General features: G+C 65.0%; 101 protein-coding genes and 1 tRNA gene (2 of these 102 only partly in view). 76 read left to right on the forward strand and 26 right to left on the reverse strand.

Annotated elements, in window-relative coordinates:
- The 4 genes from I4X03_RS06005 to I4X03_RS06020 form a co-directional block, all read left to right on the forward strand.
- On the forward strand, positions 1-8 hold the end of the coding sequence (locus tag I4X03_RS06005; RefSeq protein ID WP_223467118.1) for a hybrid sensor histidine kinase/response regulator. 4,303 nt of this gene lie to the left of the window's left edge; 8 of the gene's 4,311 nt are visible here — the last part of the coding sequence; the start codon falls outside the window, past its left edge; the stop codon is at positions 6-8.
- A complete protein-coding gene (locus tag I4X03_RS06010) occupies positions 5-721 on the forward strand; it encodes a response regulator (RefSeq protein ID WP_223467119.1) in 717 nt (238 codons plus the stop codon). Before I4X03_RS06005 ends, I4X03_RS06010 begins: the two co-directional genes overlap by 4 nt.
- 77 nt (positions 722-798) lie before the next feature.
- On the forward strand, positions 799-2,445 hold the full coding sequence (locus tag I4X03_RS06015) for an AMP-binding protein (protein ID WP_223467120.1): 1,647 nt from the start codon (positions 799-801) through the stop codon (positions 2,443-2,445).
- 27 nt (positions 2,446-2,472) lie between these two features.
- Entirely contained in the window at positions 2,473-2,985 is a 513-nt protein-coding gene (locus I4X03_RS06020) for a MarR family winged helix-turn-helix transcriptional regulator (protein WP_223467121.1), read from the forward strand.
- Between the two features lie 88 nt (positions 2,986-3,073).
- Here I4X03_RS06020 and I4X03_RS06025 read toward each other — a convergent pair whose 3' ends face one another.
- Positions 3,074-4,957 (reverse strand): hybrid sensor histidine kinase/response regulator, encoded by a 1,884-nt coding sequence (locus I4X03_RS06025; protein WP_223467123.1) that lies wholly within the window; start codon positions 4,955-4,957, stop codon positions 3,074-3,076.
- 239 nt (positions 4,958-5,196) lie between these two features.
- Here I4X03_RS06025 and I4X03_RS06030 point away from each other — a divergent pair, with 239 nt between their 5' ends.
- Positions 5,197-7,302 (forward strand): putative bifunctional diguanylate cyclase/phosphodiesterase, encoded by a 2,106-nt coding sequence (locus tag I4X03_RS06030; protein ID WP_223467126.1) that lies wholly within the window; start codon positions 5,197-5,199, stop codon positions 7,300-7,302.
- 1 nt (position 7,303) lies between these two features.
- Here I4X03_RS06030 and I4X03_RS06035 read toward each other — a convergent pair.
- Positions 7,304-7,378 (reverse strand) — tRNA-Arg (locus I4X03_RS06035).
- Positions 7,379-7,555: 177 nt separating this feature from the next.
- Here I4X03_RS06035 and I4X03_RS06040 point away from each other — a divergent pair.
- From I4X03_RS06040 to I4X03_RS06205, 34 genes are all read left to right on the forward strand, one after another.
- The gene (locus tag I4X03_RS06040) at positions 7,556-9,460 is read left to right on the forward strand and encodes an ATP-binding cassette domain-containing protein (RefSeq protein WP_223467127.1); all 1,905 of its coding nucleotides are present in this window, start codon (positions 7,556-7,558) and stop codon (positions 9,458-9,460) included.
- 29 nt (positions 9,461-9,489) lie between these two features.
- A complete protein-coding gene (locus tag I4X03_RS06045; RefSeq protein WP_223467128.1) occupies positions 9,490-10,224 on the forward strand; it encodes a CAAX prenyl protease-related protein in 735 nt (244 codons plus the stop codon).
- A gap of 38 nt (positions 10,225-10,262) precedes the next feature.
- Entirely contained in the window at positions 10,263-11,504 is a 1,242-nt protein-coding gene (epsL, locus tag I4X03_RS06050) for an XrtB/PEP-CTERM-associated polysaccharide biosynthesis outer membrane protein EpsL (protein WP_223467129.1), read from the forward strand.
- 2 nt (positions 11,505-11,506) lie between these two features.
- Positions 11,507-12,889 carry an undecaprenyl-phosphate glucose phosphotransferase gene (locus I4X03_RS06055; protein WP_223467130.1) on the forward strand — a complete coding sequence of 461 codons (1,383 nt, stop codon included), beginning with the start codon at positions 11,507-11,509 and terminating at the stop codon, positions 12,887-12,889.
- A gap of 189 nt (positions 12,890-13,078) precedes the next feature.
- Positions 13,079-14,194, forward strand: a complete 1,116-nt coding sequence (gmd, locus tag I4X03_RS06060) for a GDP-mannose 4,6-dehydratase (RefSeq protein ID WP_223467131.1) — start codon at positions 13,079-13,081, stop codon at positions 14,192-14,194.
- Positions 14,195-14,197: 3 nt separating this feature from the next.
- The gene (gene fcl, locus I4X03_RS06065; protein WP_229428084.1) at positions 14,198-15,163 is read left to right on the forward strand and encodes a GDP-L-fucose synthase; all 966 of its coding nucleotides are present in this window, start codon (positions 14,198-14,200) and stop codon (positions 15,161-15,163) included.
- Between the two features lie 136 nt (positions 15,164-15,299).
- Positions 15,300-16,268: an EpsD family peptidyl-prolyl cis-trans isomerase gene (locus tag I4X03_RS06070; protein WP_223467132.1), complete on the forward strand. Its 969-nt coding sequence runs from the start codon at positions 15,300-15,302 to the stop codon at positions 16,266-16,268.
- Positions 16,269-16,310: 42 nt separating this feature from the next.
- Entirely contained in the window at positions 16,311-17,108 is a 798-nt protein-coding gene (epsE, locus tag I4X03_RS06075; protein WP_223467134.1) for a polysaccharide export protein EpsE, read from the forward strand.
- Positions 17,109-17,144: 36 nt separating this feature from the next.
- Positions 17,145-18,557: a chain length determinant protein EpsF gene (gene epsF / locus I4X03_RS06080; protein WP_223467136.1), complete on the forward strand. Its 1,413-nt coding sequence runs from the start codon at positions 17,145-17,147 to the stop codon at positions 18,555-18,557.
- A gap of 124 nt (positions 18,558-18,681) precedes the next feature.
- Positions 18,682-19,497: a chain length determinant protein tyrosine kinase EpsG gene (epsG, locus tag I4X03_RS06085; RefSeq protein WP_223467581.1), complete on the forward strand. Its 816-nt coding sequence runs from the start codon at positions 18,682-18,684 to the stop codon at positions 19,495-19,497.
- Positions 19,497-20,408 carry an exosortase B gene (gene xrtB, locus I4X03_RS06090; RefSeq protein ID WP_223467138.1) on the forward strand — a complete coding sequence of 304 codons (912 nt, stop codon included), beginning with the start codon at positions 19,497-19,499 and terminating at the stop codon, positions 20,406-20,408. Before epsG ends, xrtB begins: the two co-directional genes overlap by 1 nt.
- Positions 20,405-21,109, forward strand: coding sequence for an exosortase-associated protein EpsI, B-type (gene epsI, locus I4X03_RS06095; RefSeq protein WP_223467140.1), 705 nt, complete (start codon positions 20,405-20,407; stop codon positions 21,107-21,109). The genes xrtB and epsI overlap by 4 nt, the downstream gene beginning before the upstream one ends.
- Complete coding sequence (locus tag I4X03_RS06100) at positions 21,109-22,572, forward strand: O-antigen ligase family protein (RefSeq protein ID WP_223467142.1); 1,464 nt, start codon at positions 21,109-21,111, stop codon at positions 22,570-22,572. The genes epsI and I4X03_RS06100 overlap by 1 nt, the downstream gene beginning before the upstream one ends.
- A 31-nt stretch (positions 22,573-22,603) precedes the next feature.
- Positions 22,604-24,127, forward strand: coding sequence for an oligosaccharide flippase family protein (locus tag I4X03_RS06105; RefSeq protein WP_223467144.1), 1,524 nt, complete (start codon positions 22,604-22,606; stop codon positions 24,125-24,127).
- Positions 24,124-25,338 carry a glycosyltransferase family 4 protein gene (locus I4X03_RS06110; RefSeq protein WP_223467146.1) on the forward strand — a complete coding sequence of 405 codons (1,215 nt, stop codon included), beginning with the start codon at positions 24,124-24,126 and terminating at the stop codon, positions 25,336-25,338. Before I4X03_RS06105 ends, I4X03_RS06110 begins: the two co-directional genes overlap by 4 nt.
- Entirely contained in the window at positions 25,328-26,080 is a 753-nt protein-coding gene (locus I4X03_RS06115; protein WP_223467148.1) for a glycosyltransferase family 2 protein, read from the forward strand. Before I4X03_RS06110 ends, I4X03_RS06115 begins: the two co-directional genes overlap by 11 nt.
- Positions 26,081-26,356: 276 nt before the next feature.
- Positions 26,357-28,603 carry a heparinase II/III domain-containing protein gene (locus I4X03_RS06120; RefSeq protein WP_223467150.1) on the forward strand — a complete coding sequence of 749 codons (2,247 nt, stop codon included), beginning with the start codon at positions 26,357-26,359 and terminating at the stop codon, positions 28,601-28,603.
- A gap of 119 nt (positions 28,604-28,722) precedes the next feature.
- Positions 28,723-29,577, forward strand: coding sequence for a beta-1,6-N-acetylglucosaminyltransferase (locus I4X03_RS06125; protein ID WP_223467152.1), 855 nt, complete (start codon positions 28,723-28,725; stop codon positions 29,575-29,577).
- Positions 29,578-29,681: 104 nt separating this feature from the next.
- Positions 29,682-30,770: an NAD/NADP octopine/nopaline dehydrogenase family protein gene (locus tag I4X03_RS06130; protein ID WP_223467154.1), complete on the forward strand. Its 1,089-nt coding sequence runs from the start codon at positions 29,682-29,684 to the stop codon at positions 30,768-30,770.
- 4 nt (positions 30,771-30,774) lie between these two features.
- Entirely contained in the window at positions 30,775-32,076 is a 1,302-nt protein-coding gene (locus tag I4X03_RS06135; protein ID WP_223467156.1) for a phenylacetate--CoA ligase family protein, read from the forward strand.
- A gap of 88 nt (positions 32,077-32,164) precedes the next feature.
- Positions 32,165-33,391, forward strand: coding sequence for a glycosyltransferase (locus I4X03_RS06140; RefSeq protein WP_223467158.1), 1,227 nt, complete (start codon positions 32,165-32,167; stop codon positions 33,389-33,391).
- A 137-nt stretch (positions 33,392-33,528) separates the two neighbouring features.
- Positions 33,529-34,602 (forward strand): glycosyltransferase family 4 protein, encoded by a 1,074-nt coding sequence (locus tag I4X03_RS06145; RefSeq protein ID WP_223467582.1) that lies wholly within the window; start codon positions 33,529-33,531, stop codon positions 34,600-34,602.
- Positions 34,599-36,572 carry a heparinase II/III family protein gene (locus I4X03_RS06150; protein ID WP_223467160.1) on the forward strand — a complete coding sequence of 658 codons (1,974 nt, stop codon included), beginning with the start codon at positions 34,599-34,601 and terminating at the stop codon, positions 36,570-36,572. The genes I4X03_RS06145 and I4X03_RS06150 overlap by 4 nt, the downstream gene beginning before the upstream one ends.
- A 20-nt stretch (positions 36,573-36,592) precedes the next feature.
- On the forward strand, positions 36,593-37,702 hold the full coding sequence (wecB, locus tag I4X03_RS06155) for a non-hydrolyzing UDP-N-acetylglucosamine 2-epimerase (RefSeq protein ID WP_223467161.1): 1,110 nt from the start codon (positions 36,593-36,595) through the stop codon (positions 37,700-37,702).
- Positions 37,699-38,439 (forward strand): WecB/TagA/CpsF family glycosyltransferase, encoded by a 741-nt coding sequence (locus I4X03_RS06160; RefSeq protein WP_223467162.1) that lies wholly within the window; start codon positions 37,699-37,701, stop codon positions 38,437-38,439. Before wecB ends, I4X03_RS06160 begins: the two co-directional genes overlap by 4 nt.
- Positions 38,440-38,545: 106 nt before the next feature.
- Entirely contained in the window at positions 38,546-39,544 is a 999-nt protein-coding gene (galE, locus tag I4X03_RS06165; RefSeq protein WP_223467163.1) for a UDP-glucose 4-epimerase GalE, read from the forward strand.
- A 16-nt stretch (positions 39,545-39,560) separates the two neighbouring features.
- Positions 39,561-40,706, forward strand: coding sequence for a nucleotidyltransferase family protein (locus I4X03_RS06170; protein WP_223467164.1), 1,146 nt, complete (start codon positions 39,561-39,563; stop codon positions 40,704-40,706).
- Between the two features lie 12 nt (positions 40,707-40,718).
- Positions 40,719-42,134: a mannose-1-phosphate guanylyltransferase/mannose-6-phosphate isomerase gene (locus I4X03_RS06175; RefSeq protein WP_223467165.1), complete on the forward strand. Its 1,416-nt coding sequence runs from the start codon at positions 40,719-40,721 to the stop codon at positions 42,132-42,134.
- Between the two features lie 113 nt (positions 42,135-42,247).
- Positions 42,248-43,075, forward strand: coding sequence for a PEP_CTERM-anchored TLD domain-containing protein (locus I4X03_RS06180; protein ID WP_223467166.1), 828 nt, complete (start codon positions 42,248-42,250; stop codon positions 43,073-43,075).
- Positions 43,076-43,285: 210 nt separating this feature from the next.
- A complete protein-coding gene (locus I4X03_RS06185; protein WP_223467167.1) occupies positions 43,286-44,314 on the forward strand; it encodes a TIGR03790 family protein in 1,029 nt (342 codons plus the stop codon).
- Positions 44,315-44,505: 191 nt separating this feature from the next.
- The gene (locus tag I4X03_RS06190; RefSeq protein ID WP_223467168.1) at positions 44,506-47,496 is read left to right on the forward strand and encodes an ExeM/NucH family extracellular endonuclease; all 2,991 of its coding nucleotides are present in this window, start codon (positions 44,506-44,508) and stop codon (positions 47,494-47,496) included.
- A gap of 12 nt (positions 47,497-47,508) precedes the next feature.
- Positions 47,509-48,123 carry an NF038129 family PEP-CTERM protein gene (locus tag I4X03_RS06195; protein WP_223467169.1) on the forward strand — a complete coding sequence of 205 codons (615 nt, stop codon included), beginning with the start codon at positions 47,509-47,511 and terminating at the stop codon, positions 48,121-48,123.
- Between the two features lie 135 nt (positions 48,124-48,258).
- Entirely contained in the window at positions 48,259-48,984 is a 726-nt protein-coding gene (locus I4X03_RS06200) for a winged helix-turn-helix domain-containing protein (protein ID WP_223467170.1), read from the forward strand.
- Between the two features lie 4 nt (positions 48,985-48,988).
- Positions 48,989-49,783 (forward strand): LuxR C-terminal-related transcriptional regulator, encoded by a 795-nt coding sequence (locus tag I4X03_RS06205; RefSeq protein WP_223467172.1) that lies wholly within the window; start codon positions 48,989-48,991, stop codon positions 49,781-49,783.
- 21 nt (positions 49,784-49,804) lie between these two features.
- On the opposite strand, the gene I4X03_RS06210 is transcribed toward I4X03_RS06205, so the two are convergent.
- Complete coding sequence (locus I4X03_RS06210; RefSeq protein ID WP_223467174.1) at positions 49,805-50,152, reverse strand: hypothetical protein; 348 nt, start codon at positions 50,150-50,152, stop codon at positions 49,805-49,807.
- A 504-nt stretch (positions 50,153-50,656) separates the two neighbouring features.
- Between I4X03_RS06210 and I4X03_RS06215 the strand changes: the two genes are divergently transcribed.
- The 13 genes from I4X03_RS06215 (at position 50,657) to I4X03_RS06285 (ending at position 64,261) form a co-directional block, all read left to right on the forward strand.
- A complete protein-coding gene (locus tag I4X03_RS06215) occupies positions 50,657-51,472 on the forward strand; it encodes an NF038120 family PEP-CTERM protein (protein WP_223467176.1) in 816 nt (271 codons plus the stop codon).
- 40 nt (positions 51,473-51,512) lie between these two features.
- Positions 51,513-54,671 (forward strand): S8 family serine peptidase, encoded by a 3,159-nt coding sequence (locus I4X03_RS23175; protein ID WP_307735338.1) that lies wholly within the window; start codon positions 51,513-51,515, stop codon positions 54,669-54,671.
- Between the two features lie 218 nt (positions 54,672-54,889).
- Positions 54,890-55,345: a type II secretion system major pseudopilin GspG gene (gspG, locus tag I4X03_RS06235; RefSeq protein WP_223467178.1), complete on the forward strand. Its 456-nt coding sequence runs from the start codon at positions 54,890-54,892 to the stop codon at positions 55,343-55,345.
- 33 nt (positions 55,346-55,378) lie between these two features.
- Positions 55,379-56,566 carry a type II secretion system F family protein gene (locus tag I4X03_RS06240; protein WP_223467180.1) on the forward strand — a complete coding sequence of 396 codons (1,188 nt, stop codon included), beginning with the start codon at positions 55,379-55,381 and terminating at the stop codon, positions 56,564-56,566.
- A gap of 20 nt (positions 56,567-56,586) precedes the next feature.
- On the forward strand, positions 56,587-58,245 hold the full coding sequence (locus tag I4X03_RS06245) for a GspE/PulE family protein (protein WP_223467584.1): 1,659 nt from the start codon (positions 56,587-56,589) through the stop codon (positions 58,243-58,245).
- The gene (locus I4X03_RS06250; RefSeq protein ID WP_223467182.1) at positions 58,238-59,029 is read left to right on the forward strand and encodes a hypothetical protein; all 792 of its coding nucleotides are present in this window, start codon (positions 58,238-58,240) and stop codon (positions 59,027-59,029) included. Before I4X03_RS06245 ends, I4X03_RS06250 begins: the two co-directional genes overlap by 8 nt.
- A complete protein-coding gene (locus I4X03_RS06255) occupies positions 59,026-59,568 on the forward strand; it encodes a PilN domain-containing protein (RefSeq protein ID WP_223467184.1) in 543 nt (180 codons plus the stop codon). The genes I4X03_RS06250 and I4X03_RS06255 overlap by 4 nt, the downstream gene beginning before the upstream one ends.
- Positions 59,565-60,134 (forward strand): hypothetical protein, encoded by a 570-nt coding sequence (locus tag I4X03_RS06260; protein WP_223467186.1) that lies wholly within the window; start codon positions 59,565-59,567, stop codon positions 60,132-60,134. The genes I4X03_RS06255 and I4X03_RS06260 overlap by 4 nt, the downstream gene beginning before the upstream one ends.
- On the forward strand, positions 60,131-60,661 hold the full coding sequence (locus I4X03_RS06265; protein WP_223467188.1) for a hypothetical protein: 531 nt from the start codon (positions 60,131-60,133) through the stop codon (positions 60,659-60,661). Before I4X03_RS06260 ends, I4X03_RS06265 begins: the two co-directional genes overlap by 4 nt.
- 14 nt (positions 60,662-60,675) lie before the next feature.
- Complete coding sequence (locus tag I4X03_RS06270) at positions 60,676-62,667, forward strand: secretin GspD/PilQ domain-containing protein (protein ID WP_223467190.1); 1,992 nt, start codon at positions 60,676-60,678, stop codon at positions 62,665-62,667.
- Positions 62,667-63,143, forward strand: coding sequence for a type II secretion system protein (locus tag I4X03_RS06275; protein ID WP_223467192.1), 477 nt, complete (start codon positions 62,667-62,669; stop codon positions 63,141-63,143). The genes I4X03_RS06270 and I4X03_RS06275 overlap by 1 nt, the downstream gene beginning before the upstream one ends.
- A gap of 4 nt (positions 63,144-63,147) precedes the next feature.
- Entirely contained in the window at positions 63,148-63,528 is a 381-nt protein-coding gene (locus tag I4X03_RS06280) for a type II secretion system protein (RefSeq protein ID WP_223467194.1), read from the forward strand.
- A complete protein-coding gene (locus I4X03_RS06285) occupies positions 63,494-64,261 on the forward strand; it encodes a type II secretion system protein (RefSeq protein ID WP_223467196.1) in 768 nt (255 codons plus the stop codon). Before I4X03_RS06280 ends, I4X03_RS06285 begins: the two co-directional genes overlap by 35 nt.
- 82 nt (positions 64,262-64,343) lie before the next feature.
- Here I4X03_RS06285 and I4X03_RS06290 read toward each other — a convergent pair whose 3' ends face one another.
- Positions 64,344-64,790 carry a hypothetical protein gene (locus I4X03_RS06290; RefSeq protein WP_223467198.1) on the reverse strand — a complete coding sequence of 149 codons (447 nt, stop codon included), beginning with the start codon at positions 64,788-64,790 and terminating at the stop codon, positions 64,344-64,346.
- Between the two features lie 195 nt (positions 64,791-64,985).
- On the opposite strand from I4X03_RS06290, the gene I4X03_RS06295 reads away from it, so the two are divergent.
- Complete coding sequence (locus I4X03_RS06295) at positions 64,986-67,151, forward strand: putative bifunctional diguanylate cyclase/phosphodiesterase (RefSeq protein WP_223467200.1); 2,166 nt, start codon at positions 64,986-64,988, stop codon at positions 67,149-67,151.
- A 151-nt stretch (positions 67,152-67,302) separates the two neighbouring features.
- On the opposite strand, the gene murJ is transcribed toward I4X03_RS06295, so the two are convergent.
- The gene (murJ, locus tag I4X03_RS06300) at positions 67,303-68,853 is read right to left on the reverse strand and encodes a murein biosynthesis integral membrane protein MurJ (protein ID WP_223467202.1); all 1,551 of its coding nucleotides are present in this window, start codon (positions 68,851-68,853) and stop codon (positions 67,303-67,305) included.
- 286 nt (positions 68,854-69,139) lie between these two features.
- On the opposite strand from murJ, the gene rpsT reads away from it, so the two are divergent.
- Positions 69,140-69,406, forward strand: coding sequence for a 30S ribosomal protein S20 (gene rpsT, locus I4X03_RS06305; RefSeq protein WP_131422548.1), 267 nt, complete (start codon positions 69,140-69,142; stop codon positions 69,404-69,406).
- A gap of 111 nt (positions 69,407-69,517) precedes the next feature.
- Here rpsT and I4X03_RS06310 read toward each other — a convergent pair whose 3' ends face one another.
- Both I4X03_RS06310 and I4X03_RS06315 read right to left on the reverse strand, forming a co-directional pair.
- Positions 69,518-69,958, reverse strand: coding sequence for a DUF192 domain-containing protein (locus I4X03_RS06310; RefSeq protein WP_223467204.1), 441 nt, complete (start codon positions 69,956-69,958; stop codon positions 69,518-69,520).
- Positions 69,959-70,121: 163 nt separating this feature from the next.
- Complete coding sequence (locus tag I4X03_RS06315; protein WP_223467206.1) at positions 70,122-70,685, reverse strand: pseudouridine synthase; 564 nt, start codon at positions 70,683-70,685, stop codon at positions 70,122-70,124.
- A 204-nt stretch (positions 70,686-70,889) separates the two neighbouring features.
- Between I4X03_RS06315 and I4X03_RS06320 the strand changes: the two genes are divergently transcribed.
- The 5 genes from I4X03_RS06320 to I4X03_RS06340 all read left to right on the forward strand — a co-directional run bounded on the left by I4X03_RS06320 (position 70,890) and on the right by I4X03_RS06340 (position 77,106).
- The gene (locus I4X03_RS06320) at positions 70,890-73,121 is read left to right on the forward strand and encodes an NADP-dependent isocitrate dehydrogenase (RefSeq protein ID WP_223467208.1); all 2,232 of its coding nucleotides are present in this window, start codon (positions 70,890-70,892) and stop codon (positions 73,119-73,121) included.
- A gap of 161 nt (positions 73,122-73,282) precedes the next feature.
- Entirely contained in the window at positions 73,283-74,536 is a 1,254-nt protein-coding gene (gene icd, locus I4X03_RS06325; RefSeq protein WP_223467210.1) for an NADP-dependent isocitrate dehydrogenase, read from the forward strand.
- A gap of 131 nt (positions 74,537-74,667) precedes the next feature.
- Positions 74,668-75,036, forward strand: a complete 369-nt coding sequence (locus tag I4X03_RS06330) for a hypothetical protein (RefSeq protein ID WP_223467212.1) — start codon at positions 74,668-74,670, stop codon at positions 75,034-75,036.
- Positions 75,037-75,220: 184 nt separating this feature from the next.
- Positions 75,221-76,681 carry a methyl-accepting chemotaxis protein gene (locus tag I4X03_RS23180; RefSeq protein WP_307735339.1) on the forward strand — a complete coding sequence of 487 codons (1,461 nt, stop codon included), beginning with the start codon at positions 75,221-75,223 and terminating at the stop codon, positions 76,679-76,681.
- Between the two features lie 56 nt (positions 76,682-76,737).
- Positions 76,738-77,106: a hypothetical protein gene (locus I4X03_RS06340; RefSeq protein WP_223467214.1), complete on the forward strand. Its 369-nt coding sequence runs from the start codon at positions 76,738-76,740 to the stop codon at positions 77,104-77,106.
- Between the two features lie 62 nt (positions 77,107-77,168).
- Here I4X03_RS06340 and cspE read toward each other — a convergent pair whose 3' ends face one another.
- Positions 77,169-77,372, reverse strand: a complete 204-nt coding sequence (gene cspE, locus I4X03_RS06345; RefSeq protein WP_008446468.1) for a transcription antiterminator/RNA stability regulator CspE — start codon at positions 77,370-77,372, stop codon at positions 77,169-77,171.
- Between the two features lie 320 nt (positions 77,373-77,692).
- Between cspE and clpS the strand changes: the two genes are divergently transcribed.
- Together clpS and clpA are read left to right on the forward strand one after the other, a co-directional pair.
- The gene (clpS, locus tag I4X03_RS06350; RefSeq protein WP_119811538.1) at positions 77,693-77,995 is read left to right on the forward strand and encodes an ATP-dependent Clp protease adapter ClpS; all 303 of its coding nucleotides are present in this window, start codon (positions 77,693-77,695) and stop codon (positions 77,993-77,995) included.
- On the forward strand, positions 77,992-80,292 hold the full coding sequence (clpA, locus tag I4X03_RS06355; protein ID WP_223467215.1) for an ATP-dependent Clp protease ATP-binding subunit ClpA: 2,301 nt from the start codon (positions 77,992-77,994) through the stop codon (positions 80,290-80,292). The genes clpS and clpA overlap by 4 nt, the downstream gene beginning before the upstream one ends.
- Positions 80,293-80,483: 191 nt before the next feature.
- On the opposite strand, the gene I4X03_RS06360 is transcribed toward clpA, so the two are convergent.
- The 4 genes from I4X03_RS06360 to prpR all read right to left on the reverse strand — a co-directional run bounded on the left by I4X03_RS06360 (position 80,484) and on the right by prpR (position 85,774).
- Positions 80,484-81,371, reverse strand: a complete 888-nt coding sequence (locus I4X03_RS06360) for a PhzF family phenazine biosynthesis protein (RefSeq protein ID WP_223467217.1) — start codon at positions 81,369-81,371, stop codon at positions 80,484-80,486.
- A gap of 115 nt (positions 81,372-81,486) precedes the next feature.
- A complete protein-coding gene (locus I4X03_RS06365) occupies positions 81,487-82,665 on the reverse strand; it encodes a trans-sulfuration enzyme family protein (RefSeq protein WP_223467219.1) in 1,179 nt (392 codons plus the stop codon).
- Positions 82,662-84,038 (reverse strand): pyridoxal-phosphate dependent enzyme, encoded by a 1,377-nt coding sequence (locus tag I4X03_RS06370; RefSeq protein ID WP_223467220.1) that lies wholly within the window; start codon positions 84,036-84,038, stop codon positions 82,662-82,664. Before I4X03_RS06370 ends, I4X03_RS06365 begins: the two co-directional genes overlap by 4 nt.
- Before the next feature lie 125 nt (positions 84,039-84,163).
- Positions 84,164-85,774 carry a propionate catabolism operon regulatory protein PrpR gene (prpR, locus tag I4X03_RS06375; protein WP_223467222.1) on the reverse strand — a complete coding sequence of 537 codons (1,611 nt, stop codon included), beginning with the start codon at positions 85,772-85,774 and terminating at the stop codon, positions 84,164-84,166.
- Between the two features lie 194 nt (positions 85,775-85,968).
- Here prpR and prpB point away from each other — a divergent pair, with 194 nt between their 5' ends.
- From prpB to I4X03_RS06400, 5 genes are all read left to right on the forward strand, one after another.
- Positions 85,969-86,853, forward strand: a complete 885-nt coding sequence (prpB, locus tag I4X03_RS06380) for a methylisocitrate lyase (RefSeq protein WP_223467224.1) — start codon at positions 85,969-85,971, stop codon at positions 86,851-86,853.
- Between the two features lie 25 nt (positions 86,854-86,878).
- Positions 86,879-88,036 carry a bifunctional 2-methylcitrate synthase/citrate synthase gene (prpC, locus tag I4X03_RS06385; protein ID WP_223467227.1) on the forward strand — a complete coding sequence of 386 codons (1,158 nt, stop codon included), beginning with the start codon at positions 86,879-86,881 and terminating at the stop codon, positions 88,034-88,036.
- Between the two features lie 101 nt (positions 88,037-88,137).
- Positions 88,138-90,735 (forward strand): Fe/S-dependent 2-methylisocitrate dehydratase AcnD, encoded by a 2,598-nt coding sequence (gene acnD / locus I4X03_RS06390; protein ID WP_223467229.1) that lies wholly within the window; start codon positions 88,138-88,140, stop codon positions 90,733-90,735.
- A gap of 57 nt (positions 90,736-90,792) precedes the next feature.
- On the forward strand, positions 90,793-91,980 hold the full coding sequence (gene prpF, locus I4X03_RS06395) for a 2-methylaconitate cis-trans isomerase PrpF (protein ID WP_223467231.1): 1,188 nt from the start codon (positions 90,793-90,795) through the stop codon (positions 91,978-91,980).
- Positions 91,981-92,226: 246 nt separating this feature from the next.
- Positions 92,227-94,992 (forward strand): sensor domain-containing protein, encoded by a 2,766-nt coding sequence (locus I4X03_RS06400; RefSeq protein ID WP_223467233.1) that lies wholly within the window; start codon positions 92,227-92,229, stop codon positions 94,990-94,992.
- A gap of 53 nt (positions 94,993-95,045) precedes the next feature.
- Here the strand turns inward: I4X03_RS06400 and xth are convergent, their stop codons facing one another.
- Entirely contained in the window at positions 95,046-95,816 is a 771-nt protein-coding gene (gene xth, locus I4X03_RS06405) for an exodeoxyribonuclease III (RefSeq protein WP_223467235.1), read from the reverse strand.
- A 470-nt stretch (positions 95,817-96,286) separates the two neighbouring features.
- Here xth and I4X03_RS06410 point away from each other — a divergent pair, with 470 nt between their 5' ends.
- From I4X03_RS06410 to I4X03_RS06425, 4 genes are read left to right on the forward strand one after another with little or no spacing between them, the layout of a single operon-like run.
- Positions 96,287-96,658, forward strand: coding sequence for a phiTE_015 family protein (locus tag I4X03_RS06410; RefSeq protein WP_223467237.1), 372 nt, complete (start codon positions 96,287-96,289; stop codon positions 96,656-96,658).
- Positions 96,658-96,849: a DUF1653 domain-containing protein gene (locus I4X03_RS06415; RefSeq protein ID WP_223467585.1), complete on the forward strand. Its 192-nt coding sequence runs from the start codon at positions 96,658-96,660 to the stop codon at positions 96,847-96,849. Before I4X03_RS06410 ends, I4X03_RS06415 begins: the two co-directional genes overlap by 1 nt.
- 27 nt (positions 96,850-96,876) lie before the next feature.
- On the forward strand, positions 96,877-97,347 hold the full coding sequence (locus tag I4X03_RS06420) for a CreA family protein (RefSeq protein WP_223467240.1): 471 nt from the start codon (positions 96,877-96,879) through the stop codon (positions 97,345-97,347).
- Between the two features lie 59 nt (positions 97,348-97,406).
- Positions 97,407-97,856: a hypothetical protein gene (locus I4X03_RS06425; protein ID WP_223467242.1), complete on the forward strand. Its 450-nt coding sequence runs from the start codon at positions 97,407-97,409 to the stop codon at positions 97,854-97,856.
- A 115-nt stretch (positions 97,857-97,971) separates the two neighbouring features.
- Here I4X03_RS06425 and I4X03_RS06430 read toward each other — a convergent pair whose 3' ends face one another.
- Positions 97,972-99,465 (reverse strand): leucyl aminopeptidase, encoded by a 1,494-nt coding sequence (locus tag I4X03_RS06430; RefSeq protein WP_223467244.1) that lies wholly within the window; start codon positions 99,463-99,465, stop codon positions 97,972-97,974.
- Positions 99,466-99,553: 88 nt separating this feature from the next.
- Between I4X03_RS06430 and lptF the strand changes: the two genes are divergently transcribed.
- Genes lptF through I4X03_RS06445 form a run of 3 tightly spaced genes read left to right on the forward strand, consistent with a single transcriptional unit; the run spans position 99,554 to position 102,188 of the window.
- Positions 99,554-100,657 carry an LPS export ABC transporter permease LptF gene (gene lptF, locus I4X03_RS06435; RefSeq protein ID WP_370660488.1) on the forward strand — a complete coding sequence of 368 codons (1,104 nt, stop codon included), beginning with the start codon at positions 99,554-99,556 and terminating at the stop codon, positions 100,655-100,657.
- The gene (gene lptG, locus I4X03_RS06440; RefSeq protein WP_223467248.1) at positions 100,657-101,814 is read left to right on the forward strand and encodes an LPS export ABC transporter permease LptG; all 1,158 of its coding nucleotides are present in this window, start codon (positions 100,657-100,659) and stop codon (positions 101,812-101,814) included. The genes lptF and lptG overlap by 1 nt, the downstream gene beginning before the upstream one ends.
- Complete coding sequence (locus I4X03_RS06445) at positions 101,814-102,188, forward strand: sirohydrochlorin chelatase (protein WP_223467250.1); 375 nt, start codon at positions 101,814-101,816, stop codon at positions 102,186-102,188. Before lptG ends, I4X03_RS06445 begins: the two co-directional genes overlap by 1 nt.
- 12 nt (positions 102,189-102,200) lie before the next feature.
- Here I4X03_RS06445 and I4X03_RS06450 read toward each other — a convergent pair whose 3' ends face one another.
- Both I4X03_RS06450 and hemP read right to left on the reverse strand, forming a co-directional pair.
- Positions 102,201-102,521 (reverse strand): hypothetical protein, encoded by a 321-nt coding sequence (locus tag I4X03_RS06450; RefSeq protein ID WP_223467252.1) that lies wholly within the window; start codon positions 102,519-102,521, stop codon positions 102,201-102,203.
- A 69-nt stretch (positions 102,522-102,590) separates the two neighbouring features.
- Positions 102,591-102,782, reverse strand: coding sequence for a hemin uptake protein HemP (hemP, locus tag I4X03_RS06455; RefSeq protein WP_223467254.1), 192 nt, complete (start codon positions 102,780-102,782; stop codon positions 102,591-102,593).
- Between the two features lie 202 nt (positions 102,783-102,984).
- On the opposite strand from hemP, the gene I4X03_RS06460 reads away from it, so the two are divergent.
- Positions 102,985-103,422 (forward strand): hypothetical protein, encoded by a 438-nt coding sequence (locus I4X03_RS06460; protein ID WP_223467256.1) that lies wholly within the window; start codon positions 102,985-102,987, stop codon positions 103,420-103,422.
- 33 nt (positions 103,423-103,455) lie between these two features.
- Here the strand turns inward: I4X03_RS06460 and cobA are convergent, their stop codons facing one another.
- The 6 genes from cobA to I4X03_RS06490 are packed head-to-tail and all read right to left on the reverse strand — an operon-like array spanning position 103,456 to position 109,473.
- On the reverse strand, positions 103,456-104,214 hold the full coding sequence (cobA, locus tag I4X03_RS06465) for a uroporphyrinogen-III C-methyltransferase (RefSeq protein WP_223467257.1): 759 nt from the start codon (positions 104,212-104,214) through the stop codon (positions 103,456-103,458).
- Positions 104,215-104,226: 12 nt separating this feature from the next.
- The gene (locus I4X03_RS06470) at positions 104,227-105,537 is read right to left on the reverse strand and encodes a sulfate adenylyltransferase subunit 1 (protein ID WP_223467259.1); all 1,311 of its coding nucleotides are present in this window, start codon (positions 105,535-105,537) and stop codon (positions 104,227-104,229) included.
- The gene (gene cysD, locus I4X03_RS06475; protein ID WP_223467261.1) at positions 105,537-106,475 is read right to left on the reverse strand and encodes a sulfate adenylyltransferase subunit CysD; all 939 of its coding nucleotides are present in this window, start codon (positions 106,473-106,475) and stop codon (positions 105,537-105,539) included. The genes I4X03_RS06470 and cysD overlap by 1 nt, the downstream gene beginning before the upstream one ends.
- A 31-nt stretch (positions 106,476-106,506) precedes the next feature.
- Positions 106,507-107,220 carry a phosphoadenylyl-sulfate reductase gene (locus I4X03_RS06480; RefSeq protein WP_223467264.1) on the reverse strand — a complete coding sequence of 238 codons (714 nt, stop codon included), beginning with the start codon at positions 107,218-107,220 and terminating at the stop codon, positions 106,507-106,509.
- An 11-nt stretch (positions 107,221-107,231) separates the two neighbouring features.
- On the reverse strand, positions 107,232-107,792 hold the full coding sequence (locus I4X03_RS06485; protein WP_223467267.1) for a DUF934 domain-containing protein: 561 nt from the start codon (positions 107,790-107,792) through the stop codon (positions 107,232-107,234).
- A complete protein-coding gene (locus I4X03_RS06490) occupies positions 107,785-109,473 on the reverse strand; it encodes a nitrite/sulfite reductase (protein ID WP_223467269.1) in 1,689 nt (562 codons plus the stop codon). The genes I4X03_RS06485 and I4X03_RS06490 overlap by 8 nt, the downstream gene beginning before the upstream one ends.
- A gap of 186 nt (positions 109,474-109,659) precedes the next feature.
- Between I4X03_RS06490 and I4X03_RS06495 the strand changes: the two genes are divergently transcribed.
- Together I4X03_RS06495 and I4X03_RS06500 are read left to right on the forward strand one after the other, a co-directional pair.
- Positions 109,660-110,601 (forward strand): CysB family HTH-type transcriptional regulator, encoded by a 942-nt coding sequence (locus I4X03_RS06495; RefSeq protein WP_223467271.1) that lies wholly within the window; start codon positions 109,660-109,662, stop codon positions 110,599-110,601.
- An 8-nt stretch (positions 110,602-110,609) separates the two neighbouring features.
- A complete protein-coding gene (locus I4X03_RS06500; protein WP_223467273.1) occupies positions 110,610-111,260 on the forward strand; it encodes a class I SAM-dependent methyltransferase in 651 nt (216 codons plus the stop codon).
- 190 nt (positions 111,261-111,450) lie between these two features.
- On the opposite strand, the gene I4X03_RS06505 is transcribed toward I4X03_RS06500, so the two are convergent.
- From I4X03_RS06505 to I4X03_RS06520, 4 genes are all read right to left on the reverse strand, one after another.
- Positions 111,451-112,461 carry a porin gene (locus I4X03_RS06505; RefSeq protein ID WP_223467274.1) on the reverse strand — a complete coding sequence of 337 codons (1,011 nt, stop codon included), beginning with the start codon at positions 112,459-112,461 and terminating at the stop codon, positions 111,451-111,453.
- A gap of 124 nt (positions 112,462-112,585) precedes the next feature.
- Entirely contained in the window at positions 112,586-113,701 is a 1,116-nt protein-coding gene (locus I4X03_RS06510; protein WP_223467276.1) for a PAS domain-containing sensor histidine kinase, read from the reverse strand.
- Between the two features lie 286 nt (positions 113,702-113,987).
- The gene (locus I4X03_RS06515; RefSeq protein ID WP_223467278.1) at positions 113,988-114,749 is read right to left on the reverse strand and encodes a LytR/AlgR family response regulator transcription factor; all 762 of its coding nucleotides are present in this window, start codon (positions 114,747-114,749) and stop codon (positions 113,988-113,990) included.
- Between the two features lie 64 nt (positions 114,750-114,813).
- Positions 114,814-115,343, reverse strand: the 3' end of a protein-coding gene (locus I4X03_RS06520) for a sensor histidine kinase (protein WP_223467280.1). It continues 727 nt past the right edge of the window; the window shows 530 of its 1,257 coding nt (coding positions 728-1,257); its start codon lies beyond the right edge, outside the window — the gene reads right to left on this strand; it ends in the stop codon at positions 114,814-114,816.

Here is a 115,343-nt window from a genome sequence, read left to right on the forward strand (position 1 = left end):
CTGCATGAAGGTGATGGTGGTCGACGACGACGTGGTCTCGCGCATGGTGCTGATGCACCTGGTGGACAGTTGCGGCAGGTATCAGATCAGCGAGGCCGCCGACGGCCAGGACGCGTGGGAGCAGCTGCAGGCGGGGCTGCGGCCGGCGCTCCTGTTCTGCGACCTGCGCATGCCGCGCGTGTCCGGACTGGAGCTGTTGGAACGGGTGCGCGCCGACCACGCCTTCAGCGCGATGCCGTTCATCCTGGTGACCTCCAGCACCGACAGCGCGACCCTCGACCAGGCCAGCGCGCTGGGCGTCTCGGGCCTGATCGTCAAGCCGTTCCAGGCCGGCCAGGTGAAGGTGCACCTGGCGGCATTTTCCGAGGCGCCCGAAGGCTGGGTGCACCGCGCCGAGCCGCCGGCCGCGACCATCGCGCGGCTGCGCATCGACGCGCGCCGCCTGCTGGCCTACCTGGGCGGGTTCCAGGCCCAGCTCACCGCCGCCAGCGGCGAGATCGACGCCATGGCCGCGCGCGGCGAAGCGGAGGCGGCGCGCGAGCGCATCGAGCGCCTGCGCAAGGGCTGCGCCACGCTCGGCCTGGCCGGCGCCGCCGACGCGTTCGACGCGCTCGGAGCGGGCGGGCAGGAAGGCGACCAGGTGCATGCGGTCTTGCTCGAGGCGCTGCGTTCGGTGCTGGCCCAGACGGCCCTCGCGCAGCCGCTTCTGGCAGGACATTGACGCAGATCAAAAAGGGCTTGCCGGGGGAATAGTTTAGGATTAAAGTTTCCGCAACTTACCTCCACGACGGCGTGACCATGGCAAAGCTGAACGCAGCAGAACTGACTCCATCCGGCTACACCGATGGGTTCGCCCGAGCGCACCTGCCGCCGACCGACCAGTGGCCGGCCTTTTTGTTCGACCTGCCCGGGCTGGATTATCCCGAGCGCCTGAACTGCGTGACCGAACTGCTGGACGGCGCCATCGCGCGCGGCGAGGGCGAGCGCATCGCCGTCATCGGCGAACACGAGACCCTGACCTACGCGCAGCTGCAGGCGCGGGTCGACAGCTTCGCCCACGTGCTGCGCGACGACCTGGGGCTGGCGACCGGAAACCGGGTGCTGCTGCGCGGCGCGAACAACCCGGCGATGGCCGCCGCCGTGCTGGCGGTGTTCAAGGCCGGCTGCATCGCGGTGCCCACCATGCCGCTGCTGCGCGCACGCGAGCTGGCCACCATCATCGGCAAGGCGAAGGTCGACGCGGTGCTGTGCGCGGCCGCGCTGCGCGAGGAAATCGACGCGGCGCTCGAGACCGGCGACAGCGGCGGCGTCGCGCATGGCGCGCTGTTCTTCAACGATCCTGGCAATGCGCGTTCGCTGGAAGCGCTGGCGGCGCGCCACCAGGCGCCGTTCGCGGCTGCCGACAGCGCCGCCGATGACGTCTGCCTGATCAGCTTCACCTCGGGCACCACCGGCATTCCGAAGGGGACCATGCACTTCCACCGCGACGTGCTGGCGATCTGCGACTGCTTCCCGCGCCATACGCTCGGCGCGCGGCGCGACGACATTTTCATCGGCACGCCGCCGCTGGCGTTTACCTTCGGGCTCGGCGGTTTGCTGCTGTTCCCGCTGCGGGTCGGCGCGGCCGGTGTCCTGCTTGAGAAGCTCACGCCCGACACCCTGCTTGCGAATATCGAAAAATACCGCGCGACGGTGTGCTTCACGGCGCCGACGTTCTACCGCCAGATGGCGGCGCTGGCCGCCGCGTACGATCTGTCGAGCCTGCGCGAAACCGTCTCGGCCGGCGAAGCGCTGCCGCTGCCCACGCGCGAGGCGTGGCAGGCGGCAACCGGGCTGGCAATGATCGACGGGATCGGCGCCACCGAGCTGCTGCACATCTTCATTTCGGCCGCCGGCGCCGACATCCGCCCCGGCGCCACCGGCAAGCCGGTGCCCGGCTACCAGGCCTGCGTGCTCGACGCCAGCGGCAAGCCGGCGGCGCCCGGCCAGGTCGGGCGGCTGGCGGTCAAGGGCCCGACCGGCTGCCGCTACCTAGCCGACGAACGCCAGCTCGCCTACGTCGTCGACGGCTGGAACCTGACCGGCGATGCCTACGAGATGGACGCCGACGGCTACTTCTACTACCGCTCGCGCACCGACGACATGATCATCTCGGCCGGCTACAACATCGCCGGCGCCGAGGTCGAAGACGTGCTGCTGCGCCATCCGGCGGTGGCCGAATGCGGCGTGGTCGGCTGCCCGGACCAGGAGCGCGGGCAGGTGGTCGAGGCGCACGTGGTGCTCAAGCCGGGCTTCGAGGCGACGCCCGAGATGGCGCTGGCGCTGCAGAACTTCGTCAAGGCCGACATCGCGCCGTACAAATATCCGCGCTCGGTGAAGTTTGCCGACAAGCTGCCGCGCACCGAGACCGGCAAGCTGCAGCGCTTCAAGCTGCGCCACCCATAAGCTGCTCCCATCACCAGCGAGGACGCGATGCGCGACCAGGAAGACCAGCAGGACGACGGCCACCCGGACCTGGCCAGCCGCCTGACCGACGAGCACCACCAGTCGCTCAAGCTATGGCTGCGCATGCTGTCATGCACGGTGCGCATCGAGAACGAGATCCGCAGCCGCCTGCGCGCCAGCTTCAACATCACGCTGCCGCGCTTCGACCTGATGGCGCAGCTCGAGCGTCACCCCGACGGCCTGCGCATGGGCGAACTGTCCAGGCGCATGATGGTCACCGGCGGCAACGTCACCGGCATCACCGACCAGCTCGAGCGCGAGCAGCTGGTGATGCGGGTGCCGCACCAGACCGACCGGCGCGGCTACAGCGTCAAGCTGACCGAGGAGGGGCGGCGCGCGTTTGCCGAAATGGCGATCGTGCACGAGGAATGGATCGCGTCGATGCTGAAGGACATGTCTGGCGCGGAAAAGGCGCAGATGATCGAACTGCTGGCGCAAATGAAGCAGCGGCTGGACGGAATCGGGCAGGGCGACACGTAGTGCGACGCGGTGCGCCGGGTAGGGCGGAAGAGCGCAGCGTCATCCGCCGAATGGGCGTCGGCGCGACGCGCCCTTCGAGCCGCTGCCGCTAGCGCAGGCGCTTGAGGATCTCCGACAGCCGGTAGGGCTTGGAAACGAACGCGAATTCGTCGATGTCGCCCTGCTGCTGGCGCAGCGCCGGCATCGGATAGCCCGAGGCCAGCACGATGCGCGCGTTCGGATAATCGCGCCGCACGATGCGCGCCAGCTCGATCCCTGACATGTGCGGCATCATCACGTCGCTGAACACCACGTCGACATCGACATTGCGTTCGAGCAGGGCCAGCGCGTCCCTGCCGTTGTTGGCCACCAGCACGTCGTAACCGAGGCTGTCGAATAGCGTCGCCGCCAGCTGCGCCAGGTCCGGCTCGTCCTCGACGATCAGCACTTTCTCGCGGCCATCGGCATTCGGCGGGCAATCACCATCGGGCTCGTCGCTGGCAAGCAGCAGGATGCGGAAGGTGGCGCCCTGGCCGGGGGTGCTCTCGACGGCGATGTCGCCGCCGGACTGGACAATGAATCCATGCACCTGGGCCAGGCCCAGCCCGGTGCCCTTGCCGATCGCCTTGGTGGTGAAGAACGGTTCGAACACCCGCGTTGCCACGTCGGCAGACATGCCGGTGCCGGTGTCGCTGACGGTGACTTCGACGTAGGCGCCGGGCGCCAGCCGTGCGTGGCCGTCAAGCACCACGTTGCGGGTCTGCACCAGCAGCCGCCCGCCGTCCGGCATCGCGTCGCGCGCGTTGACCACCAGGTTGAGGATCGCCGTTTCAAAGCGCGCCTCATCGATGCAGGTGGTGCGCAGGTCGCTCGCCAGCGCCATCTCGAACACCACCGAGGAGTGGACCGCGCGCCGCAGCACGCCTTCAAAGCCCTCGATCAGGCGGTTGACGTTGTAGGTGGCCGGCGCCAGCGGCTGCTGGCGCGCGAACGCCAGCAACTGCTGGGTCAGCGAGGCGCCGCGCTCGATCGCGCGGTTCATGCTGTCGAGCACCCGCGCGTCGATCGCGTGGGCCTGGACCTTGATGATCTCGAGGCCGCTGGAGACCACCGACAACAGGTTGTTGAAATCGTGCGCGATGCCGCCGGTGAGCTGGCCGATCGCTTCCATCTTCTGCGACTGGAACAGCGCGGCGCGGGTCTGCTCGAGCGACTGCGCGGCCTGGCGCTGCTCGGTGACGTCGCGGGTGATCTTGGCAAAACCGAGCAGGGTGCCGCTGTCGTCGCGGATCGGGTCGACCACGACATGGGCCCAGAAGCGCGAGCCGTCCTTGCGCACGCGCCAGCCTTCGGACTCGTATTTGCCGTCGCGCTCGGCGGTGGCGAGCGCCTTTTGCGGCATGCCATCCTGCCGGTCCGGCTCGGTATAGAAGCGGGAGAAATGCGAGCCGACCACCTCGCTGGCGCGGTAACCTTTGATGCGTTCGGCGCCGGCGTTCCAGTTCGACACCTCGCCGCCGGGCGACAGCATATAGATCGCGTAGTCGACCACGCCCTGAACCAGCAGGCGGAAATGCTGTTCGCTGGCGTGCAGGGCGTCGCGCGCAGCTTTCTTATCGGTGATGTCGCGGGTGATCTTGGCAAAGCCGAGCAGTTCGACGCCGTCGAACACCGGGTCGATGACGACGCTGGCCCAGAACCGCGAACCGTCCTTGCGCACGCGCCAGCCTTCGCACTCGAACTTGCCTTCATGGCGCGCGGTCAGCAGCGCGGCGGCGGGGACGCCCCGGGCCTGGTCTTCCGGCGTGTGGAAGCGCGAGAAATGCTGGCCGACGATCTCATCGGCCAGGTAGCCCTTGAAGCGCTCGGCGCCGGCGTTCCAGGAACTGACCCGGCCTTCGGCGTCGAGCAGGTAAATGGCGTAATCGCGGATGCCCGAGAGCAGCAAACGCTGGCGCTCGTCGAGGGTCAGGGAAGGGATTTGGTTCGTCATTGTCCGCTTATGGTCGTCATGCGATGCAGCCGGCTCCGGACAGGGCGGGAACCAGCCTTGGACGAAATTGACAACAATTTCCGTTGGTAACTATTTAGCAATTATATAGCGAAACTGCCGGTTGGCGCGCCCGTCCGGCGCAGCGGTGCCGGGCGCCGGCCAACAAGGCCCGGCTCGCTTGTGCGCGGCGCGTGGCAGGGGCATCATAGGGCGCATCGCGATCATCAGCGCTGGCCGCCATGGAACCATCTTCCCTTGCTGAGTTCATCCGCAACCACACCGCGGCGATCGTCGACGAGTGGGTGGCGTTCGCGCGCGAGCTGGCGTCGGCGCAGAGTTTCACCGACGAGGTGCTGCGCGACCACATTCTCGGCATCCTCGCCGCCATCGAGGCCGACCTGTTGCAGCCGCAGACCGGCGAACAGCAGGCGCTCAAGGCCAGGGGCCGGGCGCCGCGTGCGCGCCAGGCCAGCGAGGCCGAGCAGCACGGCTCGGCGCGCTTGCTGGAAGGCGTGACGGTGCATGACGCGATGGCGGAGTTCCGCGCGCTGCGCGCCAGCATCCTGCGGCTGTGGACCGAGTCGGCGGCCACCCGCAGCGGCGCCGCCTTCAGCGACCTGGTGCGCTTTAACGAGGCGATCGACCAGGCCCTGAGCGAATCGCTGGTCGGTTTCTCCGAGGACAAGGAGCGCAGTACGCGGCTGTTTGAAACCCTGCTGTCCTCGTCGCCTGACCTGAGTTTCATCCTCGACCGCGAGGCGCGCCTGATTTATGCGAACGCGGCCGTCGCCAGCCTGTACGGCATGGCGCCGAGCGCGCTGCGCGGCAAGCGCTTCGGCGAGTGCGCCGGCGCCGACCAGGCCGCGCTGAACGACGACGTGCGCCAGGCGGTGCTGGACAAGGGCACGCGCCGCGGCGAACTGACGATCGCCCGCGCGGCCCAGCGCGTGACCTACGAATACCTGCTGGTGCCGGTGCTGGACACGCACGGCGAGGTCGAGGCGGTGGCCGGCACGGCGCGCGATGTGACCGAGCGCATCGCCAGCGAAGCGGAAAGCAAGCGCCGCGCCCATTTCGACCAGCTGACCCGGCTGCCCAACCGCAGCCTGTTCTTCGACCGGCTCGAGCAAGAGATCAAGCGCTCGGCCCGGATCGGCCTGCCGTTCGCGCTGCTGTTCATCGACCTGGACGGCTTCAAGGACGTCAACGACCTGCACGGGCATGACGCGGGCGACGCCCTGCTGTGCGAGGCGGCCGCGCGGATCGGCGCGTGCATCCGCGACTCCGATACCGTGGCGCGCCTGGGCGGCGACGAGTTCACGGTCCTGATCACCGAGGTGCGCCACATGCAGCACGTCGACATCCTCGCCGGCCACATCCTCGATGAACTGCGCCGGCCGTTTGCGATCGCCGGCAAGGAGGTCGCCATTTCGGGCAGCATCGGCATCGCCGTGTTTCCGCAGGACGCCGCCAACGCGGCAGAGCTGATCCGGCGCGCCGACCAGGCCATGTACCAGGTCAAGAACGGCGGGCGCGGCCACTTCGCGTTCTTTACCGCCGCGATGCGCGAGAGCGCGCAGGCGCGCATGGCCATGCTCGGCGAGTTGCGCACCGCGCTGGCGCGCCATCAGCTGCGGGTGTACTTCCAGCCGATCGTCGCGCTGGCCGACAACGCGATCGTCGGCGCCGAGGCGCAGCTGCGCTGGCAGCATCCGTCGGGCCGGCTGATCGCGGCGGCCGACTTTGTCGACCTGGCCGAGGAAGCCGGGCTGGCCGGCGAGATCGACGAGTGGGTGCTGAACGAGGCGCTGGCGGCGGCGCGCGGCTGGCCGCAGCGCGGCGCGGCGCCGATTTTTGTCAGTGTCAACAAGTCGGCATCGGGCCTGGCCGGGAAACCGGCCGACGGCCACTGGCAAGCCGTCATCGAGCGGCTGGCCGCAGCCGCCGTGCCGGTGACGCTGGAACTGCGCGAGGCGGTCTTGCTGAGCGATGCGCCGGGCGCCCGTCGTAAGCTGGAACAGCTGGCGCGCGCGGGCGTGCGGGTGTGCGTCGACGATTTCGGCGCCGGCTGTGCATCGGTCACCGGCCTGACCAGGATCGCGCTCGACAGCCTGAAGCTCGACCCGGCGCTGGTGCGCGGCGCCGATGGCGCCAAGGCCGCAATGGTCAGGGCGATCATCGCCATGGCGCATGCGCTGGGGCTGCGGGTGATCGCGGCAGGGGTCGAAACGCATGAGCAGAAGGCCGTGCTGGCCGCGGCGGGCTGCGACTATGCCCAGGGCAGGCTGTTTTCAGGCGCGCTGGATGGGGCGCGCTTCGCCGGCATGTTGCATGCCGCGCATTGACTGGTCCCCCCGACTGGAATCGAACCAGTATCCCACGCTTAGGAGGCATGTGCACTATCCATTGTGCTACGGGGAGGACGCTCTGGATTCGGCGATCGGCGCCGCGCTGGCGTTGCCGGTGTCGTGAATCGAGCGCAATTATAGCCGAGGACGGGCGACAAATAGAATGGCTGGCCCGATCTATCGGTACAATGCGTGTTTCTTTCATTTCGGCCGTGCATTCCCAGCATGGCCTCGTACCGGTAAATTAGTCATGGCTGTCATCTCCCTCTCGTCGGCGCAACTTGCGTTCGGCCACGTCGCGCTGCTCGATCACGCGGAATTTTCCCTTGAAACCACGGAGCGCGTGGGTCTGATCGGCCGTAACGGCACCGGCAAGTCCTCGCTGCTGAAAGTCATCTCGGGCAAGTTCAAGCTCGACGATGGCCTGCTGGTGATGCAGCAAGGCATCAAAATCGCCTATGTCGAGCAGGAACCGACGTTCGACCCGGCCATGTCGGTGTTCGACGCGGTGGCCGCCGGCATGGGCGAGCAGGCCGCCCTGCTGGCCGAATACGAACAGCTGACCGGCCAGTTCGGCCAGGGCGACGACGAGGCGCTGATGGACCGCATGCACGACCTCCAGGTCAAGCTCGACGCGACCGATGGCTGGAGCATGCAGAACAAGGTCGACACCACGCTCGACCGCCTGAACCTGGCCGGCGCCTCGCTGATGGGCACCTTGTCGGGCGGTATGCAAAAGCGCGTGGCGCTGGCGGTGGCGCTGGTGTCGGCGCCCGACGTGCTGCTGCTCGACGAGCCGACCAACCACCTCGACTTCAAGTCCATCATGTGGCTCGAAGGGCTGCTGCGCGACTTCAAGGGCTCGGTGCTGTTCATCACCCACGACCGCAGCTTCCTCGACAACGTCGCCACCCGCATCATCGAACTGGACCGCGGCAAGCTGCTGTCGTACCCGGGCAATTTCTCGGCCTACCAGACCCGCAAGGCCGAACAGCTGGAGATCGAAGAGGTTGAAGCGGCCAAGTTCGACAAGTTCCTTGCGCAGGAAGAAGTATGGATCCGCAAGGGCGTCAAGGCGCGCCGGGTGCGTGACGAAGGGCGCGTGCGCCGCCTCGAAGCGCTGCGCCTGCAGCGCGCGGCGCGCCGCGAACAGCAGGGCCAGGTCACGCTGGCCGTCACCGCCGGCGACCGCTCGGGCAAGATCGTGGCCGAGCTGGAAAACGTCAACAAGCGCTACGGCGACAAGGTCATCGTCAGCGACTTCAGCGGCACCATCCTGCGCGGCGACAAGGTCGGCCTGATCGGCGCCAACGGCGCCGGCAAGACCACCTTGCTGAAGATGATCCTGGGCGAAGAGGCGGCCGACAGCGGCAAGGTCAAGCTCGGCACCAAGCTGCAGGTGGCGTACTTCGACCAGATGCGCGCCCAGCTCAACGAGGAAGCGAACCTGATGGAAACCATCGCGCCGGGCAGCGACTGGGTCGAGATCAACGGCGCCAAGAAGCATGTGATGAGCTACCTGAACGACTTCCTGTTCGCGCCGGAACGCGCGCGCTCGCCGGTCAAGTCGCTGTCCGGCGGCGAACGCAACCGCCTGCTGCTGGCGCGCCTGTTCGCCAAGCCGGCCAACTGCCTGGTGCTCGATGAACCGACCAACGACCTCGACATCGATACCCTGGAGCTGCTGGAAGAATTGCTGGAAGACTATACCGGCACCGTGTTCCTGGTCAGCCACGACCGCACCTTCCTCGACAACGTGGTCACCCAGGTGATCGTCGCCGAAGGCGAGGGCCGCTGGCGCGAGTTCGTCGGCGGCTACACCGACTGGGAGCGCGTGAAGGAAAAGATGCCGGCGCCGGCGACGGCCAAGGCGGCCGTCAAGCCAGCGGCGGCGGCCGGCACGGTTGAGGCGCCAGTTGCGAAAAAAGTAAAGTTGAGCTACAAGGAACAGCGCGAGCTGGAAGAGCTGCCGCTGCTGATCGCCAGCCTCGAGGACGAGCAGAGCCAGATCACCTTGCAGCTGAACGCACCGGACTTCTACAAGACCAATCCGGCCGACGCGCGCCGCATCAACGCGCGCTTCGCCGAAATCGACGCGCAGCTGCTGGTGGCGCTCGAGCGCTGGGAGGAGATCGAGGCGCGCACCAATGGGTAACGGCTTGTAACCCGGCACGAGGGAGCGCCATGCAAGAGAAAGACCAGACGCCGCCGGTGTCCGCCGCCGCCCCGGACGGCGGGCCCGCCGACGACGTGCCGATGTTCAGCCGCGCCGCCTGGGCGCGCATCCTGCCGTTCCTCACCTATATCGGTTTCATCCTGGTCGTCGACCTGCTCGGCCGTTTCGGCTGGAATGCGCACGACTTGAGATGGGTCTACGCCGTCAAAATCAGCGCCGTCATGCTGATGCTGTTCCTGTTCCGCCGCCACTACACCGAATTGCGCCATGCCAAGCTGGGTCGTGGCGCCGCCGTCGCCGCCTTGATTACCGGCGTGGCGGTGCTGGTGCTGTGGGTGAGCCTGAATGCCGACTGGATGCTGATCGGATCGCCCGACGGTTTCAACCCGACCACCGATGGCCGGGTCGACTGGATGATGGTGGCGGTGCGCGTCTTTGGCGCGGCGCTGGTGGTGCCGGTGATGGAAGAATTATTCTGGCGCTCGTTCCTGATGCGCTGGATCGATGACGCGGATTTTGAGAAGGTCGAACCCGCGGCAGTGAGCCTGAAAGCGTTTGTTGTCACAACTTTATTGTTCGGCTTTGAACACAATCTCTGGCTGGCCGGAATCGTCGCGGGCGTCGCGTTCAGTGCCTTGTATATTCGACATCGCACCTTGTGGTCGCCGATCCTGGCCCATGCTTTAACCAATGGCCTGCTGGGCGTTTGGATCGTCTATACCGGTAACTGGACTTATTGGTAATAGGTAATCCGAGGGTTCGGCGGCACAACCATCGACACATGGCCGCTATGCTGAATCCTTTCAAGACTTGCCTGGGCGCCGGTGCGCCCCGCGCCTGCCGGATCGCCTTGCTGATCGGCGCCGTCTGCAGCATCCCCGCCGCCTCCGCGGCCCCCGGCGACGAGGGTCTCGACGTGATGGCCGGGCTGGGCTACTTTCATGACGATAACCTGTTCCGCCTGCCGGACGGGCAGCCCGGCTTCGAGGGCCGGCGCAGCGATTCGGCACGCCAGGCCCATGCCGGGCTGGTCTTCAACAAGACCTACGGCCGCCAGAACATTGTCGCGCAGGCCAAGATCACCAAGGTCGAATTCGACCACTTCGACCAGCTCGACTACGATGGCAAGGACCTGCAGGCGCGCTGGAACTGGCAGCTGGGCAATCGCTTCGACGGCGTGCTGGGCGCCCACTACCTGCAGACGCTGGCGCCGTACACCGACTTCCGCAGCAACGAGCGCAACCTGCGCGAGCACCGCCGCCAGTTTTTCGATGGCGCCTGGCGCTTCCATCCGAGCTGGCGCGCGCGTACCGCCGCCTCGCATGACACGTACCAGTACGAGCTGCTGGCGCAGCGCTTCAACAACCGCGCCGAGGATGCGGTCGAAGTGGGCGCCGACTACCTGCCACGCAGCGGCAGCACGGTCGGCCTGGTGGCGCGCAGGATCAAGGGCGAATACGACAACCGCCGCGTGTTCGGCGGGCTGGCGCTGGACGAGCGTTTCACGCAGGACGAGCTGAAGGCGCGCATCCACTGGATCGCCAGCGGCAGCAGCACGGTGCAGGTGCTGGCCGGCCACGCCAGGCGAACATACAGGGCGCGCTCCGAGCGCGACGCCAGCGGCTTCAACGGCCGCATCACGGCCAGCCACCAGCCGCGCGGCAAGATGCGCTACACGGCGGCGGCATGGCGCGAGTTCTCGGCGGTCGAGAGCAATGTCATCAGCTACAGCCTGAACCGCGGCGCCAGCATCGGCGCCACCTGGGACGCGCGCGCCAAGGTCCGGGTCGAGGCCAACGCCAGCTACGAACAGCGCGCCTACAACGCGCGCGTGCCGCTGAGCGGCGCGCAAGACCTGGACGACTCGCTCAAGCAAGCTTCGCTGGCGGCCACCTGGACCCCGCGCCGCAGCCTCGCGCTCACCGCTGCGCTGGCGCACCAGCGGCGCAGCGGCTCGCCGTTCCTCGGCCTCGGCAAGTTCAAGGCGAACACCGTGTCGCTGGTCGCCAACGCCCAGTTCTGAGCATGACCGTCAATGACATCCCGCTGATCTCTTTCTTCCAGCGGGTCCTCGACCCGCTGATCATCATGGGCACGCTGTACGCCGCGACGCTGCTGTACCGGGAGCCGTTCAATGGCTACTCGCTGGTGCTGATGGTGCTGGCGTTCTTTATTTCATCGGCCGTGTACCAGCATGTCGACCCGTACAAGCCGTGGCGGCGCGGGCGCATCGGCGCGTATGTGCGCGATACCGTGCTCGGCTGGGTGGTGACGATCGGCGTGCTGCTGTTCCTCGGCTCGGCCAGCGGACTGTCGTATTATTTTGAAGAGCGCGTCATCCTCGCCTGGTTCGTCGCCACGCCGCTGATCCTGCTGGCCAGCCACCTGGCGGTGCGGCGCTCGTCGATCGGGCCGGGCAGGAAGGGCGGGGTGCGCTCGGTGGTGGTGGTGGGCGCCAATAGCACCGGGCTCAAGTTTGCCGGCAACTGCGCGCGCCAGCCCAACCTGTTCATGGAAGTGCGCGGTTTTTTCGACGACCGCGCCAGCGATCGCCATCCGGAGGCCTTGCGCCATCCGATGCTGGGCAAGATGGAGGACATCGCCGCTTACGTGCGGCGCCACAACATCAAGATGATTTTCATCAGCCAGCCGATTTCGGCGCAGCCGCGCATCCGCACGCTGTTCGCCGAGCTGCAGGACACCACCGCCTCGGTCTATTTCCTGCCGGACGTGTATGTGTTCGACCTGATGCAGGCGCGCTTCGACAATGTCGGCGGGATGCCGGTGGTGGCAATTTGCGAGAGCCCGTTCATGGGCGTCAACAGCATGGTCAAGCGCACCAGCGACATCGTGTTCGGCAGCGCCATCTTGCTGTTGCTGCTGCCCCTGATGGCGCTGATCGCCGCCGCCGTCAAGCTCAGCTCGAAGGGGCCAGTGATTTTTCGCCAGCGCCGCTACGGCTTGTACGGTGAAGAAATCATCGTCTACAAGTTCCGCTCGATGACGGTGACCGACGACGGCGGTACCATCGTGCAGGCGCGCAAAAACGACGCGCGGCTCACGCCGATCGGCGCATTCCTGCGCCGCAGTTCCCTCGACGAGCTGCCGCAGTTCGTCAACGTGCTGCAGGGACGCATGAGCATCGTCGGGCCGCGCCCGCACGCGGTGGCGCACAACGAGCTGTACCGCAAACTGATCAAGGGCTACATGCTGCGCCACAAGGTCAAGCCGGGCATCACCGGCTGGGCCCAGGTCAACGGCATGCGCGGCGAAACCGAGGTGCTCGAAAAGATGGAGGCGCGCATCCAGTACGACCTCGACTACCTGCGCAGCTGGTCGCTGTGGCTGGACCTGTGGATCATCCTGAAGACGGTCAAGGTGGTGCTGACGCGCGAGAACGCGCACTGATCAATGCAGCAAAAGTTCCATCAACCGGCGCATCCTTTTACCCTGCTTAAGCCGTCGCCGCTCGATTGGCGGCGCGGTTGAATTTGGTTTTCCAGCCGTTAGAATGTCCTGAAAATTGCCATGTTTTCAATAACGCCCGAACGGCGTAGCATGTTGTCATCACGGCAGACAAGAAGGGGTGGGATCATCATGAAAAAAGCGCTGATTACCGGGGTCACCGGCCAGGACGGTTCCTACCTCGCCGAGCTGCTGCTGGCCAAGGGCTACGAGGTGCACGGCATCAAGCGCCGCTCGTCGCTGTTCAATACCGACCGCATCGACCATATCTACCAGGACCCGCACGCGCCGAACCCCCACTTCTTCCTGCATTACGGCGACCTCTCCGATACCTCCAACCTGACCCGCATCCTGCACGAGGTGCAGCCGGACGAGGTCTACAACCTGGGCGCCATGAGTCATGTGGCGGTGTCGTTCGAGTCGCCCGAGTACACCGCCGACGTCGACGGCATCGGCACCCTGCGCCTGCTCGAGGCGATCCGGTTCCTGAAGATGGAAAAGACCACCCGCTTCTACCAGGCCTCGACCTCCGAGCTGTACGGGCTGGTGCAGGAAACCCCGCAGCGCGAGGGCACCCCGTTCTACCCGCGCAGCCCGTATGCGGTGGCCAAGCTGTACGCCTACTGGATCACCGTCAATTACCGCGAGGCGTACGGCATGTATGCCTGCAACGGCATCCTGTTCAACCACGAATCGCCGCGCCGCGGCGAAACCTTCGTCACCCGCAAGATCACCCGCGCGCTGGCCAATATCGCGCTCGGGCTGGAGCCGAAGCTATTCCTTGGTAACATGGACGCGCTGCGCGACTGGGGCCATGCGCGCGACTACGTCGAAATGCAGTGGCTGATGCTGCAGCAAGACCAGCCGGAAGACTTCGTCATCGCGACCGGGCGCCAGTATTCGGTGCGCCACTTCGTCGAGGTGGCCGCGCGCGAGCTCGGCATCGACATCGCATGGCACGGCCATGGCAGCGGCGAAACCGGCACCATCGCGGCCATCCGCGGCGAGCGCGCCAGGGGCGCCCGGGTCGGCCAGACCATCGTCGCGATCGACCCGCAGTATTTCCGTCCGACCGAGGTCGAGACCTTGCTGGGCGACCCGAGCCGGGCGCGCGACAAGCTCGGCTGGGTGCCGCGCATCACGTTTGAAGAAATGGTGCAGGAGATGGTGGCGCATGACCTCGACAAGGCGCGCCGCCATGCCCTGCTGAAGTCGCATGGATATAACGTAGCAATTTCTCTGGAGTGAGTTTTGAATATCGAGCAACCACGCATTTTCGTCGCCGGCCATAACGGCCTGGTCGGTTCGGCCATCGTCCGCGTCCTTCGGGGCCAGGGCTTGAGCAACATCGTCACGCGCAGCCATAAGGAGCTGGAGCTGACCGACCAGGCCCAGGTCCGCGCATTCTTCCGCAGCGAGAAAATCGACCAGGTCTACCTGGCCGCGGCCAAGGTCGGCGGCATCCATGCCAACAATACCTATCCGGCGGAATTTATTTACGACAACATGATGGTGCAGGCGAATGTGGTCCATGAAGCCTGGAAGAGCGGCGTTGGGAAATTGCTGTTCCTTGGTTCGTCGTGCATCTATCCGCGCATGGCCGAGCAGCCGATCCGCGAAGAGTACCTGATGAGCGGAGCGCTGGAGCCGACCAACGAGCCGTATGCGATGGCCAAGATCGCCGGCATCAAACTGTGCGAAAGCTACAACCGCCAATACGGCACCGATTACCGCAGCGTGATGCCGACCAACCTGTACGGCCCGGGCGACAACTACCACCCGGAAAACAGCCACGTGATTCCGGCGCTGATCCGGCGCTTCCACGAGGCCAAGGTGGGTAATGCGGCCGAAGTGGTGATCTGGGGCAGCGGCCGGCCGATGCGCGAGTTCCTCTACGTCGACGACATGGCCGCGGCCAGCGTGTACGTGATGCAGCTCGACCGCGAGACCTACGGCAACAACACCGATCCAATGCATTCGCACATCAACGTCGGCACCGGCCAGGACGTCACCATCGCCGAGCTGGCCAGGCTGGTGGGCAAGGTGGTCGGTTATGGCGGCAACATCGTGTTCGACGCGAGCAAACCCGACGGCACGCCGCGCAAGCTGCTGGACGTCTCGAAGCTGCGCACGCTCGGCTGGACCGCGCGTACCACGCTTGCCGACGGCCTCGACAGCGCCTACCGCGCTTTCCTGGAAACCCAGCCGGCGCGGTGATGTCTGAGTGAAGAAGGGGGGGCTGAGCGGGTCTTCCCGAGCGTGTCGTTGTAAAGCGTATTGTTGATTCAGTAACACCTGATTGACGGCAAAAAATACGAGGAATTCTCTTTAACAACACTGACATGGCGATCCGATGAACTACCAGACCCCACCGACACCACGGCGCGCACTGGGCGCCGCCCCGTTGATCGTTGCGATCCTCGCCGCTGCCGCGCTGAGCGGCTGCGGCGACAAGCAGACCGGGGCCAGCAAGCCCGGCCAGGCGATCGCCAGCGTCAACGGTGAAGAGATCACCACGATGCAGCTGAACGAAGAGCTGCAGCGCGCCAACATCGCACCGGCGCAGCAGCAGGCCGCCAGCAAGCAGCTGGTGCGCGTGCTGGTCGACCGCCAGCTGTTGCAGCACGAGGCCGAGAAGGAAAAGCTCGACCGCGATCCGAAAGTCATGCAGGCGATCGAACGCGCCAAGGCGCTGATCATCGCCCAGGCCTACATGCAGAAACACATCGGCACGCAGGCCAGGCCGACCCGCGCGGAAGTGGAAGCCTATTTCGCCGCGCACCCGGAATTCTTCAGCAAGCGCAAGGCCTTCGACATGCAGCAGCTGGTGATCGCCACGCGCGACCTGACGCCGGAAGCGCGGAAGGCCGCCGAAGCGTCCAGGTCGCTGGAAGAGATGGCGGCCTGGTTTGACGCCAACAACGTCAAGTACGCGCGCAACCGGGTGACCCGTAGCACCGCCGACATGCCGCCGGAGCTGTCGGCCAAACTGATGTCGATGCAGAACGGCCAGATCTTCGCCGTGCGCGAAGGCGAGCGCAGCCTGCTGGTATCGATTGCCGAGGTGCGCGAAGCGCCGGTCAGCGTCGATGTCGCCGCCCAGCAGATCGAACAATTCCTGATCAACAAAAAGAACAAGGAGGCCGCCGATGCCGAACTGGCGCGCCTGCGCTCGACTGCCAAAATCGCGTACCTGAACAAGGACCTGGCGCCGGATGCGGCGGCGCCGGCGGCGCCGCCGGCATTGCCGGCCGCGACCGCGGCAGGCGGCGACGCGGCCGACAAGGCGGCACTCGAGCGCGGTGTCGCCGGACTGAAGTAAACGTCAATTGAGCAACCTTAACTCCACGGAAGAGGGCACATCATGAAACGACTCGTACACTGGTTGATGGCAGGCGCCCTGGTAGCGGGCATGGGAATGGCGGGCGCCGCGGACGCCGCCGAAACCCCGCTGGGCGCGGGCGACGTGGTCAAGCTGTCGGTCTACGGCAACCCTGACCTGGCGCTCGAGACGCGCATCAGCGAAGCGGGCACCATCACCTTCCCGCTGGTCGGCCAGGTGGACATCGGCGGCCTGTCGGTCGCCGCCGCCGAAAGGAAAATCGCCGGAATGCTCGAGAAGGGCGGCTACCTGAAGAAGGCCCAGGTCAACATGATCGTCACCACCCTGCAAAGCCAGCAGGTGGCGGTGCTGGGCCATGTGAACCGTCCGGGCCGCTATCCGGTCGAAGGCAAGCGCAGCGTGCTCGACCTGCTGGCGCTGGCCGGCGGCATGGCGGCAGACGGCGGCGATTCGATCAGCCTGGTGCGCAACCGCAACGGCGCCGTCAGCAGGGAAACCATCGACATCGTGCAGATGGTGCGTTCGGGCCAGCTCGACCAGAACATGGAGGTGTCCGGCGGCGACGTGATCTACGTCGAACGGGCGCCGCGCTTCTACATCGTCGGCGAAGTCCAGCGCCCGGGCGCGTTCAGGGTCGAGCGTTCGATGACCGTGCTGCAGGCGCTGTCGGCCGGCGGCGGCCTGACCCAGCGCGGCACCGACCGCGGCATCAGGATCACCCGCAAGGATGCCAGCGGCAAGCCGGTCATGATCCAGGCGAAGCACGACGACCTGGTGCAGGTCGACGATGTGATCACGGTCAAGGAAAGCTGGTTCTAAGCTTTCTCCTGTAGAGCAGCGCAACGAGGGGCAACCATGAATGTCCACCAATTCTTGCTGATCCTGCTGGCGCGTAAAAAGCTGATCCTGGCGGTGCTGGCCGCCACGCTGCTGCTGACCCTGGGCTACAGCCTGCTCCAGGCAAAGACCTACAAGGCGACCGCCTCCGTGCTGTTGAATTACAAGGGCATCGATCCGCTGACCGGGCTGACCATGCCCGGCCAGCTGCTGCCGGGCTACATGGCCACGCAAATCGACATCATCAGCAGCAAAAACGTCGCGCTGCGCGTGGTCGACCAGCTCAAGCTGGCCAGCAGCCCGGCCGTCGTGCAGCAGTTCAACGACGCCTCCGACGGCCGCGGCACGGTGCAGGATTGGCTGGCCGAGCTGTTGCTGCGCAAGCTAGAGATCGTGCCCTCGCGCGAATCGAGCGTGCTGGAAATTTCGTTCAAGGGCGCCGACCCGACCTTCGTTGCGGCGGTGGCCAATGCCTTCGCCGATGAATACCAGAAGCTGTCGGTGCAGCTGAAAACCGAACCGATGAAAAAGGCCACCACGTATTTCGACGGCCAGACCAAGCAGCTGCGCGACAACCTCGAAGCGGCGCAGGCGCGGCTGTCGAAGTACCAGCAGGAGAAGGGCATCGTCAGCCTCGACAACAACCGGGTCGATGTCGAGCTGTCGCGCCTGAACGACCTGTCGGCCCAGATGGTGGCGTCGCAGTCGCAGTCGATCGAGGCCGGCTCGCGCGAGCGCATGGCCAACGGCGCCGGCGGCAGCTCGCCCGACGTGGCCAACAACGCGATGGTGCAGAGCCTGCGCGTCTCGCTCAGCATGGCCGAGTCGAAACTGGCCGAGATGGGCCAGCGGCTGGCGCGCAACCACCCGCAATATGTCGCCTCGAAGGCCGAAGTCGACCAGCTGCGCCGCCAGCTCAACGGCATCGTGTCGAACGTGTCCTCCAGCGTCAGCAACAACGCCGAAGTGCTGCGCCAGCGCGAGAACGAATTGCGCAGCGCGGTGGCGGCGCAAAAGATCAAGGTGCTTGAGCTTAACCGCGCGCGCGACGAGCTGGGCGTGCTGCTCAAGGACGTCGAGAGCGCCCAGCGCGCCTTCGACACCACCTCGCAGCGCCTGTCGCAGACGCGCATCGAGGGCCAGTCGGAACAGTCCGATATCTCGGTGCTCAATCCGGCCACGCCGCCGATGGCCGCGGACGGCCCGCGCGTGCTGTTCAATACGCTGGTGTCGCTGCTGCTGGGCACCATCCTCGGGGTCGCCATCGCGCTGCTGGCCGAAATGCTCAACCGTCCGATCCGCTCGCCGGGCGACCTGAAAGAGGCGCTCGGCATTCCGGTGCTCGGCACGATCGAATGGAATCCACCGCGCCGCCACGAGCGCGCGGGACTGAAGAACCTGTTGAATCCGCGCCGGTTGCGCTTGAACTAAAGGGACGGACCAGACCATGAACTCTCCAGTGCTATCGGCGGCGACGCCAGCGCCCGACCATCATCACATCTTTCCTCCGGCCGACCGTCCCGGGGGGGAGCGCCCGGCGCCCGAGACCGCCAGCATGGGGGCGATGCTGCTCGACTCGGGCAAGCTCAGCGCCGAAAACGCCGAGCGCGTGCTGCGCATGCAGAAGGAACTGGGCATCCGCTTTGGCGAAGCGGCCCAGCGCCTCGGGCTGGTCACCGAGGCGGATATCCAGCAAGTGCTGGCGCGCCAGTTCGAGTATCCCTACCTGCAGCGCGGCGAAGCCAATTTCTCGCCCAACCTGGTGGCCGCGTTCGAGCCGTTCTCGCCGCAGGTCGAAGCGCTGCGCGCGGTGCGCAGCCAGCTGATGCTGCGCTGGTTCGCGCGCGGGCGGCGCGCGCTGGCCATCGCCGGCGTGGGCGAGGGCGATGGCGTGAGCCAGTTCGCGGCCAACCTGGCGGTGGTGTTTTCGCAGCTGGGCGAACAGACCTTGCTGGTCGATGCCAACTTGCGCCATCCTTGCCAGCACGAGATCTTCGACCTGAAGGGGCGCCAGGGCTTGTCGGACCTGCTGGCCGGACGCGCCGATCTCGACGTGGTGCAGCGCATTCCTTCCTTCGTCGACCTGTCGGTGCTGCCGGCCGGCACCTTGCCGCCGAATCCGCAAGAACTGCTGGCGCGCGCCTCGTTCCGCGCCCTCAATACCCAGCTCGAGTCGCGCTACGACGTCGTGCTGTACGACGTGCCGCCGTTCTCCAAGGGCGTCGACGCGCTGGCCGTGGCCAGCCGCGCCGGCGGCGTGCTGCTGGTCGCGCGCAAGGACCGCACCCGCATCTCCAGCGTCAGCCGGATGGCCGAACAGATGGCGCAGGCCGGCGCCGAAGTGATCGGTTCGGTGGTGGTGGACTTCTGATGAGCGCGCACGTACAGCGTGGCATGCGCTTCGACCTGGAGCGCGCCCGCGCCGCGATGCCCGAGTGGCTGCCGGTCGTGGTGGGGCTGCTGGTGCTGTTCGTGCCGACCTTCCACCGCCTGGCCACCGGCGCCTGGGGCACCGAGGAACAAGGCCACGGCCCGATCATCTTCGCGCTGTTCGCCTGGCTGACCTGGCGCAAGTGGCCCGAGATGCTGGCCGCCACCAACCCTGGCGACAGCTCCTGGACCGGCTGGCCGCTGCTGGCCATCGGCTTGCTGCTGTATATGTTCGGACGCTCGCAGAACATCCTGATGCTCGAAGTGATGTCGATCGTGCTGGTGCCCGCCGCCGTGCTGCTGGTCAAGCGTGGCGCGCGCGCGCTCAAGGTGCTGTGGTTCCCGTTCTTCTTCCTGCTGTTCATGGTGCCGCTGCCGGCCGAATTTGTCGCGATGGTGACGATGCCGATGAAGATGGCGGTGTCCTACGTGACCGAGAACCTGCTGTTCATGGCCGGCTATCCGATCAGCCGTTCCGGCGTGATCCTGCAGATCGGCCAGTACCAGCTGCTGGTGGCGGACGCCTGCGCCGGCCTGCAAACCCTGCTGACCCTGGAAGCGCTGGGCCTGTTCTACCTGAACCTGGTCCGCCACCCTTCGGCGTTTCGCAACATTGCGCTGGCGGTGCTGATCATCCCGATCTCGTTCGCGGCCAACGTGATCCGCGTGATCACGCTGACCCTGATCACCTATTACTTTGGCGACGCCGCCGGCCAGGGCTTCCTGCACGGCTTTGCCGGCATGGTGCTGTTCATCACGGCGCTGGTGCTGATCCTGGGCATGGATACGCTGCTGCAGTGGATCATCCGCCGCAGGCAGGGGCCATCCGCGCCGGCGCGGGGGACGGCATGAACCGCCGCGTCCTCGCCAGCGTGGTGCTGGCCGCCGCGATGGTCAGCGCGTCGGCGCTGACGGGCGCGCTGACGCCCACCGTCAGGCTGGCCGAACAGCAGGGCAAGTTCCAGCTGGAGACGATGATCCCGGCCGCGTTCGGCGACTGGCAGGTCGACGCCTCGATCGTGCCGCTGCAGGCCGACCCCGAGCAGCAAGAGCTGCTGGAAAAAATCTACGACCAGACCTTGTCGCGCACTTACGTCGACCGCGACGGCCAGCGCGTGATGCTGTCGATCGCCTACGGCGGCGACCAGAGCCGCGCGCTGCAGATCCACCTGCCCGAAGTGTGCTACGTGGCGCAGGGCTTCGACATGCTCGACGCGCGCAACGAGTCGCTCGATACCGGGCACGGCATCGTGCCGGTCAAGCGCCTGGTCGCCAGGCAGAATGCCCGCAACGAACCGATCACGTACTGGATCACGGTCGGCGACAAGGCCATCAAGTCGGGCATCGAGCAAAAGATGCAGCGCTTCGCCTACGGGCTGTCAGGCAAGATCCCGGACGGCATGCTGGTGCGGGTGTCGACCATCGGGCCAAGCCCGGCAGCGGCCTACCGGGTGCAGGACCGCTTTATCAAGGACATGCTGGGCGTGGTCGGCGGCCGCGACCGGGTGCGCCTGATCGGGGCAGCCAGCGCCGAGCGCACGGCCGCGCGCTGATGGATTCGCTACTGCAGTATGTGTTGACCGCGCTGCCGTTCATCGTCGTGCTGGCGATGGCGCTATTGTCGGTGGTGGGCATCGGGATCGGCCTGGTGCAGCCGCGCATGCTGGCCTACGCCTATCTCGGCGTGTTCTTCCTGTTTAACTCCTCGACCTACGGCAACCTCGCCCTGATGTCCGGCGGGAATATCTACGGCCGCGGTTCCGGCTTGCTGTATTTCCCGCTGCTGCTGTGGTACCTGCTGGGCGCCTGGTGCTGCGCGCGCGTGGCGGCCACGTTTTCGCGCCAGCCGGTGCAGCCCTGCAACCTGATTCCCTGGTTCTGGGGCTGGGCCGCGCTGCTGGCGCTGCACGTGGTGACCGCCTTTTTCCTCGACGTCAAGCTGCGCGACGCGCTGGCGCCGTCGGGATTCTCCAACATCGTGTGGATGGCGCCGCTGATTTCCCTGCTGCTGCTGTCGTTCCGCACGCGCGCCCATGTGATCGAGCTGTCGCGCTTCGTGATGCTGATGGGCCTGGGGCGGGCCAGCTACGGCCTGGCGCGCTGGGCCCTCGGCGGCGGTGACCCGAACAATGTCTACGCGAACATGAACGCGATCAAGATCAAGCTGACCTTCTTCGACATCAACGACAGCCTGCTGTGCGCGATCGCCCTGGCGATCGCCGCGGTCAACCTGTTCCAGGTCGGCCAGGCCCATGGGTCGCGCTGGTGGCGCAGCGTCGAGTGGGCCACCGTGCTCGCCACCAGCGCCTGCATCGTGCTGTCGTACCGCCGCACCGCCTGGATCGGACTGCTGCTGGCGCTGGTCGTCGTCGCCTTGCGCTTCCCGCTGGCGCGGCGCACCCAAATGCTGCTGTTCGGGCTGCCGGCCGCCGGCGCCGCCGTGCTGTTCGTCGCGATCCGGCGCCTGTCGCAGACCAAGGGCGCCACCGGCGGCGGCATCGAGCGCTTCTTCTACGACATGGGCTCGCGCCGCTTCGGCGCCGAAAGCGAGCGGGTGCTGGAACTGAAGTACGCGCTGGCCGATTTCTTGTCGAACCCGATCACCGGCATCGGCTCGTGGGGCCGGTACACCGGCTTTCATCGGATCAGCTGGCAGTCCGGCCCCGACGGCGGCACCTTCATCCACAGCGGGGTGCTGCACCTGACGCTCAAGAGCGGCCTGCTGGGGCTGGCGCTGTTCCTCGGCCTGGCGTTCGCCTTCTATGCGTTCACGCGGCGCGCGCTGCGCCAGCTGCCGCCCGAGCTGGTCGGCCTGGGTACCGCCGGGCTGGCCGGCATCGCCTTCATGCTGCCCGACTTCCTGATCGGCACCCCCGTGCCGCAGCTGCGCACCACCCAGCTGCTGGCGTTCTGCATGGCGCTGCCGTATCTCGCGATGGCCGGCACAGCGGCGGCGAAGACGGCGCCGGCGGCCGCGCCGCTGCGCTTCGGCGGCGCCGGGCTGGTGAGGCAATGAGGGCCGCGCCCTTCGACAGCAGGCAACCGCCATGAACCTGCGCCTGATGCGTAACGCGATGTCGAACCTGATGGGCGCGGTGGTGCCGGCGCTGGTCGCGCTGGGCACCGTGCCGCTGGTCGTCAAGGGGCTGGGCGAGGCCGGCTACGGCATGTATTCGCTGGTCACGGCGATCGTCGGCTACTTCGCCGTGATCGACATCAACGTCACTGCCGGCTCGGTCAAGTTCATCGCCGAGCACAATGCGCGCGCGGACCGCGACAAGATCAACCAGACCCTGTTCTTCGGCATCATCGTGTACGCGCTGATAGGTTTGCTGGGCGGACTCGGCCTGTTCTTCGGCGCCAGCTATTTCATCAACGACGTGTTTGCCGTGCCGCCGGCCCTCGTGCCCGAAGCGCTCGCCACCTTGCGGCTGGCCGCGCTTGGCTTCTTGCTCGGCCAGCTGCAGACCTACCTGCAAAGCGTCCCGCAGGCGCTGATGCGCTACGACATCTCCAGCCGCATCGAAATGGTCTTCGGAACGCTGGTGCCCCTGCTGACGGTCGCGGTGCTGATGCTCGGCTACGGGCTGTTCGAAGTGGTCCTGCTGCGCGTGGCCGCCAGCGGCGTCCATTGCCTGATCCTGTGGCGCGCGATCCGCAGCTTGCTGCCGGCGCTGGCGTTCCGCTGGGCCGGCGCGCAGGTGCGCCGCGAACTGCTGGGCTTTAGCGCGTACTCGTTCCTGTCGCGCTTCGCCTCGCTGTCCTACGCCCATGCCGACAAGCTGATCATCGGCGCGCTGGTCGGCGTCACCGGACTGGCCTATTTCACCGTCGCCGCCACCCTGGCCAACCGCATCCTCGGCCTGACCTACCGGCTGTCGGGGGTGCTGTTTCCGGCGGCCAGCGCGCTGGCCGCCGGCGGCGAGTTCGAGCGCCTGAACCGCCTGTACCTGACCGCCAACCGCTACGTGGTGTTCCTCAACGCGGCGATCCTGGTGCTGGTCGCGGTATTCGCCGAACCGGTCCTGCGTTACTGGATGAACCCCGATTTCGCCCGCAACGGCGCGCTGGTGCTGGCCGTGATGGCGATGTCGCAGTTCATCGACTCGCTGACCAGCCTGCCATCCCTGGTCAACGACGGCATGGGGCACCCGCGCGTGTCGGGCCTGTTCGCGGTTGCGCGCGCCTGCACCGGGCTGGTGATCGTCTATCTCGGCGTGCGCCTGGGCGGCATCGATGGCGCCGCCTGGGCCCACCTGGCCGCGTCGGTGCTGTTCACCATCGCCTTCCTGGGTTTCGTCCACGGCCGCACCGTGCGCACCTCGCTGCGCGACTTGCTGGTGCACAGCTATTTCCCGGCCCTGACCGGGGTTTCCGCCATCGCGCTGGGCGCGCACCTGCTGGGCGAGCGGCTGGCGCCGACCGTGTCGAATTTCGCCTGGCTGCTGATGGCCACCATGGCGCTGCTGTTTGCGCACGGCATGCTGTTCGTCATCGAGCGCGGCGACCGCGAGGCCGCCTGGCGCAAGCTCAAGAAGGCGCTCGGCCACACGCGGGGGAAGCCGGCTTGAAGATCCTGATGGTGTCCGAAGACTTGCCCGGCGCGCAGATCGGCGGGCTGGGCAAGCACGTCGTGACCTTGTCCAACAGCCTGATTGCGCAGGGGCACCACGTCGACATCCTGGGCCGCAACGACCGCGGCCCCGGCGCCGGCGCGGCCCAGATCGGCTTCCACGGACGCCTGATCCCCGGCTTCGACTACGCGCGCCCGGGCTGGAAGGAATTGCAGCTCGGCGTCTTCAATCCGCTCAAGCGGCCTTACTTCGCCACCAAGATCGCCCGCGCCATCGATGACCATGCCGGCGGCTACGATGTGGTGCACTACCACGGCCACTTGCCGATGACCGGGTTGTACCTGCAGCCGGGCATCAATTTCGTGCAGACCCGCCACGACCAGGGCAGCGAATGCCTGACCCACCTGCGTTTCCGCGCCGGCGCGGTATGCACGACGGTCGTTGCGCAAGATTGCTCGGCATGTATTTCCGCCAGCGCCGGGCCGATCCGCAAGTCGGTCACGGCGCTGGCCGTACGCGGCTACCGCGGCGGCGCCGCCGCCTCGTTCGGGCGCCAGAAGACCATCTTCGTGTCCGAGTTCCTGCGCCGCCAGTTCCTGCGCGCGGTGCCTGGCGCCGACCTGTCGCACAGCCGCGTGATCCACAACTTCATCGACTATGCGCGCCTGGCGCGCCACAGCCGCGCCGCCGCGGGCGACGTCAACCGGGGACAGGTGATGCTGGTCGGGCGCATCGACGCCGGCAAGGGTTTCGCCGAGTTCCTCGCCGAAGCGGCGCCGCGGCTGCCGCCGCACGCGCAGCTGCTGATCGTCGGCGACGGCCCCGGGCGCGCGGCGCTGGCCGCGGCATACGCCAGGCCCGCCATCCGCTTCCTCGGCTGGAAAGAATACGACGAGGCCATCGCGCTGGCGGTGCGCAGCCAGGTGTGCGTGGTGCCGTCGGTATGCGAAGAGGCGTGCAGCACCACCGTGCTGGAAGCGCTGGCGCTGGGCAAGGCCTGCCTGGCGCTGGCGCGCGGCGGCACCCCCGAATTGGCCGGCTACCAGCGTTATCCCGGACAGCTGCAACTGGGCGCGACCATGCGCGAACTGGTTGACAAGCTGCTGCTCCAGCTGGCCGCCGCGCCGCTGGTGCTGGCGCCGGCGCAGTCGTTCGGCGCCGATGCCCTGCAAGTGATTCCGACACTACTGGATTTCTATGCTGAATAAACCCACCTTCACCATCGTCACCTGCACCTGGAACAGCGCCGCCACGCTGGGCGACACGCTCGCGTCGGTGGCGGCCCAGACCTGGCAAGACGTCGAGCATATCTTTGTCGACGGCGGCTCCACCGACGCCACGCTCGACCTGATCGACGCTTATCCTGGCAACAAGCGGTTGTTGCGCGACGTCCAGGGCGGCATCAGCCACGCCATGAACGAGGGCATCCGCCACGCCAGCGGCGACTACATCGCGCACCTTCACTCGGACGACTACTACTTTTGCAGCGATGTGCTTGCCACCGTGGCGGAACGCTTCGCCGTCGACAAGGTCGACTGGCTGTTCGGCAACATCCGGGTGCTGAAGGAGGGCGTGCTGCACCGGCCGCACCCGATGCACCCGTTCAGCTACCGCGCGCTGGCCGCCGGCAAGGCTTTCGTGCCGCATCCGGCGGTGTTCGTGCGCAAGGCCGCCTTCGACCGGGTAGGGCTGTTCGACGAACGCCTGACGTACGCGATGGACATCGACTTGTGGCTGCGGCTGGGCGCGCTCGCCCGGCCGTCGATGGTGGGGCGCACCTTCACGGTGTTCCGCGACCACGCCGGCAGCCTGTCGTCGGCCAACCGGATCAAGGCGCGCCAGGAAGAGTTCAGCGTGCGCCGCCGCCATCTTGGCAAGGCGCCGCTGGCCTTCGGCGTGTACTGCCTGCGCTACCTGAAACGCATGCGCCAGTTACGGCAGGAGGCATAGTACTGGGTGAATTGTTAAATATCTGTTCAATATCTTAAGCTTGGCGGCGCGACGATCTTGCTGTTTTTTGATCAATTGACAGGCAGTCAAAGGGTGTTGCGTAGGCGCGGAAACCTTGCATAATCATGGGCTTGAATGAGAAAATTGCCTCACTGAAATTTATTTTGCGGTACTATGACTCCAGGCTAAAGCGGACTCGGCGATTTAACAATCGCGTACAGTGGATCGTGCGCCGCAGCGAACCCGCAGCATGTCATTTTTATCGGAGTTAGTTTCATGAAACATCATTCGCACCGAATCGTCCGCGCCGCCGCCATCGCCGCACTGCTCGGCGCCAGCCTCACGGCGCGCGCCGACTGGGCCCAGTCAGCCGACCCGCTGGTGATCCAGGCCGCGCCGCGCGACTACCAGATCCAGCCGCAAAACCCGCCTGGTTTCACCTGGGCCCGCCATCCGGCCGGTCCGGCCCAGTACGAGATCGAAATCCTGGCCCAGGGCTCGGCCACGCCGATCCGCGCCATCGTCGACCGCAACTGGTTCCTGCCGACCAAGGCGCTGGCGCAGGGCAACTACACCTGGCGCGTGCGTCCGGCCACCTCGAACGACTGGTCGGCCCAGCGCCCGTTCTCGATCACCGCGCGCTCGACCGTCTTCGAAGTGCCCGACAATGCCACGCTGCGCGCGCGCATCCTGGCCAAGCCGCGCCCGCGCTCGCTGCCCCATACCGTGACCCCGTTCTCGACCTGGAACACGGCCAAGAAGACCGACCTGGAGGCGTACTCGAGCCGCCTGGCCAATGAAGTCAAGCTGCAGATCACCGCGCTGCCGCTGTTGTCGGACAACCGCTGGCCGCTGGTCATCACCTCGCCGCTGACGGCGGCAATGGCGGCCCAGCAGACCGACATTCGCCAGCGCATCAATGAAGCGAGCCGCCAGCTGGAAGCGGCCGCGCTGGTCTACCGCATCAAGGGCGACAAGATGTTCCTCGATGAAGCGCTGCGCAAGGGCGACCAGCTCGCCGCGCTCAACCTCAAGGGCCCGACCAGCTATGTCAACCAGGACCAGGCCACGCGCCAGATCGCGCTGTCCTTGATCAAGGCGGTCGACATCCTGGCCGGCAACCTCGACGCCACCCGCAAGGCCAGGTGGCTGTCCACCGTCACGCTGCGCTCGAACGAGATCTATGCCAACCTGGCGGGCGACAACGGCCGCCTCGACCAGTACCCGTTCGACTCGCACGCCAACACCAGCCTGGTGTTCATGGTGCTGATCTCGAGCCTGTCGCTGGGCGATATTCCCGATGCCCAGAAGTGGTTCGACTTCTCGTTCCGCGCCTACGCCAACAGCCCGTCGCCATGGAGCGGACCGGAAGGCGGCTACGCCAACGGCACCGCCTACGCCGAATACACGGCCGGCTACCTGGTCGCGCTGTGGGACCCGCTGTCGCAGGCGACCGGCGTCAACTTCTACGCCAAGCCCTGGACCCTGGGCTTCCTCGACTTCGCCACCCAGTTCACGCCGCCTGGCTCGAACAAGCACTCGTTTGGCGACGGTTCCGAGCAAAAGCCCGACACCCGCGTGTTCCGCGCCTTCGCCTCGCGCCTGGTCTCGCCGCGCGCGGCCTGGTACGTCAAGGGCCTGGGCGGCCTGGAAGATTCGCTCAGCCTGCTGCAAGCGCCGTATCCGCTGCCGGTTGCCCACACCAGTTTCCTGTCGCCGCCGTCGAACTCCGCCTACTACCCGAGCATCGGCTGGGCGGCGATGCACAGCGACATCGGTTCATCCGGCCGCACCTCGGTGTACTTCAAGTCCAGCCCGTACGGCTCGTTCAACCATAGCCACGGCGACCAGAACGCCTTCCTGCTGTCGGTCGCCGGCCAGCCGCTGCTGACCAAGGCCGGCTGGTACGACTGGTACGGCTCGCCGTACTGGAAGGACTGGTACCACCAGAGCAAGTCGCAGAACACGATCACCTTCGACAACGGCGTCGGCCAGCTGGTCGACGGCTATCGCGAGACCTTGCAGCGCAACGGCCGCATCACCGGCTTCGCCGCCCAGCCGACCTACGACTTCGCCGAGGGCGACGCCCAGCTGGCCTACGGCCCGCAGCTGACCCAGGCCAAGCGCCAGCTGTGGTACCTGCGCAACCAGAACGCCGTGGTCATCCGCGACAAGCTCAGCTCGGCAGTTGCGCGCAAGTATGAATTCAACATGCATGCGCCGATCGCCTTCGTCGTCGAGGATGCCAAGAACGTCAAGGTGGCGATCAACGGCCAGTCGGTGTGCGTGCGTTCGCTGGGCGGCGCGGCGTGGGAAAAGCGCATCGGCGCGGCGCCCAAGCCAGGTACCGTGGAAGACCACGGCGCCTTCGTGCAGGCCGGCGCCGCCACCGTGCTGACCGAGTTCCTGGTGGTGCTCGACGTCGGCTGCAAACGCCCGGCGATGAGCGTCACCACCAACGGCAGCGGCGCCTCGGCCACGCGCACGGTGACGGTTGGGGCGCAGTCGATTACGCTCAATTAAGGTAACATCGTCGACGCCGGGTGCGCCCGGTGCTGGCGGGAACATTGTCCTTCCGTCCGCGCTTGCGCTAACGGGAGGACATTTTTTTTGCCCAGGGATGCCATGCGTTTGCGATGCCGATGAAACAGGTCATCCTGATCCACGCCCACAAGGACCTCGGCCAGCTCAATGCGCTGGTAGGGCAGCTGGCGCACGACGGCTTGATCCTGTACGTCCATGTCGACGCCAAGTCGGCGCTCGATGTGGCGCGCATCGACCCGCGCGCGCGCCAGGTCCGCCGGCGCATCGCGGTGCACTGGGGCGACTGGAGCCAGGTGCGTGCCACCCTCAACTCGCTGGCCGAGATCGTCGCCGCCGTGCCGGCGTTCGACAAGGTCGTGTTCATCAGCGCCCAGGATTACCCCTTGCTGTCGAACGAGGCCCTGATCGCCGCGCTCGACGCGGCGCGCGGCAGCGAACTGCTCGAATGCGCGGCGATCGGGCCGCAGGGCTGGGCGTGCCAGGAGCGCTACCAGTACTTCCACTGGCCGCGCGGCGGGCGCCTCGCCAGGCTTGCCGGCAAGCTGTTGCTGCGATCGATGCGCGCGCTCGGCTGGCGCCGCGCGATGGCCGCCGGCATGCGTCCGTTCGGCGGCTCGTGCTGGTGGGCGCTCAGCCGCCCATGCATCGAGATGATCCTCCAGCGCATCCAGGCGCAGCCGTCTATCGAGGCGTACTTCCGCACCGTGGCCTGTCCCGACGAAATGTTTTTCCAGACCCTGGTGATGGATTCGCCGTTCGCGTCCCGCGTCGTCTCCAACAATTTCCGCTTCATCCGCTGGCCCGACGGCGGGGCGCGCAACCCGAAGATCCTCGACGCCGGCGACTTCGACGAGATTGCCCGCTCCGGCGCGCAGTTCTGCCGCAAGCTCGACGCCGCCGGCAGCGCCGGCCTGCTGCCGCTGCTGGAGCGCTTGCGGCAAGACCGTAATTAGTTCCGCACGCGCCGTCCGGCACGACTGAGCCAGCGCAAGCCCGGCAAGCCGCGCGCTGGCATCGTCGAGTCATGCGATGCCGGCATGCCTGGCGGGGAGGGGCGATGAATGTATTGATGGTCGGGGCCGGCAATGCCGGATGCGCACTGGGCGCCTTGCTGGCGCTGGACGGGCACCGCGTGGCGATGCTTAAAACATCGCGGTCCATGCACGATGAGAACTTCGATGCCGTGTGCGCCAGCGGCACCATCAGCGTGGCCGGCAACGCCGGCGGCGCGGTCCAAAGCGCCCCCATCGCGCTGGCCACGCGCGATCCGGACGCAGCGTTCGCGGTCGCGCCCGAGGCCATCATCGTCACCACCCAGACCCAGTGCCATGCGCGTATCGCCGCGCTGATCGGCCCCCGTCTAGCGGCCGGCCAGCTGGTGCTGCTGGCCCCGGGCTACATGGGTTCCTGCCATTTCCTGCCGTGGCAGGCCAGCGCCGGCTTCCTGCTGGCCGAAGGCGAAAGCCTGCCGTACGACGCGCGCCTGGCGGCGCCCGGCGCCGTCACCATCCTGTTCCGCAACACCCGCAACGCGCTGGCGTTCGTGCCGCGCGCGCGCGGCGCCGAAGGCCTGGCGCGCGCCGCGCGCCTGTTTCCCACCTATGTTGCCACCCGCACCAACGTGGTCGAATCGGCGCTGCACAACCCGAACCTGATCGTCCACACCATCGGCACCTTGCTTTCGGCCAGCCGCATCGAATACGCGCGCGGCGACTTCTGGATGTACCGCGAAGCCTTCACGCCATCCGTGCTGCGCCTGCTTGCCCGGCTCGACGCCGAAAAAAACGCCGTCATCGCCGCCACCGGCGGCAAGCCCTCGCCGTATTTCGACGAGTGCCGCTTCCGCAACGAACAAGACCTGGCACAGGAGCCGCTGTCGGTGTTCCGCCGCTATGCGCAAGAGGGCGGCCCGAAGGGGCCGGCCAGCCTCGACACCCGCTTCATCACCGAAGACGTGCCGATGGGGCTGGCGCTGATGTCCTCGATCGGCAGGCTGATGGAGGTGCCGACGCCGGTGGCCGACGCGCTGATCGTCATCGCCGGCGGCCTGCTCGGGCGCGACTTCGGCGCCGGGGCGCGCACCCTGGCCAGCCTCGGCCTGGGGCACCTGACGGCGGCCGAATTCCACCGCACCATCAACGGATAGCGCGATGACGCTCTCAGCCTGGCTTGCTGCGCAGTACTACGCCTGGCGGCCATGGCTGCCCGAGCGCCTGCTGTACCACCCGGATTTTTTCCGCGTGCTGGCGCTGCTCGAACTGGACCCGGCGCTCGGCGCGGCGCAGGCCAAGGTGCGCTTGCGGCATATCCTGGTCGATGCGCTGACCCATGTGCCGTACTACCGCGACAACGTGCCGGTCACGCCCGGCGAGGCGCGCCACGAACCCCTGCACGAGGTGTTCGCGCGCTTCCCGCTGCTGTCCAAGGACCAGGTGATGGCCCAGCAACGCGCCTTCCTCGACCAGCGCTTCGATCCCCGCAAGCTGCTGTACGCCACCAGCGGCGGCTCGTCGGGGCAGGGCATCGGCATGTGGCGCAGCAAGCGCGTGGCCGACATCGAGAAGGCGTTCTTCACCCGCGAATGGGGCAGGTTCGGGTTCAGCTTCAGCAAGTCGCGCACCTTGCGCATTGGCGCCGATGCGCGCCGCCTGGCCCACGAAAGCCCATGGCGCCTGGTCGGCAACCGTCTCATGCTCTCGCCATACCACGTCAACCCGCGCCACCGGGAAGCGATCGGCGGCGCAATCAGGCGCTTCCAGCCAGCCTTTGTGCACGCCTACCCAAGTTCGGCGGCGGCGCTGGCCGAACTGCTCTCGCCCGACGACATCGCGGTGCCCCCGAAGGCGGTGCTGCTGGCATCGGAGCCAGCCACCAATTTGCAGCTCGCCGCGATCGCCCGCCTGTTCCGCTGCCCGATCTCGCTCAATTACGGACTGTGCGAACGCACCAACCTCGCGTTCGCCAGCCATGTCGATGGGGTCACCTCGCCCTATGTTTTCGACCCTTTGTATAGCTGCTCTGAAAACCGGGTGGCCGACGGGCGCGCCGAAATCGTCGGCACCTCGCTGTGGAACGACGTCATGCCCTTGATTCGCTACCGCACCGGCGACTACGGCCTGATCGAGCCGGACGGGCGCTGCGCCGCCATCGACGGGCGCGGCCACGAATTTCTGGTCGACCGCTACGGCAACCATATCCCGGGGCTGGCCATCGTCATCGACGAGTCGACCTGGGACTTCGTGCGCCTGTACCAGGTGCGCCAGACCCGGCCCGGCGCGATTTCGCTCGCGGTGGTGGGGCGCCACGGGCCGCTGAGCGCGGCGCAGAAAGGATTCTTGCAGCACGCCCAGCGGCGCCGGTGGGGCGGCTTCTTCGATATCGCCATCGAGGAGGAGAGCGACATCCCGCTGGCGGCCAATGGCAAGCGCCGGCTGGTGGTGGGCTTGCCCTGAGCGGGCGCGCACAATTGCCATTGTTGCAATAACGAAATGGCCACATGGGTTAAAATTCTTCAGCCCCATTCGTTGCAACTAGGAAATCATGCGTCGCACGCCCCTGTCCATCGCCTTCGTCATCCGCGATCCGCTGCCGCCGATCCGTGCCGACGTGCTGACCCTGTTCGGCGCCGAGATGCCGCGCTACGGCATTGGCACCGAGCTGGTCGGGCAGGCGGGCGGCGCCGCGCCCGCGGACGGCTGGGACGGCGGCGCGGTCCACCCGGTCGGCAGCCTCAGGCACCGGCTGGCCAGCGTGCTGTCGCCGTTCTGGGACGCCGCCGGCCTGGTCCGGGCCTGGCGCCGCGGCCCGCTCGATGCGATCCAGGTGCGCGACAAGATCGCCAGCGGACTGGTCGGACGGGTCGCCGCCGCCGCGCTGGGCCTGCCTTTCGTCTACTGGATGTCGTTCCCGATCGTGGAGGGCTTCGAGGCGCGCCGCGACCAGCTCGGCCGGCAAGGCAGCACGCTGCTGTGGCTGGCCCACGCGATCCGCGCCGCGCTGTCGCGCTTTGTGCTCTACCGGATGGTGCTGCCCGGCGCGCGCCATATTTTCGTGCAGAGCGACGCGATGGCCGACTGGCTGGCGGCCAAGGGCGTCGCGCGCGCCCGCATGACGGCGGTGCCGATGGGCGTCGACGCGGCCGTGTTCCGGCGCGAGTCGGTCATCCCGAGCACCGACCCGCGCCTCGATGGGCGCCGCGTGATCGTCTACCTTGGCCGCATCGCGCAATCGCGCGACTCCGGTTTCCTGCTGGACGTGGCCGCGGCGCTGCGCGAGCGCCAGCCCGACATCCTGCTGGTCATCGCCGGGGACGCGCCGTCCGCCGACGAGATGGCCTGGATGCGCAGCAGCATCGCCGCGCGCGGGCTCGGCGACCATGTGCTGCTGACTGGCTGGCTGCCCCAGCACGCCGCGCTCGGCTACGCGGTGCGCGCCGAAGTGGGCCTGTCGCCGATTCCGCGCGGGGTGCTGTTCGACGTGTCCTCGCCGACCAAGCTGCTCGAGTACCTCGCGCTGGGCATTCCCAGCGTCGCCAACGACATCCCCGACCAGCAGCTCGTGGTCACCCAGAGCGCCGCCGGCCTGTGCGCCCCGATGGAGGCGGCGGCGTTCCGCGATGCCGTCCTGGAACTGCTGGGCAACCCGATCATGGCGTCGCAGTTCGCCGCGCGCGGCCCGGCCTGGGTGCGGACCCACCGTACCTACACCGTGCTGGCCGGGCGGGTCGCCGCCGCGTACGAGCGCATCCTGCCCGACCGTGCCGGATGAGCCCGCACCTGTCTTGCTGCGCACAACTGCCAGGACCCCGTCCGGGTCCGATGAGGTATCATCGATTTATTGCTCCAATGATATTACTGGATGATGAAAACGCTGCAACACACCGGCGGAATGCGCGCGTGACGGCCATGGCTCCCAGGGTGCTGATGATCGGTACCGCGCTGTCCGGCAAGGGCGGGATCGCCGCCGTGGTCTCGGTGCTCGACCAGGACGGCCTGTTCGCGCGCGAGGGCGTGCGCTACCTGGCGACCCACGCCGACGGCACGCGCGCGGCCAAGGCGCGCGTGGCGCTGGCCGGCTTCTGGCGCACCGCGCTGGCCTGCCTGACCGAGCGTCCGGCCGTCGTCCACGCCCATTCGGCCTCGCACGCGAGCTTCTTCCGCAAATCCCTGCTGCTGCTGATCGCGCGCCGCTGCGGCGCGCGCACCGTGTTCCACCTGCACGGCGGCGGCTTTCGCGATTTCGCCACGCGCGAATCGGGGGCGCTGGCGCGCTGGTGGATCCGCCATACGCTCGAGGCCAGCTCGGTGGTGATCGCCCTGTCGGCGGGCTGGGCTGCTTTCCTGGCCGGATTCGCGCCGCGAGCGACCGTCCGCGTGGTCCCCAATGCGGTCGATGTCGCGCGCCTGGCGTCGGCCAGCGCAGAAGAAGCCGGGCGCGTTCTGTTCCTCGGCCGCGCCGAGCCGGCCAAGGGCGTCTACGAGCTGCTCGCCGCGGTGGCCGCGCTGGCGCCGCGGTTCCCGGCGCTCCGGCTGGCGCTCGGCGGCGACGGCGACCTGGCGCTGCTGCGCACGCGCGCCGCGCAGCTGGGCATCGCGGAGCGGCTCGACATACTCGGCTGGATCGGTCCGCAGGACAAGGCCGACCAGCTGGCGCGCGCCGCCGTGTTCTGCCTGCCGTCCCATGCCGAGGGCTTGCCGATGGCCTTGCTGGAGGCGATGGCGGTGGGCAAAGCGGTGCTGGTCTCGGACGTCGGTGCGATCCCCGAAGCCGTTACCGACGGCGACAACGGCTTGCTGGTGGCGCCGCGCGACGTGGCGGCGCTGGCCGCCGCGCTGGAGCGCCTGCTGTCTGACCACGCGCTGCGCCGCCGCCTCGGCGCGCATGCCCGCCAGACCGTGGCGGAACGATTTTCCACTGCGGTCGTCGGCGCCACGCTGTCCGGCGTCTACCGCGAACTGTGCCAAGGAGACTTGCGATGAGCCGACAACCGCCCGTCGAACGGCTGGCCTGGCTGGTCAACCGCCTGCGCTGCATGTCGTTCGGCGAAGTCGGCTACCGCATGCAGCAGGCGGCGGTCGGCCGGATCGAACGGCGCGGCATGAGCCGCTGGACCGCGCCGGCGCCCGGCGGCGAGTCGACCGGCCTGCCGCGCGCGGCCACGCCGCCGCTGCTGCCGGGCGAAACCGACGCCATCCTGGCCGACGCGGCGCGCATCCGCGACGGCGACGTGATGCTGTTTGCCGACGCCCGCTTCCATGTCGGCGCCCGGCCCGAATGGAACCGCGACCCGGCCAGCGGCGTGCTCGGCCCGGCCGTCTTCGCCGGCGACATCCGCATCACCGACCGCGCGCTGGTCGGCGACATCAAGCACGTGTGGGAGCTGAACCGCCACCTGCACCTGGTGCGGCTGGCCCAGGCCTGGCAGGCCAGCGGCGATGACCAGTGGCTGGCGGTACTGCGCACGCAGATGGCCGGCTGGCTGGAACAGTGCCCGCCGATGACGGGCCCGAACTGGACCAGCTCGCTGGAGATGGGTATCCGCCTGATCAACTGGTCGCTGGTATGGCAGCTGGCCGGCGGCGCCGACGGCGCGCTGTTCGGCGGCGACGGCGGGCAGGCGCTGCGCCGCGCATGGCTCGACAGCATCTACGCGCACTGCCAGTCGATCGCGCGCCACCTGTCGCGCCATTCGTCGGCCAACAACCACCTGATCGGCGAGCTGGCCGGCCTGTACGTCGCCACCAGCGCGTGGCCATGCTGGGACCAGTCGGCGCGCTGGCGCGCGCAGGCCGCGCGCGAACTCGAAGACCAGGCGCTGGCGCAGTTCTCCAGCGATGGCGTCAACCGCGAGCAGGCGTTTTCGTACCACGTGTTTTCCAGCGAATTCCTGTTCATCGCGGCGCTGGCGGGGCAGGCGGCGGGACGGCCCTTTTCCAGCCAGTACTGGGCAGCGCTGGAACGCGCACTGCACTTCCTGCGGTCGGTGACCGACGTGGGCGGCCATGTGCCGATGGTCGGCGACGCCGACGACGGCACCGTCTGGCGGCTCGACCCGGAGCACAACGACCGCGCCGCGCTGCTGCTGGCGCTGGGCAGCGCGCTGGCGGGCGAGCGCACCCCGCGCAGCGCCAGCGCCCGCTGGCTGCTGTGCGCGTTTCCCGGCCAGCACCCGCGCGCGATGCAGCCCGCCCCGCCCGGCGGCTGGTCGTTCCCCGAGGGCGGCTACCTGCTGTTCGGGCGCGACTTCGGCGCCGCCCGCGAGATCAAGGGGCTGCTCGATTGCGGGCCGCTCGGCTACCTCGGCATCGCCGCCCACGGCCATGCCGACGCCTTGTCGCTGACGCTGTCGGTGGCCGGCGAGGAATGCCTGGTCGATCCCGGCACCTATTCATACTGGCAGGACCAGAAGTGGCGCGATTATTTCCGCGGCACGTCGGCCCATAACACGGTGCGGGTGGATGGCCTCGACCAGTCGGTCAGCGGCGGGCGCTTCATGTGGATGCGCAAGGCGCGCAGCCATGTCGAGCGCATGCCGCAGTCGCCGGGCCAGTTCGACTTCCGCGGCACCCACAACGGCTACATGCGGCTGGCCGATCCGGCGCGCCATATCCGCGAAGTGAGGTTCGACGACGCCACCGGCACCCTGGTCGTCACCGACCGGGTCGCGGCGAAAGGCGCGCACACGGTTGAACAATTCTGGCACTTCGCCCCGGGCCTGGCGGTCACACGCAATGCGGGCGGCGTGCAGGTGCGCGGCAAAGCCTTCGCGCTGCAGCTCGACATCAGCGGGGAGGGCGCCACGGTGGCACTGGTGCGCGGGCAGGAACATCCGCCGCTGGGCTGGTACTCTCGCAGCTACGAGGCGAAACAGCCATGTGAAGTAGTAAAAATTACAACGGAATCGAACGGCGCAACGTTAGAATGCCGGTTTACAATATCATTTTTTTAATGTTTACCTGAAGGTTAGCTATGCCAACTATTTACCTGGTCGCGGGCGCCCGCCCGAATTTCATGAAGATTGCCCCCATCGTCCGCGCGTTCCAGGCGCAGCAGGCGCTGTCCTTCAAGATCATCCACACCGGACAGCACTATGACCGCGACATGAACGAGGTGTTCTTCGAGGAACTGGGCATCCCGCAGCCAGACGTGTTCATGGCCGCCGGCGGCGGCAGCCACGCGCAGCAGACCGCCAAGATCATGATCGGCTTCGAAGAGCTGTGCATGGCCGAGCGCCCGGCAGCGGTGCTGGTGGTGGGCGACGTCAATTCGACGCTGGCCTGCTCGATCGTCGCCAAAAAGCTCGACATCCCGGTCGCCCACGTCGAAGCGGGCCTGCGCAGCGGCGACATGTCGATGCCGGAAGAGATCAACCGCCTCGTCACCGACAGCATCTCGGACTGGTTCTTCGTCACCGAGCCGGCCGCGCTGGCGCACCTGAAGCACGAAGGCAAGCCCGATGCGGCGGTGCACTATGTCGGCCACGTGATGGTCGATAACGTCTTGTTCCAGGCCGACAAGCTGACCCGCGCCGACACCAGCGGCTTCGACACCGCGCCATTCAAGGCCGCGCGCACCGAGGCCAGCCAGCGCTACGGCGTGGTGACGCTGCACCGCCCGAGCAATGTCGACGATGCCGCCAACTTCGCCCGCATCGGCGCGGCGCTGCGCGAACTGTCCAGCGAGCTGCCGCTGATCTTCCCGGTCCACCCGCGTACCCGCGCCAACCTGGAAAAGTTCGGCATCGATCTCGGCCCGAACATCACGCTGGCCGGCCCCCAGGCCTACATGGCCTTCCTCAACCTGTGGAAAGACGCGGCGGTGGTGCTGACCGACAGCGGCGGCCTGCAGGAAGAAACCACCGCGCTGGGCGTGCCGTGCGTGACGATCCGCGAAAACACCGAGCGTCCGGTGACGGTCGACGAAGGCTCGAATGTGCTGGCCGGCACCGATCCGGAAAAGATCCTGTTCGAAGCGCGCAAGGTGCTGCGCGGCGAAGGCAAGACCGGCCGCCGCCCGCACCTGTGGGACGGCAAGGCGGCCGAGCGCATCGTCGAGATTCTCGCGAGGTATGTGTCATGACCGGGCGCATCACGTTGATGGGGTGCCAGGTCGATAACCTGACGATGGAAGAGACGCTCGGCAAGGTCGAGGGTTTCATCGCGTCGGGCCGGCCGCACCAGCACGTGGTGGTCAATGTCGACAAGCTGGTCAAGGCCAGCCGCGATCCATCCCTGCGTCGTATCATCAACGAATGCGCCCTGATCAATGCAGACGGCATGCCGGTGGTGTGGGCCTCGCGCCTGCTCGGCAAGCCGCTGAAAGAAAGAGTGGCCGGCGTCGACCTGTTCGAGGCGCTGATGGCGCGCGCGGGCGACAAGGGCTGGCGCGTGTTCCTGCTCGGCGCGCGCGACGAGGTGGTGCGCGCGGTCAGGGACACCTACCAGCGCCGCTACCCCAGGCTGGCCATTTGCGGCTGCCGCGACGGCTACTGGACGGGCGAGCAGGAGGAGGCGCAGGTGGCCGCGCAGGTGAGGGAGAGCCAGGCCGACCTGCTGTTCGTGGCGATCAGCTCGCCAAAGAAAGAGCAATTCCTCGGCCGCTGGCAAGCCGACATGAAGATCCCGTTCGCGATGGGCGTCGGCGGCACCTTCGACGTCGCGATCGGCAAGGTGAAACGCGCGCCGCTGTGGATGCAGAAGTCGGGCCTCGAATGGTTCTACCGTTTCCTGCAAGAGCCGCGCCGCATGTTCCGCCGTTATTTTATCGATGACATGGCCTTTATCTGGCTGTTCATCAAAGAGGCCGCTGGCCGCTGATTTATTCCGTCATTCCCGTGCGAGCGGGAATCCATGCCGAGCGCGATGCGCCGGCGCTTGATGGGTTCCCGCTTGCGCGCGAACGACCTACACATAGAGGACACAGATGAAGATACTCGTTACCGGCGGCATGGGCTATATCGGGTCCCATACCTGCGTCGAACTGCTCAATGCCGGCCACCAGGTGGTGGTCTACGACAACCTGTCCAACAGCAGCACCAGCGTCGGCGACCAGGTCGCCCGGATCACCGGCAAGCAGATGGCCTTCATCGAAGGCGACATCCGCGACCGCGCCGCGATGGAAGCGGCGTTCGACGGCAACGGCATCGAGGCGGTGATCCATTTCGCCGGCCTGAAGGCGGTCGGCGAATCGGTCGCCCAGCCGCTGCGCTACTACGACAACAATGTCTACGGCAGCCTGGTGCTGTTCGAGACGATGGCCAAGTTCGATGTCAAGACGCTGGTGTTCTCGTCGTCGGCCACCGTCTACGGCGACCCGGCCAGCGTGCCGATCACCGAAGACTTCCCGCTGTCGGCCACCAATCCCTACGGGCGCAGCAAGCTGATGATCGAAGACATGCTGCGCGACCTGTCGGTGTCGGACCCGAGCTGGCGCATCGCGCTGCTGCGCTACTTCAATCCGGTCGGCGCGCACGAAAGCGGTCTGATCGGTGAAGAGCCGAACGGCATCCCGAACAACCTGGTGCCGTACATCGCCCAGGTCGCCGATGGAAGGCGCGAATTCCTGTCGGTCTACGGCGGCGATTATCCGACCCCCGACGGCACCGGCATGCGCGACTATATCCATGTTGTCGATCTGGCCATTGGTCATGTAAAAACGCTAACCAAGCTGGCGACAGGTCCCGGTGTTGTTACGTACAATTTGGGAACAGGGCGCGGCAACAGCGTGCTGGAGATGGTACGTGCCTTCGAGCAGGCCTGCGGCAAACCCATTCCCTACAAAATCGTTGACCGCCGCCCCGGCGACATCGCCAAGTGCTATGCCGACCCGGTCCGCGCTCAAACCGAGCTCGACTGGAAGGCTGAACGCGATGTCGCACAAATGTGCGCCGATGCATGGCGATACCAGTCAACGCCGAAGTAGAGAGAAGGATGTACCAATGAAAGCTATGATTCTGGCGGCAGGCAAGGGAACACGCGTACGACCACTGACATATGATCTGCCAAAACCAATGATCCCGCTGCTTGGCAAGCCGGTCATGGCTTATCTTGTAGAACATCTCGCCAAGCACGGCGTCACCGAAATCATGGTCAATGTCAGCTATCTGCACGACAAGATCGAAGAATATTTCGGTGAAGGCCACCAGTTCGGTGTCCAGATCGGCTATTCGTTCGAAGGCTACACCAACGACAATGGCGAAGTCGTGCCGCAGCCGATCGGTTCGGCCGGCGGCATGAAAAAAATCCAGGAATTCGGCGGCTTCTTCGACGAGACCACGATCGTGCTGTGCGGCGATGCGCTGATCGACCTCGACCTGAAGTCGGCGCTGTTCGAGCACCGCCGCAAGGGGGCGCTGGCCTCCGTCATCACCCGCGAAGTCCCGTGGGACAAGGTGTCCAGCTACGGCGTGGTGGTCACCGACAAGGATGGACGCATCACCCAGTTCCAGGAAAAGCCCGCCAAGGAGCAGGCGCTGTCGAATTTCATCAGCACCGGCATCTATATTTTCGAGCCTGAAGTCATCGACCTGATTCCATCGGGGCGGTCGTTCGACATCGGTTCCGAGCTGTTCCCGCTAATGGCCGAGCGCGGCTTGCCGTTCTACGCGCAGAAGCGGCCGTTCAACTGGCTCGACATCGGCAGCGTGGCCGACTACTGGGAAGTGCTGCAGGATGTGCTGAAGGGCGAAGTGGCCCACATGGATGTCCCCGGCGTGCAGGTCGAAGACGGCGTCTGGGTCGGCCTCAACACCAGCGTCGACTGGAACGGCACCGTCATCAAGGGGCCGGTCTACATCGGCTCGGGCTGCCTGATCGAACAAGGCGTGACGATCATCGGGCCGACCTGGATCGGCCATGGCAGCCACATCTGCGAGGGTGCGGAAATCGTGCGCAGCGTGTTGTTTGAATATACAAGGGTGTTGCACGATGTAACGTTGCATGAAATGATAGTATTTAAAGATTATAGTGTCGATCGTCAAGGCGAGATGAAGCACAGTACCGAATATTTGTCCGAAGAATGGGTCAATGCGCGCGACCGGCGCCAGCATCGCCGCTCCGAAGGCGACATGATTTACGCAAAATAAATAAGGATTTACATGAAAATTTACCCAGTCATCCTCTCCGGCGGCGCCGGTACCCGCCTGTGGCCGCTCTCGCGCGCAGTGCTGCCCAAGCAGCTGCTGCCGCTGGTGACGGACCGCACCATGCTGCAAGAGACAGCATTGCGGGTAGGGGACTGGCCTGAACTGATGGCGCCGCTGGTTGTCTGCGGTAATGACCATCGCTTCATGGTGGCCGAACAGATGCGCGAAATCGGCGTCACGCCGCTGGGCATCCTGCTGGAACCGGCAGGGCGCAACACCGCGCCTGCCGTGGCCGCCGCAGCCAACTACCTGATGGCGATCGATCCCGACGCCGTCATGCTGGTGCTGCCGGCCGACCACGTCATCAAGGATAAACAGGCCTTCGCCAGCGCCGTCGCGCGCGCCGCCAACACGGTGCGCGATGGCGCTCTGGCGACCTTCGGCATCGTGCCGACGGCGCCGGAGACCGGCTACGGCTACATCCGCCGCGGCGCCGCGATCGGCGCGGAAGACTGCTACCAGGTCGAGCGCTTCGTCGAAAAACCCGACGGCGCCACCGCCGAGGGGTTTGTCGCCGACGGCGGCTACTACTGGAACAGCGGCATGTTCCTGTTCCGCGCCCAGACCTACCTGAATGAACTGGCGCAGTTCAAGCCGGACATCGCCGCCGCCGCCGAAGCGGCGGTGCGCCTCGGCTACCGCGACCTCGATTTCTGCCGCCTCGACGAAGCCGCGTTCGCCGGCAGCCCGTCGGACTCGATCGACTACGCGGTGATGGAGCGGACCTCGCACGCGGTGGTGGTGCCGGCCGATATCGGCTGGAGCGATGTCGGCTCCTGGTCGGCGCTGTGGGAAGTGCAGCAGGGCGATGCCGACGGCAACGTCCAGCGCGGCGACGTCTACCTGGACGGCGTATCCAATTCGCTGGTGCGTGCCGAAAGCCGCATCGTCGCCGTGGTCGGCGTGTCCGACCTGGTCGTGGTGGAAACACCGGACGCGGTGCTGGTGGCGCACAAGAGCCAGGTCCAGCGCGTCAAGCAGATCGTCGACCACCTGAAGTTCAAAGATCGTACCGAGCACCTCCACCACACCAAGGTGTACCGTCCGTGGGGTTACTACGAAGGCATCGATGCGGGCGAGCGCTTCCAGGTCAAGCGCATCTGCGTCAAGCCGGGCGAAAAGCTGTCGCTGCAGATGCACCACCACCGCGCCGAGCACTGGGTTGTCGTCAGCGGCACCGCGCGGGTCACCTGCGGCGAGACGGTCAGCCTGCTGGCCGAGAACGAGTCGACCTATATTCCGATCGGCATGAACCACCGCCTGGAAAATCCGGGCAAGGTGCCGCTCCACATCATCGAGGTCCAGTCGGGCAGCTACCTTGGCGAGGACGATATCGTCAGGTTCGAAGACATTTACCAACGCGCGTAAGCGCGGCAAGCAAGGAGGCTCAGGCCTCCTTTTTTTTCGTCCGGAAATGCGCACCGACTGTCAGGGCCACTGTGGTAGGTTTCACTGATCACCGCAGCTTGAAGGGGGATGAGATGAACAACATCAAAATGGCGGGCGCCGCCCTGGTGCTGGCCTGCGCGTTGCCGGCCACCGCAGGCGCCATCCTTGGCGGCAGCGCACTGCTTGACGCCAGCGGCCACGCCCAGCTCGAGCGCTGGCTGGGGCAGGGCAAGTTCGACGTGTCGAACGTGTTCACGCGCGGCCTGGACGACAGCTCGGTCGATTTCCATGCAGCCACGGACGGCCGCGGCCCGACCTTTACCCTGATGCAGGTCACCAACGCGAGCGGCCACAGCTTCCTGGTGGGCGGCTTCAATCCGCAAAGCTGGTCGTCCAGCGACGGCTGGCACGACACGCCAGGCGATCCGTATCGCAGCGCCTTCATCTTCAACATGACCGAGCCGGCGCTGTACCGCCAGGTGCTGTCCGATTACGTGCTGCCCAGCCAGGGCGAGCGCCAGACCTTCAACGGCATCGATTACGGCCCCACCTTCGGCACCGGGCACGACCTGTACGTCAACGCCGCGCTGACGGCGGCGTTCTCGTGGCAGGTCACCTATGGCGATCCGCTCGATTCCGGCTTGTCGATCATCGACCGCTCGCTCGGCGGGCAGCTGGTGAAAGTCGATGCGCTGGAGGTGTTCACGCTGTCGCCAATTCCCGAGCCGGCCACCTACGCGATGCTGCTGGCCGGGCTGGCGCTGCTGGGCGGCGCGATCCGGCGCGCCTGTCCCTCCTCGGTCTCGCGCTGGCGCGGATGGCCGGCAACAGCTGCTGCCCGCGGTGGTGACCGGGTCCGAGCCGCTGTATCCGGTGCAGCGAACACTGATCCAGGACGTATCCGGCTGCAAGGTGGTTGATTTATACGGCATGGCCGAACATCAGCAACAAGCTCGACGTCAGCCTGCGCATACTCGACGACATCCCGCTGCTGCCGAGCGGAAAATACCAATGGGTGGCGCAGGAATGACCGGGCGCGCGCTTAATCGCGTCGGCCCGTGCCGCGCGGCGGCGCCGCTATAATCGAGCGGCCGCTGCCGGCGTGGTGTGTTGACAGACCAGGGGCCCCGATGCGACTGCGTGTAACCGTGACCGTCTTTCTGTGCCTGGCCGGCATGGCGCACGCCGCGCACGCGCAGTTCAAGGCCGCGCCGCGCGCCCGCTTGACGCCATCGCAGCTGGCCATCGTCATCAACGACGACGACCCCAACAGCGTCGCGGTGGGCGCGTATTACCGCAAGGTGCGCGACATCCCGCACGCCAACGTGGTGCATGTCAACATCCCGAACCGGCCGCAGCGGCTCGACGCGGCCCAGTTCGCCGTGCTCAAGAAGGACATCGACCGCCAGCTCGGCGCGGGCATCGAGGCGGTACTGATGATCTGGACCGCGCCCTACGCGGTCGAATGCAACGCCATCACCAGCGCCTTCACGCTCGGTTTCGACGCCGCCCAATGCCTGCGCAGCTGCGCCCCCGGGCGCCCCAGCAAATATTTCAATTCCGCCGCCACCCAGCCTTATACGCAGGACGGGATGCGGCTATCGATGCTGCTGCCCACCGAATCGGTGCCGCAGGCCAAAGCGGTCATCGACCGCGGCGTCGCCGCCGGCTTTCGGGTGCTGCCCGCTACCGCCTACTTCATGGTCACGTCGGACGCGGCGCGCAATGCGCGCGCCAGGTTTTATCCGCCGCCGGCGCGGCTGGCCTCCAGAAAAATCGCCACCAGGGTCGTCAAGGCCGACGTGCTCGAAGGCGCCGACGACATCATCATCTACCAGACCGGCATGCGCCACGTGGGCAAGCTCGACACGCTGGGATTCCGCCCCGGCGCGCTGGCCGACCACCTGACGTCGCTGGGAGGCGACCTGCTCGGCCAATCGCAGATGAGCAGCCTGCGCTGGCTCGAGGCGGGCGCCACGGCCAGCTACGGCACGGTCAGCGAGCCGTGCAACCACTGGCAGAAATTCCCCCATCCGGCCATCCTGCTCAAGCACTACGTCGGCGGCGCCAGCGCCATCGAAGCCTACTGGAAAAGCGTTGCCTGGCCCGCCCAGGGCCTGTTCATCGGCGAGCCGCTCGCCACCCCTTACCGCCGCTAGCAACGCCGGCGCCGCATGCAGGGCGCATAGGGCGGAACGCCAAATTAGTCCGATCGGACTAAGCCGCAGTCATCAGCTTGTCATTTAACGCAATTACTATCCTTTTTGCTAACAAGCAGTACTTTTTGCTAACAATCGGCGGCTTCGGGCATGGTCTTTCCATCACGGCTGGCGTTTTTACGGGACTTTCAATGACTAAGATTCATGCTCCAGGACGCCTTACCGTCCTCGCCGCGTTGCTCGCCGGGATGGCCGCGCCAGCCTTCGGCGCATCCGACATCGTCATCAGCCAGGTGTATGGCGGCGGCGGCAATAACGGCTCTGTCTACAAATACGATTTCGTCGAGTTGTTCAACCGCGGCGCGACCGCGGTCAGCCTCGACGGCATGAGCATCCAGTACACCTCGTCGAACGGTCCCGGCGCGACCGGCACCAGCAACTGGGGCGTCGCCGTCCTGCCCGCGAAGACGCTGCAGCCGGGCCAGTTCTTGCTGATGCAGATGGCCGCGGGCGCAGGCACCCAGCCGAACCTGCCGGTCACGCCCGATGGTAATGGCAGCCTCAACCTTTCCGGCACGGGCGGCAAGATCTTGCTCAGCAGCGGCAGCGCGCCGCTGACCGGTTTCCAGCCGACCACCTCGGTGCTGGACTTGCTTGGCTGGGGCCAGACCAATGGCTTTGAAGGCGCGTTCGCGGCAGGCACGAGCAACGCCACCGCAATTGCCCGCATCAACGCCTGCACCGACACCGACAACAACGCGGCCGACTTCGCCGTGCAGGCGCCGGCGCCGCGCAATACCGACACCGCGGCGACGCCGTGCGGCGGCACGCCGGTGTTCCCGATCATCGCCAGCTGCCCAGCGAGCCTGATGGTCCAGCAGGGCGTGGCCGGCTCGGCGCCGCTGTCGGCGTCGGACGAGGACGGCATCGTCACCGCCGCGTCGATCACCGGCGGTTCGGTCGCAGGCATCGCGCTGGCAGGCTTCAGCGCCGCCGCTGGCAACGGCCAGGCCTCGACCGTGAACTTGAATGTCGCCGCCAATGTGGCCGTCGGCAGCTATCCGGTGGTCGTCAACTTCACCAACAACCAGGAGCAGAGTAAGAGCTGCACCATCAACGTCAGCGTGCAGGGCCTGGCCGCCGTCACCCATACGATTCCTGAAATCCAGGGCGCGGACGCCAAGAGCCCGTACGACAACACCGTGCAGACCACCGAAGGCGTGATCACGCACAAGGTCAGCACCGGCTTCTTCATCCAGGATGCGGCCGGCGACGGCCTCGCCACCACCTCGGACGGTATTTTCGTCTACATGGCCAACACCCCGGTGACTGCCAGCGTCGGCGACCTGGTCCGCGTGACCGGCACCGTCACCGAGTTCACCCCAACCGGCGCCAGCCGCAGCTACACCGAGCTGAAGGACACCAGCGCGATCCTGGTGCGCAGCAGCGGCCATGCGGTGACGCCGACCAATATCGATTCGCTGGCCGCACTGGCCAACGTCGAAGGCATGCTGGTCAACTTCACCAATACGCTGACCGTCAACCAGACCGGCTTCCTCGGCCAGCGCGGCGAACTGACCCTGTCGGTGGGCCGCCGCGAGACGCCGACCAACCGCTTCCGCCCGAATTCGCCGGAAGCGCTGGCGCTGGCTGCCGAGAACAATGCCAACCAGATCGTCCTCGACGACAGCATCTTCGTCACGCCGGTAGTGATTCCGTATATCGGCGAAGACAGCACCGTGCGCGCCGGCGACAGCGTGACCGGCCTGACCGGCGTGGTCGATTTCGGCGCCATCGGCGGTGGCGGCGCCGCCTTCAAGCTGCAGCCGACCGAAGCACCGATGTTCTCGCGCACCAACCCGCGCACCGAGGCGCCAGTGGTCGCCGCCGGTAACGTCAAGGTGGCCAGCGCCAACGTGCTGAACTACTTCACCACCTTCACCAACGGCAGCGACGTCAGCGGCGCGACCAACCAGGGCTGCAAGGTCGGCAGCACCACGCGCGCATCGAACTGCCGCGGCGCCGACAACCTGGCCGAGTACGTGCGCCAGCGCGACAAGATCGTCCATTCGCTCAAGGCCATCGACGCCGACGTGGTCGGCCTGATGGAAATCCAGAATAACGACGACGTCGCCGTGTCGTACCTGGTCGATGCGCTCAACCAGGCCGTCGGCTTTGCCACCTACGCCTATGTGCCGCGTCCGCCGGCATTGGGCACCGACGCGATCCGGGTGGCGATGATCTACAAGCCTGCCAAGGTCACGCTGCAAGGCGCGGCGCTGTCCGACGGCGACGCGGTCAACAACCGTCCGCCGATGGCGCAGACCTTCAAGGCCGCCAACGGCGCGCGCTTCTCGGTCATCGTCAACCACCTGAAGTCGAAGGGTTGCGGCGGCGCGTCCGGCCTCAACGCCGATCTCGGCGACGGCCAGTCGTGCTTCAACGCCGACCGCGTCGAACAGGCGGTGCGCCTGCGCGACGTGTTCATCCCGCAGGTGGTCGCCGCCAGCGGCGACAGCGACGTGCTGGTCATCGGCGACATGAACGCGCATGGCTTCGAAGATCCGATCCATGAACTGACCAAGGCCGGCTATGTCAACCAGCTCGAACGCTTCGTGCGCCCGCATGGCATTCCTTACTCGTACGTGTTCGGCGGCCAGAGCGCCTACCTCGACCATGCACTGGCAAGCGCCTCGCTCAACGGCCAGGTTGCCGGCGCCGTCGAGTGGCACAACAATGCCGACGAGCCGGAAGTGATCGACTACAACCTGGACGGCAAGCCGCAGGACCTGTACGTCAACAACGCCTACCGCGCGTCGGACCATGATCCGGTCGTCGTCAGCCTGGCCCTGGCGCCAACCTATGCCGACGCCACCGCCAGCTTCAGCCGCGCGCTGTCGGGCCCGACCTACAACCGCAGCACCGGCAAGTACGCCGGCAAGGCGACCTTCACCAACAAGACCGGCGCCACCATCAGCGGCCCGTTCCATGTGACGTTCAGCGGCCTGGCTGCCGGCATCACGCTCGACAACGCGAGCGGCCAGCACAACGGCGTGCCGTACATCACTGCCAGTGCGGCATCGGTCGCACCAGGCGCGACCGTCACCGTGTCGATGACCTTTACCAACCCAGCCAAAGCCGCCATCGGTTTCAGCAATGCCGTGTACACCGGCGCTTTCTAAGGAATGACCAACATGTTCAACATTCAAAACCTCTTGCGCCAGGCAATGCTCGCCCTGGTACTGTGCGGCGCCAGCATCGCTGCCCACGCTGACGTGATCGCGGGCAGCTACCGCGTCACGCTCAATTCGAACGTCGCCGGCGCGACCTTCCTCGACATGAACTTCAACGGCTTCGACGGTGCGGCGGTGGCCACGGCCACCATCTCCAACCTGCAGGGCGCGTTCAATGGCGTCGATTCGACCATCGGCATCGTCGGCGAGCTGCCGGGCGGCGTCTTCTCCATCGACAACCAGGGCTCGAATTTCCTGACCCACAGCATCACCGCGGGCGGCTTGCTGAGCTTTGACGTGGTGTTCAGCGGCGCGTTCATGACCGATCTGGGCGAGTTCACCAGCGTCTTCTCGGCGGCGCTGCTCGATGCCGACTATATGCCGCTTGGCAACCCAGAAGGCGACGTGATCTTCTCGATCGCCCAGCTGAGCGCGGCCGGTGCGGCCGCCGTCGGCATCGAGACCTTCGGCGACGCCATGGTGACGGTCAACGCGGTGCCGGAACCGTCCGAATTGCTGCTGATGCTGACCGGCCTGGCGCTGATGGGCGCGATGGTGCGCCGCCGCCAGCGTTAAGCGATGCGGCCACGGGCCACACCGGCCCGTGTTGTGCAAGCACATTTGTTCGGAAACGACAGATGTGCTTTTTTTTATCCGCTGTGCAACTTGTCTCTTAGAATAGGACAGGTTTTTCATGCACAGGGTTTTTTCATGGCAGCAAAGGTTCTCGTGGTGGATGCCGACCAGGCGGTCCAGCAGCTTATCGGACTCAACCTCGCAAGCGCGGGCTACCAGGTCCTGGCCGCCGGCGGTGCCGAGGCGGCCCTGTTGATGCTCGACGAGGATCTGCCCGACCTGGTGCTGTCGGAATGGACGCTGCCGGGGCAGTCCGGCGTGGCGCTGGTGCGGCGCATGCGTGCGCAGCCACGCACGCGCGAACTGCCGGCGATCATCGTCAGCGGACGCTGTTGCGAGCATGACAAGGTGCTGGCGCTGGAGTCCGGCGCCGACGATTACATTACCAAACCATTCGGCACCCGCGAAATGCTGGCCCGCATCCACGCGCTGTTGCGCCGGCGAGCGCCGCACGCGGCGGCGGACACCATCCAGATGGCCGGCCTGCGGCTTGAGCCCGGCACCCAGCAAGTGACGGCGGGCGTCCAACAGATCTCGCTCGGCCCGATCGAATTCCGCTTGCTCAATTTTCTGATGCACCATCCGGAGCGCGTCCATAGCCGTTCCCAGCTGCTCGACAAGGTGTGGGGCAGCCACGTCTACCTCGACGAGCGCACCGTCGACGCCCATGTCGGTCGCCTGCGCAGCGCGCTGCAGCCGAGCGGCCACCACGAGCATATCCAGACCGTGCGCGGCAGCGGCTACCGCTTCGTGGTCGCATCGGAAACCCGTCAGCGGCTGGGCTGGCCGAGCGCGGCCTGACGCCATGAACGACGTGGTCATCCTGTCGCCGCTCGAGCAGGAATATTTGCTGCGCGTGATAGAGGCGGGCGCCAGGGTGCGCGACATGCGCCAGTTTTTCCTCTGGACGCAGGGGCAATTGCAGGCCTTGCTGCCGCACCAGGTGATGCTGTGCATGGAGTACGGGCCGGGCGACTCGCTGCGCCGCCTCGAATGCCTGCACGGCGCGGTGCTCGGAGAACCGGTCCAGCGGCAGCTGGCCGATCCGGTCCACGGGCTAGCGGCCCAGATCGCCCGCGCCGGACGCGATGGCTGGCGGATGCCGGCGATTGCCGTGGCCGGGCAGGGCGGGGCGCCGGCCGCCGTCCAGCAGCGGCTGGAGAAGAGCGGCTTCGACAATGTGCTGGTCAACGGCAGCGGCGTGCTCGCTGGGGGCGCCAGCGTTTTTGCGCTGCTGGGACTGCCAATGAAGCCTGGCCCGCGCCAGGCTTATTTCCTCGAACTGGTGCATCCGCACCTGCACTTCGCCCTGCTGCGCTCGTCGCACAAGGAAACGCCGCGCGCCGCCCAAGCCAGTGTGGCCGCGGCGCGGCCGCTATCGGCCCGCGAGGCGGAAATTCTGTCGTGGGTGAGGGAAGGGAAGAGCAACTTCGAGATCGGGAGCATCCTGGGAATCAGTGCGCTCACCGTCAAAAACCACCTGCAGCGGGTGTACCGCGCGCTCGGCGTCAGCAACCGCGCCCATGCACTGGCGCGCTGCCATGCGCTGGGCCTGCATGACCCGGGCGCCGCGCCACTGGCGCCGCCGCGGCGCGCCTGAACCCGCAGCGGCCCGGCGCGCTTACTGGGCGCGCTGCAGCGTCGCGGTACCGAGCAGTTCCGGCAGGCGGGCTTCGGCCACGACCAGCGCGTGGGCCGGTACGTTCGGGTAGGCCGGCTGGCTGGTTTCCTGTGCCTGCGCGGCGCGTTCCATCGATGCGGTGCGGAACTGGTCGGCCAGGCCATCGGCGCCGCCCAGGCAGGACGGATCGTTGCAAGCCGACGCGAGCGGCATCAACGCCGGGGCAGGGGTGGCGGCCAGCGCCGCCGGCGCTGCCGTGGCCGCCATAGGCTCATGCTGGCCACCGCAGGCGCCCAGCACGGCAAGAACGATCGAGGCCACGAGGGTACGGAGGGTGCGCGCGTTCATGAATGTTTCCCTAAGGCTAATACGATTAACGTAAAGCATTGTATTCCCGAATTTTTCCGCAAGCCAACTTTTCTTTATTGATCCTGCGCAAAGATTTACGTTTTTGCATTGCGATGCAGAGGAGATCCATGATGTTGACGGCTATTAGGCGAAATTATCGTTGAGGAAAGAAGAATTCTATAGCAGTGGCGTAACATTTCCGCGACGAAAAAAATGAAAGTTGTAAAAAAATGTATGAATGCTGGTGCCGGCGCCGCGTCGATAGTGGCGAAACGAAATCGCTTCACCGTAACTTCGACCGCGCGAGCGTGTATTGACGTCAGACGCCGCCCCTGGCGTTGATCGGAGTGGATTTGTAAATACGAAAATGCGGAAAATTTGTCTTAAATTTGTCGACCTTTTTTACATGCGGCGATGATGTCGGTGCGCTACTTCACCCAAGTTGTTGATTAGTTTGGAGTCTTTCCAGTAGGCACAGATCATGCTTATAGCTGAGTGGCTGTCTTGATTTCGGCGGGCAACGGAAGTTGCTTTACGCGCCAGGCCATCGGTCTTGGCGCACTCATAATTATTTTAGAACTAGGGGATTTCGTGGCTACATTCAATCAGACGCGAGTAGGCGGCAAGCTGTTCAAGCAGCTGGCTCTGGCAGCAGCACTTTGCACCGCAGGCGTGGCAAACGCAGGCGTGCTCACTTTCGAAGGCGCAACGACGCCATTCGTGTTTTCCGGTGAATCTATTACCGATGGCAAGTACACTGTCACCAGCTATAACGGCTCCGGCGTCCCAGGCTTCTCCGGCATGTTGATCGACGGTGCCGAGCAGGGCGATATCTGCGCCGGCGCAGAACTCAAATGCCCGCAGAACAACACCAGCACCTACTACGCCTCTCTGGCTGACAGCTACATCTTCCTGGAACTGAACAGCGGCAACAGCTTCCGTCTGGAAAGCTTTGACGCCAGCTTCATCGGTACCAGCAGTGTCTTCACCCGCGGTTTGCTGGTCCTGCAAGGCTTCGGTCAGGATGGCCTGGCGCTGGGTGGCGCATTGCAGGTCGGCTTGCCGCCAGCGGTCAGCGGTCAATACAACTTCGGCAACGTCGTGCTGGGTGATCTGTTCAGCACCGAGTTCGCCTTCATCCGCATTCTTGGCTATGGCTGCAACGACGCCGGCCAGTGCAACCGCACTCAGAATGCAGGCAACTTCGCGATCGACAACATCGTGACGTCCGGCGACGTTCCAGAGCCTGCAACCCTCGGCCTGCTGGGCCTTGGCCTGCTGGGAATGACCGCGCTGCGCCGCCGCAAGCAAGCTGCCTGAGCAGCCCTGCCAAACCATTTGACCTGATCGAGAACCGTTCATGATGCCCAAACTCCGCCCAATTTCCCTGGCAGCGATGCTGCTGCTGTCCGGCGTCACCCTGGCCGTATCGGCCCAGGAAGCACGCCGTCCGTATATCATCCAGCTGCAAGACCAGCCTGTCGCCGCCTACACCGGCGGCGTCGCCGGCCTGCCTGCGACCCAGCCACAGCCGGGTGCCGCTTTCGACTACAACACCAGCGACGTGCAGGACTATGTCCGCTACCTCGACAACAAGCGCCAGTCGGTCCAGGCCACCGTCGCCAATGCGCCGATCATCGCGACCTATGATGTCGTGCTGAACGGCTTCGCCGCGATGCTGACCGATGCCGAAGTGCTGCAGCTCAAGAACAACGCCGCCGTTGCCGATGTGCACGCCGACGTCGCGCGCCACGTCGACACCGTTTCCACCACCGAGTTCCTGAAACTGACCGCCTCCGGCGGCCTGTATTCGCAGTTTGCCGGCGGTGCGCAGGTCAAGGGCGAAGATATGGTCGTCGGTATCGTCGACGGCGGTATCTGGCCAGAAAACCCAGCCTTCGCTGACCGCGTCGATGCCAACGGCAAGCCGACCTTCAATGCGTCCGGCACCCTGGCATACACCGGCGCGCCAGCCTCGTTCAAGGGCGGTTGCGCTGCCGGCGAGGGTTTCGATCCAGTCAAGCATTGCAACAACAAGCTGATTGGCGCGAAGTACTTCAACGCCGGCTTCCTGGCCTCGGGCCGGACCAAGAACTGGACCGAGTACTACTCGCCACGCGACTCGAACATCGGCTTCAACGGCGTATCGTCGGGCCATGGCGGTCACGGTGACCACACCGCCTCGACCGCTGCCGGCAATGCCGGTGTCGCAGTCGTAATCAACGGCATTCCGATGGGCGATGCCTCCGGTATTGCGCCGCGCGCCCGCGTTTCCTCCTACAAAGTGTGCTGGACTTACGACGACCCGACCAATCCGGACGGCTCGAATGCGCGTAATTCCTGCTTCAATTCCGACACGATCGCTGCGATTGACGAGGCGGTCAAGGATGGCGTCAACGTCATCAACTACTCGATCAGCGGCTCGCAGACTTCCTCGGCCGACCTGGTCGAGCAGGCCTTCTACCGCGCTTCGCTGGCCAACGTGTTCGTCGCCGCTTCGGCCGGCAACTCCGGTCCTGCCAATGCCGTCGCCCACATCAGCCCTTGGGTGACCACGGTTGCGGCATCGACCCACGACCGCAACTTCCTGGCCAATGTCACGCTGGGCAACGGCGCTGCCTACTCGGGCGCATCGACCAACACCACCGTCGTCACCGCCACGCCGATGATCCTGGCGGAAAACGCCGCCCTCGGTGCGGGCAATTCCAGCCTGTGCTACAGCGGCGCGGCGCCTGCCGGCCAGTCCAACCTCGACCCGGCCAAAGTCGCCGGCAAGATCGTGGTCTGCACCCGCGGCGAGAACGCCCGCGTCGACAAGAGCCTGGCCGTGCTCAATGCCGGCGGTGTCGGCATGATCCTGGTCGACAATGGCGCCGGACTGGTGTCCGAAGTCCATTCGGTACCGACCGTGCACGTCACCGCTGCTGACGGCGCCATGATCAAGGCCTACGCACCTACCCCAGGCGCCGTGGCAACGATCAACCGCTTCGCCAACGTGTCCAAGCCTGCGCCGATCATGGCCGGCTTCTCCTCGCGCGGCCCGAACCAGGGCGACTTCAATGTCCTGAAGCCTGACCTGACCGCCCCTGGCGTGGACGTCATCGCCAGCGTGACCCCGTCCCTGACCCAGGACCAGCGCAACGGCGTGGCCGACGGTTCGTTCGTACCGCCAGAAGCGTACTCGTCGTACCAGGGCACCTCGATGTCGAGCCCGCACGTGGCCGGTGTCGCGCTGCTGCTGCGCCAGCTGCGTCCTACCTGGTCGCCAGCCGCGGTCAAGTCGGCACTGATGACCACCGCGTTCAGCACCCTGAACGACGGCCTGGCTGCACCATCGAATGGCTTGCTGCCATGGTCGCAAGGCGCTGGCCACATCGATCCGAACAAGGCTGCCAATCCGGGCCTGGTCTACGATGCAGGCAAGGCTGACTATGTACAGTACCAGTGCAAGGTCAACCGTACTTCGGTGACCCCGGCGTCCGATTGCACCACCTTCGGCACCCTGGACGAAACGTATAACCTGAACCTGCCGTCGATTACCGTCGGCCAGGTCCAGCAAAGCGTCACCGTCCGCCGTCGCGTGACCAACGTCAGCGGCTCGCCAGCGACCTTCAATGCCACCGCATCGGTCCCGAACTACACCACTGTCGTCACCCCTTCGACGCTGACCATTCCGGCCGGCGCCAGCGCCAACTTCACCGTCAAGCTGACCCCGAACGGCGCGCTGACCAACACCTGGTACTTCGGCCAGCTGGTCTGGAGCGACGGCACCACCACGGTGCGCAGCCCGATCCAGGCACGTGCCGCGCAGTCGATCACCGCGCCAGCTGAACTGACCAGCGACAAGACCTCGGGCAGCAAGCTGTTCCTGGTCAAGACGCTGTACTCGGGTGTGATGTCCTCGTTCAAGGGCGGCCTGAAAGACGTGACGATGGGCGCAACCGCGTCGCTGGCGCCAACCGCGGCCAGCAGCGCTACCCTGCGCACGGCGTGCGGCAACGGTTCGATGAGCGGTTCGGTCAAGACCTACCAGGTCACGATCCCGGCCGGCACCATCGTGGCGCGCTTTGCCCTGCGTCAGCAGGACACCAGCAGCCCTGGCGATGACAACGACATGGGTATCCTGTCGCCAAGCGGCGCCTGGCTCTACTCGGGTAACGACGGTTCCAACGAATCGGTTCAGATTAGCAGCCCTGCTGCCGGTACCTACCGCGTCTGCGTCCTGGCCTACGGTGGCGGCGACGTCATGACCCACAAGCTATCGTCGTGGGTCGTCACTCCGGCTGACGTTGGCGGCAAGCTGGCCGTGGCAATTCCTGCCAAGGTCGTTGCTGGTGCTAACACCACGGTGGGCATGAGCTGGTCCGGCCTGCAATCGGGCAAGCGTTATGTGGGCGGCGCGCAGTTCCGCGATGCGGCCGGCAACGTCCAGGCCACCACGGTCCTGCGTGTTGACACCGGTAGCGCTTCGGTGCCTGCAGCCGACGCTGGCAGCAAGCAGAGCAACGTCAACAAGTAAGCAAGTGAAGTAGGACAGCCGCCTGGTCCGCCAGGCGGCTGTTTGTGTTTTGGGGGGCGCTTTTTCGCTGCTGTAAAGACGATGCGTGTCGGCTGGTTGACATGCCCCGAAAACAAGCCAAAGAAAAGTTGTCTCATCCATTGGCGGCATGGTAGCCTTGCACGCCAATCGAGTTTGGCAGTACGCATCAACATTGTTGTAATCCAGGAGACGGCAGCATGGTTCGACCAGCGAAACACGGCGCACATATTGAGCTTTCGGCAAACCCGCGCGCACGCGGCTTCACCCTGCTCGAACTGCTGGTGGTGATCGTCATCATCGGCCTGCTGGCCGCCTATGTCGGCCCGAAATATTTCTCCCAGCTTGGCAAATCGGAAGTCACGATCGCCAAGGCCCAGATCGAAGCATTCGAAAAATCGCTCGACACCTACCGCCTCGACGTCGGCCGCTATCCCAGCACCGAAGAGGGCATGGCCGCGCTGATGGCCGCGCCGCCGGCGGCCGGCATCAAGTGGAACGGCCCGTACCTGAAAAAAGGCGTGCCGCAAGACCCGTGGGGCCAGCCCTACCAGTACCGTTCGCCAGGCAGCAAGGGCGAGTACGAGATTGTCTCGCTCGGCCGCGACGGCCAGCCAGGCGGCACCGGCGACAACGCCGACATCAGCTCGCAGTAAGCGCGCCACCACCAACGATTTCGCCAAGGCACCATGCAGTTTGCTGTCCGTACCCTCGCGCCTGACATGTCGATCGCCAGCCAGGTCGTGGACGCCCACGACGCGGCCGACGCGCGCCGCCAGGTCGAGGCGCGCGGCCTGTTCGTCAGCGCCGTCGAACCGGTGCGCGCGGGCGGCCTGCGCAAGCGCGGCGCCCCGCGCATGTCGCTGGTGCTGTTCAGCCAGGAGCTGCTGGCGCTGCTGACGGCGGGCCTGGGCATCGTCGAGGGCCTCGAAGCCCTGCTCGAAAAGGAAGCCAACCCGTCCACCCGCGGCGTCATCGAACGCCTGCTGGGCGGGCTGCGCGAAGGCAAGCGCTTCTCGACCGTGCTGGCCGAGCAGCCCGACCTGTTTCCCCCTCTGTATATCGGCATCGTGCGCGCCGCCGAAGGCACCAGCGACCTGCCGCGCTCGCTGTCGCGCTACATCGACTACCAGCAGCGCATCGACCTGGTGCGCAGCAAGATCGTCAGCGCCGCGATCTACCCGGTGATCCTGCTGGCTGTCGGCGGCGGCGTCAGCGTATTTTTGATCGCCTATGTGGTGCCGCGCTTCGCCGAGGTCTATCAGGGAGCAGGGCGCAACCTGCCCTGGATGTCGCAGATGCTGCTGTCGTGGGGCCAGTTCGCGGCCAGCCACACCAGCGTGCTGCTGGCCGGCGCCGCGGCGCTGCTGGCCGCGCTGGTGTTCGGCCTGCGCCGGCTGGCCGGCAATGGCGGCTTCGCCCGGTTGGCCGCGCGTCTGCCCGGCATCGGCGAACGCGTGCGCATCTATGAACTCTCGCGCCTGTACCTGACCCTCGGCATGCTCAGCGAAGGCGGCATTCCGCTGGTGCAGGCGATCGGCACCGTGCAGGCGATGGTCTCGCCGAGCATGCGCGCCAACCTCGCCGCCGCCCGCGCCGAGATCGAGTCGGGCCTGCCGCTCTCTGGCGCCTTCGACGCCAACGGCCTGACCACGCCGATCTCGCTGCGCATGCTGCGGGTTGGCGAGCGCACCGGCGACATGGGCCCGATGCTGACCCAGTCGGCCGCTTTTTACGACGGCGAGATCACGCGCTGGATCGACCGCTTCACGCGCACCTTCGAGCCGCTGCTGATGGCGGCCATCGGGCTGGTGGTCGGCGCCATCGTGGTGCTGCTGTACATGCCGATTTTCGACCTCGCCGGAGACATGTCGTGAGCGCCGCGATCGACTCGGCGATGCTGGCGCGCGCGCGCCTCCAGAGCGCGGCCACGCGCCGTTCGCTGGTGGCCGAGCTGGAAGCGGCCAGCGGGCTGGAGCCGCGCGAGATCGTGCGCGCGCTGGCCGAGCCGTTCGGCCTGGAAGTGATGGAAACGGCCGAGATGCTGAGCCTGGCGCCAGCGTTCGACCTGCTGCCGCTGGCGCAGGCGATGGCGCGCCACTGCGTGCTGCTGCGCAGCGGCGGCGGCGCGCTGGTGGGCGTGATTCCCGATCCGTTCGACCTCGACCTGCAAACCTGGCTGGCCACGCGCGCCCGCGCCACGCCGGGCGCGCCGCTGTCGACCAGGCTGGCGCTGCAGTCCGACATCCAGGCCTACCTGTCGCGCCAGGAAGAATCGGCGCGCGCCACCGATACCCTGGTGGCCGGCGTGGCCGAGGTACGCAACGACGGCAAGACCGCGGCGGTGCTGTCGTTCGCCTCGGTGTCCGAAGCGGCCAGTCCGGCGGTGCGGCTGGTCAACTCGACCTTGTACGACGCGCTCAAGGCCGGCGCCTCCGATATCCACCTCGAAAGCACCGCCAGTGGCCTGGCCGTCAAATACCGCGTCGACGGCGTGCTCGATCACGCCGCCTCGGTCAACGGCATCGAAGTGGCCGAGCACATCATCTCGCGCCTGAAGGTGCTGGCCGAACTCGATATCGCAGAGCGCCGCGTGCCGCAGGACGGCAGCTTCCGGGTCGAATCGGGCGGCCGCGAAATCGACCTGCGGGTGTCGATCATGCCGAGCATCCACGGCGAGGACGCGGTCATCCGTATCCTCGACAAGCGCGCGATGATCGAAGCCTACGGCGCGCTGACGCTGGAGGCGCTCGGCTTCGATGCGCCGTCGCTGGTGTCGCTGCGCAGCCTGGCCCAGGAAGCCTACGGCATGCTGCTGGTGACCGGGCCGACCGGCTCCGGCAAGACCACCACGCTGTACGCGGCGCTGACCGAGATCCACAACGGCCGCGAGAAGATCATCACCATCGAAGACCCGGTCGAATACCAGCTGCCCGGCATCCTGCAGATTCCGGTCAACGAAAAAAAGGGCCTGACGTTCGCCAAGGGACTGCGCTCGATCCTGCGCCACGACCCGGACAAGATCATGGTCGGCGAGATCCGCGACCGCGAGACGGCGGAAATCGCGGTGCAGTCGGCCTTGACCGGCCACCTGGTGCTCACCACCGTCCACGCCAACAACGTGTTCGACGTGTTCGGCCGGTTTACCCACATGGGCATCGACCCGTACGCGTTCGTCTCGGCGCTCAACGGCATCTGGGCCCAGCGCCTGGTGCGCATGAACTGCCCGCACTGCGCCACCGAGTTCACCCCGACCGACGACGAACTGGCGTCGGTCAACCTGGAGCGCAACGACGTGCGCGACTACGTGTTCATGCAGGGCAAGGGCTGCGGCGACTGCCGCGGCACCGGCTACAAGGGGCGCCGGTCGATCGCCGAGATCCTGACCCTGAACGACGAAATTCGCGAGCTGATCGTCGACAAGGCGCCGATCCGCCAGATCAAGGCGGCCGCGCACGCCAACGGCACCCGCAGCCTGCGCCTGGCGGCGCTGGCACTGGTGCGCCGCGGCGCCACCACGCTGTCGGAAATCAAGCGGGTGACCTTGCATGCGTAGGCGCTTCGGACAGGGCTTGCGCATCGGCGTATCGGGCGCCGCGATCGCGCTGGTGAAAACCAGCCGCTGGGGCGGCCAACGCGCCGTCGTGGTGGCCGAGCACGCCCTGGCGCAAGGGGCGGGTGCGCAGCAGGTCGCCTACGCCTTGCGCGCCGTCCTGGCCGATGGAAGCTGGTCGCGCTGGCCGGCCTGCGTGATCGTGGCCGACGACCTGGCGCGGCTGTGGCAGGTCACGCCGCCAGCGGGCGCCGCGCGCATGGCCGACCTCGAAGCGGCCGCCGCGCTGCGTTTCCAGCAGCTATATGGCGAACCTGCTTCCGGATGGCAGATCGCCGGCAGCTGGGATCCGGCGCGCCCCTTCGCCGCCGCGGCGATGCCGCGCGCCTTGCACGACGCCTTGTCGCTTGTGGCCGCCGAACACACGCTCTCGCTGGTCAACATCGTCCCCCAGTTTATCGCCGGCTGGAACCGCTGGTGCGGCCTGGTCGCGGCCGACGCCTGGTATGGCCTGGTGCATGACGGCGTGCTGACCTTCGGTATTCCGGACGGCGCCGGCCTGGGCGCTGCGCGCGCCTCGCAGGTGCCGGCCGGCGCCGACGCGAGCTGGCTCGGCGCGCACGCCGCACGCGAAGCGCTGCGCCTTGGCGTGGCGGCGCCGGCGCGGCTGCAGTTATCCGGCCAGGTGCCGGACAACTGGCGCGGCGACGCCGTCCAGGTGCTGGACGACACCGGCGCTGGCTGGAGCGCCGCCGCGGCACTGGCCGCCACCGGGAGCCGCGCATGAAGCCCGTGCGCATCGACTTCGCGCCGCCGAGTTTCGCGCGCACCGTGTACCGCACGCCGCTGGCGGCCTGGATGCTGGCGGCATTCGCGCTGCTGCTGTGCCTTGGCGCGGCCTGGGCGGGCGCCAGCCTGATGGAGCGCCAGCGCGGCCACGAACGCCAACTGGCGGCCCTGCAGGCGCGCGCCGCCGTGCCGCTGGCCGCGCCGGTCGCCGCCGCGGCGCCGATTTCGGAAACCCAGGCAAGCGCGGTCAACGCCGCCGTCATGCAGCTCAACCTGCCATGGCGCGCCCTGCAGGACGCGGTGGCCGCCGCCACGCCGGCCGGCGTGGCCCTGCTGGCGCTGGAGCCCGATGCCAGGAAGCGCAGTTTGCGCATCAGCGCCGAGGCGCGCACCAGCGACGAGATGATCGAGTATGTCGCACGCCTCAAGCGCGAAGAGCTGTTCAGCGATGTCGCGCTGACCCACCACGAGATCAACGACCAGGACCCGAACCGGCCGATCCGTTTCGAGCTGGACGCTGCCTGGAGCGCGCCATGAACAACGTCAGCCTGCATGTCCTGCTGCTGCGCGCGCGGCTTGCCGCCCGGGCGCTCGGTCCGGTCGCCTGCGGCGCGGCGCTGTGCTGCCTGCTGGGCGCCGCCGCGCTGGCCTGGCTGCTGCCGCAGCGCGGATTGCAGGTGCGCGAGCACGCGCTGGCGTTGCGCGTTGCGGCCACGCCGCCGCCGGCCGTCAAGGCCGCGCCGGTCATCGCCAACGAAAACCTGGCGCTGTTCTATGACACCCTGGGCGAGCGCCGTTACGCCGAGCAGCAGGTGGCGACCTTGTTCGGCCTGGCCGGAAAATCGGGCCTGACGCTGACCCAGGGCGAGTACAAGGCGGGCTACGACCGCAATGCCGGCGTCTACACCTACCAGGTCATCCTGCCGGTCAAGGGCAGTTATGGCGCGGTGTGGAAGTTCGGCATGCTGGCGCTGCGCGCGATTCCGTTTGCATCGCTCGACGAGATCAGCTTCCGGCGCGATACGATCGGCGTGGCCGACGTCGAAGCGCGCCTGCGCCTGACGCTGTACCTGTCCGGTCCCGGCACCGGGGTGCGGCCATGAACCGGCGCGTGCTGATCTACGGCGCCGCGCTGGCCGGCGCCGCCGCCTTGTTCATCTTTGGCGACCGCACGCCCGACAGCGGCGTCGCCGAGGCGGTCGAACGCGCGCCGATGCCGGCGGCGGCGCCGGCCGCCGTTGCGCGTAGCGCCGCGAGCAGCGCGCCGGAGCCCTTGATTTTGCGGGTGCACGACCGCGCCGCCCTGTTGGGCGACGACGATGACGCCCAGGCCGGCGCCGTGTTCGGCAGCCAGGACTGGAATCCGCCGCCGGTGGTGCAGCAGGAAGCGCCACCGCCGCCGCCGCCGCCGCCGAGCGCGCCGCCGCTGCCGTTTACGTTCATCGGCAAGGCCGTCAGTGATGGCGCCGTCGAGGTCTACCTCGCGCGTTCGGGCACCACCTATATCGTGCGGGAGAACATGGTCATCGACGGAACCTACCGCGTCGACGACATCAGCCCGCCCACGCTGAAGCTGACCTACCTGCCCTTGAACCAGGTACAGCAAATTAACATTGGAGTCCTCGAGTAATGGCAACCCCCCGCATGCAACAACTAGGCCGCCTGCTGGCGCTGTCGCTGCTGGCGATCGCGCTGGCCGGCTGCGCCGCGCAGATGGCCTACCGCGACGGACGCGACCTGGTGGCGCAGGACAAGGTCGAAGAAGGCCTGCTGAAGTATCAGGAAGCGATCGCCAAGGAGCCCGGCAACGCGGTCTACCGGGCCGCCTTCCTGCGCGAGCGCGACCGCAACGCCTTGCGCCTGCTCGACCAGGCCGAGCGCCACCGCGCGGCAGGCAAGGGCGCGCTGGCGCTGCAGGATTACAGCCGCGTGCTGGCGTTCGACCCGGCCAACGAGCGCGCCCGCGCCGGCCTGCTGTCGGTCGAGATGGACGAGCGCCATGCGCGCATGCTGGAAGCGGCCGCCGCATCGGTCGACAAGAAGGAATTCGAACAGGCGCGCCTGAAGCTGGCCGCGATCCTGGCCGAGCGTCCGCAGCATGAACAGGCGCGCCTGATGCTGGCGCGCGTCGGCGAGCAGGCCACCGAGCGGGCGCCGGAAGACGCGCTGGCGGCGGCGTTCCGCCAGCCGATCACGATCGAGTTCCGCGAAGCGCCGCTCAAGCAGGTATTCGAAGTGATCTCGCGTCGCTCGGGCCTCAATTTCGTGTTCGACAAGGACGTCAAGGCCGACCAGCGCACGTCGATCTTTTTGAAGAACAGCACCGTCGAGGCGGCCGTGTACTACCTGATGGTCGGCAACCAGCTGGCGCACCAGGTCATGGACGGCAACACCATCCTGGTGTACCCGAACAGCGCGGTCAAGCTCAAGGAATACCAGGAGCTGACCGTCAAGACCTTCTTCCTGGCCAACGCCGAAGCCAAGACCATCGTCAACACGCTCAAGACCATCCTCAAGGCGCGCGACGTGGTGGCCGATGAAAAGCTGAACCTGGTGATCATGCGCGACAACCCGGAAGCGATCCGCATCGCCTCGCGCCTGGTCGCGCTGCAGGACGTGGCTGAAGCCGAAGTCATGCTAGACGTCGAGATCCTCGAGATCAAGCGCAGCCGCATGCTGGAGCTGGGCATTGCGTGGCCGAACGAAGTGACGCTGGCGCCGCTGCGCTCGTTTGGCGGCGGCCAGCTGACGCTGGACAACCTGCGCGACCTGCGCCGCCGCGATATCGGCGTCTCGGCGCTGTCGGCCACGGTCACGGCGGCCAAGACCGACGGCGACTCGAACACCCTGGCCAACCCGCGCATCCGCGTGCGCAACAAGGAAAAGGCCAAGGTCGTCATCGGCGACAAGGTCCCCAACGTGACCACCACGATTTCGCCCGGCGCCGGCGGCTTCGCCTCCGAATCGGTTAACTACATCGACGTTGGCCTGACCCTGAACGTCGAGCCGACCATTTACCTGAACAACGAAGTGGCGATCCGCATTTCGCTTGAAGTGAGCAACCTGGTGAGCACGATCACGACGCCCAATGGCACCACCGCGTACCAGATCGGCAGCCGTTCGGCCAGCACCATGCTGCAGCTCAAGGACGGCGAAACCCAGGTTCTGGCGGGCCTGATCAACAGCGAAGACCGCAGCAGCGGCAGCAAGGTGCCGGGGCTGGGCAACCTGCCGATTCTCGGCCGCTTGTTCGGGACCACCCGCGACGACAACGAGAAGACCGAAATCGTCCTGTCGATCACGCCGCACCTGGTGCGTACGGTGCAGCGTCCGCCGGCATCGCAGTCCGAGTTCAACGCCGGCACCGAGGCGAGCTTCCGTTCGCGCCCGGACCAGGCGCCACGCACCCCGGTGGTGATACCGGTGCGCCAGCAGCCGCAGCAGGCCGCGCCGTCGGCGATTCCGTCGGCGCCGCCGCCAGCGGCGCCAGCGTCGCAGGCGCCGCAAGCCGTGCCGGTTCCGGCCGGCGTGCCGGCCGCGCCGCAGGTGACGCCGATCGCCGCGCCAACGACCACCACGACGACCACCACCACGACCACCGAAGCGGCCGAGCCGCCGGCTGAAACGGAAGAATAATGCGAAGCCTGGCGCGTGGTTTCACGCTGATCGAGCTGCTGGTCAGCCTGGCCATCCTGGGGTTGCTGGCGTCGATGGTGATACCGGTGACCCAGGTCAGCGTGCAGCGCAAGCAGGAACAGGAGCTGCGCCGCGCGCTGCGCGACATCCGCCAGGGCATCGACGCCTACAAGAAAGCGTACGACGAAGGCCGCGTCGCCAAAAGCCTCAATTCGACCGGCTACCCGCGCACGCTCGAACTGCTGGTCGATGGCGTGCCCGACCTGCGCAGCCCGAAGCGCGCCAAGATTTTCTTCCTGCGCCGGATCCCGCGCGACCCGTTCAACCCCGACCCGCAACTGGCCGACGGCGCGACCTGGGGCAAGCGCAGCTACGCCAGCGAAGCCATCGACCCGCGCGAAGGCGACGACGTCTACGACGTCTACTCCACCTCCGAACGCGTCGGCCTGAACGACGTCCCTTACCGCCAATGGTGATTCCATGATGCGCCGCCTGCGTGCCGGCTTTACCCTGATCGAGCTGCTGGTGGTGCTCGCCATCGTCGCCTTGCTGCTGACGCTCGCCGTGCCGCGCTACCTGCCGCGCATCGATGGCGCGCGCGAGACCATCCTGCTCGACAACCTGCGCAACACGCGCGAGGTGATCGACCAGTACTACTCCGACACCGGACGCTATCCGGACTCGCTCGAGCAGCTGGTCGACAAGAAGTACCTGCGCAACGTGCCGGTCGATCCGGTCACCGAGAGCGCCGCGACCTGGATCGTGGTGCCGCCGGAGGACGGCGCCAAGGGCGCGGTGTACAGCATCAAGAGCGGCGCGCCGGGCAATGACCGCAGCGGCAAGCCTTACCTCGACTGGTAGCGCGATGGCGGCGAGGGGGCGCAGCGGCGGTTTCACCTATATCGGCCTGGTCGTGCTGCTGGCGATCCTCGGGCTGGTGGCCGCCGCCGGCATGAAGACCGGCGCGCTGATGCAGCGTGCGGCGGCCGAGCAAGAACTGCTGGAGATCGGCGCGGCGTTCAGCGATGCCCTGCGCAGCTACGCCGCGGCCACGCCGAAAGGGCAGCAGCAGCAGCCGCCGAACCTGGACGCGCTGCTGAAGGACCCGCGCTTTCCCGGCGTGCGGCGGCACCTGCGGCGCGTCTTTGTCGACCCGATCACCGGGAAGGCGGCGTGGGGCCTGGTCACCAATGGCGACAAGACCTGGATCACCGGCGTGTACAGCCTGTCCGATGCCCGGCCGCTCAAGGTCGGCAATTTCGATGCGCGCTTTGTCAACTTCGACAACAAGGAAAGGATTTCGGACTGGAAGTTCACCGCGGCCGGGCAGGGGCTCCTGATCGCCGGGGCGCCGGGTTCGCCGGACAGCCCGGCGGTGCCGGTCGAGCCGGCGCTTCCCGCGCAAACGCAAACCCCGGCGCCGGAGCCCGAGCCCTCCGCGCCGCCTGCGCCTGCCGCGGCGGACGCGCCGCCGATTGTCGAGCTTGCTCCTGACGAAGCGGCCGAACCTGTGCCATCGGAGCCGGTCGCGCCTGAAGAGAAGGAAGTCGACGCCGAGGACGACACCACGACGCCTGTGCCGGTTGCAAAATAGCCACAACAATTTCCCGATGCTAACGAAATTACCGTGCGTGCGAGCGCGCGGCGGGGGTGGCGTGCTAGCATATTGACATGCATTAATCTGCAACAACACAACAATAAAAACAGCCTGAGTAGCTTGGTTGTTTTGCAAAACCCGCCTTTTCGGCGGGTTTTTTTTCGTGCCTGCGCAGCGCCATGCTGAAAGCGGAGTGGCCACCGCACGTCGTGCCCGCGCAGGCGGGCACCCATACCAGGGATGCAGTAACCGCGAGACTCCCGATCCGCTCCCCGGTTTCTGTATGGATTCCCGCCTGCGCGGGAACGACGGAGTGGCGTCCACACTTAACCGTGACGTCGCCTTTTTTCGCATTTACGCAGCGCCATGTTGAAGCCGGAGTGGCCACCGCCACGTCGTGCCCGCGCGGGAAGGACGGATTGGCCTCCACACTTAACCGTGACGTCGCCTTTTTCGCATTTACGCAGCGCCATGCTGAAAGCGGAGTGGCCACCGCCACGTCGTGCCCGCGCAGGCGGGCACCCATACCAGAGATGCGGTAAGCGCCAGACCCCGATCCGCTACCCGGCTTCTGTATGGATTCCCGCCTGCGCGGGAAAGACGGAGTCGATTCCACACTTAACGCTGACATCGCCTTTTTTCGCATACGCAGCGCCATGCTGAAAGCGACCGTTCCGCCATTCTGATTTACACTTGAAACATCGTGGACGCGGGAGCGGGAATGGGGCAGTTCGGCAGACAGCACATTGACGAAGAACGACTGCAGCTGGCGCTGGAGGCGGCTGACCTCGATTTATGGGAAAACGACGTGCTCACCGGCGCGATCACGCGCCGCGCGACCCGCGTGTTCGGCGAGCTGGGTTACAGCGACGATGAGACCGCGCACATGATCGACGATGTGCTGTCGCTGATCCACCCTGACGACCTGCCGCTGGTGCAAACGGCGCTGACCGAGCACATGACGGGCGTCACGCCGCATTACCGCTGCGAGTTCCGGTTGCGCGCCAAGGACGGCGCGTGGATCTGGTATGCCAATCACGGCAAGATCATGGACGGCGGCGACGGCGTGCGTGGCCGGCGCCTGATCGGGGTGTCCTTCAATATCGACGAACGCAAGCAGACCGAGGCGCGCGCAAATGAGCAGCAGCGCCTGCTGGCTGAGAGCGAAACGCGCTACCGTGAGCTGTTGAGCAACCTCCGCACCGGCATCGTCGTGCATGCGCCCGATACCGTCATCTTGTACAGCAACGCCCGCGCCAATGAGCTGCTCGGCATGAGCGGAAGCGACATTTTTTCCAGGCATGCGGATGACCCGGTCTGGCAATTCGTCGACGAACAGGGCGTGTCGCTGGAAAAGGCGCAGTATCCGGTCCGCCGGGTGCTCGACAGCGGGCGCGCGATCGACTCGCAGGTGCTGGGCGTGCGCCAGCCCGGCCGCACGGCGCCGGTGTGGCTGATCGTAAACGCTTTCCCGGAACTGCACAGCGATGGCACGCTCAAGCAAGTGGTCATCCAGTTCGACGACATCACCCCGCGCAAGCACGCCGAACAGGAGATCCACCAGCTGGCGTTCTACGACGCGCTCACCGGACTGCCAAACCGGCGCATGCTGATGGACCGCCTCAACGAAGCGCTGGCGGCCACCGCGCGCAGCCAGCAATACGGGACGGTGCTGTTCATTGACATGGACAACTTCAAGGCGATCAATGACGTGCTCGGCCACGCGGTTGGCGATTTGCTGCTGGTCGAGGCGGCGGCCCGGGTCGGGCACTGCTTGCGGGAGGCGGACATGGTGGCGCGCCTCGGCGGCGATGAATTCGTGGTGCTGGTGGCATCGGTGCCGGGCGACAGCGGGATGGCCTCGCAACGCATCGCCCTGATCGCCGAAAAAATCCGCGCTTCGCTCAGCGCCCCGTACCATCTCAAAGGGCACGAACGGCACTCGTCGCCAAGCATCGGGGTGGCGATGTTCGTCGGCTCCGACCAGGGCAGTGCCGATGTGGTGCTGCGCCAGGCCGATATGGCGATGTACCGCGCCAAGGATGCCGGGCGCAACACGTTCAGGTTCTTCAGCGCGGCGATGCAGCTGGCGGTCGAAAGCCGCGCCGCCCTCGAAGCCGACCTGCGCCTGGCGATCGGCAGCCAGCAGCTCGCGCTGCACTACCAGGTCCAGGTTGACGACAGCCAGCGGCCGATCGGCGCCGAAGCGCTGCTGCGCTGGCATCATCCATCGCGCGGGACCGTGTCGCCGCTGCAGTTCATCCCGATCGCCGAAGAAAGCTCGCTGATCCTCGACATCGGCAACTGGGTGCTCGACGTCGCCTGCGCCCAGCTGGCGCGCTGGCAGCGCATGCCGGCGATGCGGCACCTGACCCTGGCCGTCAATGTCAGCGCGCGGCAGTTCCGCCAGGCCGATTTCGTCGACATGCTCAGCGCGATCATCGCGCGCCATCCCTGCGACGTTTCGCGCCTGAAGCTCGAACTGACCGAGAGCATGGTGCTCAGCGACGTGGCCGAAGTGGTGCACAAGATGGACTCGCTGCGCGCCCTCGGGCTGAGCCTGTCGATGGATGATTTCGGCACCGGCTATTCGTCGCTGTCGTACCTGAAGAAGCTGCCGCTTGCGCAAATCAAGATCGACCAGAGTTTTGTCCGCGACATCACCACCGACGCCACCGATGCGGTGATGGTCAAGACCATCATCGACCTGGCACGCAACTTCCGCCTGGAAGTGATCGCCGAGGGCGTGGAAACGCAGGAACAGCTGGAGTTCCTGCGCGGGCACGGCTGCATGATCTACCAGGGCTACCTGTTCGGCAAACCGGTGCCGCTCGATGAATTCGAGTCGCGCTGCCACGCCCAGGGGGTGCCGGCTTCGTTGACGTGAAGCGCTTGCGCGCTCCCGTGGAGCTGCGCAAGCGCATGATTTACTTCGCTAAATTTGCCGGCAACAATATTACGCAATAGATTGGTCCTGGCAGCAGGCCGAACCCGGAGGTGGCGTGGCGTGGCGTGGGCTGGCGCACGCCGGCGACGCATCACTTGCCGCGGCGCTTGAAGTCGCCCAGTCGGAAGCCGAGGATGAACAGCACGGCGAAATAGGTGGCCGCGCTGGCGCCTACGATGGACAGCAACGCCAGCGCGCGCAGCCACGGCGTGGCCTGCATCGCGGCCCAGTCGAACTGGCTGGCGCTGTACCAGCTCAGCGCGCCCATGATCGCCACCGCCACCGCCAGTTTCAGAAAGAACACGATCCAGCCCGGCTGCGGCACATAGATGCCGCGGCTGCGCAGGCCGCCGTACAGGAAGCCGGCATTGACGCAGGCGCCCAGGCCGATCGACAGCGCCAGTCCGGCCACCGCGAAGATCGGCACGAACACCAGGTTCATCAGCTGCGTGAACACCAGCACGCCGACCGCGATGCGCACCGGCGTGCGCACGTCCTGGCGCGCATAGAAGGCCGGGGCCAGGGTCTTGACCAGGATGATGCCGAGCAGGCCGACGCTGTAGGCCACCAGCGGCATCGCGGCGTTGGTGATCGACTGGGTGGTGAATTTACCGTAGTGGAACAGGGTGGCGATCATCGGCTCGGCCAGCGTGGCCAGGCCCACTGCCGCCGGCAGCGCCAGCAGGAAGGTCAGGCGCAGGCCCCAGTTCAGCAGCGAGGAATACTCGGCGCTGTCGCCGACCGAGTTCGCTTTGGACAGGCTCGGCAGCAGGACGGTGCCCAATGCCACGCCCAGCATCGCGGTCGGGAATTCCATCAGGCGATCGGCGTAGGTGAGGGCGGACACGCTGCCGGCCGACAGGCGCGCGGCGATACCGGTGTTGATCAGCAAGCTGATCTGTGCGGCCGAGACGGCGAACACGGCCGGGCCCATCTTGCGCAGCATGCGCGAGACGCCCGGATTACGCAGGGCGGCGACGGGATTGATCGAAATACGCGGCAGCATGCCGATTTTCATCAGCGCCGGGATCTGGATGCCAACCTGCAGCAAGCCGCCGACGCACACCGCCACCGCCATCGCATAGATCGGCTGCTCGAGGTAATCGACCAGCACCAGCGAGGCCAGGATGAACGAGATATTGAGCAGCACCGGGGTAAAGGCCGGGATCTTGAACTGGCTCCATGTATTCAGGATGCCGCCGGCCAGCGCCACGAAGGCCATGCACGCTATATAAGGGAACATCCAGCGGGTCATGACGACGGCCGCGTCGAATGCGAGCGGATCGTTGGCCGACTGGCCCATTACCAGCACGATCAGCCACGGCGCGGTAATGATGCCGACCAGGCTGGTAAGCATGGTGGCCCAGACCAGGCAAGTGGCGACGCTGTCGGCCAGGCTCTTGGTCTCGGTCTCGCCGTGCTGGTTTTTATATTCGGACAAGATCGGCACAAATGCCTGCGAGAACGCGCCCTCGGCGAACAGGCGCCGCAGCAGGTTGGGCAGGCGGAAGGCGACGATAAAGGCATCGGTATACGCGGAAGCGCCAAAGGCGCGCGCGAACAGGCTTTCGCGCAGCAATCCGGTGACACGGGACAGCATCGTCATGCTGGAGACGGCGGCCAGGGTTTTGAGCAAGTTCATGGGGCGAGATTATATCCCGGCAACAGTTGCGTTCCCTTGAGGATTTTCTCGCCTGCGCCTTTGGTCCGCCGGGGTCGTCCTTCGGGAGAAAGAACTATTGTTGAATTTGGAATTGCTCTTGAACGATTATGGCGCTATAATCGAAGGCTGTACAAAATTCTGTTTCGCAGACACTAATGTTTGGCAGGCACTGGTTTGACTCACATGGTTCTTCGGCAGTTATGAAACCGGTTTGACAGACGCATATGTCCGCAAACGCAACTTTGACCCCGATTTAGGAAATTCCATGGCAAATACCGCACAGGCACGCAAGCGCGCTCGTCAAGCAGTTAAACAAAACGCTCACAACTCCGCTCAGCGTTCGACTCTGCGTACCGCAATCAAGGCAGTTCGCAAGGCCATCCAGGCTGGCGACAAGGCAGCTGCTACCACCATCTTCCAGACCTCCGTGTCGAAGATCGACAGCATCGCTGACAAGAAAATCATCCACAAGAACAAGGCAGCGCGCCACAAGAGCCGCCTGGCAGCAGCCCTGAAAGCACTGGCAGCTTAATTGCGCTAGTGCGGCGGAACAGCGGCCTCACCGGCCGTTCCGCCAGGCTGTTCCAGTTCTGGACACCAAAAAACCCGCCTGACTCGCGTCACGCGGGTTTTTCGCTTTGCCTCACTTGGGCAGGCCGCCGATCGCGCTGCCTGGCTTGACGTTTCTCTTCTTGAACCAGCCCAGGTTCATTTCCAGCGCATATTTGGCCGGCTTGGCCGAGCAATGGCTTTCCAGCGTCTTCGGCTGCATGTCCTCGATATTGATGATCTTGCCGTCGGCGTCGATGAACGCGACCGACAGCGGCAGCGGGGTGTTCTTCATCCACATGCACTGCGGATTGGCCTGGTCGAACACGAACACCATGCCGTGATTGGTGGCCATGTTTTCACGGAACATCAGACCTTGCTGGCGCTGCGGGTCGGTCGCCGCCACTTCGGCCTGGATCAGGTGCATGCCGGCCGACAGCTGGATGGTTGGAAAGCGCGCGTTCTGGGCGCTGGCGCTGCAGGCGACCAGCGAGAGCAGGGCTGCGGCCACTACGGGAGCGAAAGTTTTTTTCATATTGGTCGTTTGGCTAAAGGTGGCTGATTAAGCCATGCCCGGGGAGCGAGCGTCAAGCACAGACACGCTCCGTTACAAGCGTCGTTCCCGCGCAGGCGGGAACCTATGCTGAGCCAGTACATTCACGGGCGATGGGTTCCCGCCTGCGCGGGAACGACGGGGCTTAGCTTGACCGCAGCGCGTCTGCCGGCACTTCGACATATTCCCCCGGCATCAACGGATGCGTCGACAGCGAGAATGGCCCGATGCTGCTGCGTACCAGGCGCAAGGTGGGCAGCCCAACTGCCGCCGTCATCCGCCTCACCTGGCGGTTTTTTCCCTCTTGCAGCGTGATCGCGAGCCAGCTGGTCGGCTTGTCCTGGCGCGTGCGGATCGGCGGATTGCGCGGCCACAGCCATTCCGGCGCGGCGATGCGCACCGCGCGGCACGGCTTGGTGACAAAGTCGCCCAGGTCGATCGGCGCCTGCAGCTTGTCCAGCGCGGCGGCGTCAGGCAGCCCGTCGACCTGCACCAGGTAGGTCTTCGCTTCCTTGTGGTCCGGGTGCGCGATCTGGTGCTGCAGGCGGCCGTCGTCGGTCAGCAGCATCAGGCCTTCGCTGTCGGCGTCGAGCCGCCCGGCCGGGTAAATATTGGGCTGCTTCAGGTAGTCGGCCAGCGATTCGCGCCCGGGCTGGGGCGAAAACTGGCACAGCACCTGGAACGGTTTGTTGAAGAGGATCAGGGCCATCAGGGCGGTCAGTCGAAAAATTGTCAGTCCGGTTTCATCACAGGCCGTGCCTAAAACCGTAGCGCCTAGTAAAATACCGGTGCATAATGTGAAACGCCTCTTGTGTCTTATAGAAGACCAGCGGGCACGTACCCACAATTGTACCCAGTTTCAGTATCCAGACCTATCCATCGCGGCACGATCGCGAACACCGAGGAAAAGCGCATGAGCAGTGATCAGACCATCATTTACACCCTGACCGACGAGGCGCCGCTGCTGGCAACCCACGCCTTCCTGCCAGTCGTCAGCACGTTTGCCAAGGCCGCCGGCATCACCGTCGAGAAGAGCGACATCTCGGTCGCGGCCCGCATCCTGGCCGCCTTCCCGGAGCGCCTCAAGCCTGAGCAGCGCGTGCAGGACTCGCTGGCCGAACTGGGCAAGCTGACCCTGACGCCGCAAGCGAACATCATCAAGCTGCCGAACATCAGCGCTTCCGTGTCGCAGCTGGAAACGGCGATCGAGGAACTGCAGGCCAAGGGTTACGACATCCCCGACTATCCGGCGGCCCCGAAGACCGACGAAGAAAAAGAGATCAAGGCGCGCTACGGCAAGTGCATCGGTTCGGCAGTGAATCCGGTGCTGCGTGAAGGTAACTCGGACCGCCGCGCCCCGCGCGCCGTCAAGGAATACGCGCGCAAGAACCCGCATTCGATGGCCGAATGGTCGGCAGCCTCGCGCACCCACGTGTCGCACATGACCGAAGGCGACTTCTACCATGGCGAAAAGTCGATGACGGTCCAGGGCGCCCGCGAGGTCAAGATGGAACTGGTCACCAAGGGTGGCAACACGCTGGTGCTCAAGCAAAAGGTGGCGCTGCAGGACGGCGAGATCATCGATTCGATGTTCATGAGCCGCAAGTCGCTGCTGGCGTTCTACGAACAGCAGATCAATGACGCGAAAGACACCGGCGTGATGTTCTCGCTGCACGTCAAGGCGACCATGATGAAGGTCTCGCACCCGATCGTGTTCGGCCACTGCGTGCGCATGTTCTACAAGGAAGCATTCGAAAAGCACGGCGCGCTGCTCGACAGCCTCGGCGTCAACGTCAACAACGGCATGGCCGACCTGTACAACAAGATCGCCGACCTGCCGGTGTCGCAGCGCGACGAAATCGTGCGCGACATCCACGCCTGCCAGGAAAACCGCCCGGCGCTGGCGATGGTCGATTCGGCCAAGGGCATCACCAACTTCCATTCGCCGAACGACGTGATCGTCGATGCGTCGATGCCGGCCATGATCCGCGCCGGCGGCAAGATGTACGGCGCCGACGGCCGCCTGAAGGAAGTCAAGGCCGTGATCCCGGAAAGCACCTTCGCCCGCATTTACCAGGAGATCATCAACTTCTGCAAATGGCACGGCGCGTTCGATCCGAAAACCATGGGCACCGTGCCGAACGTGGGCTTGATGGCCCAGCAGGCAGAGGAATACGGTTCGCACGACAAGACTTTCGAGATCCCGGAAGACGGCGTGGCCAACATCACCGACCTGGCAACGGGCGAAGTGCTGCTGTCGCAGAACGTCGAGCAGGGCGATATCTGGCGCATGTGCCAGGTCAAGGACGCGCCGATCCGCGACTGGATCAAGCTGGCCGTCACCCGCGCGCGCAACTCCGGCATGCCGGCGGTATTCTGGCTCGACCCGTACCGTCCGCATGAGAACGAGCTGATCAAGAAGGTGCGTACCTACCTGAAGGATCACGATACGGCTGGCCTGGACATCCAGATCATGTCGCAAGTGCGCGCGATGCGCTACACGCTCGAGCGCCTGAGCCGCGGCCTGGACACCATCTCGGTCACCGGCAACATCCTGCGCGACTACCTGACGGACCTGTTCCCGATCCTGGAGCTGGGCACCAGCGCCAAGATGCTGTCGATCGTGCCATTGATGGCCGGCGGCGGCATGTACGAGACCGGTGCCGGCGGTTCGGCGCCGAAGCACGTGCAGCAGCTGGTCGAAGAAAACCACCTGCGCTGGGATTCGCTGGGCGAGTTCCTGGCGCTGGCCGTGTCGTTCGAAGACCTGGGCCTGAAGACCGGCAACGCCAAGGCCAAGATCCTGGCCAGCACCCTCGACGCTGCTACCGGCAAGTTGCTCGACAACCGCAAGTCGCCATCGCCGAAGACCGGCGAGCTCGACAACCGCGGCAGCCAGTTCTACCTGTCGCTGTACTGGGCGCAGGAACTGGCCGCGCAAAATGACGACGCCGAACTGGCTGCGCATTTCGCGCCGCTGGCCAAGTCGCTGGCTGAGAACGAAGCGAAAATCGTCGCCGAATTGCTGGCAGTGCAGGGCAAGCCGGTCGATGTCGGCGGCTACTACAAGCTTGACGAAGCCAAGGTATCGGCAGCGATGCGCCCTAGCGCCACCTTCAACGAGGCGCTCGCAACGCTGGCCTAAGTGTCGTTCCCGCGAATGCGGGAATCCATGCGCAACAAGAGGAACCCGTCCGGCCAACCTGCCGCGGCGGGTTTTTTTTACATGCGCGCCAGGGTTTTACGTTTGCGTGATGAGTGGTGCATAATGCAAGACATATTCATATGTTTTTTTGGAAGGGCACAATGTACCAACACATCACCGTTCCGGCCGAGGGCCAGAAAATCGGCGTCAACGCCGACCTGACACTCGCGGTCCCGGATAATCCGATCATTCCTTTCATCGAAGGCGATGGCACCGGCATCGACATCACCCCGGTCATGATCAAGGTGGTCGACGCCGCGGTGGCCAAGGCCTACGGCGGCAAGCGCAAGATCAGCTGGATGGAAGTGTTTGCCGGCGAAAAATCGACCAGCGTGTATGGCCCCGACGTGTGGCTGCCGGACGAAACGCTCGACGTGGTGCGCGACTATGTCGTCTCGATCAAGGGCCCGCTGACCACGCCGGTGGGCGGCGGCATCCGTTCGCTCAACGTCGCCCTGCGCCAGCAGCTCGACCTGTACGTGTGCCTGCGCCCGGTGCGCTACTTCGCCGGCGTGCCGTCGCCGCTGAAGCAGCCCGAGAAGACCAACATGGTCATCTTCCGCGAAAACTCCGAAGACATCTATGCCGGTATTGAATACCAGCAGGGGTCCGAAGGCGCCAAAAAGCTGATGGATTTCCTGATCAAGGAAATGGGCGTTACCAAGATCCGCTTCCCCGCGACCTCGGGCCTGGGCATCAAGCCGGTGTCGATCGAAGGCACCGAGCGCCTGGTGCGCAAAGCGATCCAGTATGCGATCGACAATGACAAGCCTTCCGTTACGATTGTCCACAAGGGCAACATCATGAAGTACACCGAAGGCGGCTTCCGTGACTGGGCCTACGCGCTGGCGCAGAAGGAATTCGGCGCCGAACTGATCGACGGCGGCCCATGGTGCAAGTTTAAGAATCCCAAGACCGGCCGCGAGATCACCATCAAGGATTCGATCGCCGACGCCTTCCTGCAGCAGATCCTGCTGCGCCCGGCCGAGTACAGCGTGATCGCAACGCTGAACCTGAACGGCGACTACATCTCGGACGCGCTGGCGGCCCAGGTCGGCGGCATCGGCATTGCGCCGGGCGCCAACATGTCCGACTCGGTCGCCATGTTCGAAGCGACCCACGGCACCGCGCCCAAGTACGCGGGCAAGGATTACGTGAACCCCGGTTCGCTGATCCTGTCGGCGGAAATGATGCTGCGCCACATGGGCTGGGTGGAAGCTGCCGACCTGATCATCGATTCGATGCAGAAATCGATCACCTCCAAGCGTGTTACCTACGACTTCGCGCGCCTGATGGAAGATGCGACGCAGGTGTCGTGCTCGGGCTTTGGTGATGTGATGATCGAAAACATGTAAGGCGACGCTGCCTGCCGCGATGCGGCGCTGCGGATTTACAAGGCCCCGTTCCTCGCCAGAGGACGGGGCCTTTCTCGTGGGCGGTTGATTATTGTTCATGCAATAATCGGCCATCGCCGTCGGGAGGGCTTATGAACGAGAACAAGAAGTTCGCGCAGGTCGGGCGCTTTATTTACGAGTGTCAAAGGGTGAGGGCAACCCTTGCCGGGCTGTACGACATGCTGGCGCACGGCGCCGCCGAAGGCGAAGCGGCCGACCTGGAACTCGACGAGCTTGCCAGCCGCAGCGTTACGCTGTTCGCGCAGAAGCGCGCGGCCGATGTGGTCGCGGTGGCCGGGTTCAGCGCCGTGATCGAAGTGGTCCTGCGATACGGCGCCAGGCTCGATGAGTTACTGGCGCAGGTCGACCTCGACAATGTTCCGGATGAAGACGAAATCCTTGGCCTGCTCAGTTGCCAGCACGAGCTGGAGCGCTATCAGCGTCTGGTCGCCGCCAGTTGATTCGCCGCCGCTTTGACCGCATTAGCATTCAGTCCACATTCGCGGGGTCTGTTGTTGTGAAAAAGTGAAGAGTTTGCCGTCGCGTGAAAGTCGACTGTGACAATGTGCGTATAATTGCCGAAAAGTACTACTAAGTACTTTAAGTTAATATCCTCGCTGCTCTTTCTACTTTCACGGATGTCCCATGTCCCAATTCGACCGCGTTCACTATCGCCAGGCAGACCGCCTGATGCTGTTCATTATCTGGGGCTTGTTCCTGATGTCGCTCGGTTTGTCCGGGATGCACGACACCATGAAATGGGCGTTGCTGGTGGGCTTGCCTGCGGCCCTGGTTCCCACCGCAATGATTGTCCTGAACGGCGGCACCCGGCTGACCGCCTCGGTGGTGGCGGTCGCGCTGATGGTGTTCAGCGGCTTGCATATACACCAGGCCGGCGGCGTGAACGAACTGCACTTCGGCATTTTCGTCCTGCTCGCCTTCCTGTTGTGCTATCGCGACTGGGTCGTCGTCGTGGTGGGCGCCGCGGTGATCGCGCTGCATCACCTCAGTTTCAACTACCTGCAGGAGCTCGGCTATGGCGTGCGCTGCATGACCGAACCCGGCTTTGTCCGCGTGCTGGTGCACGCCGCCTACGTGATCGTCGAGACCGGCGTGCTGTGCTTCCTGTCCATCGTGCTGCGCCGCGAAACCATGCAGGCGGACGAACTGGCCGCGACGGTTGCCGCCTTGTCGGGGCAGGGCGGGGCGATCGACCTGCGCCGCCAGCAAGTGGCGGCAAGCAGCCCAGGCGGACTGGCGCTGCAGCAAGCGCTGGGCGTGATGCATGGTGCAATGGCGCGCGTGCATCAGGGCGTGGAAACCATCGCGGCGGCATCGCGCGACATCGCCACCGGCAACAGTGACCTGTCCGAGCGCACCGAGCGCCAGGCCAGTTCGCTGCAGGGAACGGTCGCTTCGATGGAGGCGCTGACCTCGCGCGTCCGGCTCAATGGCGACAGCGCGCGCCGCGCCAACGAACTGGCCATTTCCGCCTCGGGTGTGGCGGTGCGCGGCGGCGACGTGGTGGCGCAGGTGGTTGACACCATGGCCTCGATTAATGCGTCGTCGAAGCAGATCGTCGAGATTATTGCCGTCATCGATGGCATCGCCTTCCAGACCAACATCCTGGCCTTGAACGCGGCAGTGGAGGCAGCGCGCGCGGGCGAGCAGGGACGCGGCTTCGCCGTGGTCGCAGCGGAAGTGCGCAACCTAGCGCAACGTTCCGCCGGCGCTGCCAAAGAGATCAAGCAATTGATCGGCGACTCGGTTGGGCGCGTGCAGACCGGTTCGGCGCTGGTCGACAAGGCTGGCGCGACGATGGATGAAATCGTCGACAGCGTGCGCCGCGTGACCGACATCATGGGCGAGATCAGTGCCGCCAGCGCCGAGCAGGAGTCGAACATTGGCGAGATCGACCGCGCGATCACCGAGATGGACAGTGTGACGCAGCAAAATGCTGCGCAAGTGCAAGAGGCCGCCGCCGCCGCCCGTTCGCTGCAGGATCAGGCCGATGACCTGGCGCGTGTCGTTTCCACCTTCTCGCTCGACAGCGGCGCGCACCACAGCGGCAGTGCGCAAGCGCGCCGGTTGCGGCTACCTGCTTGATCTTCTCGCTTGTTTTCCATGTAATACTTGTGTGATAAACAAGGGAGGGAGAATGCATGGAAGCCGCAGTAGACTATGAACAGGTTGGCCGTTTCATCTACGGTTTTATCCGCGTCAGGGGCAGCTTCGATGCCTTTTGCCGGGCGCTGGAGCAGGGCGCCCATCCTCTAACGCCAGAAACCCCGCTAAGCCAGTATGCCGACCAAACACAGGTAGTGCTGAGCCAGCGGTATGGTGCCGGCTCGGTCATCGCGCGTGAGTTCAGTGAAGTTGCGGCGGTAATGCTGGCCGGCGACGGGCGGATGAGCCAGATAAAATCCGGGTTCGATGCGGTGAACGTGCCCGGCGATGCCGAGACCGACGGTCTGCTCAGCGTGCAGGCACGGCTGGATCACATCCGTCAACTGATGAGCGCCGCCAGGTAAATCGGATTGTGCAAAAAAAACCCCGCCGGAGGGCGGGGTTTTTCACACCAAGTCTGCTTGTATTAAGCGGACTGGATGTTGGAAGCTTGCTTGCCTTTAGGGCCTTGCGTGACTTCGAACTGAACTTTTTGACCTTCTTTGAGGGTCTTGAAACCGTTCATGTTGATTGCGGAGAAGTGTGCGAACAGATCCTCGCCGCCGTCATCTGGGGTGATGAAGCCAAAACCTTTGGAATCATTGAACCACTTAACTGTACCTGTTGCCATAAAAGAACTTTCAAATATAAACAAATCACACGAGCCATAAAAGCAAGAAGCTTCTTGCCCCCTCCTCAGTCGCTCACATCTTATCAACAAGTACATAAGTACAAGTCAATATCCGCATTGTTGGCGGAATAATATTTGAAGTCAAGGGCTTTTGAAAAGAAATTGTCGAATGCACTACGCCAGTCTAAAACGCAACTCTTGTTTTCCTGAATCGGGTCGCCATCTGCGCTTAGTCGCGAAAACGCGTAAGATGGGAAAACAAATGAAACTGCCCTGATGTTTACACATAGCATCATCGTCGAAAGCCTTAGAATAAGCGTATGGCAACCAAGCAAGATACCGAACAAGTGCTGGAGCGGCAGGTGGTCAAACCCCCTCCGCTATACCAGGTAGCGCTGCTGAATGATGATTACACCCCGATGGAGTTTGTCGTTGCCATCATCCAGGAGTACTTCAACAAGGATCGCGAAACGGCGACGCAGATCATGCTCTCCGTTCACCGCCATGGCAAAGGAGTCTGCGGCGTGTTTTCAAAAGATATAGCGTGTACCAAAGTGGAGTTTGTATTAACGCATGCACGCAAGGCGGGGCATCCCCTGCAGTGTGTGATGGAGGAAGTATGATTGCGCAGGAACTCGAAGTCTCGTTACACATGGCCTTTGTCGAAGCCCGGCAAGCACGGCATGAATTCATTACCGTTGAGCACTTGCTGCTGGCGCTGCTGGACAATCCGTCCGCGGCCGAAGTCCTGCGTGCCTGTGCGGTCAATATTGAAGACCTCCGCAAAACCCTGACCAACTTCATCGGCGACAACACGCCGACAGTGCCAGGCACCGGCGAGGTCGATACACAGCCAACGCTGGGGTTCCAGCGCGTGATCCAGCGTGCGATCATGCACGTCCAGTCCGCGTCCAACGGCAAGAAAGAAGTTACCGGCGCCAATGTGCTGGTGGCGATCTTCGGCGAAAAAGACTCGCATGCGGTGTACTACCTGCATCAGCAGGGCGTCACCCGCCTCGACGTGGTCAATTTCATTTCCCACGGCGTGCGCAAGGACCAGCAGGTCGACAGCCAGAAGGCGTCCGAAGGCGTCGAGGAAGCCCAGGTCGAAGGCCAGACCAAGGAAAGCCCGCTCGACCAGTTCACCCAGAATCTGAACAAGGCCGCTTCCGAAGGCAAGATCGATCCGTTGATCGGCCGCGAGGAAGAAGTCGACCGCGTCATCCAGATCCTGTGCCGCCGCCGCAAGAACAACCCGCTGCTGGTCGGTGAGGCCGGCGTCGGCAAGACCGCCATCGCCGAAGGCCTGGCCTGGCGCATCACCCAGGGCGAGGTGCCCGAAGTGCTGGCCAACGCCATCGTCTACTCGCTCGACATGGGCGCGCTGCTGGCAGGTACCAAATACCGTGGCGACTTCGAGCAGCGCCTCAAGGCGGTGCTCAAGCAGCTGAAAGACGCGCCCAACGGCATCCTGTTCATCGACGAGATCCACACCATCATCGGCGCCGGTTCGGCGTCGGGCGGCACCTTGGACGCGTCGAACCTGCTCAAGCCTGCGCTGTCCAATGGCCAGCTCAAGTGCATCGGCGCGACCACCTTCACCGAGTTCCGCGGCGTGTTCGAAAAAGACCACGCGCTGTCGCGCCGTTTCCAGAAGGTTGACGTCAACGAGCCGACCGTCGAGCAGACCGTGCAGATTTTGCGTGGCCTGAAGTCGCGCTTTGAAGAGCACCACGGCGTCAAGTACTCGTCGTCGGCGCTGTCGACCGCGGCAGAACTGGCGGCCCGCTTCATCAACGACCGCCACCTGCCTGACAAGGCGATCGACGTTATCGACGAAGCCGGTGCGGCGCAACGCATCCTGCCGAAGTCGAAGCAGAAGAAAACCATCGGCAAAACCGAGATCGAGGACATCATCGCCAAGATCGCGCGGATTCCGCCGCAGACCGTCAACCAGGACGACCGCAGCAAGCTGCAGACCATCGACCGCGACCTGCGCAACGTCGTGTTCGGCCAGGACCCTGCGATCGATGCGCTGTCGTCGGCCATCAAGATGGCGCGCGCCGGCCTGGGCAAGACCGACAAGCCGATCGGCTCCTTCCTGTTCTCCGGTCCTACCGGCGTCGGCAAGACCGAAGTGGCCAAGCAACTGGCGTTCATCCTCGGCATCGAGCTGATTCGCTTCGACATGTCGGAGTACATGGAACGGCATGCAGTGAGCCGCCTGATCGGCGCGCCTCCGGGCTACGTCGGCTTCGACCAGGGCGGTTTGCTGACCGAAGCGATCACCAAGAAGCCGCACGCGGTGCTGCTGCTGGACGAGATTGAAAAAGCCCACCCGGACATTTTCAATATCCTGCTGCAGGTGATGGACCATGGCACGCTGACCGACAACAACGGACGCAAGGCCGACTTCCGCAACGTGATCATCATCATGACCACGAATGCTGGCGCGGAAAGCCTGACCAAGCGCTCGATGGGCTTCACCGACTCGAAAGCCGCTGGCGACGAGATGGCCGACATCAAGCGCATGTTCACGCCGGAGTTCCGCAACCGTATCGACGCGACCATCAGCTTCCGTGCGCTGGACGAAGAAATCATCCTGCGCGTGGTCGACAAGTTCCTGATGCAGCTGGAAGAACAGCTGCACGAGAAAAAAGTCGAAGCGGTGTTCACCGAGAAGCTGCGCAAGTACCTGGCGAAGAAGGGTTTCGATCCGCAGATGGGCGCGCGTCCAATGTCGCGCCTGATCCAGGACATGATCCGCAAGGCGCTGGCCGACGAGCTGCTGTTTGGCCGCCTGGTCAACGGCGGACGGATCACGGTCGACATGGACGAGAACGACGCTGTGCTGATCGAGTTCCCGGAAGGCGACACCATGCCGCCGCCGGCACCTGCCGAAACGGTCGAAATCGAATAAGCGCCAGGCGCACAACCAAAAACCCGCACTTGTGCGGGTTTTTTTTCGGCGCCGCCACCAAGTGTGGGCAGACGAACCAGGGCCACTCGTCGTTCCCCGATCCGCCGCCACTCGTCGTTCCCGCGGAGGCGGGAACCCATACCTGATCATAAAAGCGGCCCTGCCTGGAACCGAGGAGATGATTGGCGCGCTCAGTACCCCTTCGGGTCGGTCTCTGCGACGGCAAGCGCGCCATCGACGCAGGTCACGCAATAACCGCCGACTTCCACCGCCTGCTCGCCCAGCGCGAGCCTTATCCGTCCATCGCGTCCCACAGCGGCGCCCTGCGACGCCACAAACTCGCCGCCAAAGCGTTCCACCTGGCCGGAATGCCGGATAAATTCACCGACGCATCCCGACCCGCTGCCGCACACCGGATCTTCATCGATCCCATGCGCCGGGGCGAACGCGCGGATCTCGATGCGCGCCGCCTGTCCTTCCGCATGCGGCCCGAAGATCACCACGCCGGTATGGCGGCCTTGTTTGTCCTGCTCCTTCATGCGCACAAAGTCCGGCCTCGCATCCAGCACGGCTTGCGCGCTGTCGACCTGGGCCACAACCCAGCGCGCGCCGACATCGATCAGGCATGGTGTCGAGGTGCGGTCGACGCGCAGGCCCAGCACCGCATCGAGTTCATCGCACTGCGCCTGGCTCAATGGTGTGATGACCGCTTCCGGCATGCGCAGCGAGATCAGCGCTTCCTCCACTTTCAGGCGAATCAGCCCCTTGCGGCACTGCTGAACCAGCACGCCGTCCTTCGCCGTCACCATGCCCGCTTCAAGCAGGGCATGCGCGGTACCGATGGTTGGATGGCCGGCGAAAGGCAGCTCGGCGTTGGGCGTAAAGATGCGCACGTGGTAATCGGCCCCGTCCTGCGTGACCGGCACGACAAACGTTGTTTCGGACAGGTTGGTCCAGTTGGCGATCTGTTGCATCTGCTCCGTCGACAGCGCGGCGCCATCGAGAATCACGGCAACCGGGTTGCCCATGAAAGCCTTGCGGGTGAAAACATCGACTTGTTTGAACGGCAGCGCTGGCATGGAGAGTCCTTGATCGAGACCGGAACGGGAGTCGTCGATTATAGAGCGTCACGCGACACGGTCGGACAGGCAAGCGCGCAGCCCACCGGCGCCGGATCTCAAGCGTCCCAGCGAACTAGATGGCGGCCAGTGCGTCTCGCAAATCCTGCCGCTGATCTCCCAGATCCTCCACGCCGACCGACAGCCGAATCAGGCTATCGCTGATCCCGAGCGCCGCGCGCTGCGCCGCCGGTATGGTCGCATGCGTCATCAACGCCGGATGCTCGATCAGGCTCTCGACTCCGCCCAAACTCTCGGCCAGGGTGAACACCTCGCACCGTTCCAGAAACCGCCGCGCACCCGCAAGATCGGTATCGAGCTCGATCGAGATAATCCCGCCATACCCGTTCATCTGCCGTCTGGCCAGCGCATGCTGCGGATGCGACTCCAGCCCCGGGTAGTACACCTTGCGCACCTTCGGCTCGCGCTCGAGCCACTGCGCCAGCGCCAGGCTGTTGGCACAGCTGCGCTCCAGCCGCAACGCCAGCGTCTTAATCCCGCGTAAAACCAGGAAGCTGTCGAACGGTCCCTGGATCGCTCCCACCGAATTTTGCAGGAAGCCCAGCTGCTCGCACCAGTCGCGCTGATGCAGCTCGGCGCCCACCACCGCGATCCCTCCGATCACGTCGGAGTGCCCGTTCATGTACTTGGTCGTCGAGTGCACCACGATGTCGATCCCGGCTTCGAGCGGACGCTGTACGATCGGGCTGGCAAAGGTGTTGTCGCACACCGAGATGATCCCGCGCTCGCGGCAGATCTTCGCAATCGCCGCCAGGTCCGCGAGCTTGAGCATCGGGTTGGTCGGCGTTTCCACCCACAGCATGCGCGTCTCCGGCCGCAGCGCCGCCAGCAGCGCGTCGATCGAGGTCAGGTCGACGTAGCTGAAGTCATGTCCCGCGCTGCGTCGGCGCACGCGCTCGAACAGGCGGTAGGTGCCGCCGTACATGTCGTCGCCCGCGATGATGTGCGAGCCGCTGTCGGCCAGCTCCAGCACCGTCGATATCGCCGCCAGGCCGGATGCGAACGCAAACGCCTGGGCGCCGCTTTCGAGGTCCGCCACGCAGCGCTCCAGCGCCCAGCGCGTCGGATTGTGCGAGCGCCCGTAGTCGAGGCCCTTGTGTACGCCGGGACTCTGCTGCGCAAAGGTGGAGGTCGCGTAAATCGGCGGCATCACCGCGCCGGTGGCAGGGTCCGGAGACTGGCCGCCGTGGATCACGCGGGTGGCGATATGCTTTTTGCTGGCGGAGTCGTTCACGATAGTGTCCTGCGCAGGTGGTTGAGAAGGTCGAAGCGCGTGATCAATCCGTAGAAGTGGCCGTCGTCGGTAATCACCGCCGTCAGTCCCTGGTCGATGATGTCGCGCAGCTGTTCCATGCTGGCCGCCGGCCGCAGCGTGCGTAGCTGCGCCGTCATCGTGTCGCTGACCAGGCTGGAGAATTTTGCCTGCGCGGTGGTCACGTGCAGCAGCAGGTCAGACTCGTCGATGATGCCGGCCAGGCGGCCATTGTCAATCACCGGCAGTTGCGCCAGGTCGGCGCTGCGCATGCGGTTGAACGCGGTAAGCAGGTTGTCGCCCGGCGCCACGGTGACCACTTCACCTTCGTCGTAGCGGCGGCCGATCAGGTCGCGCAGGTCGCCGAGGAGAGGTCGCTTGAGCAGGCCCTGGTCGACCATCCAGCCGTCGCTGTACACCTTGGTGAGATAGCGGGTGCCGGTGTCGCATACAAAGGTGGCCACGCGCTTGGGCGCCGTCTGCGCGCGGCAGTAGCGCAGCGCGGCCGCCAGCAGCGTGCCGGTGGACGACCCGGCCAGGATGCCTTCCTCGCGCAGCAGAAGGCGCGCGCTCTGGAAGCTCTCCTCGTCGCTGATGGTAAAGGCGTGGCTCACGTGCGACAGGTCGGCGATGCCCGGGATGAAGTCCTCGCCGATGCCCTCGACCGCCCACGATCCTGACACCTGCGACACCTTGCCGGTGTCGACATACTCGGCGAGGATCGAGCCTTTCGGATCGGCCAGCACGAACTCCATCTCCGGATGCACTGCGCTGAAGTAGCGCGACAGGCCGGTGAGCGTGCCGCCCGAGCCGACGCCAACCACCACCGCGTCGAGCCGTTCGCCGCTTTGCCGCCACAACTCGGGGCCCGTGGTCGACTCGTGCGCGTACGGGTTGGCCTGGTTGTTGAACTGGTCGGCGAACCAGGCGCCGGGAATCTCGCGCGCCAGCCGCGCCGCGTAGTCCTGGTAGTACTCGGGATGACCCTTGCCGACGTCCGAACGGGTCAGGTGAATCTCGGCGCCGAGCGCCTTCAGGTGCAGCACCTTCTCGATCGCCATTTTGTCCGGCACCACCAGCACCACGCGGTAGCCCTTGATGCGGGCGACCAGCGCCAGGCCGATGCCGGTGTTGCCCGCTGTCGCCTCAACGACCGTGCCGCCCGGGAGCAGCGCGCCATCCATCTCGGCTTTCTCGATCATCGCGCGGCCAATCCGGTCCTTGATCGAGCCGCCGGGGTTTTGACATTCGAGTTTCAGGAACAGCTGGCAGGGGCCAGTGTCGATGCGGGTTACCTCGACCAGGGGCGTGTTGCCGATCATCGAAAACAGCGCCGGTTGCGGAGTCAGTGCCATCGTGTTTCTCCAGGGCCAAAAGTTGAGCCGAGGAATGGCCCCGGCGGAATATCTGGACGATTCTGCGCTGATTCAGGGTAGTCCGTATTGACGCGAAGGGAAGCGGAACCTGTTGGATGTGCTAGTTATTTTTTTCGCAATTTGCGCCACAAGGTGGTGCGGCTGATGCCGAGGTATTGCGCCGCTTCATCGCGGCGCCCGCCGAAGCGGGCCAGCACGTCATCGACCGTTTCGGCGGACGGCGCCGGGGCGGCGGCGGTCGAAGGCGCCTCGCCGGCGGGGCGCGCGAGTTCGGGCGCGACCGCCAGCACGAACGCCGGCGTCAGCGCCTGCAGCGGCTCGTTGGCGAGGAACAGCGCCAGCCGCTCTGCCAGGTTGCGCAGTTCGCGCACATTGCCCGGCCAGTCGTAGCGCTCCAGCAGCGGCGCGCAGGCGCCGATTTCGGCATGCAGGTTGGGATGCGGGCGCGCGCCCAGCGCCGCCAGCGCGTTCTTCAGCGACCATTCGGCCAGCACGCTGATATCGGCGCGGCGCTCGCGCAGCGGCGGCAGCGCCATGCGCAGTACCGCCAGCCGGTAGTACAGGTCGGCGCGGAAGCGGCCTTCGCGCACGCGCGCTTCGAGATCGCAGTGGGTCGCGCTGATGACGCGGACATGCACCGCAACGGGCCGCGTGCCGCCCACGCGCACCACTTCGCGTTCTTCAAGCACGCGCAGCAGCCGCGTTTGCAGCGGTAGCGGCATTTCGCCGATCTCGTCGAGGAACAGGGTGCCGCGGTGCGCGGCTTCGAACAAGCCGGCGTGGCCACCGCGGCGTGCGCCGGTAAATGCGCCTTCCTCGTGGCCGAACAATTCCGATTCGAGCAGCGACTCGGCGATTGCGCCGCAGTTGACGGCGACGAACGGCCGATTCGCGCCAAGGCTGCGCGGTCCTTCGCGGTGGATCGCCTGCGCCACCAGCTCCTTGCCGGTACCGGTCTCGCCCTGGATCAGGACCGTGGCGGGCGAGCGCGCATACAGCACCACCGACTGGCGCAGATTCTCCATCGCCGCCGATTCGCCGCGCAGGTCGTTCAGGCCGTGCCTGGCGCGCAGCGTGTCGGGCACCACCGTGCGCGCCGCGCGGTTCGACTCAAGCTGGGTCAGGCGCGCCATCTCCAGCGCGTCGTCGAAGGCCTGGCGGATCGAGGCGGCGGAGTACACGAACACTCCGGTCAGTCCTGCTTCCTCGGCGAGGTCGGTGATCAGTCCGGCGCCGACGATGGCCTTGATGCCGGCGGCCTTCAGGTCATTGATCTGCGCGCGCGCGTCTTCTTCGGTGACGTAGGTGCGCTGCGCGATCGGCACGCCGAAGGTGGCGCCGAATTCGGCCAGCTGCGGCAACTGCTCCTGATAGGTGATCACGCCAATCCGGTCGGACACGCGGCGCGCCCGCGCCAGCGCCTGCATCACATCGAAGCCGCTGGCCTTGGCGATGACCACGGGGACCGACACGCGCCCCTTCAGGTAGGCCGCGTTGGACCCGGCCGCGATCACCACGTCGCAGCGGTCCGTGGCCATGCGTTCGCGAATGTGGCGGGCGGCGTCGTCAAAGCCGAGATTGATCGGCTCGATCGAGGCGAGGTGATCGTATTCCAGCGTGATGTCGCGAAACAGATCCGATAGCCGCGACACCGACACCGTCCAGATAACGGGCTTGTCGCTGATGTCGGCGGGGAGGCGGGGTTGATAGCTCATGTTTCAATTTTAACGCATCTGTTCCACTGCGTTTCAAATGAAACGTTATATGAAACATGCAACCACCGTTCTTTTTCTTGTTTTTCGGCTAGTACGTTGATTTTTTGGCGTTATCGGGCACTCACAGTGCATGGCACGTACCTTGCAATACATAAGCATTACCGTCACCGATGCAACACTACAGGGGAGTACTAATGAAAGAATCACCAGGCGCGCTGTTCCGCCGCGCAGTGCAGGAAGAATCGCCGTTGCAGGTTGTCGGCGCCATCAACGCCAATCACGCACTGCTCGCCAAGCGCGCGGGCTTCCGCGCGATCTATCTCTCCGGCGGCGGTGTCGCCGCCGGCTCGCTCGGACTGCCGGACCTGGGCATCTCGAACCTCGACGACGTGCTCACCGACGTACGCCGCATCACCGACGTGTGCGACCTGCCGCTGCTGGTCGACGTCGATACCGGCTTCGGCTCGTCGGCTTTCAACGTCGCGCGCACCGTCAAATCGATGATCAAGTTCGGCGCCGCCGCGATGCACATCGAAGACCAGGTCGGGGCCAAGCGCTGCGGCCACCGCCCGGGCAAGGAAATCGTCTCCAAGCAGGAGATGGTCGACCGCATCAAGGCAGCGGTGGACGCGCGCACCGACGACAGCTTCGTCATCATGGCGCGCACCGACGCGCTGGCCGTTGAAGGACTGGACGCCGCGATCGAGCGCATTGCCGCCTGCGTCGAAGCCGGCGCCGACATGGTGTTCCCCGAAGCGATCACCGACCTGGCCATGTACTCGCAGTTTGCCAAAGCGGTCAAGGTGCCGGTCCTCGCCAACATTACCGAATTCGGCGCGACCCCGCTGTTTACAACCGAAGAACTGAAGGGCGCTGACGTTGGCCTGGTGCTGTACCCGCTGTCGGCGTTCCGCGCCATGAACAAGGCGGCGGAGAACGTCTACGGCGCTATCCGCCGCGACGGCACCCAGAAGAACGTGGTCGACACCATGCAGACCCGGATGGAACTGTACGAGCGCATCAACTATCACGATTTCGAGCAGAAGCTCGACGCGCTGTTCGCAGCGCAGAAAAAATAATTTGCCGTTTACTGGAGATCCCAACATGAGTGAGCAACAAGCAGCACCAGGCTTCAAGCCAAAGAAATCGGTAGCACTGTCCGGCGTCGCCGCTGGCAATACCGCCCTGTGCTCGGTCGGCAAAACCGGCAATGACCTGCACTACCGCGGCTACGACATCCTCGACATCGCCGACAACTCGGAATTCGAAGAAATCGCCTACCTGCTGGTACACGGCAAGTTGCCCAATTCGGCCGAGCTGACCGGCTACAAAGCCAAGCTGAAATCGCTGCGCGGCCTGCCGCAGGCTGTCAAAGCGGCGCTTGAAGCGCTGCCGGCATCGAGCCATCCGATGGACGTGATGCGCACCGGCGTATCGACGCTGGGCTGCGTCCTGCCTGAAAAGGACGACCACAACGCGCCAGGCGCGCGCGACATCGCCGACCGCCTGATGGCGTCGTTCGGCTCGATGCTGCTGTACTGGTACCACTTCAGCCACAACGGCAAGCGCATCGAGGTCGAGACCGACGACGACTCGATCGGCGGCCATTTCCTGCACCTGCTGCACGGCGTCAAGCCGCCAAAGAGCTGGGAAAAGGCGATGCACACCTCGCTGATCCTGTACGCCGAACACGAGTTCAACGCATCGACCTTTACCGCGCGCGTGATCGCCGGTACCGGTTCGGACATCCACTCGGCCATCACCGGCGCGATCGGCGCGCTGCGCGGGCCGAAGCACGGCGGCGCCAATGAAGTCGCGCTCGACATCCAGAAGCGCTACGAGAACCCGGACGAAGCCGAAGCCGACATCCGCAACCGCGTCGCCAACAAGGAAGTCGTGATCGGCTTCGGCCACCCGGTGTACACGGTCTCCGACCCGCGCAACAAGGTGATCAAGGAAGTGGCGCGCTCGCTGTCGCGCGACGCAGGGTCGAACAAGATGTTCGACATCGCCGAACGCCTCGAGACCGTGATGTGGGACGTGAAGAAGATGTTCCCGAACCTCGACTGGTTCTCGGCTGTGTCGTACCACATGATGGGCGTGCCGACCGCGATGTTCACGCCGCTGTTCGTCATCTCGCGCACCTCCGGATGGGCCGCGCACATCATCGAGCAGCGTATCGACAACAAGATCATCCGCCCGAGCGCGAACTACGTCGGACCGGAAGACCTGCAATTCGTGCCGATTTCGGCCCGCAAGTAGAACTACGTCGTTCCCGCGCAGGCGGGAACCTGCAGAAAGGTGGGCTAGCCACCTCCGCACAGGTTCCCGCTTTCGCGGGAACGACGCTTTGAGGAATAAACATGAACACTGGACACCGCAAACCCCTGCCGGGCACCAAGCTCGATTATTTCGACACCCGCGCCGCGGTCGAAGCCATCGAACCGGGCGCTTACGACAAGCTGCCGTACACCTCGCGCGTGCTGGCCGAGAACCTGGTGCGCCGCTGCGACCCGTTGATGCTGACCGCATCGCTCAAGCAGATCATCGAACGCAAGCGCGACCTGGACTTCCCGTGGTTCCCCGCGCGGGTAGTTTGCCACGACATCCTTGGCCAGACCGCGCTGGTCGACCTGGCCGGACTGCGTGACGCCATCGCCCTCGAAGGCGGCGATCCTTCCATGGTCAACCCGGTTGTGCCGACCCAGCTGGTGGTCGACCACTCGCTGGCAGTCGAGTGCGGGGGCTTCGATCCGGACGCGTTCGAGAAGAACCGCGCCATCGAAGACCGCCGCAACGAAGACCGCTTCGACTTCATCAACTGGACCAAGAAGGCGTTCAAAAACGTCGACGTGATCCCGCCAGGTAACGGCATCCTCCACCAGATCAACCTTGAGCGCATGTCGCCGGTGATCCAGGTGACCGGCAACGTCGCCTACCCGGACACCCTGGTCGGCACCGACTCGCACACCCCGATGGTGGACGCGCTTGGCGTGATCGCCATCGGCGTCGGCGGCCTCGAAGCGGAAAGCGTCATGCTCGGCCGCGCGTCGTACATGCGCCTGCCGGACATCATCGGCGTCGAGCTGACCGGCAAGCCGCAGCCTGGCATCACCGCCACCGATATCGTGCTGGCGCTGACGGAATTCCTGCGCGCGTCCAAAGTCGTTTCGTCGTACCTTGAGTTCTACGGCGTTGGCGCATCTCACCTGACGCTCGGCGACCGCGCCACCATCTCCAACATGGCGCCCGAATTCGGTTCGACCGCGGCGATGTTCTACATCGACGAACAGACCATCAAGTACCTGAAGCTCACCGGCCGCGACGACGAACTGGTCAAGCTGGTCGAGACCTACGCCAAGGAAGCCGGCCTGTGGGCGGACAGCCTGAAGAGCGCCGAGTACGAGCGTACCCTCAGCTTCGACCTGTCCTCGGTGGTGCGTAACATCGCCGGTCCGTCGAACCCGCACAAGCGCGTGCCGACCTCGGAACTGGCAGCGCGCGGCATCAGCGGCGTCGTCGAGAACGAGCCGGGCCTGATGCCCGACGGCGCGGTGATCATCGCTGCCATCACCAGTTGCACCAACACCAACAACCCGCGCAACATGATCGCCGCTGGCCTCATCGCGCGCAACGCCAACAAGCTTGGCCTGGCGCGCAAGCCGTGGGTCAAGAGTTCGCTGGCGCCGGGCTCCAAGACGGTCGCCCTGTACCTGGAAGAAGCAGGGCTGATGGCCGAGCTGGAAAGCCTCGGCTTCGGCGTCGTGGCGTTTGCCTGCACCACCTGCAACGGCATGAGCGGCGCGCTCGATCCGGTGATCCAGCAAGAGATCATCGACCGCGACCTGTATTCCACCGCTGTCCTGTCGGGCAACCGCAACTTTGACGGCCGCATCCACCCTTACGCGAAACAGGCCTTCCTCGCATCGCCGCCGCTGGTGGTCGCCTACGCGATCGCCGGGACCATCCGCTTCGACATCGAGAAGGATGTTCTCGGCCTCGACGCGAGCGGCCAGCCGATTCGACTGGCCGACATCTGGCCGACCGACGAAGAGATCGACGCCATCGTGGAATCGAGCGTCAAGCCGGACCAGTTCCGCAAGGTCTACACGCCGATGTTCGCGGTACAGGTGGACAATGGCGAGAAGGTCAGCCCGCTGTACGACTGGCGCGAGCAGAGCACCTACATCCGCCGTCCGCCGTACTGGGAAGGCGCGCTGGCCGGCGAGCGCTCGCTCACCGCCATGCGTCCGCTCGCGGTCCTGGGCGACAACATCACCACCGACCACCTGTCGCCATCGAACGCCATCATGCTTAACAGCGCGGCGGGCGAGTACCTGGCAAAGATGGGACTGCCGGAAGAAGACTTCAACTCGTACGCCACGCACCGCGGCGACCACCTGACGGCGCAGCGCGCGACGTTTGCCAACCCGACCCTGGTCAATGAGATGGCGGTCGTCGACGGCAAGGTCAAGGCCGGCTCGCTGACGCGCGTTGAGCCGGAGGGCAAGGTCACGCGCATGTGGGAGGCGATCGAGACCTACATGGAACGCAAGCAGCCTTTGATCATCATCGCCGGCGCCGATTATGGCCAGGGCTCGTCGCGCGACTGGGCGGCCAAGGGCGTGCGGCTGGCGGGTGTCGAGGCGATCGTCGCTGAAGGCTTCGAGCGCATCCACCGCACCAACCTGGTCGGGATGGGCGTGCTGCCGCTGGAGTTCATGGCCGGTGTGAATCGCCTGACCCTGGGGCTGGACGGCACCGAGACGTATGACGTGATCGGCGAGCGCACGCCGCGTGCGAACTTGACGCTGGTCGTCAACCGCAAGAACGGCGAGCGGCTTGAAGTGGCGGTGACGTGCAGGCTCGATACCGCCGAAGAGGTGTCGATCTATGAAGCGGGCGGCGTGCTGCAGCGCTTCGCGCAGGACTTCCTCGCGTCGTCGGTCAAGGCGGCTTAAGGCTGGCAACAACGGCGGGTGCGGCCGATGCCGCATCCGCCGAACACAGGACTTCACATGACCCACCCACCACAAATCAAAATCCCCGCCACCTACATGCGTGGCGGTACCAGCAAGGGCGTATTCTTCCGCCTGCAAGACCTGCCGCAACCGGCGCAGCTGCCTGGCGCCGCGCGCGACGCGCTGCTGCTGCGCGTGATCGGCAGCCCCGACCCCTACGGCAAGCAGATCGACGGCATGGGCGGCGCCACCTCCAGCACCAGCAAGGCCGTGATCCTGTCGCGCAGCAGCAAGGAAGGCCACGACGTCGACTACCTGTTCGGCCAGGTCGCCATCGACAAGGCCTTCGTCGACTGGAGCGGCAACTGCGGCAACCTGTCGGCGGCGGTCGGCTCGTTCGCCATCAGCAGCGGCATGCTCGATCCGGCGCTCATTCCGGACAACGGCATCGCCACCGTGCGCATCTGGCAGGCCAATATCGGCAAGACCATCATCGCGCATGTGCCGATCACCGGCGGCGAAGTGCAGGAAACCGGCGAATTCGCGCTCGACGGCGTCACCTTCCCGGCGGCCGAAGTGCAGCTTGAATTCATGGACCCGGCGGCCGAAGAAGGCGAGGGCGGCTCGATGTTCCCGACCGGGAACCTGATCGACGATCTCGACGTGCCTGGCATCGGCACCTTCAAGGCCACCATGATCAATGCCGGCATCCCGACCATCTTCCTCAACGCGGCCGACATCGGCTACACCGGCACCGAGCTGCAGGATGCGATCAACAGCGATCCAGCGGCGCTGGCGCGCTTTGAAACCATTCGCGCCCACGGCGCGGTGCGCATGGGCCTGATCAAGCATGTGGCTGAAGCGGCGAAGCTGCAGCATACGCCGAAGGTGGCCTTCGTCGCGCCGCCGGCTGCGTACGTGTCTTCCAGCGGCAAAGAGGTATCGACCATCGACACCGACCTGCTGGTGCGCGCCATGTCGATGGGGAAGCTGCACCATGCGATGATGGGCACCGCGGCCGTCGCGATCGGCACCGCGGCCGCCATTCCAGGCACGCTGGTGAACCTGGCTGCAGGCGGCGGCTCGCCCAATGCGGTGCGCTTTGGCCATCCATCGGGCACCTTGCGGGTCGGCGCACAGGCCACTTTCAGCAATGGCGAATGGAGCGTCAAGAAGGCGATCATGAGCCGCAGCGCGCGTGTGCTGATGGAAGGCTGGGTGCGCGTCCCCGGCGACGCGTTCTAGGCATCGGGGCGGCTGTCGTTTATCGGGCCGCAGCTGATGTAATTCTGGTAATTTTGCGATTTTTCCGGCATTTGTGGTTTATGATCCAGACTGAAGCTGCCCGCTATAGAGGCAGTACTTATTACAGTGTGGGACATGGATCGAGTGCGGGCTAATCCTGATTTTGTCGCGGAGTCTCTACAGTTATTTGGCCTGCCTGCTTGCGCATGCAACGCGGCCGGCCAGATATTCGCCGTTAACGTCGAATTGACACGGCTGATCGGGCGCGATGCTGCCGGTCTTGAGCTGCCCGAGTTGTTCACCGCGCGCACCGCGCCGGCGGTTGCCGCGCTGCTGCCCGTCGCACCTCGAATCGCGCAGGAATGGATCAGCGCCCTGGTGGCGTCGAACGGCAGCGAGATCGCCGTCCAGGTCCACGCCAAGCCGCTGGCCGCGGACGGATCGTCCCCCGGCGCCGTCTTCGCCTTTACCGATCTGCGGCCCGTCGAGCGTGACCAGTCGGCCTTGCGCCAGTCAATGCTGGAGCAAAGGGCGATCCTCGATAACGCCTCCGTCGGCATCTTGTTCAGCAAGGCCGGCGTGATGTCGTCGTGTAATCCGCGCTTTGCCGAGATGTTCGGCTATCCGCAGGAAGAGATGATCGGCCGCCGCGCAGTCGAGGTGTTCCCCTCGCCCGAGGTCTACGCTGCCTTCGGCCGGAAGGCAGGCCCGCTGTTAAGCCAGGGTCTCCCGTTCGAAGTGGCGGAAGCGCAGTTCAAGCGGCGCGACGGCAGCTTGTTCTGGTGCCGCGTGCGCGCCAAGGCGGTCGATATCGACCGCAACGAAGAGGGCACGATCTGGATCCTGGAAGACGTCACCGACGCACGCCTGTCGATGACGGAAGGCCAGGCGATCATGACCAACGCCTCGTTTACCATCCTTTTCACGCGCAACCGCGTGGTCACGCGCTACAACCGCAGCTTTGGCGAGATGTTCGGCTACGAAGGCGACGAGGCCCTGGGGATCCCGGGCCGCGCGCTGTACCCGAGCGACGACGTCTACGACCAGCTCGGCAAGGAAGCGTTCCCGCTGCTGTCGGTCGGCCGTCCGTTCCAGACCGAGGTCGCGATGGTGCGCAAGGATGGTACCGAGATGTGGGTCCAGGTGATCGCGTTCGTGGTCAATCCTGAAGACCCGTCGCGCGGCACCATCTGGATCATCGAAGACCGGACCAGCCAAAAGCGCGCCGAGGAATCGCTGCGCAATGCGCTGCTGGAGAACCAGGCCATCCTCGACAGCGCGGTGCTTGGCATCGCGGTCGTCGAAGACGGCTACAACCTGCGCTGCAATACCAAGATGGAGGAGCTGTTCGGCTACGGGCCGGGTGAAATCAACGGCCTGTCGGTGCAGTCGCTGTACCCGGACAAGGCCAGTTGGGACTCGGCCCGTATCGAGACCTCGCGCAACTTCCATTCGGGACGGGTCAGCATGGGCGAGTACCAGCTGGTGCGCAAGGACGGCTCGACCTTCTGGGCGCGCCTGTCTGGGCGGCCGTTCGACCTGTCGGACGAGACCGGACGGTCGGTGTGGGTGGTCGACGACGTGACCGCGCGGCGCGAAGCGGCTGAAGCGGTGCGCCGCGCGCGCGACGAGCTGGAAGTACGCGTGCTTGAACGTACCGCCGAACTGGCAGGCGCCAACACGCTGCTGCAGGCCGAGATCGTCGAGCGCCGCCAGGCCGAGGCGCGGGTGCATCACATGGCGTATCACGACAGCTTGACCGGGCTGCCGAACCGGGCGCTGCTTGCCGACCGCCTCGACCGCGCGATGCTGGCGGCGCAGCGCACCGACCGCAAGCTGGCCGTGATGTTCCTCGACCTCGACCGCTTCAAGACCATCAACGACTCGCTCGGGCACCTGACGGGCGACCACGTGCTCAAGGAAGTGGCCAACCGGCTGTGCCGCGCAGTGCGCGCCAGCGACACCGTGGCCCGCCTCGGCGGCGATGAATTCGTGGTGCTGGTGCCGGGCATTTACGACGCATCCGAGTGCAACCTGGTGGCCGAAAAGATCATCGAGTCGCTGGCCTCGCCGATTCCCTTCGAGGGGCGCATGCTGCACATCACGCCATCGATCGGCATCTGCACCTACCCGGACGATGGCGCCGATGTCGAAACGCTGATGCGCCACGCCGACGCGGCGATGTACCACGCCAAGGCGAGTGGGCGGAACAACTATCAGTTCTTCACCCAGACGATGAACCAGGCAGCGTCGCAGCACTTCGAGCTCGAAAGCAGCCTGCGAGGCGCGATGGCGCGCCAGGAGTTCGAGCTGTTCTACCAGCCGATCATCGACACCGGCACCCGCCGCATCCACACGCTGGAAGTGCTGCTGCGCTGGCGCCGCGGCGACAACGAGCTGGTGCAGCCGGACCAGTTCATCCCGATCATGGAAGAAAATGGACTGATCGTGCCGGTCGGTGAATGGGTCATGCGGCGCGCCTGCGAGCAAAGCGTGGAGTGGCTGCGCCAGGGCTTCGACCCGGTGCCGCTGGCGGTCAACCTGTCGCCGCGCCAGTTCATGCACCGCGGGCTGATCCAGTCGATCCGCAGCATTCTCGACGAGACCGGGATCGACCCCGCGCTGCTGGAATTCGAGATTACCGAGACTGCGCTGATGCAGCATGGCGAACAGACGCTGGAAATTCTGGGGCAGATCAACCGCATGGGCATCCGGCTGTCGATTGACGATTTCGGGACCGGCTATTCAAGCCTGGCCTACCTGAAGCGCTTCCCCGTCAAAAAGGTGAAGATCGACCGCGCGTTCATCAAGGACCTGGAGGGCAGCGCGGAAGACCGGGCGATCGTCGGCGCGATTATCGCCTTGTCGAACAGTTTGCAGCTGTCGGTGGTGGCGGAGGGTGTCGAAAGCGAAGGGCAGTACAAGCTGCTGCGCGAGAGCGGATGCCAGTACGCGCAAGGATTCCTGTTCTCGCAGCCGGTGGAGGCTAGCCAGGTGATGGCCTTGATGTAGTCCGGCTGTTCGTGCGGATGGGCGCGATCGCGCATCCGCCGAACCTGGCACGCTTATCCGAGCGTCGCGATGACCGGCGCATGGTCCGACGGCTGCGTCCATTTGCGCGGCACACGATCGATCGCGCACGCCACGCAGCGCTTTGCCAGCGACTCCGACAGCAAGATATGGTCGATGCGCAGGCCCTTGTTTTTCTGGTAGCCCAGCTGCCGGTAGTCCCACCAGCTGAACGATTTCTCGGGCTGCTCGAACAGCCGGAACGAGTCGGTCAACCCCAGGCCGATCAGGCCCGCCAGCGCCGCGCGTTCTTTCGGAGAGCACAGCACTTCGTCGCCCCAGCCGACCGGGTCATACACGTCGCGGTCCTCCGGCGCGATGTTGTAGTCGCCCAGGATCGCCAGGCCCTGCTCGCCGTGCGTGCGCAGTTCCTCGGCCAGCCAATCGTTCAGCGACGCCAGCCAGGCCAGCTTGTACACGTATTTGTCCGAGTCCACCGCCTGCCCATTCGGCACGTAAGCGCTGATGAAGCGCACGCCGCCGATGGTGGCGGCGAGGATGCGCTGCTGCGGGTCGTCGAACCGCGGATTGTTGCGAACCACGTCGGTGATCGGCAGCTTTGACAGGATAGCCACGCCGTTGTAGGTCTTCTGGCCGCTGAATGCGACCTGGTAGCCGGCCGCATTAATTTCTGCGAACGGGAACTTGTAGTCTTCCAGCTTGGTCTCTTGTAGGCACAAGACGTCGACCGGATTAACTTCCAGCCATTGAAGCAGGTGCGGCAGGCGGACTTTGAGCGAGTTGACGTTCCAGGTTGCAATTTTCATGAGGGCGCGTGTCGATGGTTGAGCGCCGAATTGTATCGTATGCAGCTGGTGTCAATGCTGATTGACAATACGGAAGTGTCGACGATCTTTACAGCAACTACCCATGCCGGGAACGCTACAGTTTGTAACGTATTGAAATTGAACAATAATAAATAGTGGCATGGTTTCTGCTTGAGTTGCATGTTACTTGAAGATTCCCGTCATTTGTAGCAATTTGTAACAAGCCAAGCACTTCCGGCCGAGATTGCCTATTGTTACTCATGAGGAATTAAAAATTGCATTTTTATAACGGCTGACGTACTATGTGTGTTGCAGGGCGCGAGATAGTGCACCTTCGCCACAGTTGTCACGGTGGTCACGTAAGGAATAATGATTTTTTCGCAGTGCCAGCCCGGGAGGTGGTACTATTTTGCAAAGTTGCATTTTCAACATTTGTCGAAATGCGGTAACAGCATTTGTAAAGGAAGATAATGCGTAGTGCATTTGAAGCGTGGGCGCAACGGGATGGTCACATTGTCCGCCGTCGTGAGGATAAGCCAGACGAATATCTGGTTTTCGAGACGCAACGCCGCTGGGTAATCTGGCAAGCGGCGCTTGCTCATGGGAAGTCGGCTGCTGCGACTGCCAAGTTCGCCGCCGCGAAAGCGCCGGCACAGGCCGAGACAGCCGAGAAGGCCGCGCCGATGGCGCCCGATGAGGCCACGGTACGCAACAAGGTGCTCAACGAAGTCCTCGACGCGTTCAGCGACCTGGACGAGGCTGACGGCATCGAAGGCGTTCTGAAGGTCATCCAGAGCCTGAAGAAAAAGCAAAAAGTCCTCGCCGAAGAAAAAGCGGGTTGATGCAGAAGTTCCGGCATTACAAGGGCGGTCTCTACGAGCTGGTGTGTGTCGCCACGCTCGAATCGGACCTCTCCGAGATGATTGTCTACCGGGCCGCGGACGGATCCATCTGGACGCGCCCCAAAGCAGTATTCTTCGAACTGATCGACGTCGACGGCCAGCAGGTACAGCGCTTCGTGCCGATCGACTAGGTCTCGCCACACTCCCCAGGAATCATCATGTTGAACAAAGCAGCGATTGGCCTGGCTTTGTCAGGCGTTCTCACGTCCGCCGCGGCCGAGACCATCGGCTCGGTCGATACCGTATTCAAGCTCCTTGGACCCGATCACAAGGTGGTGGTTGAAGTGTTTGACGACCCGCGCGTGCGCGGCGTCAGCTGCTATCTGTCGCGCGCCAAAACGGGCGGTATCAAGGGCGCCATCGGCATTGCGGAAGACAAGTCGAATGCGTCGGTCGCATGCCGCCACGTCGGTCCGCTGGCCTTCAACGGCAAGCTCCCCAGGCAGGAAGAAGTGTTCTCCGAGCGCGCCTCGATCCTGTTCAAGCATGTGCGCGTGGTGCGCATGGTGGACCCGAGGCGCAATGCGCTGGTGTACCTCGTGTACTCCGACCGCCTGATCGAGGGCAGCCCGCAGAACAGCGTCACGGCAGTGCCGGTTCCGGCCAATTTGCCGATCCCCCTCAAGTAAGCCTTCAGGAATCGCCGCGTCCTGCCGTAAACAGGGTATGACAACCCGCGGTGGATAACATGGCAATCTTCAAACGACTCGTCGCCGTCCTGGCACTCGCCGGACTTGGCGGCTGCGCGACGCTCAGCGAACCGGATCAGCAGGTGGTGCTGGTGCAGACCATTCAGGACAACCGCGAAGTGGCCGGCATTGGCTGCGTGCTGACCAATGATGCAGGGCGCTGGTTCGTGACATCTCCTGGGCGCGTGGCGGTACGCAAGAGCGCGGGCAAGCTGTGGGTCGACTGCAGGCGCAACGGCCGCGGGGTAGGGCAGGATGTGGTGGACTCGCGAGCCAGTGCCGGCGCGTTGATCGGCAATGTCGTGCTGACGGCGGGGCTGGGCTATCTGGTCGACAAGCGAACCGGGGCGGGGTTCGAGTATCCGGACACCATGACGGTGCTGATGCGCCAGCCGGAAGCGTATCAGGAAGCGGCTGTCGATGAGGTGGCGTCGAACGCGATTTATTAAGTCAAGAAACACGTAGGGCGGACAAGCGCACGCGCATCCGCCGAATTGAGCGTCAACGTGACGCTCGAATCGGCGGATGCGCTTTCGCTTGTCCGCCCTAAGTTTTAAACAGCGCTCAGGTGCGGTTGATCAGGAACGTCGACAGCAGCGGCACCGGACGTCCGGTCGCACCTTTCGCAGCGCCGGTCTTCCATGCGGTACCGGCGATATCCAGGTGCGCCCAGGTGTACTTGCGGGTGAAGTTCTCGAGGAAGCAGGCTGCCGTCACACTCGCGCCGCCCGGCGTGCCAATGTTGGCCAGGTCGGCAAAGTTCGACTTCAGCTGGTCGTTGTAGATCTCTTCGACCGGCAGGCGCCATGCGGTGTCGCTGGCTTGCTTGCCCGCGGCCAGCAGCTCGGCTGCCAGTGCCTCGTGCTTGTCGTCGCTGCGCGTGAACAGCCCGGTGTTGTGGTGGCCCAGCGCGACGATGCAGGCGCCGGTCAGGGTGGCGATATCCACTACCACCGCAGGATTGAAACGCTCCGCATAGGTCAGCGCGTCGCACAGGACCAGGCGGCCTTCGGCGTCGGTGTTGAGCACTTCAATGGTCAGGCCATTCATCGAGGTGACGATGTCGCCCGGTTTGGTCGCGCGGCCCGACGGCATGTTTTCGCATGCTGCCACGATACCGATCACGTTCAGCTTCAGGCCCATTTCGCCAATCGCGCGGAAGGTGCCGAGCACCGAGCCGGCGCCGCACATGTCGTACTTCATTTCGTCCATGCCAGGACCGGCCTTGATCGAGATGCCGCCGGTGTCGAAGGTGATGCCTTTGCCGATCAGGACCACTGGCGCGTCCTTGGCCTTGCCGCCCATGTGCTTGAGGACGATGAACTTCGGCGGCTGCTCGCTGCCGTTGGTCACGGACAGGAAGCTGCCCATCTTCAGCGCTTCAAGCTGCTTGCGTTCGAGGACTTCGACGCCGAAGTTGAATTCGGCCGCCAGTTCCTTGGCGGTGTTGGCCAGGTAGGTCGGGGTGCAGACGTTAGCCGACAGGTTGCCCAGCTCCTTGGTCAGGTTCATGCCGTTGGCGATGGCGATCGCCTGCGCCATGGCGGTCTTGACCTGCGCGCTGGCGTCGGTGGCGAGGGTGACCTTGCGCACGCCTGCCGGGGCAGGGTCCTTCTTGCTCTTTTGCGCGTCAGTGCGGAACGCGAGCTCGTTGGCGGTGATGACGACGCAGCGGACAGCCCAGCTGGCGTCTCGGTCTTTCACATCCGCCATCGGTAATGCGATAATGGCGTCTGTGGCGCCGATCGATGCGAACGCCTTGAGGGTTGCGGACACTGCGGATGTGAAGCTTTTTTCGCTGATCGTCTCGTCACTGCCCATACCAACGAGCAGCACGCGCGCGGCGGCCGAATCGGATACGCCGCGCAGCATCAAGGTCGAACCTGGCTTGCCGGTGATGTCGCCGGACTTGAGGGCCGCCGTAATTTCACCGCCTTTATCAAGGGCTTTAGCCGCCTGCGACAATTTTTTGTTTTCGAATACCGCAACCGCGACACAGCCGGTTTTTGCCGACGTGATGGTGTTCTTTGTATCGAATGCTTTTATGCTAAAGTCCATTTGAATCTCCATATCATGTTGTGACGCGCACTGCTTAACCTGCGATTATATCTTTCTAATGATCTTTCAACGCGCCTTAAGACGTGAATTGGCGAGTGCCGCCGGCGCTACCTTTACGATCCTGTTTTCGGTCCTGGCAACCTGGACCTTGATTTCCATCCTCGGCAAGGCTGCGGGCGGCAAAGTCGACTCGGGCGACGTGCTCGCGCTGATCGGCTTTGCAATCCTGAATTATCTGCCAACTATCCTGATTCTCACCAGTTTTATTTCAGTGCTGGTTGCCATCACCCGCAGCTACCGCGACTCCGAGATGGTGGTGTGGTTCGCCTCCGGCATCTCGCTGCTGCGCTGGATCCGGCCTGTACTGACGTTCGGTTTGCCGCTGGTCGCATTGACCGCCGCCTTGAGCATGGTGGCCACGCCGTGGGCCAAGCTCAAAAGCGAAGAGTTCGTCCAGCGCTTCGAAAAGCGCGAAGACCTCAAGAAGGTCTCGCCTGGCCAGTTCAAGGAATCGACATCGAGCAACCGCGTGTTCTTCGTCGAAGGCGTGTCGGGCGAATCGACGGTGGTGCAGAACGTGTTCGTCAATACGGTTGAAAAAGACGGCAACACGGTGGTGGTGGCAAAGGAGGGCGTGATCGAGCGCCAGCCGGACGGCAGCCAGTTCCTGGTGCTGAAGAACGGACGGCGCTATCACGGGATACCAGGGCAAGCCGATTTCCAGTCGATGGAGTTCGACCGCTACAGCATGCGCATCACGACCAAGGTGCCGGCGCTGGGGGCCGACCTGCCGGTCGACACCTTGTCGACGCCGGCGCTGCTGGCCACGCCTAACCGCTATACGCTCGCTGAGCTGCTCAAGCGCGTGGCCGCGCCGGTCAGCTGCCTGATCCTGATGCTGCTGGCGATCCCGCTTGGCTTCGTCAATCCGCGCGCCGGCAGCGCGGCCAACCTGATCCTCGCCTTGCTGATCTTCTTCACCTACAAAAACCTCGAGAAAATGGCCGAAGCGGCGATCAGGCAGGGCAAGATGGACTTCTCCGCTGCCTCGTGGCCGCTGCACTTCATCGCCGCCCTGTGCGTGGTGCTGCTGTTCGCATGGCGCGTCAACCCGAATCACCGCTATCACCCATTGGTGCTGTGGGGCGCCTTCAAGCGATTGCGCGCCGCGCGCAAAGGAGTACCTGCCTGATGAAAGTACTTCAACGCTATTTCGCGGTCTCGATCCTGCAGGCCGTCGCTTTCGTACTGGTCGCATTCCTGGCGCTGATCTCGTTCATGGACCTTACCAGCGAACTGCCGGACGTCGGCAAGGACGGCTACGAGATCCAGCACGCCTTCCTGTATGTACTGATGCTGGTGCCGGGCCACGTGTATGAAGTGATGCCGGTGGCCGCGCTGATCGGCACCATCTACACGATGGCGCAGTTTGCGTCGTCGTCCGAATTTACGATCATGCGCGCCTCGAGCATGTCGACCCAGATGGCCGCCGCGATGCTCTTCAAGATCGGCGTGGTGCTGGTGGTGATTACCTTCGTCTTCGGTGAGCTGATCACGCCGCGCACCGCGCCGTGGGCCGAACAGATCAGGCTCAATGCGCAGGGCGCGTCGGTGTCGCAGCAGTTCAAGTCGGGCATGTGGACCAAGGACGTCGTGCGCAGCGACGGCGTCAAGGGCGATGTCGTCGGCACGCGTTTTTTCAACGTCAGCGAGTTCCGTCCGGATGGCCGCCTGGTCGACGTCAAGCTCTACGAGTTCGATAACAACTTCCGCATGCGTTCGCTGATTACCGCGAAGTCAGGCGTATTTGAGGGCAAGAACAAGTGGCGCCTCGACGACGTGACCGAGACCCTGTTTACCAGCTCCGCCAGCCCCGACGCGCAGGCGCTGGCGACTTTCGGCCAGGAGAGCAGCGCCGTCACGACCCGCAAGCTCGAAAGCATGGCGCTGACGTCCGAAATCACGCCGAAGATCCTGCTGGTCTCCTCGGCCGACCCGGAGCGCATGTCGGCCAATGAACTGGCGGTGTACACCCGTCACCTGGCCGAGAACCGCCAGGAGACCGACCGCTTCAAGATCGCCTTCTGGAAGAAGCTGATCGACCCGTTCGCGATCTTCGTGCTGATGGCGCTGGCGCTGCCGTTCGCCTACCTGCACACGCGCAGCGGCGGCGTCAGCCTGAAGATCTTCATCGGTATCATGATCGGGGTGAGCTTCATCCTGATAAACACGCTGTTCTCGCACCTCGGCCTGCTCAGTACCTGGCCGGCTTTCTTCACGGCGGTTGCGCCGAGCTTGTTATTCCTGCTGCTGGCGCTGGGCGCCTTGTGGTGGGTCGAAAGACACTGATGGAAAACCGTGCACTGATCCTGTTTGCCCACGGCGCCCGCGCCGAATCGTGGAAAGCCCCGTTCGAGCGCCTGCGCGACATGACGCAGCGGCGCATGCCCGAGGTGAAGGTGACGCTGGCCTACCTCGAGCTGATGGAGCCGCGCCTGCAGCCGCAGGTCACCGCGCTGGTGGCCACCGGCGCCACCGATATCACCGTGGTGCCGGTGTTCCTGGGGCAGGGCGCGCATGTGCTGCGCGATCTGCCGCTGATGGTCGACGAGCTGCGCCTGATTCACCCAAGCGTGACGATCACGGTGTCCGGCGCGGTCGGCGAAGACCCGGACGTGCTCAAGGCGATGACCGACTACTGCGTCAAGGCCGCCAGGCCGTAATCGCGCGTCGTCTTACCGGGGCGGCGCGGTGCCGAACACCCGGTCGAGCAAGCTGACGTGTTGGCGCGCAGGGATCGCCTGCTCGACCATGCCGGCCCACTGCTCCGACAACTGCTCGCACGTGGCGCGCAGCACCGGCGCCAGGTCGCCGTGACCGGCCAGCGCCTTCAGGTGCCGTTCGATGACGGAGGCCAGCTTCAGGCAGGTGCTGGCGTCATCGCCGCGCGTGCTGTAGTGCGACATCAGGTGCAGCGCGGCCGACACCAGCAGCTCGGGCTGGGTGGACAGGTTGCCAGGCTCTTCAATTGCCCTGGTCGAAAGTTCGATAGCCATGCAATGCTCCTAAAATTGAGGTGATTGGCTGGCTACCGCTGTGGTGCGCGGATGGCTGGCTGGATGAAGTCAGGCGGTCAGGATCAGCTTGCCCAGGCGGGTGACCCGCAACTGGTACACCTTGCCCTCGTGCTCGATCTGCACGGACTTGCCCTGGCCGAACAGGTGGCGGCTGTCGAGGCGCGGAACGTGACCGGTCCTGGGGGCGTCATCGCTGGGGCGCGCCAGGTCAGCGGCAGCGGGATGTTTTGTCGTCGGCATTTTCAATGAATGAGAATTATTCTCATTTGGATTATGTCCGATCTTGGTGGCGAATGCAAGCCGCGCGCCCGCTGCGCGATCAAATCGTTGAACCTTGTTCTGCATCAGCCGCCGCGGCGCGCGCACGTTTGACGCGGTTTTTAAAGCGGCACACACTCGACTGAACACCTGGGCGTTGTCCGGGTACCGGAACGAGCATGCGATGCTGACACTTGCCTGGAAAATCCTCGTTTGCGAAATCCTGCTTGCGCTACACCGTGCAAAAGGGCATTGGCGCGCCCTGATGCCGCCGGTTCTAAGGCGGCTGCGCTGCGCCCGCAAGATCGAGTCGCTGTCGAATCGGCTCACGGCAATGGGCCGCAAAATCACGTCGTTTGAGGCGAGCCTGGTCGCTGGCGCGTTCCGCGAAGCGGTCGACGCGGACTTCTCGATCCGGGCCATGCTCAAGGGGCTGAAAGAAGATATCTGCAACATTCGCTGCGAGATGGCGGCGGTCCCGCCTGAATCGTGCGCGGGTTGGGGCGGGGAGCGGCTGGGCGCTGCGATCGAACAGCTTCAGGCCGTGGCGCAGCAGACCTACGTGGTGGCCGACCGGCTGCTATGGGAAATCGGCGAGCACGATCTCAAATACATCGCCTGAGGCAGAAACGCCTCGCCGCCATGGCCGCCATGGCTAAGCGCTGCGGCGTTGCTCAGGCTCCGCATCGTCGGCGTCGAGTGGCTGGTGCGCGCGCTGGTGCATCGCATCGCCCAGCATCACCAGCACGGGACCGTGCGCGGCGCCGAGGCCGCGCGCCAGCGTCTCGATCGTCAGGCGGAAGATGCGCTGGTCGGGGCGGCTGCAGTTTTCAATCACGACCACTGGCGTATCCGGACGGCGGCCCTGTTCCAGCAGCCGCTGCGCCGTTGCCGTCGCCTCGCGTCCACCCATGTACTGCACCAGCGTGTCGGTATCGGGAATTGCGGTTTGCCCATCGAGTTCCGGCGCGGTGCTGGACGTGAAAAAGGCGACGCTGCGCGAGACGCCGCGCTTGGTCAGCGGCTGCTTCGTCGCCGCCGCTGCCGCCAGCGCGGTGGTGATGCCGGGTACAACTTCCACCTCGATGCCGGCTTCTTCCAGCGCGCGCAGTTCTTCGTCGGCGCGGCCGAACAGCATCGGGTCGCCGCCTTTGAGGCGCACTACAAGCGGGTACTTGAGCGCGTTATCGACCAGCTGCTTGTTGATGAAGGCTTGCGCGGTCGACAGCTGGCCGCAGCGCTTGCCGACCGCGATCTTGAGCGCTTGCGGGCACAGTTCGAGCATCTCGGACGTGACCAGCGCGTCGTGCAGCACCACGTCGGCTTGCGCCAGCAGGCGCGCGCCGCGTAGCGTGACCAGGTCCTGGGCTCCAGGACCCGCGCCGATCAGGTAGACTTTTCCGAGTGCTGCCATGCTGCTCTCCTGTTATTGCGCCAGGCGGATCATGCCCGCCGCGACGGTCTGGTGCGTGACTTCATCGATCAGGATAAACGCACCGGTGGCGCGGATATCATCGTAGGCGTCGGCGGCCAGGGGCTGCTGCACGGTCAGCGCGATGCGTGCGATGTCGTTCAGCTTCAGGCCGTCTGCGCCATGGCGCTGCTGGGTGTTGATGTCCAACAGCGTATCGATTGCCGTCACCTTGGCCGCGGTCTGCTTGGTGCCGTGCTTGATCCAGTACTTGCGGCGCAGGTCCAGCGGCTCATCCGACATCCAGCACACGTCCGCGCTCAGGTTCTTGAGCAGCGTGGCCGGCTGCGCACTGCCGGCCAGCAGGTCGCCGCGCGAGATGTCGAGGTATTCGTTCAGCATCAGTGTAACCGACTGGCCGACCGCGGCGCTCTGATGCGATCCCTCGAATGTCAGGATGTCCTTGACGGTGGCGCTCTGGCCGGACGGCTGCACCACCAGCTTGTCGCCGACGCTGACCTTGCCCGCTTCGATGCGGCCCATGTAGCCGCGGAAGTCGTTGGCTTCGTGGCCGTTGTGGCGCGCCACCAGCTGCACCGGGAAGCGGAATGGCGCCTCGTGCGATTCATCGTACACCGACAGCGATTCGAGCAGCTCGATCAGCGGCGGGCCGTCGTACCAGGCCATCTTGTCGCTGCGCTCGACGACGTTGTCGCCGGTGAGGGCGGACAGCGGAATCGGCGTGATGTCCTTCAGGCCCAGTGTCGCGGCGAATTCCTGGTAGGCCTTGACGATGCGGTCGTACACCGACTGGTCGTAGTTCACCAGGTCCATCTTGTTGACAGCGACGATCACGTGTTCGATCTGCAGCAGGTGCGCGATGGTCGAATGGCGCTTGGTCTGGATCAGCAGGTCGACGCCGCCGTCCTCGCGCAGCTTGACCTTCGATACATCGACCAGGATGATCACCGCGTCGGCCGTCGAGGCGCCGGTGACCATGTTGCGGGTGTACTGCTCATGGCCGGGCGTGTCGGCGATGATGAACTTGCGGCGCGGCGTGGCGAAGTAGCGGTAGGCCACGTCGATCGTGATGCCCTGTTCGCGCTCGGCTTCGAGACCGTCGGTCAGCAGCGACAGGTCGACCGCGTCGCCCACGGTGCGCTTGTGCTTCGAGCGCGACATCGCGTCCAGCTGGTCGGCGAAAATGCCTTTGCTGTCGAACAGCAGGCGGCCGATCAAGGTGCTCTTGCCGTCATCGACGGAGCCGGCGGTGATAAAGCGGAGCAGTCCGCTTTGTCCGGTGAGGTTGTCAGTCATGGCGTTCATCAGAAGTATCCTGCTTTCTTGCGTTTTTCCATCGAGGCTTCGGAGGTCTGGTCGTCCATCCGGGTGGCGCCGCGTTCGGTGATCTGGGTGACGGCGGTTTCGGCGATGATCGCTTCGACCGTCGCCGCGTCCGAGCTCACAGGGCAGGTGCACGAGATATCGCCGACGGTGCGGAAGCGCACCACCTGCGTCTCGACCGTTTCACCGTCGCGCGCAGGCGTCAGCGGCGTCAGCGGCACCAGCAGGCCGTTGCGCGGAATGACCTGGCGCTCGTGCGCGAAGTAGATCGGCGGCAGCGCCAGCTTTTCGCGCTGGATGTACTGCCACACGTCGAGCTCAGTCCAGTTCGAGATCGGAAACACGCGCATGTTCTCGCCCGGGTGCACGCGGGTGTTGTACAGGTCCCAGAGTTCGGGGCGCTGGGCCTTCGGGTCCCACTGGCCGAATTCGTCGCGGAACGAAAAGATGCGCTCCTTGGCGCGGGCCTTTTCTTCGTCGCGGCGGGCGCCGCCGATGCAGGCGTCGAAGCCATGTTCGGCGATGGTTTCCAGCAGCGTGACTGCCTGCGCGGCATTGCGCGAATCGGTGGCAGGGTGCCGCAGGCGCACGGTGCCGCGCTTGATCGAGTCTTCGACGCTGCCGACGATCAGGCGCTCGCCCAGCTCGGCCACGCGCGCATCGCGGAAGGTGATGACTTCGTCGAAGTTATGGCCGGTGTCGATATGCACCAGCGGGAACGGGAACTTACCCGGGCGGAAGGCCTTCTCCGCCAGGCGCAGCAGCACCACCGAGTCTTTACCGCCGGAGAACAGCAGGGCAGGGTTGGCGCATTCAGCCGCTACCTCGCGCATGATGTGGATCGCTTCCGATTCCAGCGCGTCGAGGTGGCGCGCGTTGACGTCGGCGAGCAGGTGCGTCTTGTCGGTGAGTGTGTTCATGGTAGCTGTACCTGTTTTCTCTTGTGGCGCTTTACGCGGCCACTGGTTTAATGCGAATCAGTTTGCCGTCGACGATGTGCAGCCCGCATTCCTTCGACTCCGGGTTCTCCCACCACCAGCGGCCGGCGCGGACATCCTCGCCCGGTTCGACGGCGCGGGTGCACGGTGCGCAGCCGATCGACGGGTAGCCCTGGTCGTGCAGGGCGTTGTACGGCACGTCGTTGGCGCGGATGTAGTTCCAGACATCGTCTTCCGACCAATCGGCCAGCGGATTGAACTTGACCATGCCGTGCGCCGGATCGTCTTCCTGGATTGCCAGGTCGGTGCGCGTGGCCGACTGGGCCCGGCGCTGGCCCGTGACCCAGGCTTTTTTGCCGGCCAGGGCGCGGCCGAGCGGTTCGACCTTGCGGATGCGGCAGCACTCGCGGCGCATCTCGATGCTGTTGTAGAACGCGTCGCGGCCGTTCTCGGTGACATAGCGCTCGACGGCGTCGGCCTGCGGCCGGTACAGCTGCACCTCGTAGCCGTACTTGTCCTTCACCGCGTCGAGCACCGCCAGCGTCTCTGGATGCAGGCGGCCGGTCTCCAGCGAGAAGATCGCGATCGGCAGCCGGGCCTTCAGGATCAGGTCCGTGAGCACCATGTCTTCAGCCGCCAGGCTCGATGCGAACACCGCGGGCGAAAACTCGCCGGCGATGCGTTCGAGCGTGGCGCGGGTGGATGCGATGAGGTCGATGTCTGGCATGGCGCTGTCCTTCAGATGCCGTAGCCTACGTCGCCGCTGTCGGTGCGCACTTCGCGGTGCTGGCGGCGGAACAGCGGCGCAGTCACGTCGACCGACGCCTGGTAGACCTCGGAGAACACGGTCAGGCCCTTGACCGCGTCATGGATGCTGCGGTCCGGGCGCGTGGCGTAGGCATCGAAACCGACACGGTGCATCGCGAACAGCTGGTCGCGCAGCACGTCGCCGATGGCGCGCAGTTCGCCCTTGTAGGCCAGGCGCATGCGCAGGTTGTAGGCGATCGAATAGCCGCGGCCATCGGTAAACTTCGGGAAGTCGATGGCAACCACGGCGAACTTGTCGAGGTCGCCCTTGAGCAGTTCCGGCTGTTCGGCCGGCGCGATCCAGACGCCGATCTGCGCGCGCGCGGCCAGCGTGTCGCGCTGCGCCAGCCACACGGCCAGCGGTACGATGACCTTGCCTTCGCGGACAGCCACGGCATCGGCGGTTTCGCCTTCTTCCAGGCGCAGGACGGTCCAGTCGTCGGCGACCACTTCATGGCCCTTGATGATCTGCGGGTGGCTAACTTCAAGCATATTCGTCTTCCCCTACCAGTGCGCCGGACGCAATCGGCGTGGCATATACATGTTCCTTGAATGGCGCGACGCCCAGGCGCTGGACGGTATCGAGGAAGCGTTCCTCCTCGGTGCGCTCGCGTACGTAGACCTGCAGCAGGCGGTCGATCACTTCCGGCATCTGGTGCGCCGAGAACGACGGCCCGATGATCTTGCCGATGGCCGAGTTGTTACCCTGCGCGCCGCCGATCGAGACCTGGTACCACTCGCTGCCGTCCTTGTCGACGCCGAGGATGCCGATGGTGCCGACGTGGTGGTGGCCGCAGGCGTTGATACAGCCGGACATGTTCAGTTCGATCTCGCCGATGTCGTGCTGGAAGTCGATGTTCTCGAAGCGGTGCGCGATCGCGGCCGCGATCGGGATCGACTTGGCGTTCGCCAGCGAGCAGAAGTCGCCGCCCGGGCAGCAGATCATGTCGGTCAGGAGGCCGATGTTCGGCGTGGCCAGGCCTTGCGCCTTCACTTGCTGCCAGACGGTGAACAGGTCCGATTGTCTGACGTCGGCCAGCACCAGGTTCTGTTCATGCGTCACGCGCAGTTCGCCGAAGCTGTAGCGGTCGGCCATGTCGGCCACAAAATCGATCTGCGCGGCGGTCGCGTCGCCCGGCGGCACGCCGGGCTTTTTCAGCGACAGCACGACCGCGCTGTAGCCCGGCACCTTGTGCGGCTTGACGTTACGCTGCAGCCAGTTGGCGAAGGCCTTGTTGTCTTCGTGGCCGGCGCGCGGGTCGGTCGAAGGCAGGGTCTCGTACGCCGGCAGCGGGAAGTAAGCGGAGATGCGCGCCATTTCTTCTTCGGTCAGCGTGGACGGGCTGTCCTTCAGGTCGGTCCATTCCTGCTCGACCTGGCGGGCGAATTCTTCGAGTCCGACTGCTTTGACAAGGATCTTGATGCGCGCCTTGTACTTGTTGTCGCGGCGGCCGTGCAGGTTATACACCCGCATGATCGCTTCGATGTAGGTCAGCATGTGCTGCCATGGCAGGAACTCGCGCACCACGCTGCCGAGGATGGGGGTGCGGCCCATGCCGCCGCCGACCATCACCTTGAAGCCGATTTCGCCCGCTTCGTTGCGCAGCACCGTCAGGCCGATGTCATGCACGGCGATGGCGGCGCGGTCTTCGACCGCGCCATTGATGGCGACCTTGAATTTGCGCGGCAGGGCGGCGAACTCGGGATGAAAGGTGCTCCACTGGCGCAGCACTTCGCAAAACGGGCGCGGGTCGATGTGCTCGTCGGCCGCGACGCCGGCGAATTCGTCGGTGGTGATATTGCGGATGCAGTTGCCGGAGGTCTGGATGGCGTGCATTTCGACCGAGGCCAGGTCGGTCAGGATGTCCGGCGTGTGCTCGAGCTCGATCCAATTGAACTGGATATTCTGGCGCGTGGTGAAGTGGCCGTAGCCGCGGTCGTACTTGCGCGCGATATGGCCGAACATGCGCATTTGCGCCGACGACAGCAGTCCATAGGGCACGGCGATACGCAGCATGTAGGCGTGGCGCTGCATGTACAGGCCATTTTGCAGGCGCAGCGGCAGGAATTCTTCTTCCGCCAGTTCGTCATTGAGGCGGCGCGCGACCTGGTCGCGGTACTGGGCGATGCGCTCGCGGACGATCAGATGGTCATATTGGTCATAGCGATACATGTTCGGATCCTGGTTGTTGCTCTGTTTTGTGGGCGGATGGTGTGAGAATTCCCCCAAACTAGCCTCAATACTAAGGAATTTGCCGTTTATTCCAAACGACTGAGAATTTATTTGCTTATATGCGTATGAGGCATATAGCAATCTTATAAAATGCGGGTATCGCGAGTTTTACTGAGAAAAAGGGCAATGAACCTCCATCAATTACGCTTCGTACGCGAAGCCGTGCGACAGAATTACAACCTGACCGACGCCGCCAAGGCCTTGTTCACCTCGCAGCCCGGGGTGTCGAAGGCGATTATCGAGCTGGAGGAGGAGTTGGGCGTCGATATCTTCACCCGCCACGGCAAGCGTATCCGCGGCCTGACAGAGCCTGGAAGGCTGGTGCTGGAGTCGGTCGAAGTTGTCATGCAGGAAATTGATAGCCTGAAGCGGATCGGCAAGGAATTTGCCGCCCAGGACAGCGGCAGCTTTACCATCGCCTGCACCCACACGCAGGCGCGCTACACCTTGCCCAGGGTGGTGCAGGCCTTCATGCTGAAGTATCCGAAGGTGCGGCTTTCGCTGCTGCAGGGCAACCCGCGCCAAATTGCCGACATGGTCCAGCGCGACCAGGCCGACCTGGCCATTGCCACCGAGTCCATTGCCAGCGTGGACGGGCTGATCACCTTGCCGTGCTACCAATGGGAGCACGTGGTGGTGGTGCCGGCCGACCACCCGCTGCTAAAATCGAAAGCGGTGTCGCTGGAAGAAATCGCCAGCTATCCATTGATTACCTACGACAGCGCCTTTGCCGGGCGCAGCAAGATCGACCATGCATTCTCGCTGCGCGGGCTGAAGCCGGACGTGCTGCTCGAAGCGATCGATGCCGACGTCATCAAGACCTATGTCGAACTTGGCATGGGAATCGGCATCATCGCCGGCATGGCTTTCGATGCGGAGCGCGACAAGAACCTGCGTGCCATTTCCGTCGGCCAGCTATTTGGCATGAACACCTCGCGCGTCGCGATCAAGCAGGGCTCCTACCTGCGCAGCTATGTGTACACCTTCATCGAGCTGCTGGCCCCAACCCTGAACCGCAAACTGGTCGAATCGGCCATGAGCGGCACCAAAGACACTTACGAGCTTTAAACAAGAACATGATTACCGAACGATCCGCAGAATTTTACGCCAAGAGCGCCTCCAGCCACGACCGCGTGTACGACAAACCCGAGCGCCAGGACGACCTGGCCGAGATGCGCGACCTGCTCGCCGAGACCCTGAGCGGGCACGTGGTACTGGAACTGGCCTGCGGTCCTGGCTACTGGACCCGCGTCATCGCAGACAGCGCCGACTCGGTGCTGGCGACCGACATCAATCCACAGATGATCGAGATGGCAAAGCTGCGCGGGCTGCCGGCCGACAAGGTGCAGTACCGCGTGGCCGACGCCTACGACCTGCCGGCCGACCTCGGCAGTTTCACGGCGATCTTCATCGGCTTCTGGTGGTCGCACGTGCAGCGTGCCGACCAGGAACGCTTGCTCGCCCAGCTGAGCAAAAAAGTCGGCAAAGACACGATGCTGGTACTGCTGGACGACTGCTACGTCGAGGGCAGCAGCGACACCGTCGCGCGCACCGACCTCGAAGGCAACACCTTCCAGATCCGCACGGCGGAAGATGGCCAGCGCTACGAAATTCCAAAGAACTACCCGTCCGACAGCGGCCTGCGCAAGAAGCTGGGCTCATCGGTTCGCGAGATCAAGATCACGCGCCTCGACTACTACTGGCTGCTGACCTGCCGCCTGAAATAGTTCCAAAATCGGGGACAGACCGGGTCACGCTGACCACCATTTTAGTAGTTCCAAAATCGGGGACAGACCGGGTCACGCAGACCACCATTTTAGAAGATTCTAAAATGGTGGTCTGTCCCCGATTTTGGAATGTTTTTGGAATGAAAAAAGCCCGGACTTGTCCGGGCTTTCTGCTTGTTGCAGGCCGTGCTTAGAACGAGTGGCGCATGCCGATCGCCAGTGCGGTCGGGTCAGCACCCGGCGCCGTCGCCGGCGGGGTGACGTTCACGCCCGAGGCGTTGATGCCGAAGGTGCCAGCGCCGTTGTTGCGCATCGACGCCAGTGTGGTGTACACGTTGGTGCGCTTCGACAGCGAGTGGCTGTAGGCCAGGGCGATCAGGTTGCCTTTGGCCGAGGCCTGCTCGTTGCGCTGGACGTTGACGAAGACCTTGCCCGCGCCGCCAACTGCCATTGCCGCGCCCAGGTTCATCTGCTCGAACTTGTTGTTCGCGCCGGTACGGTCGCCGACCATGTAGTTGCCCTTGACTTCAATCGCGCCGAACTTGTAGCCCGCGCCGAAGGCGTATTCCTTGTCGTCGCCGGTCGCCAGGCGCTCGACCTGGTGGTAGCCGGCGCCGAGGAACAGGCCGCCGTTGGCGTATTCCAGGCCAACACCAGCGGTGTCGAGCGATGGGCCGGTGCCGGTTTCACCCAGGCCGTAGGCGGCCGTGACGCGGAAGCCGCTCATCGTGCTGCTCTTGTAGTTGACCGAGTTGCTCAGGCGACGGGTGAGGCGGGTGGCGTTGAACGACGACAGGTTGGTGCCGTAGAAGCCCTGGCCGAGAATGTCGGACTGGCCGGCGATCGAGGCGATCGGGGTGTATTCGCGGCCGATGGTGATCAGGCCGAAACCACCTTCCAGGCCAACTACCGCGCGGCGGCCGAACAGCGCCGAATCGCCAGCGCCGGTGTCAAGTGCAACGCCTGCTTCCAGGTTGAAGATGGCTTTCAGGCCGTTGCCCAGGTCTTCGGTGCCGCGGAAGCCGATACGGCTGCTCGACTGGTTGCCCGAGTTGACGACGGTCCGGCTGCCGCCAGCCACGTCGGTGTCTTCACGTGCGATCGACGCATCGGCGATACCGTAGATGGTGACGCTCGACTGCGCTGCCGCGACGAGTGGAAGGGACGCGAACAAGGCAGCTGCCAAGAGTTTTCGTTGCATGAAGATCTCCATTAAGGTTCAAGATTGCTACAGTAACTGCTAAGAATCGAAGGCCATGCTAGCTGGCCGGTGTGTCAACTTCATGACATGGACGGTAAGTGTGGTGAATTAACAACGGCCGCTGTCAGTCAGGAAGAGGTAAAACAATTTCAATACGGGTGCCCGGCGGTTCTTCGGCGCTGATGGTGATTTCGCCGTTCATCGCCCACACCCGTTCGCGCATGCCGACCAGGCCCAGCGACTGGGCTTTCTCCATGTCGTCGGGCGTGATGCCGCGGCCGTTGTCGCGGATCGTCACCAGCAGCTGGTGGTCGGTGCGGTACAGGTTCAGGTTGACCAGGCTGGCGTCGGCATGGCGGGCGATATTGGTCAGCGCTTCCTGCACGATGCGGAACACGGCGGTGCTGGCGCCATCGTCGAGGCGCAGTTCGTTCTCGTCGGCGTACAGCTCGACCGGGATCGCGTAGCGTTCGACGAAGTCGTCGCGCAGGCCTTGCAGGGCAAAGAACAGGCCGCCTTCATCGAGGGCGCGCGGGCGCAGGTTGGTGGCGATGCGGCGCAGCGAGGTGATCGCGGTCAGCAGGTTCTCTTCCATGCCGTTCATCAGGCGCAGCGCGTCGGCGCCGGCGCCGGGCTGTTGCTTCAGCAAGGCCAGGTCCATGCGCAGCGACGCCAGCAGCTGGCCGAGGTCGTCGTGCAGCTCGCGCGCGATGTGGGTGCGCTCTTCTTCGCGGATGGTCTGCAGCGCCGCCGACAGCTGGCGCAGCTGGGCGTGCGAGCGCGACAGCTTTTCCTGCACCTGCTGGCGTTCGGTGACGTCGCGCAGGATGATGGTGTAGAGCGATTCGCCGCTTTCGGTGCTGCTCGACACCGATCCTTCGAGCGGAAAGGTTTCGCCGCCGGCACGCACGCCGGTCACCGCATAATCGGTGGCGCGGCGGCCGCTGCGGCCGGCGCTGAACCAGGCCGAGACGTTGGGCGCCGAGCCGGCGCTGGCCAGCAGCACCGGGTCGGGACTGATGAAGTGCGACAGCGGGCTGCCTTGCATATCGGCCACGGTGGTCGAGAACATCGCGGCCGCGGACGGGTTGGCCAGCACGATGTTCTGCATTTCATCGGTCGAGATGATGGCGTCGCTGGCATTTTCGATGATGCCCGGGCTGCGGTTGCGCAGCAGGCGCGGGGCGCGGCCGGTCTTGATCAGGCGTGCCGCTACCGCGCCACTGGCGATGCCGATCATAAACACGACCGCTTGAAAACCCTTACCTGATCGACGCATCTCAGACATAAGCAAGCCCGGCAAAAACGGGCGCGCGGCTGCGAACCCTCCACACACGATACGTGGGAGAATTTTTCCGTGCCTTGATGTTGAGCAAGCTTTGCGATGCGGAAAGAATTAACGCGGTGGACGTGTCGTATGGAATCGACACAGTCCAGCGCGCCGGCTTTGTCCCGGACCAGGCAAGGTTGCGATGCCGGAGCGCCGGAGCGCCGGATTCGCGATGCGGCGGGGCCGCATCGGCGGATTACATTTGCTTGAACAGGTGCAGGAAGCTGCGGCTCACTTCGAGCTTGTCGGGACGGCCCTTGATCAGCACCAGGTGGCGCCCGCGGATGTCGCGCGTGACGCCTTCGATGGCATTCACGTTGACCAGGGTGGCGCGGTGGATCTGCCAGAACAGCGCCGGGTCGAGTTCCTCGGCCAGGTCGCGCACCGGCTTGCGGATCAGCGCCTCGAATTTTTCGGTCTGCACGCAGGTGTATTTCTCATCCGAGCGGAAGAACAGGATTTCCTCCACCGGAATCATGCGCAGGTCCTGGCCGATGCTGGCCTGGATCCATTGCAGGTAAGTCGGTTTCGGCTTCGACATCTTCTCGGCCAGCTGCGACAGCATCGCCGTGACGCTCTCGGCGACGGGCTCGTTCGGCTTGGCCAGGCGCGCCTTGAGGCGGTCGACGGTAATCTGCAGGCGTTCCTGCTCGGGCGGTTTGAGCACGTAATCGACGGCGCCGCGCTCGAACGCTTCAACGGCGTACTGATCGTAGGCGGTCACGAACACGACATTGCTTTGCGCGCCGATCTCGCGCGCCGCTTCCATGCCGGTCTTGCCCGGCATGCGGATGTCGAGGAAGGTCAGGTCGGGCTTGAGTTCGCGCACCAGGTCGACTGCCTCTTCGCCATTCTTTGCCTCGCCGATGATCTCCAGTTCGGGCCACACCTGGCCCAGTCGCAGGCGCAGTTGGTCGCGCATCAGTCTTTCATCGTCGGCAATAATTGCGGTAGGCATGAGTCGGTCAGCTTTAAAAGGAAGAGTGACAATTATTCAATGAAACCCGGCGTAAATCAATCGCTTACTTCGACACCTGGTAGGGAACTTCGATAGTCGCGATGACGCCGCTTGGCGCGTTGGCCGTGATGGTCAGCTTGCCCTGGTCGCCATGCAACAACTTGAGGCGCTCGCGGATCGTCGGCAAGCCAAGTCCCGTGCCGTCGCTCGGATGCACGCCGAAGCCGACCCCGTCATCGGACACGATCACGCGCAGCTTGCTGCCGGCCACTTCGGCGACGATCTTCAGGGTGCCGCCTTCGGGCTTGCATTCGAGACCGTGCTTGATCGCGTTCTCGACCATCGACTGCAGCATCATCGGCGGGAAGGCCGCGCTGCGCAGCTCGTCCGGAATCTGCATGTCGACCGTCAACCGTTCTTCCATGCGCATCTTGAGCAGGTTCAGGTACGCCTTGACCATGTCCGCCTCGCGGCCCAGGTTGGTGACGACGGCGTTATCGCGCATCTGCGGCAGCACCGCGCGCAGGTACTGGATCAGGCTGCGCTGCATGGCCGAGGCGCGCGGCGGGTTGGTTTCGATCAGGTATTCGACCG

This window comes from Massilia soli, from assembly GCF_016809835.1.
In the GTDB taxonomy this organism is placed as follows: Bacteria; Pseudomonadota; Gammaproteobacteria; order Burkholderiales; family Burkholderiaceae_D; genus Telluria_A; species Telluria_A soli.

Bases quoted from the DNA above. Each gene is read 5' to 3' on its own strand.
- I4X03_RS06425 (WP_223467242.1), top strand. From the start codon at position 97,407: ATGGCAATCTTCAAACGACTCGTCGCCGTCCTGGCACTCGCCGGACTT.
- xth (WP_223467235.1), bottom strand. From the start codon at position 95,816: ATGAAAATTGCAACCTGGAACGTCAACTCGCTCAAAGTCCGCCTGCCG.
- I4X03_RS06330 (WP_223467212.1), top strand. From the start codon at position 74,668: ATGAACGAGAACAAGAAGTTCGCGCAGGTCGGGCGCTTTATTTACGAG.
- I4X03_RS06410 (WP_223467237.1), top strand. From the start codon at position 96,287: ATGCGTAGTGCATTTGAAGCGTGGGCGCAACGGGATGGTCACATTGTC.
- I4X03_RS06195 (WP_223467169.1), top strand. From the start codon at position 47,509: ATGTTCAACATTCAAAACCTCTTGCGCCAGGCAATGCTCGCCCTGGTA.
- I4X03_RS06485 (WP_223467267.1), bottom strand. From the start codon at position 107,792: ATGCTTGAAGTTAGCCACCCGCAGATCATCAAGGGCCATGAAGTGGTC.
- icd (WP_223467210.1), top strand. From the start codon at position 73,283: ATGTACCAACACATCACCGTTCCGGCCGAGGGCCAGAAAATCGGCGTC.
- gmd (WP_223467131.1), top strand. From the start codon at position 13,079: ATGAAAAAAGCGCTGATTACCGGGGTCACCGGCCAGGACGGTTCCTAC.
- I4X03_RS06070 (WP_223467132.1), top strand. From the start codon at position 15,300: ATGAACTACCAGACCCCACCGACACCACGGCGCGCACTGGGCGCCGCC.
- cobA (WP_223467257.1), bottom strand. From the start codon at position 104,214: ATGGCAGCACTCGGAAAAGTCTACCTGATCGGCGCGGGTCCTGGAGCC.
- clpS (WP_119811538.1), top strand. From the start codon at position 77,693: ATGGCAACCAAGCAAGATACCGAACAAGTGCTGGAGCGGCAGGTGGTC.
- hemP (WP_223467254.1), bottom strand. From the start codon at position 102,782: ATGCCGACGACAAAACATCCCGCTGCCGCTGACCTGGCGCGCCCCAGC.
- prpB (WP_223467224.1), top strand. From the start codon at position 85,969: ATGAAAGAATCACCAGGCGCGCTGTTCCGCCGCGCAGTGCAGGAAGAA.
- I4X03_RS06115 (WP_223467148.1), top strand. From the start codon at position 25,328: ATGCTGAATAAACCCACCTTCACCATCGTCACCTGCACCTGGAACAGC.
- I4X03_RS06210 (WP_223467174.1), bottom strand. From the start codon at position 50,152: ATGAACGCGCGCACCCTCCGTACCCTCGTGGCCTCGATCGTTCTTGCC.
- epsI (WP_223467140.1), top strand. From the start codon at position 20,405: ATGAACCGCCGCGTCCTCGCCAGCGTGGTGCTGGCCGCCGCGATGGTC.
- I4X03_RS06320 (WP_223467208.1), top strand. From the start codon at position 70,890: ATGAGCAGTGATCAGACCATCATTTACACCCTGACCGACGAGGCGCCG.
- I4X03_RS06315 (WP_223467206.1), bottom strand. From the start codon at position 70,685: ATGGCCCTGATCCTCTTCAACAAACCGTTCCAGGTGCTGTGCCAGTTT.
- prpR (WP_223467222.1), bottom strand. From the start codon at position 85,774: ATGAGCTATCAACCCCGCCTCCCCGCCGACATCAGCGACAAGCCCGTT.
- galE (WP_223467163.1), top strand. From the start codon at position 38,546: ATGAAGATACTCGTTACCGGCGGCATGGGCTATATCGGGTCCCATACC.
- wecB (WP_223467161.1), top strand. From the start codon at position 36,593: ATGCCAACTATTTACCTGGTCGCGGGCGCCCGCCCGAATTTCATGAAG.
- I4X03_RS06150 (WP_223467160.1), top strand. From the start codon at position 34,599: ATGAGCCGACAACCGCCCGTCGAACGGCTGGCCTGGCTGGTCAACCGC.
- I4X03_RS06265 (WP_223467188.1), top strand. From the start codon at position 60,131: ATGAACCGGCGCGTGCTGATCTACGGCGCCGCGCTGGCCGGCGCCGCC.
- I4X03_RS06020 (WP_223467121.1), top strand. From the start codon at position 2,473: ATGCGCGACCAGGAAGACCAGCAGGACGACGGCCACCCGGACCTGGCC.
- I4X03_RS06180 (WP_223467166.1), top strand. From the start codon at position 42,248: ATGAACAACATCAAAATGGCGGGCGCCGCCCTGGTGCTGGCCTGCGCG.
- epsL (WP_223467129.1), top strand. From the start codon at position 10,263: ATGGCCGCTATGCTGAATCCTTTCAAGACTTGCCTGGGCGCCGGTGCG.
- I4X03_RS06245 (WP_223467584.1), top strand. From the start codon at position 56,587: ATGCTGGCGCGCGCGCGCCTCCAGAGCGCGGCCACGCGCCGTTCGCTG.
- I4X03_RS06125 (WP_223467152.1), top strand. From the start codon at position 28,723: ATGAAACAGGTCATCCTGATCCACGCCCACAAGGACCTCGGCCAGCTC.
- murJ (WP_223467202.1), bottom strand. From the start codon at position 68,853: ATGAACTTGCTCAAAACCCTGGCCGCCGTCTCCAGCATGACGATGCTG.
- I4X03_RS06360 (WP_223467217.1), bottom strand. From the start codon at position 81,371: ATGCCAGCGCTGCCGTTCAAACAAGTCGATGTTTTCACCCGCAAGGCT.
- I4X03_RS06015 (WP_223467120.1), top strand. From the start codon at position 799: ATGGCAAAGCTGAACGCAGCAGAACTGACTCCATCCGGCTACACCGAT.
- epsG (WP_223467581.1), top strand. From the start codon at position 18,682: ATGGGGGCGATGCTGCTCGACTCGGGCAAGCTCAGCGCCGAAAACGCC.
- I4X03_RS06200 (WP_223467170.1), top strand. From the start codon at position 48,259: ATGGCAGCAAAGGTTCTCGTGGTGGATGCCGACCAGGCGGTCCAGCAG.
- I4X03_RS06010 (WP_223467119.1), top strand. From the start codon at position 5: ATGAAGGTGATGGTGGTCGACGACGACGTGGTCTCGCGCATGGTGCTG.
- I4X03_RS06370 (WP_223467220.1), bottom strand. From the start codon at position 84,038: ATGGCACTGACTCCGCAACCGGCGCTGTTTTCGATGATCGGCAACACG.
- I4X03_RS06145 (WP_223467582.1), top strand. From the start codon at position 33,529: ATGGCTCCCAGGGTGCTGATGATCGGTACCGCGCTGTCCGGCAAGGGC.
- I4X03_RS06175 (WP_223467165.1), top strand. From the start codon at position 40,719: ATGAAAATTTACCCAGTCATCCTCTCCGGCGGCGCCGGTACCCGCCTG.
- I4X03_RS06240 (WP_223467180.1), top strand. From the start codon at position 55,379: ATGCAGTTTGCTGTCCGTACCCTCGCGCCTGACATGTCGATCGCCAGC.
- I4X03_RS06460 (WP_223467256.1), top strand. From the start codon at position 102,985: ATGCTGACACTTGCCTGGAAAATCCTCGTTTGCGAAATCCTGCTTGCG.
- acnD (WP_223467229.1), top strand. From the start codon at position 88,138: ATGAACACTGGACACCGCAAACCCCTGCCGGGCACCAAGCTCGATTAT.
- I4X03_RS06100 (WP_223467142.1), top strand. From the start codon at position 21,109: ATGGATTCGCTACTGCAGTATGTGTTGACCGCGCTGCCGTTCATCGTC.
- prpF (WP_223467231.1), top strand. From the start codon at position 90,793: ATGACCCACCCACCACAAATCAAAATCCCCGCCACCTACATGCGTGGC.
- I4X03_RS06470 (WP_223467259.1), bottom strand. From the start codon at position 105,537: ATGAACGCCATGACTGACAACCTCACCGGACAAAGCGGACTGCTCCGC.
- I4X03_RS06255 (WP_223467184.1), top strand. From the start codon at position 59,026: ATGAAGCCCGTGCGCATCGACTTCGCGCCGCCGAGTTTCGCGCGCACC.
- I4X03_RS06420 (WP_223467240.1), top strand. From the start codon at position 96,877: ATGTTGAACAAAGCAGCGATTGGCCTGGCTTTGTCAGGCGTTCTCACG.
- gspG (WP_223467178.1), top strand. From the start codon at position 54,890: ATGGTTCGACCAGCGAAACACGGCGCACATATTGAGCTTTCGGCAAAC.
- I4X03_RS06285 (WP_223467196.1), top strand. From the start codon at position 63,494: ATGACCGCAGCGGCAAGCCTTACCTCGACTGGTAGCGCGATGGCGGCG.
- I4X03_RS06105 (WP_223467144.1), top strand. From the start codon at position 22,604: ATGAACCTGCGCCTGATGCGTAACGCGATGTCGAACCTGATGGGCGCG.
- prpC (WP_223467227.1), top strand. From the start codon at position 86,879: ATGAGTGAGCAACAAGCAGCACCAGGCTTCAAGCCAAAGAAATCGGTA.
- I4X03_RS06490 (WP_223467269.1), bottom strand. From the start codon at position 109,473: ATGTATCGCTATGACCAATATGACCATCTGATCGTCCGCGAGCGCATC.
- I4X03_RS06040 (WP_223467127.1), top strand. From the start codon at position 7,556: ATGGCTGTCATCTCCCTCTCGTCGGCGCAACTTGCGTTCGGCCACGTC.
- I4X03_RS06415 (WP_223467585.1), top strand. From the start codon at position 96,658: ATGCAGAAGTTCCGGCATTACAAGGGCGGTCTCTACGAGCTGGTGTGT.
- I4X03_RS06120 (WP_223467150.1), top strand. From the start codon at position 26,357: ATGAAACATCATTCGCACCGAATCGTCCGCGCCGCCGCCATCGCCGCA.
- I4X03_RS06340 (WP_223467214.1), top strand. From the start codon at position 76,738: ATGGAAGCCGCAGTAGACTATGAACAGGTTGGCCGTTTCATCTACGGT.
- I4X03_RS06295 (WP_223467200.1), top strand. From the start codon at position 64,986: ATGGGGCAGTTCGGCAGACAGCACATTGACGAAGAACGACTGCAGCTG.
- I4X03_RS06515 (WP_223467278.1), bottom strand. From the start codon at position 114,749: ATGCCTACCGCAATTATTGCCGACGATGAAAGACTGATGCGCGACCAA.
- rpsT (WP_131422548.1), top strand. From the start codon at position 69,140: ATGGCAAATACCGCACAGGCACGCAAGCGCGCTCGTCAAGCAGTTAAA.
- I4X03_RS06030 (WP_223467126.1), top strand. From the start codon at position 5,197: ATGGAACCATCTTCCCTTGCTGAGTTCATCCGCAACCACACCGCGGCG.
- lptG (WP_223467248.1), top strand. From the start codon at position 100,657: ATGAAAGTACTTCAACGCTATTTCGCGGTCTCGATCCTGCAGGCCGTC.
- I4X03_RS06025 (WP_223467123.1), bottom strand. From the start codon at position 4,957: ATGACGAACCAAATCCCTTCCCTGACCCTCGACGAGCGCCAGCGTTTG.
- I4X03_RS06250 (WP_223467182.1), top strand. From the start codon at position 58,238: ATGCGTAGGCGCTTCGGACAGGGCTTGCGCATCGGCGTATCGGGCGCC.
- I4X03_RS06270 (WP_223467190.1), top strand. From the start codon at position 60,676: ATGCAACAACTAGGCCGCCTGCTGGCGCTGTCGCTGCTGGCGATCGCG.
- I4X03_RS06130 (WP_223467154.1), top strand. From the start codon at position 29,682: ATGAATGTATTGATGGTCGGGGCCGGCAATGCCGGATGCGCACTGGGC.
- I4X03_RS06185 (WP_223467167.1), top strand. From the start codon at position 43,286: ATGCGACTGCGTGTAACCGTGACCGTCTTTCTGTGCCTGGCCGGCATG.
- I4X03_RS06190 (WP_223467168.1), top strand. From the start codon at position 44,506: ATGACTAAGATTCATGCTCCAGGACGCCTTACCGTCCTCGCCGCGTTG.
- I4X03_RS06450 (WP_223467252.1), bottom strand. From the start codon at position 102,521: ATGGCTATCGAACTTTCGACCAGGGCAATTGAAGAGCCTGGCAACCTG.
- epsE (WP_223467134.1), top strand. From the start codon at position 16,311: ATGAAACGACTCGTACACTGGTTGATGGCAGGCGCCCTGGTAGCGGGC.
- I4X03_RS06260 (WP_223467186.1), top strand. From the start codon at position 59,565: ATGAACAACGTCAGCCTGCATGTCCTGCTGCTGCGCGCGCGGCTTGCC.
- I4X03_RS06170 (WP_223467164.1), top strand. From the start codon at position 39,561: ATGAAAGCTATGATTCTGGCGGCAGGCAAGGGAACACGCGTACGACCA.
- I4X03_RS06510 (WP_223467276.1), bottom strand. From the start codon at position 113,701: ATGATCGGCATCGCCAGTGGCGCGGTAGCGGCACGCCTGATCAAGACC.
- I4X03_RS06140 (WP_223467158.1), top strand. From the start codon at position 32,165: ATGCGTCGCACGCCCCTGTCCATCGCCTTCGTCATCCGCGATCCGCTG.
- I4X03_RS06480 (WP_223467264.1), bottom strand. From the start codon at position 107,220: ATGCCAGACATCGACCTCATCGCATCCACCCGCGCCACGCTCGAACGC.
- epsF (WP_223467136.1), top strand. From the start codon at position 17,145: ATGAATGTCCACCAATTCTTGCTGATCCTGCTGGCGCGTAAAAAGCTG.
- I4X03_RS06280 (WP_223467194.1), top strand. From the start codon at position 63,148: ATGATGCGCCGCCTGCGTGCCGGCTTTACCCTGATCGAGCTGCTGGTG.
- I4X03_RS23175 (WP_307735338.1), top strand. From the start codon at position 51,513: ATGATGCCCAAACTCCGCCCAATTTCCCTGGCAGCGATGCTGCTGCTG.
- I4X03_RS06160 (WP_223467162.1), top strand. From the start codon at position 37,699: ATGACCGGGCGCATCACGTTGATGGGGTGCCAGGTCGATAACCTGACG.
- I4X03_RS06505 (WP_223467274.1), bottom strand. From the start codon at position 112,461: ATGCAACGAAAACTCTTGGCAGCTGCCTTGTTCGCGTCCCTTCCACTC.
- I4X03_RS06205 (WP_223467172.1), top strand. From the start codon at position 48,989: ATGAACGACGTGGTCATCCTGTCGCCGCTCGAGCAGGAATATTTGCTG.
- I4X03_RS06135 (WP_223467156.1), top strand. From the start codon at position 30,775: ATGACGCTCTCAGCCTGGCTTGCTGCGCAGTACTACGCCTGGCGGCCA.
- I4X03_RS06055 (WP_223467130.1), top strand. From the start codon at position 11,507: ATGACCGTCAATGACATCCCGCTGATCTCTTTCTTCCAGCGGGTCCTC.
- I4X03_RS06495 (WP_223467271.1), top strand. From the start codon at position 109,660: ATGAACCTCCATCAATTACGCTTCGTACGCGAAGCCGTGCGACAGAAT.
- I4X03_RS06500 (WP_223467273.1), top strand. From the start codon at position 110,610: ATGATTACCGAACGATCCGCAGAATTTTACGCCAAGAGCGCCTCCAGC.
- I4X03_RS06445 (WP_223467250.1), top strand. From the start codon at position 101,814: ATGGAAAACCGTGCACTGATCCTGTTTGCCCACGGCGCCCGCGCCGAA.
- I4X03_RS06310 (WP_223467204.1), bottom strand. From the start codon at position 69,958: ATGAAAAAAACTTTCGCTCCCGTAGTGGCCGCAGCCCTGCTCTCGCTG.
- cspE (WP_008446468.1), bottom strand. From the start codon at position 77,372: ATGGCAACAGGTACAGTTAAGTGGTTCAATGATTCCAAAGGTTTTGGC.
- clpA (WP_223467215.1), top strand. From the start codon at position 77,992: ATGATTGCGCAGGAACTCGAAGTCTCGTTACACATGGCCTTTGTCGAA.
- I4X03_RS06290 (WP_223467198.1), bottom strand. From the start codon at position 64,790: ATGGGTGCCCGCCTGCGCGGGCACGACGTGGCGGTGGCCACTCCGCTT.
- xrtB (WP_223467138.1), top strand. From the start codon at position 19,497: ATGAGCGCGCACGTACAGCGTGGCATGCGCTTCGACCTGGAGCGCGCC.
- I4X03_RS06275 (WP_223467192.1), top strand. From the start codon at position 62,667: ATGCGAAGCCTGGCGCGTGGTTTCACGCTGATCGAGCTGCTGGTCAGC.
- cysD (WP_223467261.1), bottom strand. From the start codon at position 106,475: ATGAACACACTCACCGACAAGACGCACCTGCTCGCCGACGTCAACGCG.
- I4X03_RS23180 (WP_307735339.1), top strand. From the start codon at position 75,221: ATGTCCCAATTCGACCGCGTTCACTATCGCCAGGCAGACCGCCTGATG.
- I4X03_RS06045 (WP_223467128.1), top strand. From the start codon at position 9,490: ATGCAAGAGAAAGACCAGACGCCGCCGGTGTCCGCCGCCGCCCCGGAC.
- I4X03_RS06430 (WP_223467244.1), bottom strand. From the start codon at position 99,465: ATGGACTTTAGCATAAAAGCATTCGATACAAAGAACACCATCACGTCG.